An 85,242-nucleotide genomic window follows, 5' to 3' on the forward strand; every position below is an offset into this window, starting at 1 on the left:
TTCGCCTCGAGGATCTTGAACTTGTCCAGCGTGATGACCCACGCCGCGAGCAGTCCCGCCGCACCCGTCACCACCAGCATCCAGGCGAAGGCGCGCCCCACGCCGACCACCCCGCCGGAGGGACCCCTGACCGCCCGCCGCCTTCCCCTCTGTTCGACGGACAAGGATTCGGTCGCCGTAATTGTCATATTGAATTCACCACTCGTTCGACCTGATGGATTCGCCTATTGTGCCGCACGCGAAGTGGGCGATCGGGGCCAGGAATCCGTTCAGCACTACGGGTGAACACGATAGTGCCGACGACTCGCGCAACCCGTGTGCGGCATTCGAGTGAAGGTCCGCAACCGAACGGCCTGCCGGCCAAGCAACATCGGCTGGGGCTCGTCCCGGTCACCGCCGTCAACGACGTGCCGGTCCCCTCCGCCCCGCAGAACCAGCAGTGCGTCGAGAACTCCACCCCTGAGCACAGGGGCACGCCTGCGCCCGGAATCAAATTCCGAACAAAAGCCGTGACAATTCCTCAATCGACTCCGCGCACCTGTTCGAATCATTATATGTGGGGCATACGAGTGACTTTCCGAACCGGCAGTGGCCGACCGGTTTCCGACCGGGAATCGCATCGTTACTAGTTCTGCGGAAGGCGCATGCCCGCATGAAGAAATGCGGCTGCGCGGCACGAAGGCCGTACCGCGTACCGTGCCCCTGCTGAAAGGATCGAAATGAAGCACAAGAAGGCTGCAGCCGTCGCCGCCGGTCTCGTCCTGGCGCTGGGCGGCGCCGCGCCCGCCGTTGCCGATGTGGGCGCCGAGGGTCTTGCCACCGGTTCCCCGGGCGTGCTGTCCGGCAACGTCATTCAGCTCCCGCTCCACGTCCCGCTGAACCTCTGCGGCAACTCGGCCAACCTGCTCGGTCTGCTGAACCCGGCCGTCGGCAGCACCTGCCTCAACGGCTGACGTTCCCTCCTTCGTCCCTGACGCGACATCGGATGCGGCCCCGAGGAGCGACGACGCTCCTCGGGGCTTCTCCGTGCCCCTGACACGCCCGCGCGCGCCGGCGGAACCGCGGACGAGGAGCGTGCCGCGCCCGGCACCGGTCCGGGCGGTCTACGCGGGCCGGACGCCGATCACCACCGTCGCGTCCAGTTCCTCGCACGCCTCGATCCGCGGAGCCATGCCGTGCCGGGCGAAAGCTTCCGCGGTCCGCGCGGCCTGCCGCTCGCTCGTCTCGATGAGCAGCGCGCCGCCGGGCGCCAGCCACCGCGCGGCCCCCGCCGTCACCCGGCGCTGGATGTCGAGCCCGTCCGTGCCGCCGTCCAGCGCGACCAGCGGCTCGTGGTCACGGGCCTCGGGCGGCAGGAGGCCGATCTCACGGGTCGGCACATACGGGGCGTTGGCGACGAGGACGTCGACACGGCCCCGGAGCTCGGCGGGCAGGGGTGCGTAGAGATCCCCCTCGTACACCCGGCCGCCGACTGTCGCGACATTGCGGCGCGCGCAGCGTACGGCGGCGGGCTCGATGTCGGCGGCGTGCAGTTCCCCGCCGCCGAGCGCGTGCAGCACGGCGGTGCCGAGGGCGCCCGAGCCGCAGCACAGGTCGACGACGACGGCAGCGGGCGGGGCGAGCGCGACCGCGCACTCGACCAGGAACTCACTGCGCCGCCTGGGCACGAACACCCCTTCGTCGACGGCCATCCGCAAACCGCGGAATGCGGCCCAGCCGAGGACGTGCTCCAGGGGCCGGCCCGCCACCCGGCGCCCGATCATGGCGTCCAGCTCGGCGGCGTCACGGGCAGTGGAGATCAACAGCTGCGCCTCGTCCTCGGCGAAGACGCAGCCGGCGGCGCGGAGGGTGGTGACGACGGCGCAGACGTCGACGGGAACAACGGAGGGGGAGGGGAGAAGCGGGATCGGCGGAACCGACATGGAAGGCCTTTCGGAGACCGAAGGGCACCCCGTACTCACCCGTGCCCGGTCACTCCGGGCCGTCCGCACGGTTACGGGGAGAGGGAACCCTGCCTGCGTTCGCGGAAATGGGGTCTCACCTCCCGGGTCGGTCCGTGCACTGCGTGAACGCACACCCTATCCCGCGGACCGGGCACTCCCCCGCCCAGGGGTGACTAGCGCCACATCCGCGGGCGTAACGACGGATTTCGTAGGTGGTCCCGGGGTTCGCAAAGCGCATTCGAAGGGGCTCGGGCGCGCCCACCAGCGGAAGCTGCAAAACGGGACATTCGCGCCACGCTGCCGTGGTCAGGAACTCGAAGCGATCACTGCCGGGCACCCGTAAGCTCACGTCATGCAGGTGATCCAGTCCACGAAGCTCGCAAACGTCTGTTACGAAATCCGAGGCCCGGTCCTCGAGGAGGCAATGCGGCTCGAGGCAGCAGGTCATCGCATCCTCAAGCTCAACACCGGCAACCCGGCCGCCTTCGGATTCGACTGCCCGCCGGAGATCCTCGAGGACATCCTGCGCAACGTCGGCGGTGCGCACGGCTACGGGGACGCGAAGGGGCTGCTGTCCGCCCGCCGCGCGGTCATGCAGCACTACCAGACCAAGGGCATCGACCTCGACGTCGAGGACGTCTACCTGGGCAACGGCGTCTCCGAGCTGATCCAGATGTCGATGCAGGCTCTGCTCGACGACGGCGACGAGGTGCTGGTGCCCGCGCCCGACTACCCGCTGTGGACGGCGTCCGTGTCGCTGTCCGGCGGCACGGCCGTGCACTACCGCTGTGACGAGCAGTCGGACTGGATGCCCGACCTCGCGGACATCGAGCGCAAGATCACCGACCGCACCAAGGCGATCGTGATCATCAACCCGAACAACCCGACGGGCGCCGTCTACGACGACGAGATGCTGCGCAGTCTCACGGAGATCGCCCGGCGGCACCGTCTCGTCGTCTGCTCCGACGAGATCTACGACAAGATCCTCTACGACGGGGCGACCCACACGCCGACCGCCGCGATCGCCCCCGACCTGCTGGTGCTCACCTTCAACGGGCTCTCCAAGAACTACCGGGTCGCGGGCTACCGCTCCGGCTGGCTCGCGGTGTGCGGGCCGAAGGCGCATGCCTCCTCGTACATCGAGGGCCTGACGATCCTCGCCAACATGCGGCTGTGCGCCAACATGCCCGCACAGCACGCGGTGGCCACGGCGCTCGGCGGCCGGCAGTCGATCGAGCAGCTGGTCCTGCCCGGCGGGCGGCTGCTGGAGCAGCGCGACACCGCGTACGACCTGCTGACGCAGATCCCCGGAGTCACCTGTGTGAGGCCGAAAGGGGCGCTGTACCTGTTCCCGCGGCTCGACCCGTCGGTCCACAAGGTCAAGGACGACCGTCAGATGGTGCTCGACCTGCTGCGGGCCGAGAAGATCATGGTGGTGCACGGGACGGGCTTCAACTGGCCGGAACCGGATCACTTCCGCATCGTGACGCTGCCGTCCGCGAAGGACCTGGCGGACGCCGTCGGCCGGATCGGCAGCTTCCTGAGCGGCTACAGCCAGCACTGAGCACGACGGTCAGATGACGAAGTCCGGCTCCGCCATCGCATGAAGCTGACAAAGTCCCGATCGGGCTCAACTTTAGACTGAATCCAATGTAGGATGGTCTCCTGACCGTGAGCAGGAGGCCATCCATGTACGAGCCGATCCGCACCAAGTCGGTCCACTCGATGGCCGACCAGGCGCAGTACCCGCACCGCAGCCGCGAGGAGGAGCTGGACATCCAGCTCGCCGGGCATCTCGCCGCACTCCTCGCCGTCACCGACGAGCTCGGTCTCGACACCGCGGCGGAGGCCATCGCGGCCCAGGTGTCCCGGCTGCGCGGCGCGCCGCCCGCCCGGCATGCCGCGCTGACCCACGCCGACTCCGCCGCGCTCCACCAGCGCGCGCACGCTCTCGCGGGCCGCGCCCTGGTGGTCGCCGCGTCCCGCGCCGACACAGCCGCCGCGATCCTCGCCGCCGAGCGGATGGACGCGCACACCGCCGCGCTGCGCGACACGCAGCTGATCGGCGCTCCCTGACGGCCCCGGTCCGCGTGCCGAAGGAGGCGCGCGGACCGGGTGCCACCCGAGACATCGCGTGAGCCTGCCTGCCCTGATCGCTGCCCGACAGTCGCGCGGACCGGGCATGGCACGGCAACCGCTGCCCACGCCCGAGGGGCCGGACCGGCCGTGGCAGCCGAACACATCGTGAGCCGGTCACCCGCCGTCGGCCACCTCCGGCGCGTCGAACTGCTGGGCGTTCGACGGCTCGCTTCCGCCGGAGGTCCTCTCCCCGCACCGGCGGAATGACCGGGCTCTTGCCCGACGGGTGCGCCGGAGAGCGAGCCGCGGATGCACGACGGTCGGGCCGCCTTCGCGTCGCCGAGACCGTCGTCGCGACTCCGAACTGACCGGGACTCAGGCAATCTTCCATCGACAGTGCGCCCTGTCCTGATCAAAACACTGCGCGACAATACGTATGCGGCCACGGGGCGCACCGCCCTGGGCGACAACGCAACGGCCTTTTTCGCAATGACGAATTGCCGAACGGCGAGCCCAAGGACCCGGCGGCGGCCGGGGGTTACGACTTCCACGCCCCGCGCACCGCACCTCCGATGCGTACATTCGGGTGGACTGTACGCCCTAAGTCCCCGACGAATAGCGGCGGCATAAGGACCACCTCGTAACTTTGGTGAGCATGACGGTGGTTCGGACTCCGGTATCGCCGGCACCGCCCATGGGCTCCTGCATGTCAGCCACCTGAATCAGCCAAGTCCATTCCCTCCCTCACCGACTCCATGAGATGTGACCAAGTGAAACGTAGGCGATTGTGGGCAGGGCTCGCCGTAACGGCGGCGGCTGCCACCGGGGGCGTCATCTGGGCGATCCAGTCCCAGTCGGCCGCTGCCCCGGAATCCGAGGCCACGTCGGCGACCCGGAAGACCGTGGAGGCGCAAGCGCTTTTGCAGGCCGGCATTCTGCAGGGGAAGTACCAGGATTACGACGGGGCGGCCCGTACCTACAGGCGAGTGCTGGAACTGGATCCTGGCAGCGAGCACGCCTGGTACAACCTGGGTGTCCTCGCGCAGCAGGACGGCAGGACCGCTGAAGCCCGTGCCGCCTATGACAAGGCGCTGAAGATCGATCCGTCGTTCACGTCGGCTCTCTTCAATCAGGCGCTCCTGCTGAAATCGAGTGAGCCCGACCGAGCTCTCACACTCCTGAAGCGTGCCGTTGCCGCCAACCCCAAGGCGGCCACGGCCCATCTGCAAATCGGGAACATCCTGGCGAAGAAGGACCGCGACGAAGAGGCCGGGGCTTCATTCCGTCGTGCCGTTGCGGCCGATCCCTCGCTGCATTCTCAACTGCCGGAATCTTTCAAGGATTCCGTAAGTCCCTCACCCTCTCCGACATCGAGCCAGGCAGGTACCAGATGACGTCGACTGCGACACCGAGGTTCTCCGTCTTCACTCCCAGCCACCAGCCGCGCTTTCTCGATGAGTGCCTGGCGACGTTGCAGGCGCAGACCTGTTCGGACTGGGAGTGGATCGTCGTGCTCAACAACGGCGCCCGGTGGCGGCCGGAGCGACCCGACGAGCGTGTCCGTCTGGAGATCGCGGACGAAATCCGCGGCGTCGGCGCGGCCAAGCGCAGGGCCTGTGAACTGGCGCGCGGCGAGATCCTCGTGGAACTCGACCACGACGATCTCCTCGCAAAGGCGTGTCTGGCGGAGCTCGGCAAGGCATTCGACGCGCATCCCGACGCCGTTTTCGTCTACAGCAACACCGCGCACATCACCGAGGACGGCAAGCGGGACGAGTCCCGCTTCAACGAGACGCACGGCTGGCAGTACGAGGAGGTGCGCGTGGACGGCCGCAAGCTGCTGGCGGCCAAGTCCATGGAACCGACGCCGCACAACGTCGCCTACATCTGGTACGCGCCCAACCACGTGCGGGCGTTCCGCAAGGACGCCTACGAGAAGGTCGGCGGGTACGACGCCACCCGTACGGTCCTGGACGACCAGGACCTGATGTGCCGTCTCTTCCATGTCGGCGACTTCCACCACATCCCCCGCTGCCTGTACCTCCAGCGGATCCACCGCGCGAACACCCAGCGCGACCCGGAGATCAACGCACACATCCAGCGCGAGACGGTCGCCCTGTACGACAAGTACATCGAGGCCAACGCCCTCGCCTGGACCCAGCGCCGCGGACTGCTCGCGCTGGACCTCGGCGCGGCCCACCGGAAGCCGCCCGGCTACCTGGGCGTGGACCAGTACGCGGGAGAGGGCGTGGACATCGTCGCGACCCTGCCCGACAAGCTGGACCTGCCCGACAACTCCGTCGGTCTGATGCGGGCGGTGGACTTCCTCGAGCACGTGCCCGCGAAGGTGCCGCTGATCAACGAGCTGTACCGGCTGCTGGCACCCGGGGGCATGCTCCTCACCATGACCCCCAGCTCCGACGGCCGGGGCGCCTACCAGGACCCGACACACGTCGCCTTCTACAACGAGAACTCCTTCTGGTACTACACGGACAACCAGTACCGCGCCTTCGTGCCCGAGATCGAGGCCCGGTTCCAGAAGTCACGGCTGGTCACCTACTACCCGACCGACTGGCACTCCAAGAACAACATCTCCTACGTGGTGGCGAACCTCATCGCCATGAAGGACGGCGCCGAGCGGTGCGGCGGACCGCTGCTGGTCTAGGCGATATACGACAAGGCGCCCGGCGGGACCATCCGGTCCCGCCGGGCGCCTCTTGCTTCAAGAGCAGGTCAGCAGAACATCAGCCACCCGTCCGCGCCGCAGCGGCCAGGGCGGCGAGGGCGGGCGTGTCCAGGGCCGCGGTCAGTTGGACCTCCCACGGCGGGAGGGGCACAAGTCCGGTGCGCGGCCAACCGCCGTGCCCGAGCACACCGAACGCCGGGCGGGTGGCGGGGCGCGGGAACACCGCAGAGCCGACCGGGCGGATCCGCTCAGGATCGAGCCCGCTCAGCCGGAAGGTCTCCCGGGCCAGTCCGTACCACGTGGTGTGGCCGGCCGCCGTGCCGTGGTAGATGCCTGCCGGGGCCCGCCCGGCCAGTGCGGCACGGCCGAGGGCTGCCAGCTGCCGGGCGAGCGCGCGGGACCAGGTGGGCTGGCCGTACTGGTCGGCCACCACGTCCAGGGTCTCGCGGCGCGCGGCGAGTTCGAGCATGGTGGCCACGAAGTTGGGTCCGTGCGCGCCGTAGAGCCAGGCGGTGCGCACGACGTAGCCGCTGCGTGGCAGCAGCTCGGCGACTGCCTGCTCCCCCGCCAGCTTGCCCCGCCCGTATGCGTTGACGGGCCTGGTCGGTGCGTCTTCGGGGTACGGCTCGCGGGTGTCACCCGAGAACACGTAGTCCGTGGACACGTGCAGCAGGATCGTTCCGCTGCCCGCGCACGCACGCGCCAGGTGGCGGACGCCTGTGCCGTTCACGGCGGTGGCCGCCGCCTCGGCCTCCTCGGCGCGGTCGACGTCCGTCCAGGCGGCGCAGTTGACGACCACGTGGTGACCGGCGACGGCCGCGTGCGCGGCCGTCGGTTGGGTGATGTCCAGCTGGTCACGTCCCACTCCCGTCACCACGGCGTCCGGATCGGCGGCGAGCTCAGCCAGCACGTCCCGGCCGAGCATCCCCCGTGCACCGGTCACCAGCCAGCGTGTGGTCATCACAGTTCCGCCCCCGCCGTGAGCGGCTCCCACCAGGACCGCTGTTCGCGGTACGGGGCGACCGCGGCGGCCAGGCCTTCCGTGGTTCTCCCCGGCCCTGCCACCGTGCAGGACGAGTGCGATGCCCGGGCAGTGGTCGGAGACGTGCAGCCAGTCGCGGATGTTGCGGTCCTCTCGCGCATGGTTCTCCGATGCTCTTGCTGTCCCGGCGTTCAGAGCCGAGAGGTGGATTTGTCTTCCGAAACTCGGATCATGGGCGATGAGCCGGCGCGTGCCTTGAGGCCACGTGGCGGGCGGAATGCGGACGGTGCCCGCGAGGCCGAAGCCTCGGGGCACCGCCACTCATTCCCGGGCGAAGCGGCAAGCCAGTACCGCACCACCGCCAGAGGGGACTTACGGTTCTACATCGTGGCAGACCACGAAGGCGGTGACCTCGCCGACGGTGGCGGTTGCCTGCCACCCGGTGGCAACGCCGCCCTGAGCGCCGGGCACCGGCTGACTCTGGCTCACGTTGACGGTCAGGAGGATGGGGTCCTGGAACCCTTGGTAGCCGCCGCCGGTGGCGACGTCGTTGCCGAGGCACGTGGCGTCCGACTGGGCGCCCTGGGCACCGACCTCGACATAGGTGTCAAGCGCCACTGCGCCCTGAGCTCCCTGCTCGCCCTGCGGGCCCTGGGCCCCCGGGACGCCCTGCTCGCCCTGCGGGCCCTGGGCCCCCGCGTCGCCCTGGGCACCCTGGGCCCCCGCGTCGCCCTGGGCACCCTGCGCCCCCGCGTCGCCCTGGGCACCCTGCGCCCCCGCGTCGCCCTGGGCACCCTGGGCACCCTGGGCCCCCGCGTCGCCCTGGGCACCCTGCTCACCCTGGGGACCCTGGGGACCTCCCGGATCGCCCTGCGCACCCTGCTCACCCTGGGGACCCTGCTCACCCACCCCCGGGACGCCCTGGGGACCCTGCTCACCCGGAACTCCCGGGACGCCCTGGAAGCCCTGGAAGCCCTGGAAGCCCTGGGGACCCTGGGGACCCTGGGGACCCCGCGGGCCCCTGTCGCCCTTGCCCTTGTCCTTGTCCTTGTCGCGGTCAGCGCTCGTGGCACCGTTCGGGCCCGGCAGCCCCACGCTCTGTTCGGTGCCGGACCTGTGAATCGCGTCGGCGATGGCCTGCGTGCTCGGGACCACGTTGAGCGCCACGGCAAGTGCGCCCGCTGAAACCATCGTGGCGGACTTCACGCGGGAACTTCGGATCGTTCTACGGCTCACCAGAGAACCTTTCTCATGAGACTTGAAGTGACCACTCCGCAGGCGCACGCACTCGAGAAAGCGCGCTCGGTACGCATGCGTGTCGCGTCGCCGATGGCTACGGACAGAAGAGGATTCTTCTCTCGTGGGACCGAATTATCGTGAATTGCCCCGCGTCGCGGCCGAAGATCACTCGGGCGGCGGCCATGCATAAAATGCCCGGCCGGGCTCGGCCCTATAGCGCAGGAGCGCCCGGTCCTGTGCGCAGCAGTTCCTCTGGCCGCGATCCGGACTCCCTTTGGGGCATGACGGCGTATCGGGAGTCCTCCAGCAGTCCCAGCAGATAGTTTCCGTATCCGCTCTTGCGCAGCGGCTGGGCCAGTTCCCGGAGCCGGTCGTCGTCGATGAGGCCGGCCCGCCAGACTGTCTCCTCGATGCAACCGACCTTGAAGCCCTGGCGCTCCTCGATCACCCGGACGAATTCCGAAGCCTGGACCATGGAGGTGAAGGTCCCGGTGTCCAGCCAGGCGGTGCCTCGGTCGAGCCGCGTGACGTGCAGGGTCCCGGAGTCGAGATAGACCCGGTTGAGGTCGGTGATCTCCAACTCGCCTCGGGCACTCGGCCGGAGGCCGCGGGCGATGTCCACGACGCGGTTGTCATAGAAGTACAGTCCGGGCACGGCGTACCGGGACTTCGGCCGAGCGGGTTTCTCCTCGATGGACAGCGCTCGGCCCAGTTCGTCGAACTCCACCACGCCGTAAGCCGAAGGATTGGCGACCTGATAGGCGAATACTCTGCCGCCCTTCACCTCGCCGCAGCGGCCCAGCCGTGTGCCGAGGCCGCTCCCATGGAAGATGTTGTCGCCCAGAATGAGCGCGACCGACTCGTCGCCGATGAAGTCGGCCCCCAGCACAAAAGCCTGAGCGATGCCTTCCGGGCGCTCTTGCGCCATGTATTCCAGCCGCAGCCCCAGTTGACTTCCATCGCCGAGCAACCGGCGGAACTGGTATTGGTCTTCGGGGGTGGTGACGATCAGAATCTCACTGACCCCGGCCATCACGAGTGTGGACAGCGGATAATAGACCATGGGTTTGTCGAAGACCGGCAACAGCTGCTTCGACACCGAGCGGGTCAACGGCCACAGTCGCGAGCCGGTGCCCCCGGCCAGGAGGATTCCACGCATGGCGTCACCCTAGGTGAATTGCCCATGAATGGGACTCTTTCACGCGAGTTGCGGGGTGTCTGCCCCTCTTCCTCCACGGTGACGGGCGTCGGGCGTGAAAGGCCGGGGCCCCCGTACGTCGTCGTACGGGGGCCCCGGCCGAGAGCGGCTCAGCCCAGGCGGGAAACCAGGGCGCGGTACTCGTCCCACAGCTCCTTGGGCGTGTGGTCGCCGAAGGTGTTGAGGTGCTCGGGGACCAGGGCGGCCTCCTCGCGCCACACGTCGGCGTCGACCTTGAGCAGGAAGTCGAGGTCCTCCTCGGGCAGGTCCAGGCCCTCGGTGTCGAGCGCGTCACGCGTCGGCAGGATGCCGATGGGGGTCTCGACGCCCTCGGCCTTGCCCTCCAGGCGCTCCACGATCCACTTCAGGACGCGGCTGTTCTCGCCGAAGCCGGGCCAGACGAACTTGCCCGCGTCGTTCTTGCGGAACCAGTTCACGTAGTAGATCTTCGGCAGCTTGGACTGGTCCGCGCTCTTGCCGACCTTGATCCAGTGGGCCATGTAGTCGCCCATGTTGTAGCCGCAGAACGGCAGCATGGCGAACGGGTCGCGGCGCAGCTCGCCGACCTTGCCCTCGGCGGCGGCGGTCTTCTCGGAGGCGACGTTCGCGCCGAGGAAGACGCCGTGCTGCCAGTCGAAGGACTCGGTCACCAGCGGGACGGCGGAGGCGCGGCGGCCGCCGAAGAGGATCGCCGAGATCGGCACGCCCTTGGGGTCCTCCCACTCCGGCGCGATGATGGGGCACTGCGACGCGGGGACGGTGAAGCGGGCGTTGGGGTGCGCGGCGGGGGCCTCCGAGTCCGGAGTCCAGTCGTTGCCCTTCCAGTCCGTGAGGTGCTTCGGCGCCTCCTCGGTCATGCCCTCCCACCACACGTCGTTGTCGTCGGTGAGGGCGACGTTGGTGAAGACCGCGTTGCCCCACAGGGTCTTCATGGCGTTGGCGTTGGTGTGCTCGCCAGTACCCGGCGCGACACCGAAGAAACCGGCCTCGGGGTTGATCGCGTAGAGACGGCCGTCCTCGCCGAAGCGCATCCAGGCGATGTCGTCGCCGATCGTCTCGACCGTCCAGCCGGAGATCGTGGGCTCCAGCATGGCGAGGTTCGTCTTGCCGCAGGCGGACGGGAACGCGGCGGCGACGTACTTCGACTCGCCCTGCGGCGGGGTCAGCTTGAGGATCAGCATGTGCTCGGCCAGCCAGCCCTCGTCGCGGGCCATGACGGAGGCGATGCGCAGGGCGTAGCACTTCTTGCCGAGCAGGGCGTTGCCGCCGTAGCCGGAGCCGTACGACCAGATCTCACGGGTCTCGGGGAAGTGCGAGATGTACTTGGTGGAGTTGCACGGCCACGGAACGTCCTCCTGGCCCTCCTCGAGCGGCGCGCCCAGCGTGTGGACCGCCTTGACGAAGAAGCCGTCGGTGCCGAGCTCGTCGAGGACCGGCTGTCCCATGCGGGTCATGGTGCGCATGGAGACCGCGACGTAGGCGGAGTCGGTGATCTCGACGCCGATCGCGGACAGCGGCGAGCCGAGGGGGCCCATGCAGAACGGGACGACGTACATCGTCCGGCCCTTCATCGAGCCACGGAAGATCCCCTTCTCGCCGGCGAAGATCTCCTTCATCTCCCCCGGGGCCTTCCAGTGGTTCGTGGGGCCGGCGTCCGCCTCCTTCTCGGAGCAGATGAAGGTGCGGTCCTCCACGCGGGCGACGTCGGTGGGGTCGGATGCGGCGTAGTACGAGTTCGGGCGCTTGATCGGGTCCAGTTTCCTGAAGGTCCCCTTGGCCACCAGTTCCTCGCACAGCCGGTCGTACTCGGCTTCCGAGCCGTCGCACCAGACGATCTCGTCCGGCTGCGTGATCGCCGCGATCTCGTCGACCCAGGCGATCAGTTTCTGGTGGTTGGTGGGCAGGGGAGCCGCGATGTCGCGCGCCACGATCGCTCCTAAATGAGGGGATATGGGTTGTTGCCCCGTGGGGGCTGCGACCCGGATGCTTCGGCCTACTTGTGGCTGGCGCTCATCCGGTGCCGACCGCACTCATCTGATCATCGGTGCCGAGTGCCCATATGTCCAGAGGACCCCTCACGTGAGCATGGCCACTGATGCGTGAGCATGACCACTCCGTCCCGTTGCCTACGGGCGCGTAGGTAACATGCCGGGCATGAATGCAGCCTCGCCCGAAGTGACGGAGATGGACCCACCGCCGGTGAAGCCGAGGCTGCGAGGCTGGCTCCACGCCGGGATGTTCCCCGCCGTCCTGATCGCCGGCGTGGTCCTCATCGCGCTCGCCGACTCGACCCGCGGACGGACAGCCTGCGCGATCTACGTCCTGACCGCCTGCCTGCTGTTCGGCGTCAGCGCGCTCTACCACCGGGGCACCTGGGGACCGCGGGCCACCGCCGTACTGCGCCGGCTCGACCACGCGAACATCTTCCTGATCATCGCGGGCACCTATACCCCGCTCACCCTGCTCCTGCTCCCCCACTCCACCGGCCGGGTGCTGCTGTGGGCGGTGTGGGCGGCGGCGCTGGCGGGCATCGCCTTCCGGGTGTTCTGGGTCGGCGCCCCTCGCTGGCTGTACACGCCCTGTTACATCGCGATGGGCTGGGCCGCCGTGTTCTTCCTGCCCGACTTCCTGCGGGAGGGCGGGGTCGCCGTCCTGGTGCTGATCATCGTCGGCGGGCTGCTCTACAGCGCGGGCGGCGTGATCTACGGGATGAAGCGCCCGAACCCCTCACCGCGCTGGTTCGGCTTCCACGAGGTCTTCCACTCCCTCACGCTCGCGGCGTTCATCGTCCACTACGTGGGGATCTCGCTGGTGGCGTACCGGCACTCGTGAGGCCGGCACCGCAGCGCCCGGGCCTGCGTGAGCGCAAGAAGCTCAAGACGCGGACCGCGATCCGCCGCGCCGCGTACCGCCTGATCGCCGAGCAGGGGTACCACGCGACGACGATCGAGCAGATCGCGGCGGCCGCGGAGGTGTCGGCGTCCACGGTTGTCCGCTACTTCCCCGCCAAGGAGGACATCGTCGTCGGCGACGAGTACGCCCCGGCGCTGGAGGCGCGGCTGCGGGCGAGGGCCGACACCGGGGAGGAGCCCCTGGAGTCCCTGCGGGCCGTCCTGACGGATGCGGTGCGGACCGTCGTCGAGGACGACCGCGAGGACTTCGTCCGGCGCACGCGGCTGATGGCGGAGATCCCGGCGGTCCGCGCCCGGATGTCCGAGAACCTGGCCACCACCGCCGGGCTGCTGGCCCACGCGGTGGCCGACCGCACCGGGCGTCACCGCGACGACCTGGAGGTGCGGGTGCTCACGGCGACGGTGCTGGCGGCGCTGCGCGAGGTGATCCTCCACTGGGCGGAGCACGGTCACCAGGAGGATCCGGTCGAGCTGACGGACCGTACGCTGCGGGCGCTGAAGGGCGGCGTACGCCTCCATTAGCGCGGGTCGGGCGAGGGAGTGCGGTGGCATGACCCCGCGGGGTCCTCGCGGCCGGGCGGTCCGAGGGCAGCAGCCCCCGGACCGCGGCGGATCCCCGTTACCGCCTCACGTCCCCCTTCCCGCACGCCACCCGGTCCCGGTTCGGGTCGAGGCGCAGCGGGTCGTCCGCGCCGTTCACCGTCAGCCGGCCGTAGTCGTGCGCCTTCAGCCACGCGCAGCGTGCCGCCGTCGTCCGCCTCACGGTCTTCGGGAAGACGGTCGGCACGCAGACGCCCGCGGCCCCGTAGTGCCGGTCGCATCCGGCGATCTGCGGCCTCACCGGCGCCGAGCTCCGCTTCTTCAGCGGCTTCTTCGGCGCCTTGGCCGGCGCGTCGGCGAAGGAGTGCACATGCGCCGACGGGGCGTCCGCGGCCATCGCCGCCGGGCCTCCGAGGTGCACCCACTTCGCCACCGAGGGCACCCCGTTCGCGTCGACGGCGAACAGCATGTACCAGCCCGGCGGCGCCAGGTTCGGGTTGCTGGTGACGTTCAGGTCGACGTTGTTGCCGTCGACGGTCATCGGCAGGTCCACGAAGCGCTGGTTCGGGTCGGACGAGTGCGTCACCGCCGCCGGGCGGATCAGCTCCGCCTTGGCGATCGGGCGGTCCACCGTGATCCGCTGCGTGTCGCCGTACGTCCACTCCCCGTCGATCACCGACGTGATCTGCGGACGCGCGCCCTTGAGCAGGTAGGGCGGCGTGTAGACCGACACGTTGTGGTTGTACGTGCCGTTGCCCGGGTTGTCGCCGACCGACATCACCCGGCCGTCCGGGAGCAGGAACGACGACGAGTGGTAGCCGCGCGGGATCGGGTCCGTCGCGAGGCCCGCCTCGTAGGTGTTCGTCACCGGGTCGAAGAAGGACGCCTCGTACACCGGGTCGGCCCGGTCGTGCAGCGCGCCGCCCGTCTCGAAGACCTTCCCGTCCGGCAGGAGCACCGCGGAGACGTACATCTTGCCCTCGGCACCGGTCTGCGGACGCCGTCCCTGGCCCTGGTCGACCTCGCCCTGCGGCAGCAACGGGCCGTGCACGTAAGCCGGGTCGGGCTGCTTGAGGTCGATGATGTCGGTGTACCGGTTGGCGGCCGGATTCGTGTTGACGTTGCCGCCGCCCATCGTCAGCACCCGCTGGTCCTGCGCGGGCGGCAGCAGCACGCTGACGGACTGGTCACGCACGTCCTTGGCCTGCAGGCCCGGGACGTCGGTGATGGTGTTGGCCTCGTAGTCGTAGATGGAGGCGCCGGTCCCGGGCGTGCCGTTGCCGAAGGTGTGGCTGCCGGAGTAGAAGAGCCGGCCGTCCTGCATGAGGATCATCGACGGGTACAGGCCCCAGTACGACCAGGTCTGTTTGACCTCGTTGATCGGCAGCCACTTGTTCTGCGCGGCGGAGAACTTCTCGGCGGTCACGTTGCCGGTGGAGTCCTGCTTCAGTCCGCCGAAGGAGATGACGTCGCCGTTGCCGAGGATCGTCGCCGACGGGTACCAGTGGCCGTCGTGCATGTCGTTCGTGCGGGTGTAGGTCTCGGTCTCGGGGTCGAAGACGTACGAGTCCTTCAGTCCCTGGTAACCGATCCTGCCGTCGGCGGACGGATAGCCCTTGTTGCCGCTCATGATCAGGATCTTGCCGTCCTGGAGTTGCACATGGCCCGCGCAGAACATGTCGACCGGCGTAGGGATCGTACGGAACGTGCCCTTCGCCGGGTCGTACACCGCGGAGGTGAACGTGCCCGCCGCGAACTGCGCCGGGTCGTTGCCGGAGCCCGCGATGACGAGCACCTTCCCTCCCCCGGAGCCTCCGGCCCGGGAGGTGCCCCCATGCATCACGACCGAGTGCATGGAGCGCACCGGGTTCTTCACGGGCAGGACGTCCCATCGGCCCCCGAGGCACTCCTTGGGGGTGCCCGTGCACTGCGGTGCGGGGGCGGGGACGGACACCTCCTCCATCGCGTAGTCGTCGGTCGTGACCGAGCCGGTCCCGTACACCGACACACCCCAGGCGATCTTGTCGGTGCCGGGCGGGACGGCGGGTGTACGGACCTCGGCGCGCTGGTAACCGGCGCTCATGTCCAGGGTCTTGAGGTCGGTCCAGTACTGCCAGCCCGCCGTCGTGTCACGCCGGAAGAGGGTGATCGACGTGTCGGGGGTCGTGGACTTGTACCAGAGGGAGAGGTCGTACTGCTTCTCCGGCGTGACCGTCGGCGCGCAGGCCGTGTTCTCGGTGATCAGCGCCTTGCGGTCGCCGTCGACGCGGCGCGTCAGCGAGACCGTCATCGCCTTCGAGCCCGAGTGGGCGTCGGCGACGGTCTCGAACGAGAAGTCGTTGTCGCCCCAGCCGGACGTGGACCAGCAGGCCGGCATGTCGCCGTTGCCGGCCGTCTCGAAGCCGGGGTTGGAGATCAGGTTGGGCGGCCCCGCCTGCGCCGACTGCGGCGCGGAGACGAGCAGGGCCGTGGTCATGGCGCCGACCGCGAGCAGGGCGGTGCGGCGTCTGCGCGGGGACGAGTTCCGAAATGGTGGTGGCATGAGGTCCGTTCCTTCCGTGCGGCTCTCTGTCAGGGGCTGACACGTGTGCCTGCTCGGGCGGCACGCGGTGCGTTCCTCCTGCGCGGCAGGTAGACCAGCGCCTCCGTCGCCGCGAACCGGAGCACGAACGTGGTCAGCAGCGCCAGCGCGGTCGCGGGCAGCACCGCCATGTCCAGCCGGCCGACGAACAGGGCGATGAGCGGGATGCGCAGCAGCAGATCGGCGTTGGCGAGCAGTGCGAACCTGCAGACGCGGTCCGCCCAGTGCCGGTGACGGCGGCGGCCGCGGAAGAGCAGCACCTCGATGAGGAGGAAGTTCCAGACCACCCCGAACTGGTTGGCCACGATCTCGGCCGGCAGGTAGTGCATGCCCGCAGCGGTCAGCAGGTGCAGTCCCAGCAGGTTCGGTACGAAGCCGGTGAGCCCGATCAGTCCGAACGCGATCATCCGCGCCACGGGCGATGCCGTGCGCAGCCCGACGAGGTGGCCGAGGAACCGCATCCCTTCCCGGGCCGTCGACTTGGACTCGCCGGCGAACCGGTCCTGGAAGACGAACGGCACCTCCGCGACCGTCTCGGGCCGGCAGCGAACGGCCAGCTCCAGCAGGATCTTGTAGCCGAGCGGCCGCAGGACGCCGGGGGTCACCACGCTGCGGCGGATGGCGAAGAAGCCGCTCATCGGGTCGCTGATGCCGCGCAGCCGCCCGGGGAACAGGCCCTTGGTCAGCCAGGTCGCGCCGCGGGAGACGGCGATGCGGTAGCCGCCGGCGAGACCTTCCCGGCTGCCGCCCCTGATGTACCGGCTGGCGACGACGAGGTCGGCCGAGGCCCGCTCCCCCGCCGCCACCAACTCCGGTACGAGCGCGGGGGGATGCTGCAGGTCGGCGTCCATGACCACGATCCAGTCGGAGCCCGCCTGCTTCATGCCCTCCACGACGGCGCCGCCGAGCCCGCCGGCCGGCTCGTCGCGGTGGAGTACGGAGACCGGGAAGGGGCAGTCCTGGGCGGCGGCGCGGATCACGTCGGGCGTGTCGTCGGTCGAGTCGTCGACGAAGACGACCTCGCAGGGCATCCGGGAGGGGACGGACTCGGTGAGCCGGCGGAGCAACTCGCGGATGTTTCCGGACTCGTTGAAGGTCGGGATCACGAGGGTGACGGCGCCTGGCTCGGGGACCTGGGTGGCAGTCAGCTCCGGATCGCCGAGTTCCTCGGCGTTCGTACGGGGGGTGGTCACAGTTGGCCTCCAGCGATCCGGCCGACTCGGCGGATCTCGATACGGTCCTCGCCCTCGCCGAACACGGCGACCGGCGTCGAATGCTCCAGAGCGGACTTCACGGTGGGCAGGTCGACCGCGTCACGTCGCACGGTCGGGGACGAGACGACGTAGTCGATGTCCCGCCAGCCGCCGGGCAGGGTCTTCGTGACGGCGGGGTCGAGGTCGGCCTTGTAGAACCAGATGGCGCCGGTGCCGGGCGTGAAGCCGTCGTGCACCAGGTCCAGCCACAGGGCGTCGTCGACGAGCACCCTCGTGCGGGCGGGGTCGTCCACCTCGTCCTGGAGCCAGGCGGCCGCGGCACGGTAGGGGGCGTTGGCGTCGACGGTGAGGGCGGTGCGGTTGCCGTCGTACCAGCGGGGGGCGATGTACGCGGTGGCGGCCAGCGCGAGCAGGGTGGCCACGCCGATGCGCGTGCCTCTCACGAGGCGGTCCGGCACGTTCCAGCCCCTCCGGGGCTGGAAACGCCCCCCGGGGCGGCGCAGCACCGCGTGGGCCACGCTGGCCGCGCCGCCTGCCAGGACCAGCGCGAGGAACGGCAGCGCCTGGATCACGTACATCGCCGGGAGGTAGCCCGACGGGCGCATCGCCACCGCCGCGAGGATCGCGACCGTCAGCGCGGGACCCGCCAGCGCCCGCGCCGTCACCGACCAGCGCAGTGTGAGCAGCAGCAGGGCCGCGCCGGCCAGTCCGCCGAGCGGCAGGACCGTGTCGTAGTAGAGCCAGGACGTGAGGACCCCGTGCGAGCCCGAGCCCTCGTCGAGGATGAAGCCGGAGCCGGGCCGGCTCATCTGGTACGTGATCCCGCCGATCAGCGACACGTGGCCCGGGCCGGGGAACAGCTCGCTGTTGAGCAGCGCGTACAGCGGGTACGACAGGCCGATCAGCACGCACGCGGTGACCCCGCCGGTCACCGCGAACTTGCGGGTGTCGGGGTGGCTGTGCCGCCACATGCTCGCCAGCAGCCCGGGCAGCACCAGCAGCATCGTTTCTTTGGTGAGCACCGAGGTCGCCGCCGCGAGCCCCGCGGCGAAGTGGTGCCACAGGTGGCGGCTCGGGGACGCGGCCAGGCAGAACGCCAGGAGCATCCACATCACCGCGATGTTGTCGAGGAAGATCTCCCGCTGGAGGACGACCGACAGCGGCGAGAGGCCGAACAGCAGCATCGCGAGCCCCGCCGCCCAGCGCGGCAGGAAGAGCCGGCGTGCCAGCACGTACAGCAGCACCGCGCACACCGCGCTGACCACGAGCATGGCGAAGCGCATCGTGGCGACGGTCATCGACTCGGGTGCGATCAGCGACGGGATCCAGGTCAGGAACGCGATCTGGATCCAGCCGAGCGGCGGATGGTCGTACCAGTACGTGTAGTGGCCGAGCCCCTCGCCCTGCTGGACGGCCCACGCCTGGGCGAGGTAGGTGCCCTCGTCGTCGCTGAGCGCGGGGAAGTGGGTGATGTTCCAGCCCTGGACGACCATGATCACGCACAACAGGGCGGCGCAGAGCAGCAGATCGGGCCGCGAGCTGCGGAACCGTATGACGGGCCGGACGAAACCGGGCGCCGCCGGTGCGGTGCGCGGACCGGGCACGGTGACGGTGGCGGCTTCCGGCGCCTCGGGCACGGAAGGCACGGTGGTCGTCACCGGCGGGCCCCCTCACGCTTCTCGGCCGGGCCGGTGAGGTGCGCACCGACGTGGCGGGTCAGTTCCCACTCGTTGCGGCCGCGCTGCTCCCTCCAGACCGCGCGCACCGCGGCGCCGGCGAGGAGCATCTGGTAGAACGGGCCGCCGACGACGAGCTTGACGTAGTGGACGAGGCGGACGCGCAGGCCGTACTGCACCCCGAAGTCGTGCAGTCCGACGACCTCGAAGACGAACGTGACCATGGCCGTGATCAGCGGCAGGAAGGTGACGATGGCGATCCCGACGGGGACGTCGAGGAAGAGGGCGATGCCGACGTTCAGCGGGATGATCACTCCGGAGAACGCCTGGAAGAACGGCGTCATCAGGGTGTGGCGGGCGAGCATCCGCTGCCCGCGGCCCGGGAGCTGCTTCCAGTCCTTCTTGCGGTAGACCTGGAGGAAGCCCTGGTTCCAGCGGGTGCGCTGCTTGAGCAGGCTCATCAGCGAGCCGGGGGTCTCCTCGCGGGTGACCATGTCGCTGTCGTAGGCGACGACGACCTTCTTGCCGACGGACGACAGCCGTACGCCCAGGTCGCAGTCCTCGGCCAGGCACTCCGGGTCCCAGCCGCCGGCCTCGCGCAGCACGGTGGTGCGGACGAAGACGGTGTTGCCGCCGAGCGGGATGAAGCCCTTCAGGGCGTGCAGGTGGAGCCTGCTGCGGAACCAGAAGAAGTACTCCAGGCAGTTGCGCAGGCTGTACCAGCTGGAGTGGAAGTTGATCAGCTGCACCCCGCCCTGGACGACGTCCGCGCCGGTGGTGGTGAAGGCGTGGTCGACGTGCGCGAGGAGCTCCGGGTGCACCTGGTCCTCGGCGTCGAAGACCCCGACGATGTCGCCGCGGCAGTGCGGCAGCGCGGTGTTCAGCGCCTTCGGCTTGTTCTTCACCTCGTGGGTGTCGGTGACGACCCGTACGCGCGCCGGGTCACGCTCGGCGGCCCGTTCGGCGACGACGGTGGTCTCCGGGTCGTCGTGGCCGACGATGACGATGATCTCGAAGTTCGTGTGGCTGGACTCCAGCAGCCGCTCGACGGTGTGCTCCAGCACCGCCTGCTCGTGGCGGGCGGGCAGGAGCAGTGAGAAGGACAGCCCGACACGGCCGTCGGGCCGGTCGAAACGGGTCGACGCCAGCGTCTCCGGCGTGCGCCAGGCATGCATCTGCCACCACAGCGTGAACGCCGCCATCCAGAACAGCGCAACGGAAATGGCAACAACAAGCACCGATACGAGCACGAGCCCCCCTTGGCCCCCTGCGTCGCGGCAAAGGACCCCCTGGCCGTACGACGCACACAAGAAAATCCCCGGCGTGCGTCAATTCCCCGTGCGCACGCGTCGGGTGGTCCGACTGGTCGTACGGACCATAGGGGCGGTACGTTTCATTCCGCCGCCCGCCCGATAAATGTGGCCGACGACGTCATATGTGGCCGACGATGTTCAGTGGGTGAGCTTTCGGCCCAGTTCCGCCGCGTCTGTGGTGGGCGAGTCGCACACGAACGCGCGACAGACGTAGGCGGCCGCACTGCCGTTCACCAGAGGACGGTCCCGCAGCAGCGGGAACTCCTCCCCGTCTGCCTCGCCCGCCGCCACGACCGCGCCCGGGGCCGTGGAGAGCAGCGCGACCCGGTGCAGCTCGCGGCGGTGCGGGTCGCCCTGCGCGCCCACGACAGCCACCTCACGCGGCCCGTCCAGCAGCGCCTCCGCCACCGCGAGCCCCCATCCGATGAAGCGCGGCGCCCGCGGCCCCAGTGCCTTGACCACGCCCAACGCGCCTTCGGCGGCGGTGCGGTGGACCTCGGACCCGGTGTGGGCGGCGTACGACAACAGGGCTCCGGCCGCCGCGGACCACCCGGAGGGAGCCGCGCTGTCGGTGGGGTCCTGGGGCCGGCGGATCAGCTGCTCGGCGTCGTGGGCGGTGTCGTAGAACGCCCCGCCCTCCCCCCTGAACCGGTCGATGACCATGTCCAGCAGGAACCCGGCGAACTCCAGCCAGGTCCCCTCGCCGGTGACCGCGGCGAGCGCGAGGAAGCCCTCGGCGACGTCCGCGTAGTCCTCCAGGACACCCGCGTTGGCGCCGGCGCGGCCGTCCTTGGACGTGCGGTGCATACGTACGCCGCCGGCCGAGAAGTCCATGTGCAGCCGCACCAGCAGGTCGGCGGCCTCCGTGGCCCGCTCCACCAGATCCGGGCGGTCGAAGTACGCGCCCGTCTCGGCGAGCGCGGCGATCGCGAGCCCGTTCCAGGCAGCCACCACCTTGTCGTCCCGGCCGGGCCGGGGCCGCTCCTCCCGTGCCGCGAGCAGCCGCGCCCGCAGCTCGGGACCGGCTTCGGCGCCGGGCAGCTGCAGCACGGAGGCGCCTTCCTCGAAGGTGCCCTCCTCGGTCACCCGGAACAGCTCGGCGGCCCGCTCGCCGTCCGCGTCGCCGAGCACCTCCCGCAGCTGCGCGGGCGTCCAGACGTAGAACGCTCCCTCGGCGTGCCCGCCCTCGGGCGTGTCGCTGTCCGCGTCGAGCGCGGAGGCGAAACCGCCCTCTGCCGTGCGCAGTTCGCGCACCATGAAGTCGGCGGTCTCCAGCGCGACGCGCCGCGCCAGGTCACTGCCGGTGGCTCGCCACAGGTGGGCGTAGACCCGGCAGAGCAGCGCGTTGTCGTAGAGCATCTTCTCGAAGTGGGGCACCACCCACTCGCGGTCCACCGAGTACCGGGCGAATCCGCCGCCGAGCTGGTCGTAGATCCCGCCGCGCGCCATCGCCTCGCAGGTGTCGGCCGCCATCTGCAGCGCCCCTTCGGCACCGGTGCGGGCGTGGTGGCGCAGCAGGAACTCCACCGCCATCGACGGCGGGAACTTCGGGGCGCCGCCGAACCCGCCGTGCCGCTCGTCGTACTCCCGGGTCAGCCCGAGCAGCGCCTGGGCGAGCTCCTCCTCGCCGGGCACGCCCTCGCCGCCGTGGGCCAGCGAGCGCCCGGCGAGGTCGCGGGTGATCTTCTCCGCGACCTCGGTCACCTCGGCCCTCCGGTCCCGCCAGGCGGCGGTGACGCCTTCCAGCACCTGCTGGAAGGAGGGCATGCCGTGCCGGGGCTCGGGCGGGAAGTACGTACCGAAGTAGAACGGCTCCCCGTCCGGGGTCATGAACACGGTCATGGGCCAGCCGCCCTGCCCGGTCGCGGCCTGCACGGCCTCCATGTAGACGGCGTCGACGTCGGGCCGCTCCTCGCGGTCGACCTTCACGGACACGAAGTGCTCGTTCATCACGGCCGCCGTGGCATCGTCCTCGAACGACTCGTGCGCCATGACGTGGCACCAGTGGCAGCTCGAGTACCCGACGCTCAGCAGCACCGGCACACCCCGCCTGCGCGCCTCGTCGAAGGCCTCGTCGGACCAGGGCCACCAGTCGACGGGGTTCTCGGCGTGCTGGAGGAGGTAGGGGGAGGTGGCGTGCGCAAGTCGGTTCGGCATGCTCCAATCCTTGCGCACCTCGCCGGGCCGCGCGGCCCCGCCACGGCGCGGACGCCCGTGGCGCCGAGCCGAGCAGCAGCCGTCCGTATCGGCGGCGTACGGCTGCGGGACGTCCCGCTGACCGACCGGCGACCGGACGACACCGCCTGCTCCCGCCCCGATGAGCCGCAGCCCCTCCCGTCCGCCGCCCGGACACAGGACACTTGACGGCGCAACAGCTGGGTACGGAACCGGAACGGGACCGGAGCTCTTCTAGGGGGACACGTACATGCGCGACAGCCACCGGGCGGAAGCGGAGCGGCTGTTGGGCCGCGCCGTCGAGGAAGAGGTGCGGCGGACCGGGGGACGGACGGACGGCCCGGTCCTGCTCGCCCGCGGACAGGCCGCGCTGGACGGCATGGCCGCGAGCGCCGCCGAGGAGTACGCCGCGTACGAGCAGGCGCTCGCGGAGGCCGAGGCGGGGCATCCGGCGCTCTCCGAGCGGTTCAGCAGGCGGAATCTGTCGACGCCCGCGCTGGTGACGGCGGTCGCGGCCGTCGCGGCGATCGGCGCGGACGTCGCGCTGGGCACCGCGGCCGGCACGGCGCTCGGCGCCGGGGCCGTCGTCGCGGTCGCCGGGGCCGCGACCACGGTCGCCAAGGTCACCGCGTCGCACTGGCCGGCGGCGCACCGCAGGGCGGGCGCGGCGGGGCAACCGGGCGGCGTGGAGCAGTTGCGCCTGCAGTGGCTGACGGCGCTGGAGGTACGGGGCATCCGCCCGTTCCTGGACCAGCAGCGGATGCTGGCGTCGGCGACGCGGCCCGCGAAGAAGGCCGCGGCGGCACCGCAGCTGCGCGGCGCCGACCGCAGCGCTGCGGCGCGCCGCAGGTCGGTGCTGGAGCAGTCGTTCGCTCATCTCCCCGAGTCCGGCGGGCCGTTCACGGGAAGGCGCGAGGAGCTGACGCAGATCGCCCAGTGGGTGCACGCGGCGCGCGCGTCGACGCAGACACGGCCGACGGTCGTCGTGCTGTACGGCGAGCCCGGCTCGGGGCGTACGACCCTGGCGGTGCGGGCGGCGCACCATCTCAAGGACCAGTTCCGGGGCGCGTGCGTGGTGGATCTGCGCGGCGAGAGCGGACATCCGCTGTCCACGCGGGACGCGCTGCTGCACCTGCTGAACCGACTGGGCGCGCCGCGCGAGCAGCTGCTGTTCCGCGAGCGGTCCTCGCCGGAGCAGCAGGTGCGGCGGCTCGGCGAGCTGTACCACCAGCATCTGACAGGCCTGCCGGTGACCGTGATCCTCGACGACGCGAGCGACGCCGAGCAGGTGCGGACGCTGCTGCCGGAGCGCTCGGACAGCCTGGTGCTGGTGACGGCGCGCCGTTCGTTGGAGCTGCCGGACGACGTTCCCGCATGGATCCACCGGCTCCCGGTGGAGGCCCTGGACGCGGCGGGCGCCGACGAGTTGCTGCGGGCCGTCGCCGCGGAGCCCTCGGCCGCGCCGTACGACGCCCAGGCCGCCGACGCGGTCCGCGAGCTGTGCGGCGGGCTGCCGCTGGCGCTGCGGATCGCGGGCTCGTCCCTGGGCGAGCGCAGCCCGGACCGGCTGGCCGCGGACCTGGGAGCCTATGGGCCGGTGGACCCGGTGGAGCGTGCCCTGTGGCTGCGGTACACCGACCAGTCCGAGCAGGCACGACGGCTGCTGCGCCGCCTGGCGCTCGCCGGGCGCGCCTCGCTCGGGGCGGCGGCCGCGGCGGCGCTGCTCGGCGCGGACGAGCAGGAAGCGCAGCGGCTGCTCGCGACGCTGGCGCGGGCGGGGCTCGTCGACCACGTACGGGCGAGCCGTTACCGGCTGCACGACGTCGTGCGGGCCTTCGCACGGACCCGGCTGCTGGACGAGGAGGACGCGAAGGACCGCACGGCCGCGCAGGAGCGGCTGATCGGGAACTACGCGGACCTGGCCGGGGCGGTGATCCGCATGGTCGACGGGAAGATGTCGACCCGGGCCGGTCAGTTCGGCGCGCACGGCTTCGCGTCACTGGACGCGGCGCTGCGCTGGCTCGACGACGAGTCGAGCTTCATCACCTCCGCGCTGCGGCACGCCGAGGGCGTTGACCAGCAGGCCGTGCTCGGGCTGCTCGGGGCGCTGTGCGACTACTGCCTGCTGCGCGGCGACCTGTACCGCCTGGGCGAGCTCACGGAACTGTCGCAGGCGGTGGACCAGGGGCTGCTGGAGCGTTCGGTGCGCTGGCGTACGGGTATCGCGGCCCGTCAGCTCGGCGAGCTGGACAAGGCGCGGACGACGCTGTCGTCCGTCGTCGGCCTGTACCGGGAGGCGCAGCACGACGCGGGCGCGGCACTCGCGCTGTGCTCGCTCGGCATCACGCTGCACCACCAGGGCAACCTGACGGAGGCGGCGGCGAGACTGCACGAGGCCATCGAGCTGCAGTCCTCGCCCGAGCAGGCCGAGGACCGCGCGTGGTCACTGCACGCCCTGGCCGCGGTGGAACGCGACAGGGCCAACCTGGCGGAGGCGCTGCGGCTGCTGGAGACCGCGCTGCGGCTGCACCGCGAGGGGGAGTCGCTGCACGGCGAGGCGTGGACGCAGTTCCAGCTGGGGCAGGTGTGCCTGCGGATGGGGGACGTCGCGGACGCCGAGGCGGCGCTGCGCACGGCGCTCGACCTGTACGGCCGCACCCGCGACGACCGCGGCGAGGCGTGGGCGCTGACCCAGCTGGCGCGGGCCCGGCTGGTGGACGGCGATCCGGGCGCGGCGGTGGACGAGCTGCGGGCGGCGCTGTGCCGTCACCGGGAGAACGAGGACGCCCGCGGCGAGGCGTGGACCCTGTACTACCTGGGCCAGGCCCTGGAGGAACGCGGCGACCGGGACGAGGCGGTGCGCGAGCTGGAGCGGTCGCGGACGATGTTCTCGCGGATGCGGGACGTGTACGGGCTGGCCTGCGCGCGCCACCACTCGGGCCGCGTCACGCGCGACCAGCGGGCGGCGCAGACGGGCAACCTGCGCAACTCGGGATTCGCCCGGCAGCTGCTGATGGACGCCCGCGCGGACTTCGCCCGCATCAAGGTCGCCCACGGCGAGGCGTGGACGTGCCTGGAGCTGGCCCTGATCGACGCGGGCAACAACCGGGCCCCGCAGGCGCTGGCACTGTGCGACGAGGCGGCGGAGCTGTTCGCGTCCTACGAGGACCGCCGCGGCGCGGACTGGGCGGCGTTCCTGCGCTGCACGCTGCTGCCGTACGCGTCCCCGGGCGGGACGGAGGTCGGCACGGTGGTGGCACAGGAGGAACTGGCCGAACTGATGGCGTCCCCGCACGCCTTCAGGGACGCGAAGCTGGAGGACTGCGCGGAGGCGCTGACGGTGATGCTGGACCGCGGCATCCGCCTGGAGGACGGCTGGCAGGCCTGGCACCTGGGCCTGGTCCCGACCCGCCACGCGCGGGAGGTGATGGGCGTCCCCCTGGACGCCCGCAAGTGAGTCGCGAAAGCGCGGGACGGGCTGGGGTGGGTACGCGCCCGCAGGGCGTGCCGCGCCCAGCGGCGCGAAGCCGCCGACGCAACGGCACGGGCCATGGGCGCAGCCGTGCCCGGCGAACGCGCACCGCGCCCGTCCCCGGCGCCGACGAGGCCCGGCCCGGCTTCCGCGGGGCCGGGCGCGGGCGTCAGGCCGAGTCGCCCGCCGGCTTACGCGTCGCGGTCTTCGCCGTCGCAGACGGCTCCGGCTCCGGCTCCTCCTCGAAGTTCACGCGGCCCATGTGCCGGTTCATCGACTTCATCAGGGCCCACACACCGACCGCCAGGGCCGCGAACACGAGAAAGCCCAGGACACCGGGGGTGACCTTGTTCTCGTCGAGCTCCTTGGCGAGGGTGGCGACGTGCGTCAGGGCGAGGTTTGCGCTTGCGCTCATGTCAGGCATTGTCCCGGATGCCCGCGAAGAGGTCGTCCTCGGGGAGGGAGGTATCGACGAGCGACTTCGCCAGCTCGTACTCCTCCGTCGGCCAGACCTCCTTCTGGATCTCCATCGGCACGCGGAACCAGCCGCCGTCCGGATCGATCTGCGTCGCGTGCGCGATCAGCGCCTTGTCGCGCACCTCGAAGAAGTCGGCGCACGGCACGTAAGTCGTCAGCGTGCGCTCGGCGCGCTGGAACTCCTTCCAGCGCTCCAGCCACTCCCCGTACGGGGACTCCAGGCCGCGCGCGAGGAGCGCCTCGTGCAGGGCGACCGTGCGCGGGCGGTTGAAGCCCTGGTTGTAGTAGAGCTTCTGCGGCTGGTACGCCGGGCCGTACTCGGACTCGGGGAACGTCTCGGCGTCCGCCGCGCCGTCGAAGGCCACCATCGTGATCTTGTGGGTCATGATGTGATCGGGGTGCGGGTAACCGCCGTTCTCGTCGTACGTCGTGATGACCTGCGGACGGAACGCACGGATCTTGCGCACCAGCTCCCCCGCGGCCTTGTCGACGTCCTCCAGCGCGAAGCAGCCCTCGGGGAGCGGCGGCAGCGGGTCGCCCTCCGGCAGGCCGGAGTCGACGAAGCCGAGCCACTCCTGCTTGACGCCGAGAATCTCCCGGGCCTCGTCCATCTCCTTCTTGCGGACCTCGTGGATGTGCTCCTCGATGTAGGCATCGCCCTGGAGCTTGGGGTTGAGGATGGAGCCGCGCTCGCCTCCCGTGCAGGTCACGACCAGCACGTCCACCCCCTCGGACACATACTTGGCCATCGTGGCCGCGCCCTTGCTCGACTCGTCGTCGGGGTGGGCGTGCACGGCCATCAGTCGAAGCTGCTCAGTCAAGACTCGATCCTCATGATTCGTCGCGTCGTGCGGCTTCTATAGTGACCGAATCGGCGGACGGAAAATTCCTGTGCCTCCGGCACTCGAGAGGAACGATCATGGCGGCTGTACGCGAGGAGCTACCGCAGGGGCGTTACGGCCGCTCCGCGGACGAGCGCGCGGACCGCAGGCTGCGCATGACCGGCGCCGTGCTCGGCGCGGGGCTGCTCGCGATGGTCGGCTGGTTCGGCTACGACTACATCGCCGGCCAGAAGATCAGCGCCGAGGTGATCAAGTTCGATGTCGTCGAGGGCGCGAACGAGGTCCAGGTGCACCTGGAGGTGCGCAAGGACAAGGACGCCACCGGCACCTGCACCCTGCGCTCGCTCTCGGAGGCCGGCGGCGAGGTGGGCCGCCTGGACGTGCGGATCGGCCGTACGGGCGGGAGCAGGATCGACCAGGTCGTGAAGATCCGTACGACCGAGCAGGCGACCAGCGCCGAGCTGGTGGGCTGCCGCGCCGCCTGACCGGGCGGTTCCACCGGGCGGGTCACTCGTTTGACCAGGGCCTTTTCCTCCTGATCGGTTTTGTCCTCCCCCTTTCGCCCCGGAATTGTTAGGCTCGTGGTTTCGCCCGCTCGGGACGGACAATCCTTCTGAGTAGGGCGATGCTTTGTCTTCCCAGTACCTACGAGGAGCACCTGTGACCCAGACCAGCGACAACGTCACCTGGCTCACCCAGGAGGCGTACAACCAGCTCAAGGCCGAGCTGGAGTACCTGTCTGGTCCCGCGCGCACGGAGATCGCCAAGAAGATCGAGGCGGCCCGTGAGGAGGGCGACCTGCGGGAGAACGGCGGGTACCACGCGGCCAAGGAGGAGCAGGGCAAGCAGGAGCTCCGTGTGCGCCAGCTGACCCAGCTCCTGGACAACGCGAAGGTCGGCGAGGCCCCCGCGGACGACGGCATCGTCGAGCCCGGCATGGTCGTCACGATCGCCTTCGACGGCGACGAGGACGACACCCTGACCTTCCTGATGGCGTCACGGGAGTACGCGAGCTCGGACATCGAGACCTACTCGCCGCAGTCGCCGCTGGGCGTCGGTGTGAACGGCAAGAAGGTCGGCGACGAGGCCGAGTACGAGCTGCCGAACGGCAAGAAGGCCATGGTGAAGATCCTCGAGGCCAAGCCGTACACCGGCTGATCCCCCGCATCGCACGGCGAAGGGGCCGGACCGCGCCAGGCGCGGTCCGGCCCCTTCCCGCTGTCCGGCCGGGGCCTCTCAGGCGGTCGCCGAGCGGTACTTGCGCACCGCGAGGGTCCGGAAGACCGCGATGATGACGAGCGACCAGACGATCGAGGCGATCACGGGGTGCTGCATCGGCCAGGCGTCCGACGGCGAGGCGCCGGGGTTGCCGAAGAGCTCGCGGCAGGCCTGGACGGTGGCGCTGAAGGGGTTCCACTCCGCGATGTGCCGCAGCCACGGGGTGAGCTTGCTGGAGTCCACGAAGGCGTTCGAGATGAACGTGACCGGGAAGAGCCAGATCAGGCCGCCGGAAGTGGCCGCCTCGGGCGTGCGGACCGAGAGTCCGATCAGGGCGCCGATCCACGAGAACGCGTAGCCGAGCAGAAGCAGCAGGGCGAAGGCGCCGAGGGCCTTGGCGATGCCCTCGTGGGCCCGCCAGCCGACGAGCAGTGCGACGACCACGAGGACGACGACGGTCAGCGCGGTCTGCACGAGGTCGGCGAGCGTACGGCCGGTGAGGACCGCGCCGCGCGCCATCGGCAGTGAGCGGAACCGGTCGATGAGGCCCTTGTGCATGTCGTCGGCGATGCCCGCGCCCGCGCCCGCGGTGGCGAAGGTGACGGTCTGGGCGAAGATGCCGGCCATCAGGAACTCGCGGTAGACCTCCGGGGAGGTCGACTGGCCGATCTGCATCGAGCCGCCGAAGACGTAGCTGAACAGCACCACGAACATGACCGGCTGGATCATGCCGAAGATGATCATCTCCGGGATCCGGGTCATGCGGATCAGGTTCCGCTTGGCGACGACGAGCGAGTCGCTGACCGACTGCCCGAAACCGCCGCGCGGCCGCGGGGCCACGACGGTGGCGGCGTCCACTGAGGTGCTCACTTCGCGCTCTCCTTCCGGTTCTTGCGGCCGTGGGCCTGGGGCCGGGCGTCCTGCTCCCCGTCGTCACTCTCGTCGGCGACCTCGGCCGCGTGCCCGGTCAGCGAGATGAACACGTCGTCGAGGGTGGGCCGGCGCAGACCGATGTCGTCGATCTCCACGCCGCGGGAGTCGAGGTCGCGGATGACCTCGGCCAGCAGCTTGGCGCCGCCGGTGACCGGGACGGTCAGCTTGCGGGTGTGCTCGGCGACCGTGACGTCGCCCTTGCCGTAGGCGGCGAGGACCTCACGGGCGGGGGCGATCTCGTCGGGCTCGTGGACGACGACCTCCACGCGTTCGCCGCCGGTACGCGCCTTGAGCTGGTCGGCGGTGCCCCGGGCGATCACCTTGCCGTGGTCGACGACGCAGATGGTGTCGGCGAGGTGGTCGGCCTCCTCCAGGTACTGCGTCGTGAGCAGCAGGGTCGTACCGCCCCTGACGAGCTCCTGGATGACCTCCCACAGCTGCTGGCGGTTGCGCGGGTCGAGACCGGTGGTCGGCTCGTCCATGAACATCACGGGCGGGGAGACGACCAGCGCCGCGGCCAGGTCGAGCCGCCTGCGCATGCCACCGGAGTAGGTCTTGGCGGGGCGGTCGGCGGCCTCGGCGAGGTTGAAGCGGTCCAGCAGCTCGCCTGCGCGGATCTTCGCGGCGCGCGCGTTCATCTGGTAGAGCCTCCCGACCATCTGGAGGTTCTCCCGGCCGGTCAGGTACTCGTCGACGGCGGCGAACTGACCGGACAGGCCGATGGACCTGCGCACCTCGTTGGGGTGCTTGAGGACGTCTGTCCCGGCGACGACGGCGGAGCCGCTGTCGGGCCGGAGGAGGGTGGTCAGCACGCGCACGGTGGTCGTCTTGCCGGCGCCGTTCGGGCCGAGAAGTCCGAGGACCGTGCCTTCCGGGACGTCGAGATCGACGCCGTCGAGTGCCCTGACGTCGCCGAAGGTCTTCACCAGACCTTCGGCGTGGATGGCGCCTGGCATGGGGGTCTCCCAAGAAACAGGTGGAATGGGTCACTTCTGGACGCAAGCATGCAGAGCAACGCGTATCCACACAGATGGATACGGTCATGTGTTCACAGTATCGCGATACATCGCGTCTCATCAAGCGAGTCGCGACATTCGGAGCGCACGGACGCCGCGCGGTGGCAGCCGGAGCGCCCGCCGGCCCGGCGGGCCTCAGCCGAGGATGGTGTAACCCTTGGCACGCAGGGCCGCCGCGACCTCCTCGCAATGTTCCGGCCCCTTCGTCTCCAGGTGCAGTTCCACCTCGACCTCCGTGAGCCCGAGCCGCGGATCGGTCCGCACATGACTCACGTCGAGGACATTGGCGTCCGCCACCGACAGCGCCCCCAGCAGCCCGGCCAGCGCGCCCGGACGGTCCGTCAGACGCAGCCGCAGCGACAGGTACCGCCCCGCCGCCGCCATGCCGTGACGCAGGATGCGCTGCATCAGCAGCGGATCCACGTTGCCGCCCGACAGCAGTGCGACCACCGGGCCGTCGAACGACGCCGGATCGCTCAACAGCGCCGCCACCGTGCTCGCCCCGGCCGGCTCGACCACCATCTTGGCCCGCTCCAGACAGAGCAGCAGCGCGCTGGAGAGCTCGTCCTCGGAGACCGTACGGACGTCGTCCACAAGATCGCCAATGATTTTGAACGGCACGTCCCCGGGCCGGCCGACCTTGATGCCGTCCGCCATCGTCGTCGGCGCCTCGATCGACACCGGCCGCCCCGCCGCCAGCGAGGGCGGATAGGCCGCCGCGCCCTCCGCCTGCACGCCGATCACCTTCACATCCGGCCGCAGCGCCTTCACCGCCACGGCGATGCCGGCCACGAGACCGCCGCCGCCGACGCCGACGAGGATCGTCCGCACCTCCGGGCACTGCTCCAGGATCTCCAGCCCCACCGTGCCCTGGCCCGCCACGATGTCCGGGTGGTCGAAGGGGTGGATGAACACGGCGCCCGTCTCGCGCGCGTACTGCTCGGCCGCCGCCAGCGTCTCGTCGACCACGTGCCCCACGAGCCGCACGTCCGCGCCGTACTCCCGCGTCGCGGCCACCTTCGGCAGCGGGGCGCCGACCGGCATGAAGACGGTGGAGCGCACCCCGAGCAGCGACGACGCCAGCGCGACACCCTGCGCGTGGTTGCCCGCGGACGCGGCGACCACTCCGGCCGCGCGCTCCTCCGGCCGCAGGCCGGCGATGCGCACATAGGCCCCGCGCAGCTTGAACGATCCCGTGCGCTGCAGGTTCTCGCACTTCAGGTGGACCGGCGCCCCCACGAGCCGCGTCAGGTGCCTGCTGCCCTCCATCGGCGTCATCCGCGCCACCCCGGACAGCATCTTCTGGGCCCCGCGGATGTCGTCGAGGATGACGGAGCGCAGGATCTCGGGCGTGCGGAAGCTCATGGCACAAGTCTCGCAGTTCGCCCCGCCGACCGGGCCGCCGTCCGCATCCCGGGCGGTCTGCCGCAGGATTGTGCAGCGCCCGTACGCGCCACGGCCCGGCCGCGTACTCTGTCCCCCACCAACCGACCACCGCACGAGAGAGCCCCCCACTGCCATGCCCACTTCACAGGACATGACGACAGATCTCGCTCCCGGCCTCCTCGATGCCCTCCAGCACCAGGTGGCCGTCTTCGCCCGGCGCGCGGAACAGACCCGGCTCGGTGGCGTGGGCCAGGTCCGCAACTCCATGGACCGCGCCGCCTACCTGCTGCTCAACCGCCTCGACCAGGAAGGCCCCATGGGCGTCAAGGCGCTCGCGGCGGGCATGGGGATCGACTCGTCGACCGTGACCCGCCAGGTCGCTCCGCTCGTCGACACCGGCCTGGTCAAGCGCACCTCGCACCCGGAGGACGGCCGCGCCGTCGTCCTGCAGCTCTCCCCCCGCGGCCAGGCCCGCCTCGACGAGGTCCGCGCCTCGCGGCGCGAACTGATGCGGCAGGTCACGGAAGGCTGGACGGAGAGCGAGCGCGAGTCGTTCTGCACCCTGCTCACCCGCTTCAACACCGCCCTGTCCGCCCGCCAGGCCGGGCTGCCCCCGGCGGAGGTGGAAGCTCCGCCGGCCTCCTGACCAGGGCGGGGCCGATGGCCCCCGCCGACCCCTTGACCGGGGACGCGGCATGGGCCCTATATGAGGACGTGAGCGAGCGGAATCCGGCCAGGGACCGCCGCCGTGCCCGGGAGTTCGACGCCTTCGTGGCGGGCGCGGCCGGCCGGCTGCTGCACGCCGCGACCCTGCTCACGGCCGAGCCTGCGGGCGCCAACCCGTACGCACAGCAACTGCTCACCGCCGCGCTCGCCCGCACCTACGCCGACTGGGACCGGCTGCGCGGAGAGGACCCGTACGACCGCACCCGCCAGGAGCTCGCCAACCGCTTCGCGCGCGGCGCCTGGCGTCACCACCGCTCGCGGGACGGGGTGCTCGCCCGGCTCAGCCCGCAGGAGCGCCTGATCCTGGTGCTGCGGCTGTACGAAGGGGTCGCCGAGGAGCAGACCGCCGCGCTGCTGGGCATCCCCGCGGACCGGGTGCGCGCGATCTGCACACGGGCCGTCGCCGTCATGCGCAGCACTCCGCCCCGGCCTCCGGCGGCCCGGCTGCGGGCGGCGTCATGAGCGGCGCCGACCGCAAGGAGAGCGAGGTCCGCCGGATGATGGAGGGCCCTCTGCCCGCCGTGCCCGCCGATCTGGGCGTCCGCGCCGCGACCCACGGCGGACGACTGCTGCGCCGCCGGCGCGCGCTGCGCCGGGCAACCTGGCTGCTGATCGTCGCCGCGGCCCTCGCCTTCGCGGTGTGGGCGACGGTGAACCAGCCGTGGGTGGCGCCGCCGTCGGAGACGACACCGCCGCTCGAAGGCTTCTGACGTGCGACGACGCGCACCGCGGTGACGCGAGGGCGTCCGTCCGTCCTGCCGCGTCCGCCGGTCCCTCCGGATCTATCCTGAAAGCGAGCGGCACCCAGAGCGAGCCGAGGAGGCCCTCATGACCAGGAAAGTCGTCGACTGCCGCAAGAGCCCGAGCGTCTCCGGATGCACCCTCACCATCTCCGGCGAGGAGGACGAAGTCATACGGGCGGCCGCCGAGCACGCCGTGTCCGTCCACGAGCACACCGACGGCCCCGAGCTGCGGCAGATGATCCGTGACTCCCTCGAGGACGAGAAGGTCACTGCCTGACCCGGCACCCGCACATCGGGCCCCGGCCGTATCCGGCCGGGGCCCGATTGCGTACGACAGGGGTCAACTCCCTCAGCCGAGCGCCTGCTTGAGGTCCGCCAGCAGGTCGTCGGCCGCCTCGATGCCCACCGACAGCCGCACCAGGTCGCCCGGCACCTCCAGCGCCGAACCGACCACCGACGCGTGCGTCATCCGCCCCGGGTGCTCGATCAGCGACTCGACACCGCCCAGCGACTCGCCCAGCGTGAACAGCTCGGCGCGGTTGCAGACCTCGACCGCGGCCGACTCGCCGCCCTCGACGCGGAACGACACCATGCCGCCGAACGCCTTCATCTGCTTCGCCGCCACCTCGTGTCCCGGGTGCTCCGGCAGGCCCGGGTAGAGCACCGAGGTGACCTTCGGGTGCTTGGTCAGCATCTCCGCGACGCGGGCCGCGTTCTCGCTGTGGCGGTCCATGCGCACCGGGAGCGTCTTGATGCCCCGCAGCACCAGCCACGCGTCGAACGGGCCGGCCACCGCTCCCATCGCGTTCTGGTGGTACGCCAGTTCCTCGCCCAGCCCCGCGTCGGCCGCGATCAGCGCACCGCCCACGACGTCCGAGTGACCGCCCATGTACTTGGTCAGCGAGTGCACGACGACGTCGGCGCCGAGGGAGATCGGCTGCTGGAGGTAGGGGCTCGCGAACGTGTTGTCGACGACGAGCTTCGCGCCCGCCGTGCGCGCCACGTCCGCGACCGCCGCGATGTCCGTGATGCCGAGGAGCGGGTTCGACGGGGTCTCGACCCAGATCAGCCGCGTACGGTCGTTGACCGCCGCCCGCACCGCCGCCGGGTCCGAGGTGTCCGCCACGGAGAAGTCCACGCCCCACCGCTCGACCACCTTGGCGAACAGCCGGAAGGTGCCGCCGTACGCGTCGTTCGGGATCACCACGTGGGCACCGGGCTTCAGCAGCGTACGCAGCAGGCAGTCCTCCGCCGCGAGCCCGGACGCGAAGGCCAGACCGCGCCGGCCGCCCTCGATCGCGGCCAGGTTCTCCTCCAGGGCGGTCCGGGTCGGGTTGGCGCTGCGGCTGTACTCGTAACCGCCCCGCAGCCCGCCCACGCCGTCCTGCTTGTAGGTGGAGACCTGGTAGATCGGCGGCACGACGGCGCCGGTCAGCGGGTCCGCGGTGTTGCCCGCATGGATGGCGCGGGTCTCGAAGCTGTGCAAGGTGTGGTCGTCGCTCATGAGGCCCGAGCGTAGTCCCGCGAGGGGCGGTGCGCGGCGCGGACCTGCCCGCCGTGGACGCGGCGGGCGTCCGGGACAATGGAGCCATGGAGATTCTCTGGTTCCTGATCGCGATGTGCATGCTGGCCGCGGTCATCGGCCCCGTCCTCAGGCGCCGCCACGCGGGCATCCGGCTGGCCCGCCCCGGCTCGCCCGACGCCGCCGACCCGGACGACTACGGCTTCCTGCGCCAGGAGGAGCTGGACGTTCGCCTGCCCGGACCGGACCAGGACCTCCTCGACGTGCTCGACGTCGTCCAGCGCACCCAGGACTGGCGCGCCGCCGCCCAGCTGCTCGCCGGCACGCCGAAGGAGGGCGAGGTGCGCTGGCAGCGCGTCCAGGCCTTCGCCGGCGCCGCGTCGCTGGAGCTCCAGCAGCAGCCCGGCACCGGTGGCGCGTGGCTGCGCGCCTGGCGCGCTCAGGCGCCGAAGGACGCGGGCGGCGCCCAGGTGCACGCCGAGTTCCTCGTCCAGCAGGCGTGGCGGTCGTCGGCCGCCGGCACGGACGACTTCCGGATCATCCTGGAGGAGGCCAGGTCCGTGTGCGCCGAGGCCGCGCTCCTGGCGCCCGGCGACCCGGTCCCGTACATCGTCGAACTCGCCGTCGCCCGCGGGCTCGGCGACTCACCGGAGCAGTTCGACCAGCTGTGGGCGAAGGTCATCGACCGGGCGCCCACCCACATGGGCGCCCACCTCGCCGCCCTCCACTACCTGTGCGAGAAGTGGCACGGCTCCCGGGAGGAGGCCGACCACTTCGCGACGACCGCCGCTGCCCGGGCGCCGCAGGGCTCGCTGCTCGCGGCCCTGCCGCTGTTCGCGGTGTACGAGCACCTGCCCGAGCTCAACCTGGTCACCGGCTTCTACCAGAGCGCGGTGGTCACCAAGGCCGTGGAAGGCGCCCTGTACGCGGTCCACTCGGCCCGCCCCGACGACCCGATGCTCGCGCACGTGCGCCATCTGCTCGTGATGTTCCTGGTCCGCTCCGAGCGCTGGGCCGAGGCGATGAACCAACTGGTCCACGTGGACGGCCACGTGGGCGCCCTGCCGTGGACGCACAACAGCGATCCGGCGGCCGAGTACGCGGTCTACCGCGCCCTCGCGGTGGCGGGTTACGAGGCCAACGGCGGCAGCCCGGCGACGCTTCCGCACTGACCCGGCGCGCCGCCCAGGACGGGGTGGCCGACCGGAATTCCCGGTGGCGCCGGGACGTTGTTCCCGGTGCCGTCACCGTGAAGGAGAACCGCCATGCTCTTCGGCCGTACGCCCGTGCTGCCCACCCCGGAGGAGGCCCTCAAGGGCCGCCCCGCCCCGTCCTTCACCGTCCCCGACCGCCACACGGTCCTCGGCAACCCGCTGCTGGGCCCCTACCCCGAGGGCCTGGAGGTCGCCGACTTCGCCCTGGGCTGCTTCTGGGGCGCGGAGCGGAAGTTCTGGCAGACGAAGGGCGTGTGGACGACCCTCGTCGGCTACCAGGGCGGCCACACGCCGAACCCGACGTACGAAGAGGCCTGCTCGGGCCTGACCGGTCACACGGAGGCGGTCCGCGTCGTCTTCGACCCCGCGGTCGTGTCGTACGAGCAGCTGCTGAAGCTGTTCTGGGAGTCCCACGACCCGACCCAGGGCTTCCGCCAGGGCAACGACGTGGGCACCCAGTACCGCTCGGCGATCTACACCCACTCCCCGGCCCAGGAGTCCGCGGCCAAGGCGTCGCGCGAGTCCTACCAGAAGGTCCTGACGGGCTCGGGCTACGGCACGATCACCACGGAACTGCTGCCGGCGGAGGGCCGCCCGTTCTATCCGGCCGAGGCGTACCACCAGCAGTACCTCGACAAGAACCCGGGCGGTTACTGCGGCATCGGCGGCACGGGCGTGAGCTGCCCGATCGGCGTGGCGCCGGCCGGCGGGTGAGCGCCGGCTCCGCCGGTTGATCCGCCGGGGGCTGCCGGATTTCCACCTGACTTTCCCCGGAAAGCCCCTGCCCCAGAATCCGGAATAGTTCATTCCGAAACCTTTGGCCACCGCCTGTGCCGTCAGTCACAAGATGATCAAGGCCCTGTTTCGTAACGTAAGATGATCTTCAGCGCGCCACTGGTGCGCCAGTTTTGAGTTGACCATCAAAACGTTATTGATCTGGGGAAATTAATGCGCCGAATCGCCTTGACGGCCGCGGCAGTTACTGCCGGAATGGCCGCCGGCATCGTCTTCACCTCGTCGGCATCCGCCGAGCCGTCGAACGCCGGAGTGCAGCAGGGGACCACCGCTGCCGCATTCGCAGAGGCGGCAGCGAAGCCGGAGAACGTCGTCGACCCTTCGGTCCAGCCGAGGTCCTGGGCCTCCTTCCTGAAGAAGGCCGCGGGGTCCGCCGCCGGTTCGGCCGCCTACGACTACGTCAAGGCCGTGGGCGCCATTCCGAAGAACAAGAGCGGCCGTCAGTTCCGCCGTGGCGACGTGGCCGGTTACGAGTCCCCGAGCCACGTGGACCTCTCGCGCTCCTTCGACTGACCGGACACAGAGCAGGACGGCGGGCGCGGCAGTGCCGCGCCCGCCGCACGGGGAAACAAGAGAACAAAGTGACGGAAGACAACGAGGTCCGAAGTCTTGCGAACGGAAGCAGGGGCAGGCGTTTCACTCTGTCCTCGGTGGGACTTCTGGTCTCCGGAATCCTGCTGTTCCACTTCGGCATGACCGCTCTCCACAACAGTCCGTTCAATCCGGTGCGCGAGCGCTACGACGAGCAGATCCACGCGTACATGTCGCCGTACTTCCAGCAGGACTGGCACCTTTTCGCACCGAATCCGATCGCGGACGACGCGGGGTGGCTGGTGCGCGCGCAGAAGCGCGAGCCGGACGGTTCCGTCACGACCACCGACTGGGTGGACGTGACCTCGCCGCACATCGCCAAGTTGCACCGGCAGCGCTTCTGGCCCTCCCGCGTCGAGCGCCTGGCGCCGTCCGTACGCCAGCAGCTCGAATCCTGGCGGGACCCGCAGCTGGACAAGCTGCGCCTCGAGAACAGCCCGCCCGATGCCGGCAAGAGCGCCGAGCGCGATGATCCCACGGACGCACGCGAGCTCGACCCCCCTCTGACGCCGGGGGAGCTCGTCGGGCGCGACAACACACTGCTCTACATCCGCGCCCTCGCAAGTGACGAGGCGACCGCGCTGTGGGGTGAGCGCATCAGCGCCGTACAGGTACGCGTGGTGACCAACGAGTATCCGCGGTTCTCCGAACGCAAGGTCCGGAGCAACAAGGGAAAGATCGAATACTACGATCTCGCCTGGATGAAGCCATTGAAGGTCGCCCGATGACATTCGACGGCATATCCGCGGTGCTGCGCGCGGCGGCGGCCCGCAGGCGCACGGCCTTTCACGCCCGGCTCGACGATCTCAGTCTGCGGCGCCGCTCCCTCATCGGAAGCGCGCTGGCGCGCATCCTGCTGGGCGCTCTCGGTTTCTACTACTACGCCCGCGATTACTTCGAGCGCACCTACCTCTGGGGCCCTGACGGTATCTGGCCCTGGCAGAATTTCACCGGGCCGGCGGGAGGCGAGGGAATCTCCCTCTATTCCGTGAGCCGGTCGGAGATCTGGTTCGAGGCGGTCTTCCATCTGGGCATGCTGGCGGCGCTGTTGTTCATGCTGGGCTGGCGGACACGCGTGATGACCGTCCTGCACTACGTCTTCCTGTGGTCCCTGCATCAGCGAAACCCCGTCCTTCTCGACGGCGGGGACAACGTCATGGCCATCGTCCTGGTGTTCTTCCTCTGCATCGACTCGGGAGCCCGGTTCTCGCTCGACTCCCGCCGCAGGGGAAAGAGGGACAGCGAAGGAAGGACCGGGACCGAAGACGGCCGGGAGTCGCTGCGATCCCGTTCCGTTTCCCTCGTGCACAACGCCGGCGTGCTGGCGGTGGTCCTCCAGGTCTGCACGGTGTATCTCGTGTCGGGCATGTACAAGGTGCAGGGCGAACGCTGGCAGAACGGCACGGCCCTTTACTACATCCTCAGAGTCGACGAGTTCGGATGGCCCGGTGTCAACCGGTACATCTATGAAAGCGCGCTGCTGGTGGTGGCCCTCACCTATGCCACCGTCTTCTTCCAGCTCGCTTTCTCCTTCCTGCTCCTGCACCGGCGCCGGCGCGTCTTCGCGGTGGCCGGAGGAGTCCTCCTGCACCTGGGAATCGGCTTCCACATGGCCGGACTGATCACGTTCTCCCTGACCATGGTGGCCCTCGAACTGGTCATCATGGGCGATGCCCACTACCGGCGGCTGCGGAGAATCCTCCGGGCCGGGCCGGCGGAACAGTCCGGCACGGCCGTCCCGTCGTCCGCTCCCGTGCTCAGCGCCAAATGAACGACTGCGCCGGCCGGATGAGCCGCAAGCTGCACCCCCGTGCACGGCGCGCCGCGGCATGGGTGGCCACAGCGGCCCTCCTCGCTGTCTGCGGGGGTGCGGCAAGCCGGATGGCTCCCGCACCTCCGCGGCTCGGCTCCGCCTCCACCGGGGACGCGGATCTGACGGCCCAGGTGCGCGAGGCGGCGGGCGACGGGCGCGGATACCGGGGCATATCCGTCGCGGTGGTCGACGGGGGTTCGCTGCGGCTGGCCGGACTGGGCGACTCCGGCAACCCCGCGCACCGCCAGGTGGATTCCTCCACCGTGTTCGAGGCGGGCAGCGTGGGCAAACCCATGACCGGCATGCTGCTGGCCGACCTCGCGGACCGCGGGACCCTCGACCTCGGCACGCCCCTGGAACAGCTGCTGCCCGGCAGTCGTTTCGCCGACACCGCCGTCGCCGGCGCCACGCTCGAGGATCTGGCCACCCACCGCGCCGGCCTGGAGAAGATGCCCTCGGATCTCGGGACGGCCACGCGGACCCTGCGCCTGCGGCTGCTCGGGCAGGATCCCTACCAGGGCCTGGGCGAAGAAGAGGTGCTGGCTGCGGCCGGGACGTCGTCGGCACGCACCCCTGGCACGTACGCCTACTCCAACCTCGGTATGGCGCTGGCCGGTTACGCGGCGGCGCGCCGTACGGGGCGCCCGTATGGCGAACTGCTCACCACGCGCCTGTTCGCCCCGCTCGGCATGAGCGATTCACGCATCGTGCGCCGTGGCGATCCGGAGCCTCCCGGGACGGCGCGGGGCCAGCAGGCGACCGGCCCTTCCACGGACCACTGGTACGCCTCGGGGTACACCCCCGCCGGTGACGTGTGGACCACGGGCCGGGACCTCGGCCGTTTCCTGTACGGAGTCATGAAGGGGACGGCGCCCGGTGCGCGTGCCGCCGTACCCACGCACGACGCGGGCCCGCAGGCCCGGACGGGCCTGGGCTGGGTCACGACCACGCTCGACGGACACGCCGTCACCTGGCACAGCGGAGCGACGGGAGGCTTCACGTCGTACATCGCCTTCGACCGGGAGACCGGCCGCGGGGTCGCCGTGCTGTCGAACACCGACCGCCCCGTCGACGCCATCGGGCAGCGGTTGCTCGGCGTGTCCGCGACCGGGCCGCGGTCCGCCGGCACCGGCCACGCCCTGGGCACGGCACTGGCCACCCTGGCAGCGCCCCTCCCTCTGCTGGTGACCGGCCTTGTGCCCGGTTTTCCAGGGGCCAGGCGCCGCGTCCTGGCGGGCATTCACGCCCTCTCCGGGGCCGCCGCGCTGTGGCTCACCTGGCGGCTGGGCGACTGGCTCTCGCTGCCCCCGGCCCTGTGGACCGCCGGTGCCGCGGTGATGGCCTCCGGCTTCCTGTTCACCGTCGGCCGCACCGGCGGGCGATGCGCGCACACGAAACGCGCCAAGGACCGTACGACCGCCCGTACGACCGCCGGTGCGGCCTGCCGTGTCGTCACCGTGTGGGCCGGAGCTCTGGCCGTACTGCTCGCCCATCAACTGTGATCCCATCTCCCAACTCCCCGCACTCACCAGGAGAAGCACATGTCGGTCAAGAAGCCCTCGGACGAACGCCGGAAGACGTTCCCCCTGCAGATGCTCGGGTGTCTGCTCGCAGCGGGCTTGCTGTCCTTCCAGTCGCTTTCCGGCGACCGCCCCCTGTGGCTGCGGGTGATCTACGGTGCCGCGGCCCTGGTCCTCGCCACGGGAGTCGTCGTCTCGGTGACGACCCGGATCGCCTCTTCCCGCGCCTCCGACTGACGGCGGCCCGCGGATTCCCGCCCGTTAGGGTGTGCGCCGTGGGGATCAGCGCGCGAATCGTCACGGAGCCGGCCGCCGGAACGCGGGAGGCGGCGACGTGGTGGCGTGTCCCGCTGGTCGCGACGAGCGCCGTCGTGCCGCTGTACGTGCTGTGGGCCCTCGTGCTCGCGACCGGCGGCGGCGACCTGGCGGCGCAGTTCGCCTGGTCCGGGTTCTTCGAGCGGCACCCCGGCTCCGCGTACAACCTGTCCTGGTACGGCGGCATGCACACCGCGAACTACAGCGTGCTGACGCCGCCGCTGATGGCGCTCCTCGGTGTGCGCACGGTGTCGGTCGCCGCCGGTCTCGCGGCGACGTGGCTGCTGGCGCTGCTGTTCGTGCGGCGCGGCGTGCGGCAGCCGCTGTGGCCGGCGCTCGCGGGAGCGCTCGCGCTGTGGTGCAACATCGCGTCGGGCCGTACGACGTTCGCCGTGGGGGTCGCGATCGGTCTCGCGGCCGTGCTGTACGTGCGCCGCACGGCGCTCGCGACGGCGTGCGCGGCGCTGGCGACGGCGGCGAGCCCGGTGGCCGGGCTGTTCCTGCTGGTCGTGGGCGCGGCGTACGGGCTGGACCGGCGGTGGCGCAGGGCGGCGGTGCTGGTGCTGCCGCCGGTGGCGGTGGTGGGCGCGGTGACGCTGCTGTTCCCGTTCGAGGGCGAACAGCCCATGGCCGCGGGCAAGGTGTGGCTGCCGGTCGTGCTGTCCGCGGTGACGGCCGTCGCGGCGCCGCGCGAGTGGCGGGTGGTGCGGTACGGCGCCGGGATCTACGGCGTGGGGGTCGTGCTCACGTATCTGATCGCCTCACCGATCGGTACGAACGTGGAGCGGCTGCTGGGCCTCGCCGGTCCGCCCGTGCTGGTGGCGGCGGTGCTCGCGGGCGGTGTGGCGCGGATCCTGCGCACGCTGCTCGCCGCCGCGCTGGTGTTCAACGCGTACTGGCTGGCGGACAAGACGGAGGACGACCTGGTCGTCTCCAACGACGTGCCGGCGTGGGCGGCGCACACCGGCGGTGTCGTGGCCGAGCTGGAGCGGCTGGGCGCCGACCGTACGCGGGTCGAGGTGGTGCCCGCCCGCAACCACCGCGAGGCGACCGCGCTCGCGCCGCACGTGAACATGGCGCGTGGCTGGAACCGCCAGCTGGACGTGGAGCGCGGGCGGCTGTTCTACGACGGGTCGCTGTCCCCCGCGACGTACCGCACGTGGCTGGACCGCTGGGCGGTGGGCCTGGTGGCCCTGCACCACGGGAAGCCCGACGGACCCGCCGAGGGCGAGGCGGCGATCGTGCGGAGCGAACCGGCGTGGCTGGAGCGGGTGTGGAGGGACGCCCACTGGACGGTGTACCGCGTACGGGACGCGGTGCCGCTCGTAGGGGCCCCGGCGAGCGTGGTGCGCGGCGACGACGCGCAGCTGGTCGTCCGGATGCCCCGCGCGGGAACGGTGACGGTGCGGGTGGCGTACTCGCCGTGGCTGCGCGCGGAGGGGGCGTGTGTGCGGCCGGACGGCGCGTGGACGCGCCTGACCGTGCCGCACGCCGGTGAGTACCGGCTGGACTCGGCGTACCGGCTGCACCGTTCGGCGGGCGGCCACTGCGACTGAGCCCGGCGAGGCGGGATTGTCAGTGGCGTGTGTCACGCTCGGGCCATGATCGACCACATCTCGGTCCAGGTGGCGGACCCCGCGGCGAGTGCCGCGTTCTACGACCGTGTCCTCGCCACGCTCGGCGGCAAGCGGCTGTTCGAGCATGACGAGGGCAGGGTGATCGGGTACGGGACCTCGTTCCCGTCCTTCTGGATCGGCCCGGTGACGACGGGCGGGCAGGCGCGCGAGGCTCATCTCGCGTTCTCCGCGCCCGATCGCGCCGCCGTGCGGGCCTTCTTCACGGCGGCGGTGGACGCAGGTGCCGAGGTGCTGCACGAGCCGCGGGTATGGCCCGAGTACCACCCGGCGTACTACGGGGCGTTCGTCCGCGACCCGGACGGCAACAACGTGGAGGCGGTCTGCCACGTGCCGGAGCAGCCATAGCGGGTGCGGGCGCGTCCTGCGGCCGCCCTGCCAGGCCGGTCCGCGCCAGGGGCGGCGCGGTCGAGCACGGTGGCCGGCCGGGCCCGCCGGAGGGTGCGCGTCATGCCGCGGACTGCGCGGCGCGCAGCCGGGCCGCGGTCGCCGAGGCGTCGTAGCCGGGGGCGACCCCGTCGACGAGGACCACGTCGCCCGCCATGTGGCGGGTGCGCAGCGGTACCAGCTCCTGGTAGGCGGCGGACGCGTACCAGGCGCGCGCCTCGTCGATGCCGGGGAAGCCTATGACGACGAGCCCGCCCGGCCAGCTGCCTTCGAGCACCTCGACGGTGGCGCCGTGCACGAGGAAGCGGCCGCCGAAGGGGGCGAGGGTCGACTGGATGCGCTCCATGTAGGCGAACACCTCCTCGTCGAGGCGGGCGGCGGGGTGCATGTGGCCGACGGCGTACGCGGTCATGGTGTCCTCCCGGGATCGGGGCCGTTGCGGTGCCTCGATCCTGCCGGGAACGGCGGCGCCCGGCGATTACCCGTGAGGTAACCGCCGGGCGCCGGCGCGTGCGTCAGATCGTCGCCGTGTCGATGACGAAGCGGTAGCGGACGTCGCTCGCGAGCACCCGCTCGTACGCCTCGTTGATCTGGTCGGCCCGGATCAGCTCGATCTCGGCCCCGAAGCCGTGCTCGGCGCAGAAGTCGAGCATCTCCTGCGTCTCGCGGATGCCGCCGATCATGGAGCCCGCGAGGGTCTTGCGGCCGCCGATGACGGAGAACAGGTTGAGGGAGACCGGCTCCTCGGGCGCACCGACGTTGACGAGGGCGCCGTCGGTCTTCAGCAGGCTCAGGTACTTGTCGAACGGCAGCGGGGCGGACACGGTCGACACGATCAGGTCGAAGGTGCCGGCCAGCGCCTCGAACGTCGCGTCGTCGCTGGTCGCGTAGTAGTGGTCGGCGCCCAGCGCGAGGCCGTCGTCCTTCTTGCGCAGCGTCTGGGACAGCACGGTCACCTCGGCGCCGAGCGCGTGCGCGATCTTGACGCCCATGTGGCCGAGGCCGCCGAGCCCGACGACGGCGACCTTCTTGCCGGGGCCGGCGTTCCAGTGGCGCAGCGGCGAGTACAGCGTGATGCCGGCGCACAGCAGCGGCGCGGCCTCGTCGAGGGACAGCCCCTCGGGAATGCGGACGGTGTAGTTCTCGTCGACGACGATGTGCGTGGAGTAGCCGCCGTAGGTGGGCTCCCCGTTCTTGTCGAGCGCGTTGTACGTGGCGGTCCCGCCCCGGGTGCAGTACTGCTCCAGGCCCTGCCGGCAGTACGCGCACTCGCGGCAGGAGTCGACGAAGCAGCCGACGCCGACGCGGTCGCCCACCACGAACCTGGTGACGCCGGGTCCGACCTCGGTGACCACGCCGGCGATCTCGTGGCCCGGGACCATCGGGTAGATGCCCTGGCCCCAGCCGTCGCGGGCCTGGTGGATGTCGGAGTGGCAGATGCCCGCGTACTTGATCTCGATCAGGACGTCGTGCTCGCCGACGGCACGGCGGGGGATGGTCGTGCGCTCCAGCGGCGCGCCCGCTGCGGGAGCGGCGTATGCGGGGACAGAGGAAAGTTTCGTGGTCATGGCCACAAGCCTGTCCGGTCCGGAGCCTGCCACCCAGCCCTCTGCTGTGCCTACGTCCGCTGTGCCTACCACTGGCAGGGTCAGGACGGCACGACCGCACCGCCGCGCGACCCGGAATACTTGCTGCATGGACCAGCGTGCCGAACTCAGCGAATTCCTCCGGTCCCGGCGGGCCCGGCTGAAGCCGGAGGACGTCGGGCTGCCCGATTTCGGGCGTCACCGGCGGGTGCCGGGACTGCGCCGCGAGGAGCTGGCACAGCTGGCCGGTGTGTCCGTCGCGTACTACACGCGCCTGGAGCAGGGCAACGGGCAGAACGTGTCCACGGAGGTGCTGGATTCCATCGCCCGTGCGCTGCGCCTGACGGAGACGGAGCACGCGCATCTGACCCACCTGGCGAAGCCGAAGGCAAAGAAGAAGCGGGCGGCCGCGGCCCGGCCGCAGAAGGTCCGGCCCCAGCTGCAGCAGCTGATCGACGCGATGGAGACGGTGCCCGCGTTGTTCCTCGGGCGGCGGCTGGACATCCTGGGGTGGAACCGCATGGCTCGCGCGCTGCTCGGCGACTTCGCGGCGATGGCGCCGGACGAGCGCAACATGGCCCGGTTGATCTTCCTCGACCCGAACGCCCGCTCGCTCTACGCCGACTGGGAGTCCAAGGCGGTCGAGGTGGTGAGCGTGCTGCGGCTGTGCGCGGGCTGCTATCCGGACGACCCGCAGCTGTCGGCGCTGGTGGGCGAGCTGTCTGTCAAGAGCGAGGAGTTCCGCTCGATGTGGGCGGCGCACACGGTGCAGGACAAGGGCCACGGCGTCAAGCGGCTGCACCATCCGCTGGTGGGCGAGATGACGGTGGCGTACGAGACGCTGAGGTTCCCCGACGACCATGACCTGTCGCTGGTCACTTACCACACCGAGCCGGGCAGCCGCTCGGAGGAGTCGTTGCGGCTGCTGTCCGGCTGGGGCGTGGACGAGGCGGTGGACGCGGACGCCCGCTGAGCGGCGTCACTCCTCGAGCGTGGCCTGGAAGCAGCCGGCCGTCCGCTCGCGCCGGTAGCCGAGGCGTTCGTTGACGGCCAGCATCGGGCCGTTGTCGTCGGCGACGGTCGTGCCGATCTCCCGCACGCCGGGGCACGCCGCGGCGACGACGCCCATCATGTGGTGCTTGACGGCCGCGCCGAGACCGCGCCCGCGGTGGACGGGGACGACGACGGTGTCGTACTGGAGCGCCCTGGTGTCCGAGGGGTCGCGCAGGACGAGCTCGGTGTAGGCGGCGACGGTCTCGGCTCCGTCCGCCCGGTGGAGGACCGCCGAGGACAGGATGACTCCGCCGCGGTCCGCCACCACCTGCGCCGCGGCGCGCACGCGTGCCGCGTCCCAGGCGCGCGGGGCCTGGTCCATGTCGCCGGTGGGCGCGTCCCGCATGGCGTCGTGGGCCTCGGCGAAGGCGTCGGCCAGCCGGTCGGGCACCACGCCGGTCCAGTGCGCGTAGGCGTACCCGTCGGGCAGGACGGGCTCCGCCGGGCGGGCGGCGAGCGCGTCGGGGATGTTCTGTACGTACCAGCCGAGCGGGAGCACGTTCTCGAAGCCGAGGCCGCGGGCGAACGTCTCGCCCCGGCCGCCGCGTTCGACGACGGTGGACACGGAGGTCCGCCCGTCGTCGGCGAGTTGCGCGCAGGCGGCCTGCCACAGCGCGGCGCCGGTGCCCCGGTTCCTGGCGCGCGGGTGCACGGCGAGGACGTCGAGGAAGGCGGTGTGCCGGTTGGCTTCCTCGTCGAACAGCACGAGCGTGGCCACGCCGTCGTACGAGCCGTCGGCGGCGACGGCGGCGAGGTGGACGGCGCGGGTGCGGGGCCCGGGGTGGCGGAGCTTGCCCGCGCTCTCGGCCCGGCCGGGCGGGGGCACGGTGGCGGGCAGGTCGTGCGTATGGGCGGCACGGACGACGTCGTGCCAGGCGTCGACGGCGCGGTCGGCGGGTGCGGCGGGCAGGCGTAGGACGGTCATCCGGTGGACGCTACGGGTCCGGGCGGGCCGCCGCAGGCGAATGTACGCCGCCTCTCCGGGCCCCGGGCGGACTCGGGCCCGGCCCGCACACGAAAGCGGCGGCCCCCGTGTCCGGGTGCCGCCGCTTCGTGGTCGTGTACGGGGCGTGGATCAGACGGCGGAGCCGGCCTTCCACTGCGCCCAGTCCATGTTCCAGCCGTTCAGGCCGTTGTCCGGCTTGATGGTGGTGTCCTTGGAGTTCTTCACGATCACGACGTCGCCGATGATCGAGTTGTTGTAGAACCAGGCGCCCGGCTGCTTGGGGTCCTTCGCGCCCTTGACGTCGTTGAGGCCGACGCAGCCGTGGCTGGTGTTGGCGTTGCCGAAGACGGAGTCGGCGCCCCAGTAGTTGCCGTGGATGAACGTGCCCGACGTGGACAGCCGCATGGCGTGCGGGACGTCCTTGATGTCGTACTCGCCCTTGCCGTCGTCGTCGGTGAAGCCGACGGTGGCACCGTTCATCCGGGTCTCCTTGAACTTCTCGGAGATCACCATCTGACCGTTGTACGTGGGGTTCTCCGGCGAGCCGGCGGAGATCGGGATGGTCTTGACCGTCTTGCCGTCCTGCGTGACCGTCATGATCTTGGTGCTCGCGTCGACGGTGGAGACCTGGTTGCGGCCGATCGTGAACGAGACCGTCTTCTGCTGGACGCCGAAGACGCCGTCGGAGCCCTCGACGCCGTCGAGCGCGAGCTTCATGGTGACGGTCGAGCCCTCGGCCCAGTACTGCTCCGGGCGGAAGTCCAGACGCTGGCTGTTGAACCAGTGCCCGACGACCTCCTGGCCGCTGCTGGACGTGACGGTGATGCCGGACTGGACGGCCTTGCGGTCGGTGATCGGCTTGTTGAAGGTGATCGAGACCGGCATGCCGACGCCGACGGTGGAGCCGTCCTCGGGCGTGAAGTTGCCGATGAAGCTGTTCGCCGGCGAGACGGTGGTGAAGGACGCGTTCTCGTGGGCCTCCAGGCCCGCGGCGTCCTTGGCCGTCGCGGCGATCTTGTACGTGGTGGAGCGCTGCAGCTGGCCGTCCGGCTTCCAGCTCTTGCCGTCGGAGGAGAGGGTGCCCTCGACGGCCGTGCCGTCCGCCGTGGTCATGGTGACCTCGGTCAGGGTGCCGTCGGTGACGGTGACCTTGGCGGCGTTGTTGATGCTGGCGTTGGTCGAGCCGTTCTTCGGCGAGATCGCTATTCGGGCCTTGGAGACCTCCTTGGCCGCCGCCTCGTCGACCTCGGCCTGCGACGCCTTCGACCTCTCGGCGCCGGCTTGCTTGTCCCCGCCCCCGTCACTGCATGCGGAAAGCACCAGCACGCCGCCGAGCACCGCGGATGCGGCCATCAGGCCCCTGCGCCGCTTGCTGTCCGTCATCACACGCTTCTCCATCGTTGCCGATTCCCCTGACCCTCATCCATGGACAACCCCCATCTCGGGGCATCCGGTTCCCCATCCGCAAGGGATGTGGGAAATACCACTGCCTGGCGGCGTGACCCCCGACACCCACCTCACCGATGTGATCGACGCTGCTCCCGTCCCGACGGTTGCACGGGTCCCACAGATTCGGCGCGGTAATTCCGGCTCCCGGTGCGCCTGCCCGGCGGACCGGGACCTGAAGCATGTCGTCTCGCGGAGGGCCGGCCGCCTCGCGTGCCACGGCGGGCGTCCGTACCCCCTCCCATCATCTCTCTCGCCGGACCCGGCCCCGCACACGCCTCCCGTCCGGGCCCCGCGCGCTACTGCCTCCGCTCGTCCTCGGCGTCGCCCGCGTCGTCGTACTCGTCGTCCTCGTCGCGGATGCCGTCGAGGTCGTCGTCGAGGTCCCACTCCTGGGCCTCGGGGTCGTAGTCGACCTGCTCGCTGCTCCAGGACGCCTGCGCCAGCTCCACCCCGGGCACCTCGGCGACCAGGTCGAAGGGGTCGACGAGATACGCGAGGGCCTCCGCCTCGTCCTCGCGCACCGCGGACCGGGCGTGGGTGCGCTCCTCGTCCGGCATGAACTCGTCGGCGGCGATGCGCTCCAGTGCCGCGCCGGTCAGCACCTCGGAGTCCTCGATCTCCAGCACCAGCTCCACCCGCAGCCGTACAAACCGTGATGTCTCAGAAGTCGTCATGGAGCGGAGCGTAGGGTGCCCGGACGCCCGGCTTTCCCGCGACCCGCTGCTTTCACTAGCATCAGCTCACCCGGCCAATTCGAGGATGCCTCAAGGGGGGATCGAGTCCGTGTCCGTCGCACGTCGACCGCTGCTGACCGCCACTGCCGCAGGGACCCTGCTGTGTGCGCTGTGGTTCGTCCCCTCGGCGAACGCCACTGCCGAGAGACAGGGCGCGCATCAGTCCGGCGCCGGCCCGGTCGCCGACGCGGAGACCTCGGTCGGGCAGGAGCTGCGGCTCGCGGACACCGGCAGCGTGGACACCACCCCGTACGTGATCGGCGGGACGGCTTTCCTGGCGGTCGGCGCCGGTTTCGTGGCGTACTCCGTGCGCCGCCGCGGCGAGTACGCCGTCTGACGCTCACCCGACGCGCCGAAAGGGCCGCTCCGCCGGCGACGGCAGGGCGGCCCTTCCGCTCGGGCGTCAGGCCAGCGGTCCGGTCACCGGCTCCACGGCCGCGAGGAGCTTCCCCTCCCGTACGAACGTCTCCGCGGCGTCCAGGTCGGGCGCGAGGAAACGGTCCGGGCCCGGCCCCTCGACACCAGCCGCGCGCAGGGCGGCGATGGCGGCCTGCGAGGCGGGAGCCGGGGTCAGGTGGCGGCGCAGCTCGATGGCGCGGGTCGCCGCGTACAGCTCGACGGCGATGATGCGCGCCAGGTTGCCGACGGCGGTGCGCAGCTTGCGGGCGGCGGACCAGCCCATGGAGACGTGGTCCTCCTGCATGGCGGAGGACGGGATGGAGTCGGCGGACGCCGGGACGGCGAGCCGCTTCATCTCGCTGACCAGGGCGGCCTGCGTGTACTGGGCGATCATCAGGCCCGAGTCCACGCCGGCGTCGTCGGCGAGGAACGGGGGCAGGCCGTGCGAGCGGTTCTTGTCCAGGAGCCGGTCGGTGCGGCGCTCGGAGATCGAGCCGAGGTCGGCGGCGGCGACGGCGAGGAAGTCCAGGACGTAGGCGACGGGCGCACCGTGGAAGTTGCCGTTGGACTCCACCCTGCCGTCGCGCAGCACGATCGGGTTGTCGACGGCGGAGGCGAGCTCGCGGTCGGCGACCAGGCGGGCGTGCGCCATGGTGTCGCGGCCGGCGCCGGCGACCTGCGGGGCGCAGCGGACCGAGTACGCGTCCTGGACGCGGGGCGCTTCCTCCTCCTGGAAGTGGCCGGTGAGGCCCGAGCCCTTGAGGACGGCGAGCATGTTGGCCGCGGAGGCGCCCTGGCCGGGGTGCGGGCGGACGGTGTGCAGCTCGGGCGCGAGGACCTTCTCGGTGCCGAGCAGCGCCTCCAGGGAAAGCGCGGCGGTGATGTCGGCGGACTTGTAGAGGCGGTCGAGGTCGGCGAGGGCCATGATCAGCATGCCGAGCATGCCGTCGGTGCCGTTGAGGAGCGCGAGGCCCTCCTTCTCGCGCAGCTTCACGGGCTCGATGCCGTGCTCGGCGAGCAGCTCGCCGGCGGGCCGCACGGTGCCGTCCGGGCCCTCGGCGTCGCCTTCGCCCATGAGGGCGAGCGCGCAGTGCGACAGCGGCGCGAGGTCGCCGGAGCAGCCGAGGGAGCCGTACTCGTGGACGACGGGCGTGATGCCCGCGTTCAGCACGTCGGCCATGGTCTGCGCGACCTCGGGGCGTACGCCGGTGTACCCCGAGCACACGGTCTTGAGCCGCAGGAACATCAGGGCGCGCACGACCTCGCGCTCGACGCGCGGGCCCATGCCGGCGGCGTGCGAACGGACGATGTTGCGCTGGAGCTGGGCACGGAGTTCGGGGCTGATGTGCCGGGTGGCCAGGGCGCCGAATCCGGTGGAGACCCCGTAGACGGGCTCGGGCTTGGCGGCCAGGGCGTCCACGATGGAGCGGGCCTCGGCGAGGGCGGTGCGGGCTTCGGCGGAGAGCTCGACGCGGGCGCCTTCGCGGGCCACGGCGATGACGTCATCGGCGGTGGTACCGGACGTCCCCACCACGACTGTTTGCATATCCATATTCAGCAGCGTACGGACTGAATCCCAACCTGTCACCAGTCGGCTCCGGACCCGCCCCCCTCACCGCCTCACGGCTCGCTCCAGGGCTCCTGCGCCTCCGCGTCCTCCTCCGGGCGGGCGTCGCGGAAGCGGCGGCGGTACTGCGGGGAGCGCGGCGGACTGTCGGCGAGCCGCATGACGGCGCCGTCGCGGCCGGCGACCACGGGCCGGGGCGACCGGGCCGCCTTCGCCCGGTACTGGGCGGCGTCCGCCAGCCGGAACAGCCGCCGGCCCGAGTGGACCTGGCCGATCGGGTCGCCGGTGGACGCGACCCCGCACGCGACACCCGCCCCGAGCTCCAACTCGGCGGCCCTCACACACAGTTCGTCCGCCGCCTTGATCACTTCGTCGGCCGAGGGACCCAGGCTGACCAGACAGAACTCGTCACCGCCGAGGCGCGCCGCGAGGGCGCCCGGCAGCATCGCGCCGCACCGCGAGAGCACCGAGCCGAAGCGCTCCAGCAGACGGTCGCCGACCGCGTGCCCGAGTGTGTCGTTGACCTGCTTGAGGCCGTTGAGGTCGCACACCACGAGGCTCACCACCGAGTCGTCCCTGCGGTGCTGCTCCAGCGCCTCGTCCAGGCGGGTGTCCACGGCACGGCGGTTGGCGAGGCCGGTCAGCGGGTCCGTGTACGCGAGCCTGCGCACCTCCTCCAGCCGCTCGGTCTGCACGATGCCCGCGGCCACGACCGAGGCGAGCACGGTGGCGAAGTCGGCGTCCTCCCGGTCGAAGACGGGGGCGCCGAGCGGCCGCGCCACGTACAGCTCGCCCCAGGCCCGGCCGTGCAGCACGATCGGGGCCACGACGCAGCAGCCGCGCCGGCGCCTGCGCAGCGCGGAGACCCTCTGGTGGCAGTAGCCGTGCCCGTCGGTGGCCGGTCCGTCCGCCGTCTCCACCCAGGCGTCGGGCTCGCCGCCGCCGGCCCACTGCTCGTGCAGGAACTCGGTGATCTCGGGAAATCGGTTCACCGGGTACGTCTCCGATTCGGGGAACTCCTCCTCTCCCTCGGCCCGTTGCCCGGCGTTGACCAGCACCTTGAGCCGGCCCCGCTCGCGCTCCCACACGGAGAGCGCGGCGAAGGTGCCGTCCAGCGCGACGCAGCCGCCCAGGGCCGCCGCCCGCCAGGACTCGCGCGGCGTGTGGGCGGCCGCCATCGCCTGCGCCAGTGCCACCACGGCCCGCAATCGCTGATCCTCAGCCATCTCCCCAGCTTAGGGAGGTTTCGGCCGATTTGATCCGTTGACGCGGGTCACTCGCCGGGCCAGGCGGGCTTCCGCTTCTCGTTGAACGCGGCGACACCCTCGGCGCGGTCGCCGGAGAAGGCCGTCGCCCGCCAGGCCGCGTCCTCGACCTCGAGCCCCGCGCGCAGGTCGAGCCCCTGCCCGAGCCGCATGGCCTTCTTGGCGTTGCGCAGGCCCACCGGCGAGTTGACCGCGATCCGGGCGGCGAGCGCGAGGGCCTCGGTGCGGGCGTCCTCCGCGAGCACGTCGACGAGCCCCAACTCCCGTGCCTCCGCCGCCTCCACACGCCGCGCGGTGAACACCAGCTCGGCGGCCCGCGCGGCCCCGACCCGGCGGGGCAGCAACTGGGTTCCGCCGCCGCCGGGGATCACGCCGACGGAGACCTCGGGCAGGCCGACCACGGCGGTCTCGTCGGAGACGATCACGTCGCAGGAGAGCGCGAGCTCGAACCCGCCGCCGAGGGCGAAGCCGTGCACGGCGGCGACGGTGGGCATGGGCAGCTCCAGCACGCCGGTGTACGCCCCGCGGGCGGTGGGGCGCTGGCGCACGAGGTCGGCGTCGGAGAAGGAGTTGCGCTCCTTGAGGTCGGCGCCGACGCAGAAGGCGCGGTCGTTGCTGGAGGTCAGCACGGTGACGCGCACGTCCCGGTCGACGGCGAGCGCGTCGCAGGCGGCGCCGAGGGAACGGGCCATGTCGGTGGACACGGCGTTCATGGCCTTGGGCCGGTCGAGCACGAGCTCGGCGACGTGCCCCTGCTCGTGCCTGCGGACGACGACGAACTCCCCGAAGCGCTGCTCGGACTCCGACATGACAGCCACCCTCCCGGTTAACGATGGTTCACTCCGCGCAGCCTAGCGCCCCACCGCCCGCGCCCTCGAGGCTTCCCTCGGCCCCGGCGCCGGGCCGGGTCCGCGCCCGACGCCACGGGCCCCGGAGGCGACACGGCCGCGCCGCGGAGCGGGCACCACGGGGGCCAGGCCCCGCCGAGCCCGGAGGGCAACGCGCACCGCGAAGCTGCTGCCCCGGGGACGGCGCACGCGTGCCCAGGCCCCCAGCTGGAGCCCTGCGCCGGAACCCGGAGCCCGCGCCGCAGGCCAGGGGCATGCGAGGCCGGAAGGCAACGCGCGCCGCGAAGCAGGCGCGGCAGGAGCCGGGACGGCGGCGGTCTCGTCAGGGATGCCGGGAAGGGCGGGGTAGGGGGACTCTCACGCGGTGGGGCGCCGCGACAGCAGCCACGGCTCCACCACGCCCAGGCCGCGCACCGGGCGCTGCCACATCGGCTGGAGGCCGTAGCGGTAGGGCAGCGGCTCGTCGCTCTCCTTCTCCGCCGCAGCCGCCTCCGCCTCCGACCTGGGCGCGTCGCCCGTCCTGATCAGCTCCTCCGCGAAGGCGCCGTCCACCAGCACCGCGTCCTTCGGCGCTATCGACGTCAGCCGGCTCGCCAGGTTCACCGTCGTACCGAACACGTCGCCCATCCGCGTCGTGACCGTCCCGAACGCGATGCCCACCCGCAGCGCGGGCATCGTCTCGTCCTGGGTCATCGCGTCGATGAGCCGAAGCGCGATCTCCGCCGCCGTGCGGGCGTCGTCCGCCGCGTACAGGACCTCGTCGCCGAGGGTCTTGATGAGGCGGCCGCCGTGCGCCGCGACCAGGTCCGCGCAGGTCGTCTCGAAGGACTCGACGAGCTCGCCCAGTTCCTCCTCCTCCAGGCGGCGCGTCAGCCGCGTGAAGCCTACGAGGTCCGCGAAGCCGACGGCGAGACGGCGGTCGACCATCTCCTCGTCGTCGGCGGCCTGCACGACCCGGCCGGTCGCCGCGGCGAGCTGGCGCCGCCAGACGTAGACGAGGAACTCCTCCAGCTCGGGCAGGAGCAGTTCGACGAGCGGATACGTGACCTCCGTGCGGGTCATGCCGGGCTCGGGCGGCTCCGTCAGCCCCTCCAGGAAGGAGTCGATCTGCCATTCGGCCAGCCGGGCGGTGGTCTGCCCGGTGGACCGGGCCACCTGCACGGCCATCGGCTCGCTCAGCAGGCCGGCCTCGACCAGACCGGCGAGCCGTCGCAGGGCCAGCACGTCGGCCTCGGTGAGTGCCTTGGCCTGGCCGATGTCGGCGAAGCCCATCGCCCGCCAGAAGCGGGAGGCCAGCTCCATGGAGACGCCCGCCGTCCGGGCGGCCTGGAAGGCGGTGTAGCGCCGCTCCGCGCCGAGGATGAGCTGTTCCAGGCGGATCGCCAGCGGGTCGTCGGTCGGCTCCGCCGTGTGGTCGACCTCGTGGTGCGGTGTCGGATGCACCGACCCGGAGCCGGAGCCCGCACCGGAGCCGGTGCCCCGATCGCCCGCGCCGGAAGTGGTGTCGTCGACGGTCACCACCCGCCTCCTGCCCGTTCCCTGCGCACTGCCCTGCCGATCTGTCGCTCGATCGCCTCAACGATACGGCAGGTGTGCCCCAGCTCACGTCCCGACGACGGACCCGATTCGCGGAGGTGGGCGCACCGCGGGGGCGCCGCCGCGCCCGCACGGGGCACGGCGGAGTCCGCTTCAGTCCGACGTCCGCAGATGCACGATGTCGCCCGCGCTCACCGCGATCCGCTCGCCGTTCCCGGCCGCCACCAGCACCACCCGGCCCTGACCGTCCACGGCCACGGCCTCCCCGGTGAAGGAGCGCCCGCCGGGCAGGTCAGCGCGCACCGTGCGCCCCAGGGTGGCGCAGCCCGCCGCGTACGCCTCCTGGACCCCGGACGCGGCCGGGTCGCCGCCGGCCGCGCGCCACTCGCCGTACCAGTGCTCGAGCGAGCGCAGCACGGCCCGCAGCAGGGGGTCACGGTCGGTGGACACGGCGTTCGCGAGCGCGAGGGAGCCCGCGGTGGGGACGGGCAGCTCGTCGGCGCGCAGGGTCACATTGATGCCCATGCCGAGGACGACCGCGTCGTCCCCGGCGCGCTCGGCGAGGATGCCCCCGGCCTTGCGCTCCTCGCCGTCGACGGTCACCAGCAGGTCGTTGGGCCATTTGAGGGACATGTCGGTGCCCGCGGACCGGGCGAGACCGGTCGCGGCGGCGACTCCGGCGAGCAGCGGGAGCCAGCCCCAGCTCTCGGCGGGCACGCTGCCGCCGGGCCGCAGAAGTACGGAGAAGAACAGGCCGGAGCGCGCCGGCGCGCTCCAGATGCGGTCCAGGCGCCCACGGCCCGCCGTCTGCTCCTCCGCGACGAGCACCGCGCCCTCCGGCAGGGACGCGGCCCGCGCCGCGAGGTCGGAGTTGGTCGAGCCGGTGGCCGCGACCACGTCGAGCGAGGTCCACAGGGAGCCGGGGACCAGCAGACCCCGGCGCAGCGCGGGGACGTTCAGAGGGGGGCGGTCGAGGTCGGACCAGCGGCTTGCGGGCGCGCCGTCAGGCGCATTGTCTGGCGTCATGCAAGCCAGGTTAGGTGTGGTAAACGCCGCACTGCCGAACGGTATCCGCGCCGATACGCTACGAGTCAGTAGCAACGGAACAGCTCATCGACTTCCATTACCGTCCCCGTGATCAGCCAGGGAGCCGCATCCCGATGTCCGAGCCGGAACAGATCGACATCCACACCACCGCGGGAAAGATCGCGGATCTCCAGCGCCGAATCGACGAGGCGACGCACGCCGGCTCCGCACGCGCCGTGGAAAAGCAGCATGCGAAGGGCAAGTTGACCGCCCGCGAGCGGATCGATCTGCTGCTGGACGAGGACTCGTTCGTGGAGCTGGACGAGTTCGCGCGCCATCGTTCGACCAACTTCGGCCTGGAGAAGACCCGCCCGTACGGCGACGGCGTCGTCACCGGTTACGGCACGGTCGACGGCCGTCCGGTCGCGGTCTTCTCGCAGGACTTCACCGTCTTCGGCGGCGCCCTCGGCGAGGTCTTCGGTCAGAAGATCATCAAGGTGATGGACTTCGCGCTGAAGACCGGCTGCCCGGTCATCGGCATCAACGACTCGGGCGGCGCGCGCATCCAGGAAGGCGTCAGCGCGCTCGGCATGTACGGCGAGATCTTCCGCCGCAACACCCATGCGTCGGGCGTCATCCCGCAGATCTCGCTGGTCGTGGGCCCGTGCGCGGGCGGCGCCGTCTACTCCCCCGCGATCACCGACTTCACGGTGATGGTGGACCAGACGTCGCACATGTTCATCACCGGCCCCGACGTCATCAAGACGGTCACCGGCGAGGACGTCGGATTCGAGGAGCTCGGCGGCGCGCGCACGCACAACACCACGTCCGGCGTGGCGCACCACATGTCGGGCGACGAGAAGGACGCGATCGAGTACGTCAAGCAGCTGCTGTCGTACCTGCCGTCCAACAACCTCTCCGAGCCCCCGGCGTTCCCCGAGACCTCGGACACGGCGGTCGGCGACGAGGACCGGGAACTGGACACGCTCATCCCGGACTCGGCGAACCAGCCGTACGACATCCGCACCGTGATCGAGCACGTGCTGGACGAGGGCGAGTTCCTGGAGACGCAGGCGCTGTTCGCGCCGAACATCGTCACCGGCTTCGGGCGGGTGGAGGGCTTCCCGGTCGGCATCGTGGCCAACCAGCCGATGCAGTTCGCCGGCTGCCTGGACATCAACGCCTCGGAGAAGGCGGCCCGTTTCGTGCGCACCTGCGACGCGTTCAACGTGCCGGTGCTGACCTTCGTGGACGTGCCGGGCTTCCTGCCGGGCGTGGACCAGGAGTACGGCGGCATCATCCGGCGCGGCGCGAAGCTGATCTACGCGTACGCCGAGGCGACCGTTCCGCTCATCACGGTCATCACGCGCAAGGCGTTCGGCGGCGCGTACGACGTCATGGGCTCCAAGCACCTGGGCGCCGACCTGAACCTGGCCTGGCCCACCGCCCAGATCGCGGTCATGGGCGCGCAGGGTGCGGTGAACATCCTGCACCGCCGCACCATCGCGGCCGTCGAGGGCGCGGAGGAGCAGGAGGCCACCCGGGCCCGGCTGATCCAGGAGTACGAGGACGCCCTGCTGAACCCGTACACGGCGGCCGAGCGCGGCTACATCGACGCGGTGATCATGCCGTCGGAGACGCGTGCGCAGATAGTGAAGGGGCTGCGCCAGCTGCGCACCAAGCGGGAGAGCCTGCCGCCGAAGAAGCACGGCAACATCCCCCTCTAGGAGGCCAACGAGATGATCAAGGTCGTACGAGGCAACCCCACCCCGGAGGAGCTGGCCGCCGCCCTCGCGGTGGTCCAGGCCCGGGCCGCGGCCACCGCGCAGGCCGCGGCCGGGACGTCGGCGCCGGTGACCGAGGGCTGGTCGGACCCGGCGCGGATCGCGCGCACCCGCAGGCCGATGCCGGGCCCGCGGTCGTGGGCGCGCAGCTACTGGCCGGTCTGAGGCCCTCAGCGGAAAGGGCCGGGCCCGCGTCGCGGGGGCCCGGCCCTTGTCCATGCCCGTCCACAGGACCTCGGCCGGTACAGCGGCCATGACCTCGTGCCCTTGCCGTTGGGGTGCGGGTGATCGCCGTGGTCGAACGTCCCGGCGGGTACGGACGCGCTGGAGGTGCTGCGCGCGGGGTCTTCCTGGGTTGAGTACGCGTACTCAGGCGCGAGGCGGCTCGCGACCGCAGGATCGAAGGCATGCTGTGGTCCGACCCGAAGAACGAGCCTCCGAAGGAGCTGCGCGACATGCAGGCGATGCTCCGTCGCGCGGGGATCCTGCTGGCGCTGGCGATGGTGGTGGGGATGTTCGTGGCGGGCGTGCGGTGAGGCCGTTCCCCGACCCTGCCCTCCCCGGCCTGGCGGCCGTGGGCGGTACCCCCTTCCCAAACCGGGGCAAGCCCCGGCCCCCCTGGGCCTGCGCCCTGCCGGGTACAGGCTTCGGGGCTCCGCCCCGGACCCCGTACCGCGCTTCGCGCGGTGTCCTCCATCGCCGGACGGGCTGATTTCGGTCCGCGAGATCCAGCCCCGCTGGGGGCACCCCCCTGGCTTCGCCGGAGGCCCCCACCCACGGCCGCCAGGCCGTACGGGGAGAGTGAGGCGCCCGCGTCCGGGGGCAGCCCCCGAATCAAGCCCCGCCGGCGTTTGAGGCGCGGGGCCCGGGCCGTAGCCCAACAGGTGCGCGCGCGCAAACCAGCCCGCCGGCGATTGAGGCGCGGGGCCCGAGGCAGCGCCCCGAATCAAGCCCTGCCGGCGATTGAGGCGCAGGAGCCCGAGGGCAGAGCCCCCGAATCGAGCCCCACCGACGACAGAGGCGCGCGGGCCGGGCCGGAGACGCGCAAGCGCGTCGGCGCCGCCGGCAGAGCGGGAGGGCCCCGCAGTGGGGCACACCGAGGCGCCTAACATGGGCGCATGACCTCCCCCGCCCGCCCGCGTCTCGTGCTCGCGTCCGCCTCCCCCGCGCGGCTCAACCTGCTCAAGCAGGCCGGACTCGATCCGCACGTCATCGTCAGCGGCGTCGACGAGGACGCCCTCACCGCCCCCACCCCCGCCGAGCTCGCGCTCGTGCTCGCCGAGGCCAAGGCCGCCGCCGTCGCCGCGCGGCCCGAGGCGGCCGGCGCGCTGCTCATCGGGTGCGACTCCGTGCTGGAGCTGGACGGGCAGGCACTCGGCAAGCCCGCCGACGCCGAGGACGCCACCGCCCGGTGGAAGGCGATGCGCGGCCGGGCCGGCGTGCTGCAGACCGGGCACTGCCTCATCGACACGGCAACCGGCAGGCAGACGTCCGCGACCGCGTCCACGATCGTGCGGTTCGGCGAGCCGACGGACGACGAGATCGCCGCCTACGTGGCCAGCGGCGAACCCCTGCACGTCGCGGGCGCGTTCACGCTCGACGGGCTCTCCGCTCCCTTCGTCGAATCCATCGAGGGCGACCACGGCAACGTCATCGGCCTCTCCCTGCCGCTGCTGCGCAGGCTCCTCGCCGAGCTGGGCTTCTCGATCACCGACCTCTGGGTCTGACCGTCACGCGGGCGCGGCCTCGGACGGGGCCGCCTCGCGCCCGGGCCCGTCCTCCGTGCCGTACGCGATCAGCGACAGCACCAGCAGGCCGAGCACGCCCATCATGTACGCGAACGCCGGCCACCCGACCAGGCCCACCGTGAGCGCCCCCAGCACCCCGTGCACGACCGCGCAGCCGATCAGCACGATGCGGGCGAAGCGGCCCGGCCCCCGGTCGCGTATGCCCGTCACCAGCAACAGGACGCCGCACAGCGCGAGGAACAGGCCCGAGCCGATCCCCATCCCCCACGTGCCGGCCACCATCGCGTCCGGGTCGAGGCCGTCCAGCGACATGCTCTGCGCCTCGACGAACCGGGCCATGATCCCGTTGAGTACGACGATGCCGACGGCCTCCACCCACAGGACGAGCGCAGCCACGACGGCCACCGGTCTGCGCACCACGGCGCCCCCAACCCTCAGTTACCGGACGTACGTACGACAGCGTGAGGCTACTCACCGGTAAACGCGGGGACAAGAGGTGTGACACTCTCCGTCACACGGCAAAGAATGATTGGGCCATTCGTAGGGACTCGACAAAGAAACCCGTTCGGCCGCTGGGCCCCCGAACAGAGACCTTGGCCACACCAGAGGGCTACTGTGCGAGGGAGGAACCCGTCGTACCGTGGTGCGACAAGGGATTTCGCGATCGAGCGAGCCTCGAATCACGCTCCGTGTGGGCAAGCTCACCATTGGGGACGGGTCGAAAGGCCGTGTCGGCAGTCCCTAAACTCAGCTTGTTTCAAGGAGGGAGCCATCGTGCGCAAGGTGCTCATCGCCAACCGTGGCGAAATCGCTGTCCGCGTTGCCCGTGCCTGCCGGGACGCCGGGATCGCGAGCGTAGCCGTCTACGCCGATCCGGACCGGGACGCTCTGCACGTCCGCGCAGCCGACGAAGCGTTCGCCCTGGGCGGTGACACCCCGGCCGCCAGCTATCTGGACATGGCCAAGGTGCTCCAGGCCGCGGCCGATTCGGGAGCCGATGCCGTTCACCCCGGCTACGGCTTCCTGTCCGAGAACGCGGAGTTCGCCCAGGCCGTCATCGACGCGGGCCTGACCTGGATCGGCCCGCCGCCGCAGGCCATCCGCGACCTCGGCGACAAGGTCGCGGCCCGTCACATCGCCCAGCGCGCCGGCGCCCCGCTCGTCGCGGGCACGCCCGACCCGGTCTCCGGGGCGGACGAGGTCGTCGCGTTCGCGCAGGAGCACGGTCTGCCGATCGCCATCAAGGCCGCGTTCGGCGGCGGCGGCCGCGGGCTCAAGGTCGCCCGCACGCTGGAGGAGGTCCCCGAGCTCTACGACTCCGCCGTCCGGGAGGCCGTCGCCGCCTTCGGCCGCGGCGAGTGCTTCGTCGAGCGCTACCTCGACAAGCCCCGTCACGTCGAGACCCAGTGCCTGGCCGACCAGCACGGCAACGTCGTGGTCGTCTCCACCCGTGACTGCTCGCTCCAGCGCCGCCACCAGAAGCTGGTCGAGGAGGCTCCGGCCCCGTTCCTGACGGACGAGCAGAACGCCGAGCTGTACCGCGCGTCGAAGGCCATCCTCAAGGAGGCCGGCTACGTCGGCGCCGGCACCGTCGAGTTCCTGGTCGGCGTCGACGGCACGATCTCCTTCCTGGAGGTCAACACCCGTCTGCAGGTCGAGCACCCGGTCACCGAAGAGGTCACCGGTATCGACCTGGTGCGCGAGATGTTCCGTATCGCCGACGGCGAGGAACTCGGCTACGGCGACCCGGCCGTGCGCGGCCACTCCTTCGAGTTCCGCATCAACGGCGAGGACCCCGGCCGCAACTTCCTGCCCGCGCCCGGCACCGTCACCACCTTCCGCCCGCCGACCGGCCCCGGCGTCCGCCTCGACGCGGGTGTCGAGTCCGGCTCGGTCATCGGCCCGGCGTGGGACTCCCTGCTCGCCAAGCTGATCGTCACCGGCGCCAGCCGTGAGCAGGCGTTGCAGCGCGCCGCGCGTGCGCTCGCGGAGTTCGAGGTGGAGGGCATGGCGACCGCCATTCCGTTCCACCGCGCGGTCGTGGCCGACCCGGCGTTCACCGCGGACCCCTTCCGGATCCACACCCGCTGGATCGAGACCGAGTTCGTCAACGAGATCAAGCCGTTCGCCGTCCCCGCGGAGGCCGAGGAGGACGAGGCCGGCCGCGAGACGATCGTGGTCGAGGTCGGCGGCAAGCGCCTGGAGGTCTCCCTCCCGTCGTCGCTGGGCATGACGCTGGCGCGCACCGGCCTCGCGGCCGGCGCGAAGCCGAAGCGCCGCGCGGCGAAGAAGTCCACGTCGGCCGCCTCCGGCGACACCCTCACCTCCCCGATGCAGGGCACGATCGTCAAGGTCGCGGTCGAGGAGGGCCAGGAGGTCACGGAGGGCGACCTCATCGTCGTCCTCGAGGCGATGAAGATGGAGCAGCCGCTGAACGCGCACCGCTCCGGCACCGTCAAGGGCCTGATCGCCGAGGTCGGCGCCTCGCTGACCTCCGGCGCGACGATCTGCGAGATCAAGGACTGACCCAGCACGTCGGCATGTGGGGCCTGCCCGTCCGCCCGAGCGGACACCGGGCAGGCCCCACGTTCGTGTCCACGTCATGGCCGGGCGCCGATCCGGCAATGGCATCCTGGAACCGGGGGCGGACTCCGGAAGGACGAGGCGATGGCAACGAGTACGGCCGGCACGGCGGCGGGCACGGGCATGCCCGCACCGCGGCCCATGCGGGCCGATGCCCGCCGCAACTATGAACGTCTGCTCACCGAGGCGCGCGCCGTCTTCGCCGAGCACGGCACCGACGCGTCGCTGGAGGAGATCGCCCGCCGCTCGGGCGTGGGCATCGGCACGCTGTACCGGCACTTCCCCAACCGCCACGCGATGATGAGCGCGGTCTTCCAGGAGGCTCTGGCGGACCTGCTGGAGCGCTCCCGGGAACTGGCCGGCGCCGAGCAGCCCTGCGGGGCACTCGTGGAGTGGCTGCGCGCCCTCATCACTCACGCGGGTGAGTACCGGGGACTGGCCCGCGCGCTCATGTCGGCGTCCGCCGACAAGGGTTCGGCGCTGGCGTCGTGCAGCGTGCCCCTGCGCGCGGCGGGCGAACGGCTGCTGACGCGGGCGCAGGAGAGCGGCGCGGTGCGAACGGATGTCTCGATCGGCGATCTGATGCAGCTGACGAACGCGATCGCGCTGGCGGCCGAAGAGAGCCCCGACGACGGCCGGTTGGCGGACCGGCTGCTCACGCTGACGCTGCGCGGCCTGAAGGCGGACCGGCCGGACGGCGCTGCGACCGGCTCATGAGCGCCCGGCCCGGCGGCCCGGCCTCGCCGCACGAGCCTCGCCGCACGAGCTTGGCAGCCCGCGCGCACGGCCCCACGGGCCGGTGGACCTCAGGGCCCCGGCCTCCGTCGGGGCGGTGGGCGGAAAGGCGCGGGACGGCCCAGCGGGCCCGCTGCTACTCGCCCGCCCTCGGCAGACGTGAGCTGTACGAGATCTCCGGGCACTGGTCCCACTACAGCGAGGACATGTTCCCCCGATGGACCTCGGCGGGGAGCAAGCGGCCCGCCGAGGAGGTCCTGGGCCGTACCCGCGAGGTGGTCGGAGCGCACGGCACCGCGCTGTGGGACGACGCCGTGCGGTGAGCTCAGCGGCGGCGGAGGTCCGCGACCCGCGGTGCCCGGTCCTGCAGCTGCTCCGGAGTCAACGAGCCGTTGGCGCCGCGCAGTTGGGCGCGAGTACGGCGCTGGCCGGGGAGAGGGACCTCGTGGCGGGCGGGGCCCGCCACCGCGGTCGCGCCCGCCACGGCGATCTGCACGCCCTGGTCCGCCAGCGCCTGCAGCTCCGTCGCTGCCCGGTCGTCGTGGGGCGGGGGCTCGTCCGTCACCAGGCGGGTGATCACGTCCGTCGGCACCGTCTGGAACATCGTGTCGGTGCCGAGCTTCGTGTGGTCCGCCAGCACGACGACCTCCGCGGCGGCCTGCACCAGCGCCCGGTCCACGCTCGCCGAGAGCATGTTGGACGTGGACAGGCCCCGCTCGGCCGTGAGCCCGCTCCCGGAGAGGAAGGCACGCGAGACCCGCAGCCCCTGGAGCGACTGCTCGGCCCCGCTGCCCACCAGGGCGTAGTTGGAGCCGCGCAGCGTGCCGCCGGTCATGACGACCTCGACCCGGTTGGCGTGGGCCAGTGCCTGCGCCACCAGCAGGGAGTTGGTGACCACGGTCAGTCCCGGGACGCGGGCGAGCCGGCGGGCCAGCTCCTGCGTCGTCGTCCCGGCCCCGACCACGATGGCCTCGCCCTCTTCGACGAGTCCGGCGGCGAGGTCGGCGATGGCCGTCTTCTCGGCGGTCGCGGACAGTGATTTCTGCGGGAAGCCGGATTCGCGGGTGAAGCCGCCCGGCAGTACCGCACCGCCGTGCCGGCGGTCGAGGAGTCCTTCTGCCTCCAGTGCCCGCACGTCCCGCCGTACGGTCACTTCGGAGGTCTGGACGACGCGGGCGAGCTCTCGGAGCGACACGGCTCCGTTGGCGCGCACCATTTCGAGGATCAACTGACGACGTTCTGCAGCGAACACGAAACTGACAGTAACCCCACCGCCCGTCAGTTTTCAGCTCTATGCGCCGGATAGCGGAAAATGCGCATTTGAGAGGCCGCCAAGTGGTATAGGCGGCCTCTCAGTTGATCGATCGCCGCGTGGAGTGCCCGCACTTCGCCGGGTTTCGTCCCCCGCGGGGCGCCGTCAGCTCTCGGCGGTGGCCTTGCGGGTGTGCAGCTGGCGTGCGACCTCCGCGATCGAGCCCGACAGAGACGGATACACGGTGAACGCGTTTGCGATCTGTTCCACCGTCAGGTTGTTGTCGACGGCGATCGAGATGGGGTGGATCAGTTCCGAAGCGCGGGGCGACACGACCACACCGCCGACCACGATGCCGGTGCCCGGGCGACAGAAGATCTTGACGAAGCCGTCCCTGATGCCCTGCATCTTGGCGCGCGGGTTGCGCAGCAGCGGCAGCTTGACGACGCGGGCGTCGATCTTGCCCGCCTCGAGGTCCGCCTGCGTGTAGCCGACGGTCGCGATCTCCGGGTCGGTGAACACGTTCGACGAGACGGTCTTGAGGTTCAGCGGGGCGACCGCGTCGCCGAGGAAGTGGTACATGGCGATACGGCCCTGCATCGCCGCGACCGAGGCCAGCGCGAAGACGCCGGTGACGTCCCCGGCCGCGTAGACACCGGGAGCGGAGGTGCGCGAGACCTTGTCGGTCCAGATGTGGCCCGACTCCTTCAGCCGGACGCCGGCCTCCTCCAGGCCCATGCCCGCCGTGTTCGGGATGGCTCCGACGGCCATGAGGCAGTGCGTCCCGGAGATGACCCTGCCGTCGGAGAGCGTGACCTCGACCCGGTCGCCGACCCGCTTGGCGGACTCGGCACGGGAACGGGCCATGACGTTCATGCCCCGGCGGCGGAAGACGTCCTCCAGGACGGCGGCGGCGTCCGGGTCCTCGCCCGGCAGGACCCGGTCGCGGGAGGAGACGAGGGTGACGCGCGAGCCGAGCGCCTGGTAGGCACCGGCGAACTCGGCGCCCGTGACACCGGAACCGACCACGATGAGCTCCTCGGGGAGCTCGTTCAGGTCGTAGACCTGCGTCCAGTTCAGGATGCGCTCGCCGTCGGGCAGCGCGTCGGGGATCTCGCGCGGGTGACCGCCGGTCGCGATCAGGACGGCGTCCGCGGTGAGCGTCTCCTCGGTGCCGTCGGCGGCGCGCACGATCACCTTGCGGGAGCCGTCCATCGCCTGCTGCCCGTCGAGGCGGCCGCGGCCGCGCATGACGCGGGCGCCGGCACGGGTGACGGAGGCGGTGATGTCGTGCGACTGGGCGAGCGCGAGGCGCTTGACACGCCGGTTGACCTTGCCGAGGTCGACGCCGACGACGCGGGCGGCCTGCTCGATGTGCGGGGTGTCGTCGGCCACGATGATGCCGAGCTCCTCGTAGGAGGAGTCGAAGGTCGTCATGACCTCGGCGGTGGCGATCAGGGTCTTCGAGGGCACGCAGTCGGTCAGCACCGACGCCCCGCCCAGGCCGTCGCAGTCGACGACGGTCACCTCCGCACCGAGCTGGGCGGCGACGAGCGCCGCCTCATAGCCGCCGGGTCCGCCACCTATGATCACGATCCGGGTCACGAAAAAGTCCGCCTCGCATTGTCGATCCCGGCCCGCCTGCCCGCTCTGCCGGGGGTCCGGGGTGCCCCCGGGGGAATGCAGTACGTACCTCATTGTCCCGCACCGCGTCCCGGTTCTCGCCCCGGGGCCGCGATACGCCCGCGACCACGGCACTTGCCGCTCACGAGGGGTCTCCCGGCGGTCGCGACCGCCCGGACGCGTCGGCCGTCTCTCCCTGCGCTCCCGTACCCTCGATCCCATGTCGCTCTACGCCGCGTACGCCGGCAACCTCGACGCGCGGCTGATGACCCGCCGCGCACCGCACTCGCCGCTGCGCGGCACCGGCTGGCTCAACGGCTGGCGGCTGACCTTCGGCGGCGAGCAGATGGGCTGGGAGGGAGCGCTGGCCACGATCGTGGAAGCGCCGCGCTCCCAGGTCTTCGTCGCGCTGTACGACATCGCGCCGATGGACGAGGACTCGATGGACCGCTGGGAGGGTGTCGGCCTCGACATATACCGGCGCATGCGGGTGCGGGTGCACACACTGGACGGCGAGGAGGCGGCCTGGGTGTACGTGCTGAACGCGTACGAGGGCGGCCTGCCGTCCGCCCGCTACCTCGGCGAGATCGCCGACGCGGCCGAGTCCGCGGGCGCGCCCCACGACTACGTCATGGAGCTGCGCAAGCGCCCGTGCTGACGCGGCGCCCCCGGACTCCGGACGGTCGCCGATGGCACACATCCGTGACCGCGCGGTGACGCCCCGCCTCTTCGTCGGAAACGACAAGGCAACGATCCGAAGACCGTGCGCTGCGTCATCTACGCGCGTAGGGATTGTCGGGTTACCCTCATCGGCGTGAACGCATCTGTGAATCCGGACCTCGTCGGCGCTCTCGCCGACCCCCATGCCGCGGCCGACGCCGCCGCCGCGCGGCTGCGCGAGCTGACCGGCACCGAGACCCATGACGTCGCGCTGGTGATGGGCTCCGGCTGGGCCCCCGCGGTCGACGCGCTCGGCGCGCCCGAGGCCGAGTTCCCCGTCACCGAACTGCCCGGCTTCCCCCCGCCGGCGGTCGAGGGCCACGGCGGCAAGATCCGCTCCTACCGCATCGGCGACAAGCGCGCGCTGGTCTTCCTGGGCCGTACGCACTTCTACGAGGGCCGTGGCGTCGCCGCCGTCTCGCACGGCGTGCGCACCGCCGTCGCCGCAGGCTGCAAGACCGTTGTGCTGACCAACGGCTGCGGCGGCCTGCGCGAGGGCATGCGCCCCGGGCAGCCGGTGCTGATCAGCGACCACATCAACCTGACGGCCACGTCGCCGATCATCGGGGCGAACTTTGTGGACCTGACGGACCTGTACTCGCCGCGGCTGCGGGCGCTGTGCAAGGAGGTGGACGAGACGCTGGAGGAGGGCGTGTACGTCCAGTTCCCCGGCCCGCACTACGAGACGCCGGCCGAGATCAACATGGTGCGCGTGCTGGGCGGCGACCTGGTGGGCATGTCGACGGTCCTCGAGGCGATCGCGGCGCGCGAGGCGGGCGCGGAGGTGCTCGGCATCTCCCTGGTGACGAACCTGGCTGCGGGCCTGACGGGCGAGCCGCTGAACCACGAGGAGGTCCTGCAGGCGGGGCGCGACTCGGCGGCGCGGATGGGTGAGCTGCTGACGCGGGTGCTCGCGCGCCTCTGACCCGTCCGGCTCACCGGGGCACTGCGCTCTGTGCCCGACGGGCGTGATTCGGTGCGCCCCGGGGGCCCGTGGCGTAGCGCCTTGACGGGCGCGCGCCTTCGGGGCGGCGCTCCGCCGACGGATGCTCTGCAACCCTGGCAGGCGCCGACCACGGGGTCCTCACCCCGGGCTCGTGTGCCTCTGGGGGCTCCCGGGCTGCGCCTCAGGCCGTGGCGGGCACCCTGGCGCACGCGCTCTGCGGGGCGCGCCCGGCCCTGGGCCTCTGCACCCTGACAGGCGCCGGCCTCGGGGGCTCAACCAGGGCCCGGTGGGCCGCGCGTCCTGGCGGACGCCGGGCCGGGGTTCGCCCGGGCCGTGGGCTTCCTGGGCTTTGCGTCCTCACGGGCGCGAACTTCGGGGGCTGCGCCCCGGGGCGTAGCGCCCTGACGGACACGCGCTTGAGGGGCGCGTCCGGCCCGGGAGCTCTGCACCCCGACAGGCGCGGCCCCGGGAGCTCACGCCGGGCCCGTGGGCTGCGCGTCCTGGCGGACGCCGGCTCCTGGGTTCCGCCAGAGCCTGTACGGCGCTTCGCGCGGTGTCCTCGAACTCCCCCTACGGCCTGGCGGCCGTGGGTGGGAGTCACCCCCGGCGCAGCCAGGGGAGTGCCCCGGACGGGCTGGAATTGCGGCCCCGCCGGTGGCACCTCCCACGCCGCATGGCGTAGGGGGCGCTTGAGGCTCCGGGGCTCCGGGCGGAGCGTCGACAGCAACGCCGCACAACAGCACCACCGGCCCCACCGGGCAGCCCCAGCCCGCCGGGCCCATCAAGCCCGCCGGCGCCTGAGTGCCGGGGCTCGGGGCGGAGCCCCGGCAAGGGCGAAGGCGCGGAGCCCGACAGGAACGCCGCGCAGGGGCGGAAAAGCATCGCGCGTCGGCGCACGGCGCGCACACTCGACGTACGCACACACGAGAGGCGGACCTACCGTGCAGCAGGACCTCATCGCGCGGGCCCGGGCGTGGCTCGCGGAGGACCCGGACAGCGAGACCCGGGACGAGCTCGGCAAGCTCATCGAGGCCGGTGACCTCGCCGAGCTGGGCGACCGGTTCGGCGGGACGCTGCAGTTCGGGACCGCCGGACTGCGCGGGGAGCTGGGCGCCGGGCCCATGCGGATGAACCGCGTCGTCGTCATCCGGGCCGCCGCCGGGCTCGCCGCGTACCTCAAGGCCAAGGGTCAGGGCGACGGACTCGTCGTCATCGGCTACGACGCCCGCTACAAGTCGGCCGACTTCGCGCGCGACACCGCTGCCGTCATGGTCGCCGCGGGCCTGCGCGCCGCAGTGCTGCCGCGGCCGCTGCCCACTCCCGTACTCGCCTTCGCCATAAGGAAGCTGGGCGCCGTCGCGGGCGTCGAGGTCACCGCGAGCCACAACCCGCCCCGCGACAACGGCTACAAGGTCTACCTCGGCGACGGCTCGCAGATCGTGCCCCCCGCCGACGCGGAGATCGCCGCCGAGATCGGCGCGATCGCCGGCATCGACGACGTGCCGCGTGCCGAGGGCGGCTGGGAGATCCTGGGCGACGAGGTCCTGGCGGCGTACCTGGAGCGTACGGACGCCGTCCTGACCGCCGCCTCGCCGCGTACCGCCCGCATCGTCTACACGGCCATGCACGGTGTCGGCAAGGACGTCGTGCTCAGCGCCTTCGCGCGGGCCGGCTTCCCCGCCCCCGCGCTCGTGGAGGCACAGGCCGAGCCCGACCCCGCGTTCCCGACCGTCGCGTTCCCCAATCCGGAGGAGCCCGGCGCGATGGACCTCGCGTTCGAGACCGCCCGCCGGGTCCGGCCGGACGTCGTCATCGCCAACGACCCGGACGCGGACCGCTGCGCGGTCGCCGTCCCCGACGACTCCACCGAGGCCGGGTGGCGCATGCTGCGCGGCGACGAGGTCGGCGCTCTGCTCGCCGCGCACCTCGTCCACAAGGGCGCCACGGGCGTCTTCGCCGAGTCGATCGTGTCCTCGTCCCTGCTGGGCCGCATCGCCCGGGCGGCGGGCCTCGGTCACGAGGAGACGCTGACAGGCTTCAAGTGGATCGCGCGGGTCGACGGGCTGCGCTACGGCTACGAGGAGGCGCTCGGCTACTGCGTCGACCCCGGCGGCGTGCGCGACAAGGACGGCATCACCGCCGCGCTGCTCGTCGCCGAGCTGGTCTCGGAGCTCAAGGAGCAGGGCCGTACGCTCTCCGACCTGCTCGACGACCTGGCCGTCGAGCACGGCCTGCACGCCACCGACCAGCTCTCGGTGCGGGTCGAGGACCTCGGCGTGATCGCCGACGCCATGCGCGCGCTGCGCGAGCGGCCCCCGGTGATGCTCGCGGGACTGCGGGTCACGAGCGCCGAGGACCTGACGCGGGGTACGGAGAAGCTGCCGCCGACGGACGGGCTGCGCTACTACCTGGACGGGGAGTTCACCGCTCGCGTGATCGTCCGGCCGAGCGGCACCGAGCCCAAGCTCAAGTGTTACCTGGAGGTCGTGGTGCCGGTCGCCGACGCGAGCGAGCTGGGCACGGCTCGCGAGCGGGCGGCCGGTGTGCTCGCGGACGTCAAGCGGGACCTCTCGGCCGCGGCGGGCATCTGAGGGCCGCCCTGCCCGATGCGCGTCCACCGCGCATCGGGCAGCCGGAGCCTCCCCTGAACACAGGGCACCGGCTCCGGGCCCGTCAGGTCAGGCCGAGCACCAGGGCGAGCATCACCACGCCCGCCGCCACCGGCGCGAGCACCTCGTACGCCCAGCGCACCTGCGGCCCGCCCGGTGCGGACGAGCGCGGGCCCAGGTGCTCGGCCATGTCGCGCAGGTCCGCGATCGTCTGGTCCGCGGGCGCCATCCGCGCCTGCGAGTCGGTCACGTCCGCCGTCACGGAGGTGGCGCCGTGCGGGTCGTCGGCCGCGTTGCGCATCTGCCGCCGGGCGGCCCGCTTGCGCTGGCGCAGCGAGACGGGGATGGCCCACAGCTGGTACTTCACGCCCTCCGTGGTGAACAGCTCGCTGGAGTACCCGGCCCGCACGTCGGCGACCGCGCTCCACGGCAGCGTGATCGTCCGGAACGGGTTCCTGATCCGCACCCGCTCCTCGTTCACGAAGACGGCGGGGCGGAGGCTGAAGGCGACGATCAGCGGCACCACGACCAGCGCGGCCGCCGGCGCGAGCCACGGCGTGCGGCCCTCGCCGCGCAGCAGGGCGTCCACGACCATCCAGGCGATCAGCGCGAGCAGCAGCCCGCCGCCCGCCATCCCGGCGGGCGACCGGAAGACCCGGTCGGCGTAGGAGGGCTCGGCAGGCTGCTGGGGGCTCGTCATGGGTCCGATTCTGCCGTACGCCCGCGGCCGTCGGCCGGGACCTGCCCCCTCGTCGCGACCGGGGTGCGACCGACCCGTGACCTCTCGGTGCGCCGCACCCCCTGTACAGGTCGCTACGCGCGTAGATATGCTCATCTGGTGACCATGCCCACCAATGCACCAGCATTCGCTGACGTGACCGCGTCCGACAGCACGCTGCGCCGCTTCCTGCACGGGCTGCCCGGCGTCGACGCCGTCGGCCTCGAAGCGCGCGCCGCGTCCCTCGGCACCCGTTCGATCAAGACCACGGCGAAGGCGTACGCCATCGACCTGGCCATCTCGATGATCGACCTGACGACGCTCGAAGGCGCGGACACCCCGGGCAAGGTCCGGGCGCTCGCCGCCAAGGCCGTCAATCCTGATCCGACCGACCGCACGACCCCGCACACCGCGGCGGTCTGCGTCTACCCCGACATGGTGGCGACCGCCAAGGCCGCCCTCACGGGCTCCGACGTCAAGGTCGCCTCCGTCGCGACCGCCTTCCCGGCTGGGCGCGCCGCGCTCGACGTGAAGCTCGCGGACGTCCGTGACGCCGTGGCGGCCGGGGCCGACGAGATCGACATGGTGATCGACCGCGGCGCCTTCCTCGCGGGCGACTACATGAAGGTCTTCGAGGAGATCCGGGCCGTCAAGGAGGCCTCCGGCGACGCCCGGCTCAAGGTCATCTTCGAGACCGGCGAGCTCTCCACGTACGACAACATCCGCCGCGCCTCCTGGCTCGGCATGATCGCCGGCGCCGACTTCATCAAGACGTCGACCGGCAAGGTCGCGGTCAACGCCACCCCCGCGAACACCCTGCTCATGCTGGAGGCCGTCCGCGACTTCCGGGAGCAGACTGGGGTACAGGTGGGCGTGAAGCCCGCCGGCGGCATCCGCACCAGCAAGGACGCGATCAAGTTCCTGGTGCTGGTGAACGAGACCGCGGGCGAGGACTGGCTGGACAACCACTGGTTCCGCTTCGGCGCCTCGAGCCTGCTCAACGACCTGCTGATGCAGCGCCAGAAGCTGGCGACCGGCCGCTACTCCGGCCCCGACTACGTGACGGTGGACTGATCATCATGGCTTCCGCATTCGATTACGCACCCGCACCCGAGTCGCGGTCGGTCGTCGACATCGCACCGTCGTACGGCCTGTTCATCGACGGCGAGTTCACCGACGCCGCCGACGGCAGGGTCTTCAAGACCGTCTCGCCCGCCAGCGAGGAGGTCCTCTCCGAGGTCGCCCAGGCCGGCGCGGAGGACGTCGACCGCGCGGTGAAGGCCGCCCGCAAGGCGTTCGAGAAGTGGTCGGCGCTGCCCGGCTCGGAGCGCGCCAAGTACCTGTTCCGCATCGCGCGGATCATCCAGGAGCGCAGCCGCGAGCTGGCCGTCCTGGAGACGCTGGACAACGGCAAGCCGATCAAGGAGACCCGCGACGCGGACCTCCCCCTGGTCGCGGCGCACTTCTTCTACTACGCGGGCTGGGCCGACAAGCTCGGCCACGCCGGGTTCGGCCGGATGACGGCAGAAGGGCACAGCGGGCGGGACCCGAAGCCGCTGGGCGTCGCCGGCCAGGTCATCCCGTGGAACTTCCCGCTGCTGATGCTCGCGTGGAAGATCGCCCCGGCGCTCGCGACCGGCAACACGGTCGTCCTGAAGCCTGCCGAGACGACCCCGCTGTCCGCTCTGTTCTTCGCGGACATCTGCCGCCAGGCGGGCCTGCCGAAGGGTGTCGTCAACATCCTCCCGGGTTACGGGGACACCGGTGCGGCGCTCGTCGAGCACCCGGGCGTCGACAAGGTCGCCTTCACCGGCTCGACGGCGGTCGGCAAGGCCATCGCCCGCCAGGTCGCCGGCACGCGCAAGAAGGTCACCCTGGAGCTGGGCGGCAAGGGCGCCAACATCGTCTTCGACGACGCCCCGATCGACCAGGCCGTCGAGGGCATCGTCAACGGCATCTTCTTCAACCAGGGCCAGGTCTGCTGCGCGGGCTCGCGCCTGCTGGTCCAGGAGTCGGTCCAGGACGAGCTGCTGGCGTCGCTCAAGCGCCGCCTGTCCACGCTGCGCCTCGGCGACCCGCTCGACAAGAACACCGACATCGGAGCGATCAACTCCGAGGAGCAGCTGTCCCGGATCACCACGCTCGTGGAGCGGGGCGAGGCGGAGGGCGCCGAGCGCTGGTCCCCCGCCTGCGAGCTGCCGACGTCCGGCTACTGGTTCGCGCCGACGCTGTTCACCAACGTCACGCAGGCGCACACGATCGCCCGCGACGAGATCTTCGGCCCGGTGCTGTCCGTCCTGACGTTCCGTACCCCGGACGAGGCGGTCGCCAAGGCCAACAACAGCCAGTACGGCCTGTCCGCCGGCATCTGGACGGAGAAGGGCTCCCGCATCCTCGCGGTGGCGAGCAAGCTCCGCGCGGGTGTGGTGTGGGCCAACACGTTCAACAAGTTCGATCCGACCTCGCCGTTCGGCGGCTACAAGGAGTCGGGCTTCGGCCGCGAGGGCGGCCGCCACGGGCTGGAGGCCTACCTCGATGTCTGAGTCGATGCGTCTGAGCGTCTTCAAGACCTACAAGCTGTACGTCGGGGGCAAGTTCCCCCGCTCCGAGAGCGGCCGGGTGTACGAGGTGACGGACTCGAAGGGCAAGTGGCTGGCCAACGCGCCGCTCTCCTCCCGCAAGGACGCCCGTGACGCGGTCGTCGCCGCGCGCAAGGCGTTCGGCGGCTGGTCGGGCGCCACCGCGTACAACCGCGGCCAGATCCTCTACCGCGTCGCCGAGATGCTGGAGGGCCGCAAGGGCCAGTTCGTGCACGAGGTGGCGGACGCGGAGGGGCTGTCCAAGTCGAAGGCGGCCGCGGTCGTCGAGGCCGCGATCGACCGCTGGGTCTGGTACGCGGGCTGGACGGACAAGATCGCCCAGGTCGTGGGCGGGGCGAACCCGGTCGCGGGCCCGTTCTTCAACCTCTCCACCCCCGAGCCGACGGGCGTCGTGACGATCCTCGCGCCGCAGGAGTCCTCGTTCCTGGGCCTGGTCTCCGTGGTCGCGCCGGTGATCGCGACCGGCAACACGGCGGTCGTGATCGCCTCCGAGAAGTCGCCGCTGCCGGCGCTGTCCCTGGGAGAGGTGCTGGCCACCTCGGATCTGCCGGGCGGTGTGGTCAACGTGCTGTCGGGGCGTACGGCGGAGATCGCGGCCCCCCTCGCCGCTCACCAGGACGTCAACGGCATCGACCTGACCGGCGCCGACGAGGTCCTGGCGAAGGAGCTGGAGGTCGCGGCGGCGGACAACCTCAAGCGGGTCCTGCGTCCACAGGCTGTGGACAACGACTGGTCGGCCGATCCCGGCACCCACCGCCTGACGGCGTTCCTGGAGACCAAGACAGTCTGGCACCCCACCGGTTCGCTCGGCGCCTCGGGTTCGTCCTACTGAGCCCTCAGCGCGAAGCCCCCACGGCGTCGGCCGTGGGGGCTTTCCCGTGGGCGCCTTCCCGTGGGTGCGCCCGGCGCGCTACGGCAGCGCGTGCTTCGCCGGCGAGCCGGCCACCGGCAGGTCCTCGAGCGCCTGCCCGCGGGTGACGTGGTCCGTCACCAGCGTGGTGCTCACCGGCTTGAAGTCGGCGACCTGGGTGCCCACGGCGTTGTCGAGCGGGTCGGCACCGGTGTTCGCCAGCGGGTTCAACTGGAGGCTCTTGAGCTCGCCGACCCCGTCCACGGAGCGGGTGACGGCGCCGGTGAGGGTCGTCAGTGGCGCGGTGGCGAGCGCGGTGCCGGGTCCGGCCACGGGCTGGGCGCGGACCGGCTCGGGGGCCGGAGCCGCCTGCGCGGCCGCCGAGCCCGCGCCGAGGGCCGCGCCCGCCGCGGCGACGGTCAGTCCGGCGCGCACGAGCGTGTGGCGCCGCTGGGGGGAAGCTGCATGACGAGCCATGAATTCCTGCCTAATCGAGTCATCGTGAGCGCACGGACAGTGGTTGAGGTGTGAGACGGGCAACCACCCCGTCTCCGGGGGGTCTCCTGGGCGGCTCCATGCGTCACACTTGTCTTCCGTGAGTTCCCAACCCATCCCGACCCGCGTCGTGCTGCTCGCGGGCCCCTCAGGTTCCGGAAAGTCGTCCCTCGCGGCCCGCACCGGACTGCCGGTCCTGCGTCTGGACGACTTCTACAAAGAGGGCAACGACCCGACGCTGCCCCGGGTGACGGGCAGTGCCGACATCGACTGGGACTCACCGGCGTCGTGGGACGCCGACGCGGCCGTCGCCGCCATCGAGGAACTGTGCGCCACCGGGCGCGCGGACGTCCCCGTGTACGACATCGCGGCGAGCGCGCGCGTGGGCCGCGAGACGCTGGACATCGCCCGCACCCCGCTGTTCGTCGCCGAGGGCATCTTCGCGGCCGACCTCGTCCGCCGCTGCCAGGAACTCGGCGTACTGGCCGACGCGCTGTGCCTGCGCGGCCGCCCCTCCACCACGTTCCGCCGCCGCCTCGCGCGCGATCTCCGGGAGGGCCGCAAGTCGGTCCCGTTCCTGCTGCGCCGCGGCTGGCGCCTGATGCGCGCCGAGCGCGGCGTCGTCGCCCGCCAGACCGGTCTCGGCGCCCACCCGTGCGGCAAGGCCGAGGCCCTCGGGCGTCTCGCGGACGCGGCGGCCGGCCGCTGCCGTACGCTCGCCGCACGCCAGCCCGCCTGACGCGGCCGCCTGACGCGCGGGAGGCGCGGACATGGGAGTGGGGTCGGACAGAACCCCCCGGTCTGTCCGACCCCACTCCGTTTTCCCCGTGGATCCCCGCGTCCCCCGTGTCCCCGTGGATCCCGTCCCGCCGTCTCCCCCGAAACAGCGGCCCCCGTTTCCCCCGTTGTCCCCGTGTCCCTCGCCTTCAGGCCACCAGCTCGCCGAAGGACTCCTCCTCGTCACGGCCGAAGCTGAGGACCTCGTCCTCGCGCAGCCGGCGGAGCGACCGCCAGATGCTCGACTTCACCGTGCCGACACTGATGTCCAGGATCTCCGCGATCTCCGGGTCGGTGCGGCCCTCGTAGTAGCGCAGGACCAGCATCGTGCGCTGGAGTTCGGGAAGCCTGGCGAGCGCCTGCCACAGGACCGCGCGCAGCTCCGTGCCCCGCATCGCGTCGGTGTCGCCCGCCGTCTCCGGCAGCTCCTCCGTCGGGTACTCGTTGAGCTTGCGCCGGCGCCAGGCGCTGATGTGCAGGTTGGTCATGGTGCGGCGCAGATAGCCGCCGACCGCCGCCTTGTCGCTGATCCGGTCCCAGGCCCGGTACGTCGAGAACAGCGCGCTCTGCAGCAGGTCCTCGGCCTCGTACCGGTCGCCGGTCAGGTGGTAGGCGGTCGCGTACAGAGAGGCGCGGCGCTCCTGGACGTAGGCGGTGAACGCCGCTTCGGCGTCCGCCGCCCCGGCCTGGCCCGTCCGCTCCCCCGTGGCCTCTCCGTACGTCTCTCCCCCGTCAGGCACGGCCACCATGTAGGTCGCCTTGTGCTGACGCCCGGCGCCGCGAACGCACCCCCGTCCGTTCACCGCGCCGGACTTCTCGGCGCTCCGCGCGACGTCGTGGAGACGCGTGACAACTGCGCTTGAGGTGGTGCTGTGCAGTGCGTTCATCTCGCGCCCCCCGTCGAGTGGAGTCTGCTTGGTTCCGTGTGACAAGAAGCTTGCCCGGCCACTTTCATGGCGGTGTCCGCCGACTGTCACAGGCGCGTCACAGAGGCCGTGGACAACGGTGATGCACCGGGGAGTCGAACGAGGACGACCGCATGGGCCAGAATGGGCCCGTGCCTTTCCTGTTGCTGATCGAGGACGACGACGCCATCCGCACGGCGCTCGAACTCTCCCTGTCCCGTCAGGGCCACCGTGTGGCCACCGCGGCGACGGGAGAGGACGGCCTGAAGCTGCTGCGCGAGCAGCGGCCTGACCTGATCGTGCTGGATGTGATGCTGCCCGGGATCGACGGGTTCGAGGTGTGCCGCCGCATCCGGCGCACGGACCAGCTGCCGATCATTCTGCTGACCGCGCGCAGCGACGACATCGACGTGGTCGTGGGGCTGGAATCCGGCGCCGACGACTATGTGGTCAAGCCGGTTCAGGGGCGGGTGCTGGACGCCCGTATCCGTGCCGTGCTGCGCCGCGGCGAGCGGGAGTCCACCGACTCGGCGACCTTCGGCTCCCTGGTGATCGACCGCTCCGCGATGACGGTCACCAAGAACGGCGACGACCTGCAGCTCACGCCGACCGAACTGCGACTGCTGCTGGAGCTGAGCCGCCGGCCCGGACAGGCCCTCTCGCGCCAGCAGTTGCTGCGCCTGGTGTGGGAGCACGACTACCTCGGCGACTCACGCCTGGTGGACGCCTGCGTGCAGCGGCTGCGGGCGAAGGTCGAGGACGTGCCGTCCTCACCGACCCTGATCCGTACGGTGCGTGGCGTCGGCTACCGGCTGGACGCTCCGCAGTGATCCACGGGGTGGGCGCGTGCGCGCCGGACGGGACCGTTCGGTGAGCGCTGGTACGAACAGCGGCGCGGCGGACGGCACGAACGGCGGCGCGGGCGTGCGGCGCGGTCCGCTCGCCGGGCTGCGCCTGACGAGCCTGCGACTGCGGCTCGTGGTCGTCTTCGCGCTGGTCGCGCTGACCGCGGCCGTGTCCGCTTCCGGCATCGCGTACTGGCTCAACCGCGAGGCGGTGCTGACCCGCACCCAGGACGCGGCGCTCGGCGACTTCCGGCAGGAGATGCAGAACAGGGCGGCGGCGCTGCCGCTGCGGCCCACGCCGGCCGAACTGCAGAAGACCGCCGAGCAGATGGCGGGCGGCGGCGACTACAGCGTGGTGCTGGTCGGCGAGCGCGCCGAGGGCAAGCCGGTCACCGGGGCGTCCGACCGCGACACGTTCACGATGGAGGACGTGCCGCAGTCGCTGCAGGACGCGGTGAACGACCGGCAGGACGTCGACGCCGGCAACTCCGAGCCGTACCACCTGTACTGGCAGCGCACCGAGCGCCGCGGCGAGCCCTATCTCGTCGGCGGTACGCGGATCATGGGCGGCGGGCCGACCGGCTACCTGTTCAAGTCGCTCGACCAGGAGCGCCAGGACCTCAATTCCCTGGCCTGGTCACTGGGCATCGCCACCCTGCTGGCCCTGATCGGCTCGGCGCTGCTCGCGCAGGCTGCCGCCACGACCGTGCTCAAGCCGGTGCACCGGCTCGGCGAGGCGGCGCGAAGGCTCGGCGAGGGCAAGCTCGACACCCGGCTGCGGGTCTCGGGCACCGACGAACTCGCCGAGCTGGCACGGACGTTCAACAAGACGGCCGCGTCGCTGGAGAAGAAGGTCGCGGACATGAGCGCGCGGGAGGAGTCGAGCCGGCGCTTCGTCGCCGACATGTCCCACGAGCTGCGCACCCCGCTGACCGCGCTGACCGCCGTGACCGAGGTGCTGGAGGACGAGGCCGACACCCTCGACCCGATGATCGCCCCGGCCGTGAACCTCGTGGTGAGCGAGACGCGGCGGCTGTACGACCTCGTGGAGAACCTGATGGAGGTCACCCGCTTCGACGCGGGCACCGCACGGCTCGTGCTGGACACCGTGGACGTGGCCGACCAGGTCACCGCGTGCATCGACGCCCGCGCCTGGCTGGACGCGGTCGAACTGGACGCCGAGCGCGGGATCATGGCGCGGCTGGACCCGCGCCGGCTCGACGTGATCCTGGCCAACCTGATCGGCAACGCCCTCAAGCACGGCGGGTCCCCGGTGCGGGTGTCGGTCCGCCCCGGAGACAACGAACTGCTCATCGAGGTGCGCGACCACGGTCCCGGCATCCCCGAGGACGTCCTGCCCCACGTCTTCGACCGGTTCTACAAGGCCAGCGCGTCGCGACCGCGCTCCGACGGAAGCGGTCTCGGCCTCTCGATCGCCATGGAGAACGCCCACATCCACGGCGGCACGATCACCGCGGCCAACTCCCCCGACGGCGACGGCGCGGTCTTCGTGCTGCACCTGCCGCGCGACGTGTCCGCGCTCGCAGACTGCGAGGCGGCCGGGTCGGACGACGCGGACAGCGGGACCGGCGGCGGGCGGACCGAGGGGGACGCACAGTGATACTCCCCAGGACACGTGCGGGCCGCCGACCGGTGGCCGTGCTCGCCGCGCTCGCGGGCGCCCTCGTGCTCGCGGGCTGCGGGATCAGGCCCACCCAGGTGCCCGTGGACGCCGGGCCGGCGCCCTCGCGGGTGCCGTGCGAGGTGTCGGCCGTGGACATCGCCCCGCAGGCGGGACGTACGGGCATACCGGTCCGGGTGTACCTGGTGTGCGCCTCGCAGCTGGTGTCGGTCGACCGCATGGCCGGGACGACGGAGGAGAAGGCTCCGGCCGACCGGGTCGCGACCGCGCAGGCTCTGCTCGACGAGCTCCAGCGGGAGCCGTCGTCGCCCGAGCACGAGGCGGGCTTCTCGACCTACGTACGCGGTCCGCTGCTGCTGAACGCCGGGCGGCGCGACGACCCTTCGGGCACCCTGCGCCTGAGCCGCCAGCCGGAGGACCTGTCGCCGTCCGCGCTGGCGCAGATCGTGTGCACGCTGCTGGAGAACGGTGCGGCGACGGGCGGCTCGGTGCTGCTGGGCGGCCCGGGCGAGTACGCCCCGCGCGCGTACACCTGCCCGGACGCGACCAAGGAGCGCCCCGACTCCGCGGTCCCGACGACGGACATGCCTCAGCCGGCCGGCTGACCCCGCGCGCCGGTCACGTCTGTGCCGGGCGCGCGGAGCATCCCGGGTCGTGCGGAACCGTTTCCGGGGGAGGCTGCGTCTTGGGGGGCGTGCAGCGTCAAGGTTCGGGCGGCCGTGCCGCCATCCGCTTCCGCGCGGCGGGGCTCGTGCTCCTCCTCCTCCATCTGCTGCTCGTCGCCTGGCTGACACTGCGCCCGCGCGACGTGCTGTGGGTGACCGCGGCGAACCTGGAACCGTTCGCCGGCATCGAGGCCTCGCTGGCGCTGGGGCCGTCGGCGGCGGCCCGGCACATCGGCGGGGGCCTGCTCCTTCTCGCGCCGCTCGGCGTGCTGCTGCCCATGGCCGGCGGGCGGCTGGCCGTCTCCCCGTGGGCCTCGCTGGCCCGTACGGTCGCCGCCGGCGTGCTCCTGTCGCTCGGCATCGAACTGCTCCAGACCGGCGTACCGGGCCAGGTCGTCGACATCGACTCGATCCTGCTCAACACCTGCGGCGTCGCGCTCGCGCACCTCGCCGTCGTCCCCGCGGGCCGCGCGCGGCTGCGCCGCAGAGTGCTGCGCCCCGGCCGCGGGTCCGCGCTCCGTGAGGGCGGCCGCGGGCAGGAGCCCCGGGCCATGCTCAGGGACGAGGGCTCTCCGGGGGCGACCCCGACGATTCCCAGGGTCGGGATCGCCCCGTAGAGCGACGCTTCGCCCCCCTTCGCGGCGCGACCATGGAGGCATCGGGAGCACGACGAGAGGCTCCCCGGACGGTTCTCGCGAAGGAGCCCACCATGGCCGCACTTGCCCGCCCCCGTAACGGCCGCATGCTCGGCGGAGTGTGCGCAGCGCTGGCCCGGCGCTTCGGCATGTCCGCGACGACGATGCGCGTGATCTTCGTGGTCTCGTGCCTGCTGCCCGGACCGCAGTTCCTGCTCTATCTGGCGCTGTGGCTGCTGCTGCCGTCGGAGAAGACGGCCGCCACCGCCTGGTGACCCGCGGCGCAGCCGCACCGGCCACGTACCCGTCCGCGCGCGGCGACGGGGATCGTCTCGGTCGCCCGTGCCGCGCCGGACGGTGCCTGATCGCGCCGCCGCTCGCGAGCACGCTCGGGTTGGTTCCGACCGACTGAGGGCGGGGCCCGGAGAACGCCTGGCGCTGTCGGCAGGAGATAGGCCGCTCCGGCACGAACGCCGTGGGGCGCACACCCTGGCCGGGTGTACGCCCCACACGCGGACGGGCGTCGTGGCACGCCGGCCGGTTCGTCAACCCGCGAGTCCGCCGGGCAGCAGGCCGCCGCTCAGCTCGCCCGTCTTCAGGCCGCCGATCAGGCCGCTGACCGGCGCGGCCGCGTCGTCGGACGCCAGCACCTTGCCGGCCGACTGCTGGAGGGCGCCGGGCAGCACGGCGGTGGACTTCGCCAGGGCGGCCTGGCCACCGGCGAGGGACTGCGGGGCGCCCGCCGGGAGCTTGGCGGCGACCTCCTGGACCGGCGTGAGCTGGGAGACGGCGCCCAGCGCGCCGGTGGTGTCGGGCAGCGCGGGCGCGGCGGAGGCGGTGCCCGCACCGGCAGCGGCGAAGGCGGCGCCGAGGGCGGCGACACCGAGGGTCTTTGCGGAATGCTTCATCTCAGACAATTCCTTGGGGACGGAAATATGAGCGGCTCCGCAAGCTAGTCAGCTTGGCACAGGCACCGCAAACACCGCGAAGCGGCCGGATATTGACGCTTCCGGCCGCTTCGGTGTAAGCGTGTCCGCGGGCCCGCCGGACGCTCAGTTCCCGCTTGTGGCGGTCTGCCGGAACAGCCATTCGGATTTCAGCTCGGCGTAGCCGGGCTTGATCACATCGTTGATCATCGCCAGTCGTTCATCGAAAGGAATGAATGCCGACTTCATGGCATTGACGGTGAACCACTGCATGTCGTCGAGCGTGTATCCGAACGCCTCGGTCAGCAGCTCGAATTCGCGGCTCATGCTGGTGCCGCTCATCAGACGGTTGTCCGTGTTGACCGTGGTCCGGAAGTGCAGCCGGCGCAGCAGGCCGATGGGGTGGGCGGCGTACGAGTCGGCCGCGCCGGTCTGCAGGTTGGACGTCGGGCACATCTCCAGCGGGATGCGCTTGTCCCGCACGTACGCGGCGAGCCGGCCCAGCTTCACGGAGCCGTCCTCGGCCACCTCGATGTCGTCGATGATGCGCACCCCGTGGCCGAGGCGGTCGGCCCCGCACCACTGGAGCGCCTGCCAGATCGACGGCAGCCCGAAGGCCTCGCCGGCGTGGATGGTGAAGTGGTTGTTCTCGCGCTTGAGGTACTCGAAAGCGTCCAGGTGCCGGGTGGGCGGGAAGCCGGCCTCGGCTCCCGCGATGTCGAAACCGACGACGCCCGTGTCGCGGTAACGGTTCGCCAGTTCGGCGATCTCCAGGGCGCGAGCGGCGTGCCGCATCGCGGTCAGCAGCGCCCCGACGCGAATGCGGTGGCCGCTCTCCCGGGCGCGGCGCTCGCCTTCCCGGAAGCCGGCGTTGACCGCCTCGACGACCTGCTCGAGGGTGAGCCCGGCCTCCAGGTGCTGCTCGGGGGCGTAGCGGACCTCGGCGTAGACGACGCCGTCCTCGGCCAGGTCCTCGGCGCACTCGGCGGCCACGCGGAAGAGCGCGTCGCGGGTCTGCATGACGGCGCAGGTGTGCGCGAACGTCTCCAGATACCGTTCCAGGGAACCGGAGTCGGCGGCCTCGCGGAACCAGATGCCGAGCTTGTCGGGCTCGGTCTCGGGCAGGGCCCCGTAGCCGCTGTCCCGGGCGAGTTCGACGATCGTGCCGGGACGCAGACCGCCGTCGAGGTGGTCGTGGAGCAGGACCTTCGGCGCGCGGCGGATCTGGTCCTGGGTGGGCGAATTGAGGGTCTGGCTCGTCATCTGCGCACTCTAGCCCCTACGCGCGTAGAGCGCGCCCCCCGGCGAGGCCCGTCGATACGTAACAGTGACCGCGCGTACGGGTGGAGTACACCTCGCCTTCTGAGACTGTTGGGCCATGGCACACCACGCACTGCCCCGGTGGCGGGGGCGTCCGGACAGACCGGGCGTCGGGTCGGCAGCCCTACGTGAGACGGCGGTTGGGCGAGTGGAGCGCACCGGACGGACAGCGGCGCAGGCCCGGCTCGGCCGGCTGCCGGGGCGTTCCGGCGCACGCGGCGGCGCGGACGCGGCGGTTGCGGGCGTGGTCCTGCTGCTCCCGGACGGCGAGCCGGAGTCGGAGCGCCGGGCGTCGGCGCTGTCGTACGCAGCGGTGCTGCCGCTGGGCCGCGCGCTGGCGCGGGCGGGGCGCGCGGAGGGGCTGGTCGTGCACTGGGTGCGGTACCGCTCGCGCGGCTGGAACGGACCGGACGCGCGGCTCGCGGCGGACGCGAGCTGGGCGGTGGAGGAGGTCGTACGCCGTTACGGCGACGTTCCCGTGTGCCTGGCGGGACACGGCATGGGCGGCAGGGCGGCCCTGCACGCGGCGGGCCACCCGGCGGTCAACTCGGTGCTGGCGCTGGCCCCGTGGCTTCCGGAGGACGACGTGGCGGCGCCGCCGGAACCGGTGGAGCAGCTGGCGGGCCGCCACGTGATGATCGTCCACGGCACGAACGACCGGACGACGGATCCGGAGCTGTCGTACCGGCTGGCGGAACGTGCGAAGAAGTCGAACCGGGACACGTGCCGCTTCGAGGTGCACTCGGACGGGCACGCGCTGCGGCAGTACCAGGAGGAAGTCCTGGCGCTGGCGGCGGACTTCGTGCGGGGCTCGCTGTTCACGCGGACGTACGCGCGCCCGGTGGCGGACGCGCTGGCGGCTCCGCCGCCGCTGGGCCTGCGCATGCCGTTGGCGGCGGGCTTCGGCCGCGCCTTGCGCTCCTAGGCCGGTTGCGAAGTCCGCGACCAAGAAGAACCTCGGACCCACAGACCTCGTGGCCACCCGCCCTCCACCCGGGCGCGGCCGTCGTTGCCGACGAGGGCCGTCAGAGTGGGTTGAGGCGGGGCTTGAGCAGGCAGAACTCGTTGCCTTCCGGATCGGCGAGGACGTGCCAGGACGCCTCCGCGGGCTGACCGATGTCGACGAGTTCGGCCCCGACGGCCAGGAGGCGTTCGAGCTCGGCGTCCTGGTCGCGGTCGGTGGCGTTGACGTCGATGTGCAGCCGGGCATGCCCGTTCTTCGGCTCGTCGCTGCGGATGAGGAAGATCGTCGGCTGCGGGCCGCCGAACCCTTCGCGCGGACCTATCTCGATGCAGCCCTCCTCCTCGCGATCGAGCACGACGAAGTCCAGGACCTCGCACCAGAACCGCGCCAGCACCTCAGGGTCGCGGCACTTGAGCACGAGCTCACTGATACGGCATGCCATTGACGCAACCTACTCTCGGGGTGGGAACTGCCGGGGCGGCCGCACGCGCAACTCATGGCTCCCGCAGTGAGAACATTTTCGCGACCGTACCGGGCGAGGCGAGCAGGGGCGAAGCGATTTGAGGCCCTCGCCTGGCCGGGCTGCTCCACGTCGACGCCACTCGATCCTCGCCGATGCGAGGAAGCCTCGTTTCTTCCCGACTGCTCGCCGGCTGATGCGCGCTGCCGCCGCACGCTTCAACGCGTGGTGACAGTGCGCGGCAGGAGCAGGACCACTGCCACACCGACCGCAGCGAAGACGGCGCCGAGCGCGAACACGACGGTGAAGGCACCCTCGCTCGGCAGGGCCGAGCCGGCAACCGAGTGGGCACTGAGGATCGCGACGGCGACCTGGGTCCCGATGACACCGCCGACTGTGCGGACGCCCTGCATCGCGCGCGCCAGGAGCAGGACCGGGAAGTTCCGTGCGAGGGCCGCCAGCACGGTGCCGGCGCCGAAGACAGCGAGTGAGCCGAGCAGCACGCGGCGCTTGCCGCGCCGGTCACCGAAGCGGGCGAGCACCGGAGTGAGCACGGCGCCGGAGAGCAGGTAGAGGGTGAATACCCACGCGGCCCAGTCGCCGCTCACGCGGAAGTGCCGCTGGAACGTGGGCAGGGCTTTCCGGAGCGACCAGGGTCTGCAGCAGCCCGTAGGCCAGCACCGCGATGGAGAGCGCGGCAACCACACCGCCGGCGGGCGGGCCGCTGCCCGGGCCGGTGTCCGGGCGGTCGCCCGTGGGCGAGAACGAGGGAAGGGCAGTGGTTCGGTCTTCCTGGGACATGACGACCTTTGGGAGGGGACGGGCGACCGGCAGGGCCGTCACCGCGCCGAGGAGAGCTCGGCGCGACAACGGTGGTCCGCTCCGCGAGCGGGGGGAGCGGGCGACGGGCAGAGCGGTCCGATCGGCGGACCTACTGGCCGTGGGGAGCAAGCGCGTCCAGCGTCTGTACGCGCTGGACGATCTCCCACTTGCCGTTCACCTTGCGGAGCTTGTCGGTGTAGGTACCGGTGGCGTAGACGGCGTGCTCCGCCTCGGTCTCCGCGCCCCAGTACCAGGAACGGGCGGTGGCCGTCGTGCCGTTGACCTCGATCATGGCGGGTCCGGTCATGTGCCGCTTGCCCTTGGTGAAGCCCTTCTCGGCCAGGTCGTTGAACATCGCCTTGATCCCGCTCCGGCCGTCGGCGGAGCCGAACGGACTCCGGTAGTGACCGTCCTTGGCGTACAGGTTGGCGTAGCTGTCGGCGTCCCTGAGGTCGATGTGCATCTGGTGACGGTCTAGCCGCCCTCCGGATGGTCTTCGTGTCGACTCCCTCATCAGTTAGTCAAATAACTTGATAGTAATAAGTGTGACTAAGTTGATCGTATTCCGGTCCGAAGGGCGGCGTCCAGAGCCGGAGGCCGAGGGAGTCGGTCAGTGCGAAGCCGTGGGACGGGCGACACACTCCCGGACGGCAGGTACCCGTTGACGTTGGACGAGCGGCGGATGCGGCGGCGGCAGAAAGGGTGCGACGGCACCCAGCCGTCCGGCCGGCCCAAGGGAACGCGACCCGAGGGCACCGGGCCAGATGCCCATGTCGTGGGCGCGGGGAGCGGGCCCGGGTGGGCACCCCGCGGCAGATCCGCGCAGGGCGAGCGACGGCGGCCCGGCCACCCCTTCTGCGCCCACTATTATTACGGATGGTGACAGTCAATAACGCTTACGAGGGGAGTGCCGTAGTGCGGCGCAGCGAACGGAAGCAAAAGGATCCGGACCTCGGGAATCTGTCCACACGCCTGCTCTTCTCGATCCAGAAGGAGCTCTTCGAGACGCTGGCCGAGCAGGGGCATCCGGAGCTACGGCCGCAGCACGGGGCCGTGCTGGGGTTTCT

At 71.5% G+C, this 85,242-nt stretch carries 83 protein-coding genes and 2 pseudogenes (1 of these 85 running past the window's edge); 47 read left to right on the plus strand and 38 right to left on the minus strand.

The window, feature by feature from the left end; translation table 11 throughout:
• On the minus strand, positions 1-188 hold the beginning of the coding sequence (locus ACWD0A_RS19040; protein ID WP_451299517.1) for a vitamin K epoxide reductase family protein. The gene continues 478 nt to the left of window position 1, outside the view; the window shows 188 of its 666 coding nt (coding positions 1-188); it begins with the start codon at positions 186-188; its stop codon lies off the left edge, out of view.
• A gap of 162 nt (positions 189-350) precedes the next feature.
• Here ACWD0A_RS19040 and ACWD0A_RS19045 point away from each other — a divergent pair.
• Together ACWD0A_RS19045 and ACWD0A_RS19050 are read left to right on the plus strand one after the other, a co-directional pair.
• Positions 351-458, plus strand: a pseudogene (locus ACWD0A_RS19045) (rodlin); the annotation flags it as partial.
• Between the two features lie 261 nt (positions 459-719).
• Positions 720-953, plus strand: coding sequence for a chaplin (locus ACWD0A_RS19050; RefSeq protein ID WP_451299519.1), 234 nt, complete (start codon positions 720-722; stop codon positions 951-953).
• A 150-nt stretch (positions 954-1,103) separates the two neighbouring features.
• Here ACWD0A_RS19050 and ACWD0A_RS19055 read toward each other — a convergent pair whose 3' ends face one another.
• Positions 1,104-1,922 (minus strand): putative protein N(5)-glutamine methyltransferase, encoded by an 819-nt coding sequence (locus ACWD0A_RS19055; protein WP_451299521.1) that lies wholly within the window; start codon positions 1,920-1,922, stop codon positions 1,104-1,106.
• 373 nt (positions 1,923-2,295) lie between these two features.
• On the opposite strand from ACWD0A_RS19055, the gene ACWD0A_RS19060 reads away from it, so the two are divergent.
• The 4 genes from ACWD0A_RS19060 to ACWD0A_RS19075 all read left to right on the plus strand — a co-directional run bounded on the left by ACWD0A_RS19060 (position 2,296) and on the right by ACWD0A_RS19075 (position 6,687).
• The gene (locus ACWD0A_RS19060; protein WP_451299523.1) at positions 2,296-3,507 is read left to right on the plus strand and encodes a pyridoxal phosphate-dependent aminotransferase; all 1,212 of its coding nucleotides are present in this window, start codon (positions 2,296-2,298) and stop codon (positions 3,505-3,507) included.
• 125 nt (positions 3,508-3,632) lie between these two features.
• Positions 3,633-4,019, plus strand: a complete 387-nt coding sequence (locus ACWD0A_RS19065; protein ID WP_451299525.1) for an SCO4983 family protein — start codon at positions 3,633-3,635, stop codon at positions 4,017-4,019.
• Positions 4,020-4,924: 905 nt separating this feature from the next.
• Positions 4,925-5,416, plus strand: coding sequence for a tetratricopeptide repeat protein (locus ACWD0A_RS19070; RefSeq protein WP_451299527.1), 492 nt, complete (start codon positions 4,925-4,927; stop codon positions 5,414-5,416).
• The gene (locus ACWD0A_RS19075; protein WP_451299529.1) at positions 5,413-6,687 is read left to right on the plus strand and encodes a glycosyltransferase; all 1,275 of its coding nucleotides are present in this window, start codon (positions 5,413-5,415) and stop codon (positions 6,685-6,687) included. The genes ACWD0A_RS19070 and ACWD0A_RS19075 overlap by 4 nt, the downstream gene beginning before the upstream one ends.
• A 79-nt stretch (positions 6,688-6,766) precedes the next feature.
• On the opposite strand, the gene rfbD is transcribed toward ACWD0A_RS19075, so the two are convergent.
• The 4 genes from rfbD to ACWD0A_RS19095 form a co-directional block, all read right to left on the minus strand.
• Positions 6,767-7,669, minus strand: coding sequence for a dTDP-4-dehydrorhamnose reductase (rfbD, locus tag ACWD0A_RS19080; RefSeq protein WP_451299531.1), 903 nt, complete (start codon positions 7,667-7,669; stop codon positions 6,767-6,769).
• A gap of 393 nt (positions 7,670-8,062) precedes the next feature.
• On the minus strand, positions 8,063-8,857 hold the full coding sequence (locus ACWD0A_RS19085) for a hypothetical protein (RefSeq protein ID WP_451299533.1): 795 nt from the start codon (positions 8,855-8,857) through the stop codon (positions 8,063-8,065).
• A gap of 283 nt (positions 8,858-9,140) precedes the next feature.
• Positions 9,141-10,088, minus strand: coding sequence for a glucose-1-phosphate thymidylyltransferase RfbA (gene rfbA, locus ACWD0A_RS19090; protein ID WP_451299535.1), 948 nt, complete (start codon positions 10,086-10,088; stop codon positions 9,141-9,143).
• 149 nt (positions 10,089-10,237) lie between these two features.
• Positions 10,238-12,055 (minus strand): phosphoenolpyruvate carboxykinase (GTP), encoded by a 1,818-nt coding sequence (locus ACWD0A_RS19095; protein ID WP_451299537.1) that lies wholly within the window; start codon positions 12,053-12,055, stop codon positions 10,238-10,240.
• A gap of 226 nt (positions 12,056-12,281) precedes the next feature.
• Between ACWD0A_RS19095 and trhA the strand changes: the two genes are divergently transcribed.
• Positions 12,282-12,959, plus strand: a complete 678-nt coding sequence (gene trhA, locus ACWD0A_RS19100; RefSeq protein WP_451299539.1) for a PAQR family membrane homeostasis protein TrhA — start codon at positions 12,282-12,284, stop codon at positions 12,957-12,959.
• Positions 12,956-13,561, plus strand: coding sequence for a TetR/AcrR family transcriptional regulator (locus ACWD0A_RS19105; protein WP_451299541.1), 606 nt, complete (start codon positions 12,956-12,958; stop codon positions 13,559-13,561). The genes trhA and ACWD0A_RS19105 overlap by 4 nt, the downstream gene beginning before the upstream one ends.
• A gap of 97 nt (positions 13,562-13,658) precedes the next feature.
• Here the strand turns inward: ACWD0A_RS19105 and ACWD0A_RS19110 are convergent, their stop codons facing one another.
• From ACWD0A_RS19110 to ACWD0A_RS19130, 5 genes are all read right to left on the minus strand, one after another.
• A complete protein-coding gene (locus ACWD0A_RS19110) occupies positions 13,659-16,055 on the minus strand; it encodes a galactose oxidase-like domain-containing protein (protein WP_451299658.1) in 2,397 nt (798 codons plus the stop codon).
• 95 nt (positions 16,056-16,150) lie between these two features.
• Positions 16,151-17,353: a glycosyltransferase gene (locus tag ACWD0A_RS19115; protein ID WP_451299543.1), complete on the minus strand. Its 1,203-nt coding sequence runs from the start codon at positions 17,351-17,353 to the stop codon at positions 16,151-16,153.
• On the minus strand, positions 17,350-19,032 hold the full coding sequence (locus ACWD0A_RS19120) for an ArnT family glycosyltransferase (RefSeq protein ID WP_451299545.1): 1,683 nt from the start codon (positions 19,030-19,032) through the stop codon (positions 17,350-17,352). Before ACWD0A_RS19120 ends, ACWD0A_RS19115 begins: the two co-directional genes overlap by 4 nt.
• Positions 19,029-20,300, minus strand: a complete 1,272-nt coding sequence (locus ACWD0A_RS19125; protein ID WP_451299547.1) for a glycosyltransferase — start codon at positions 20,298-20,300, stop codon at positions 19,029-19,031. The genes ACWD0A_RS19120 and ACWD0A_RS19125 overlap by 4 nt, the downstream gene beginning before the upstream one ends.
• Before the next feature lie 201 nt (positions 20,301-20,501).
• Positions 20,502-22,520 (minus strand): thioredoxin domain-containing protein, encoded by a 2,019-nt coding sequence (locus ACWD0A_RS19130; protein WP_451299549.1) that lies wholly within the window; start codon positions 22,518-22,520, stop codon positions 20,502-20,504.
• Positions 22,521-22,788: 268 nt separating this feature from the next.
• Here ACWD0A_RS19130 and ACWD0A_RS19135 point away from each other — a divergent pair, with 268 nt between their 5' ends.
• Positions 22,789-25,995 carry a tetratricopeptide repeat protein gene (locus tag ACWD0A_RS19135; RefSeq protein ID WP_451299551.1) on the plus strand — a complete coding sequence of 1,069 codons (3,207 nt, stop codon included), beginning with the start codon at positions 22,789-22,791 and terminating at the stop codon, positions 25,993-25,995.
• A 184-nt stretch (positions 25,996-26,179) separates the two neighbouring features.
• Here the strand turns inward: ACWD0A_RS19135 and ACWD0A_RS19140 are convergent, their stop codons facing one another.
• Both ACWD0A_RS19140 and mca read right to left on the minus strand, forming a co-directional pair.
• Positions 26,180-26,434 carry a hypothetical protein gene (locus ACWD0A_RS19140; RefSeq protein WP_451299553.1) on the minus strand — a complete coding sequence of 85 codons (255 nt, stop codon included), beginning with the start codon at positions 26,432-26,434 and terminating at the stop codon, positions 26,180-26,182.
• Positions 26,427-27,308, minus strand: a complete 882-nt coding sequence (mca, locus tag ACWD0A_RS19145) for a mycothiol conjugate amidase Mca (protein WP_451299555.1) — start codon at positions 27,306-27,308, stop codon at positions 26,427-26,429. Before mca ends, ACWD0A_RS19140 begins: the two co-directional genes overlap by 8 nt.
• Before the next feature lie 98 nt (positions 27,309-27,406).
• Between mca and ACWD0A_RS19150 the strand changes: the two genes are divergently transcribed.
• Together ACWD0A_RS19150 and greA are read left to right on the plus strand one after the other, a co-directional pair.
• Positions 27,407-27,814, plus strand: a complete 408-nt coding sequence (locus ACWD0A_RS19150; RefSeq protein WP_451299557.1) for a DUF4307 domain-containing protein — start codon at positions 27,407-27,409, stop codon at positions 27,812-27,814.
• A gap of 175 nt (positions 27,815-27,989) precedes the next feature.
• Positions 27,990-28,487, plus strand: coding sequence for a transcription elongation factor GreA (gene greA / locus ACWD0A_RS19155; protein ID WP_177152127.1), 498 nt, complete (start codon positions 27,990-27,992; stop codon positions 28,485-28,487).
• A gap of 78 nt (positions 28,488-28,565) precedes the next feature.
• Here the strand turns inward: greA and ACWD0A_RS19160 are convergent, their stop codons facing one another.
• The 3 genes from ACWD0A_RS19160 to ilvA form a co-directional block, all read right to left on the minus strand.
• Positions 28,566-29,417, minus strand: a complete 852-nt coding sequence (locus ACWD0A_RS19160) for an ABC transporter permease (protein ID WP_307713752.1) — start codon at positions 29,415-29,417, stop codon at positions 28,566-28,568.
• Positions 29,414-30,436 (minus strand): ATP-binding cassette domain-containing protein, encoded by a 1,023-nt coding sequence (locus ACWD0A_RS19165; RefSeq protein WP_451299559.1) that lies wholly within the window; start codon positions 30,434-30,436, stop codon positions 29,414-29,416. The genes ACWD0A_RS19160 and ACWD0A_RS19165 overlap by 4 nt, the downstream gene beginning before the upstream one ends.
• A gap of 195 nt (positions 30,437-30,631) precedes the next feature.
• The gene (ilvA, locus tag ACWD0A_RS19170; RefSeq protein ID WP_451299561.1) at positions 30,632-31,861 is read right to left on the minus strand and encodes a threonine ammonia-lyase; all 1,230 of its coding nucleotides are present in this window, start codon (positions 31,859-31,861) and stop codon (positions 30,632-30,634) included.
• A 154-nt stretch (positions 31,862-32,015) separates the two neighbouring features.
• Here ilvA and ACWD0A_RS19175 point away from each other — a divergent pair, with 154 nt between their 5' ends.
• The 4 genes from ACWD0A_RS19175 to ACWD0A_RS19190 all read left to right on the plus strand — a co-directional run bounded on the left by ACWD0A_RS19175 (position 32,016) and on the right by ACWD0A_RS19190 (position 33,628).
• Complete coding sequence (locus tag ACWD0A_RS19175) at positions 32,016-32,528, plus strand: MarR family winged helix-turn-helix transcriptional regulator (RefSeq protein ID WP_451299563.1); 513 nt, start codon at positions 32,016-32,018, stop codon at positions 32,526-32,528.
• Positions 32,529-32,542: 14 nt separating this feature from the next.
• On the plus strand, positions 32,543-33,070 hold the full coding sequence (locus ACWD0A_RS19180; RefSeq protein WP_451299565.1) for a sigma factor-like helix-turn-helix DNA-binding protein: 528 nt from the start codon (positions 32,543-32,545) through the stop codon (positions 33,068-33,070).
• On the plus strand, positions 33,067-33,318 hold the full coding sequence (locus ACWD0A_RS19185) for a hypothetical protein (protein ID WP_451299567.1): 252 nt from the start codon (positions 33,067-33,069) through the stop codon (positions 33,316-33,318). The genes ACWD0A_RS19180 and ACWD0A_RS19185 overlap by 4 nt, the downstream gene beginning before the upstream one ends.
• A 118-nt stretch (positions 33,319-33,436) precedes the next feature.
• Positions 33,437-33,628 (plus strand): DUF1059 domain-containing protein, encoded by a 192-nt coding sequence (locus tag ACWD0A_RS19190; protein WP_307713756.1) that lies wholly within the window; start codon positions 33,437-33,439, stop codon positions 33,626-33,628.
• A 72-nt stretch (positions 33,629-33,700) separates the two neighbouring features.
• On the opposite strand, the gene ACWD0A_RS19195 is transcribed toward ACWD0A_RS19190, so the two are convergent.
• A complete protein-coding gene (locus ACWD0A_RS19195) occupies positions 33,701-34,855 on the minus strand; it encodes a cystathionine gamma-synthase (protein WP_451299569.1) in 1,155 nt (384 codons plus the stop codon).
• Positions 34,856-34,941: 86 nt separating this feature from the next.
• Between ACWD0A_RS19195 and ACWD0A_RS19200 the strand changes: the two genes are divergently transcribed.
• From ACWD0A_RS19200 to ACWD0A_RS19240, 9 genes are all read left to right on the plus strand, one after another.
• Positions 34,942-36,045 carry a hypothetical protein gene (locus tag ACWD0A_RS19200; RefSeq protein WP_451299571.1) on the plus strand — a complete coding sequence of 368 codons (1,104 nt, stop codon included), beginning with the start codon at positions 34,942-34,944 and terminating at the stop codon, positions 36,043-36,045.
• Positions 36,046-36,138: 93 nt separating this feature from the next.
• Positions 36,139-36,801, plus strand: coding sequence for a peptide-methionine (S)-S-oxide reductase MsrA (gene msrA / locus ACWD0A_RS19205; protein WP_451299573.1), 663 nt, complete (start codon positions 36,139-36,141; stop codon positions 36,799-36,801).
• 276 nt (positions 36,802-37,077) lie between these two features.
• Positions 37,078-37,395: a hypothetical protein gene (locus tag ACWD0A_RS19210; protein ID WP_451299575.1), complete on the plus strand. Its 318-nt coding sequence runs from the start codon at positions 37,078-37,080 to the stop codon at positions 37,393-37,395.
• Positions 37,396-37,532: 137 nt separating this feature from the next.
• Positions 37,533-38,201: a DUF5819 family protein gene (locus tag ACWD0A_RS19215; RefSeq protein WP_451299577.1), complete on the plus strand. Its 669-nt coding sequence runs from the start codon at positions 37,533-37,535 to the stop codon at positions 38,199-38,201.
• Entirely contained in the window at positions 38,198-39,244 is a 1,047-nt protein-coding gene (locus ACWD0A_RS19220) for an HTTM domain-containing protein (protein WP_451299579.1), read from the plus strand. Before ACWD0A_RS19215 ends, ACWD0A_RS19220 begins: the two co-directional genes overlap by 4 nt.
• Positions 39,245-39,354: 110 nt before the next feature.
• A complete protein-coding gene (locus tag ACWD0A_RS19225) occupies positions 39,355-40,788 on the plus strand; it encodes a serine hydrolase domain-containing protein (protein ID WP_451299581.1) in 1,434 nt (477 codons plus the stop codon).
• Between the two features lie 39 nt (positions 40,789-40,827).
• Complete coding sequence (locus tag ACWD0A_RS19230) at positions 40,828-41,043, plus strand: hypothetical protein (RefSeq protein ID WP_451299583.1); 216 nt, start codon at positions 40,828-40,830, stop codon at positions 41,041-41,043.
• 44 nt (positions 41,044-41,087) lie between these two features.
• Positions 41,088-42,677: a hypothetical protein gene (locus tag ACWD0A_RS19235; RefSeq protein ID WP_451299660.1), complete on the plus strand. Its 1,590-nt coding sequence runs from the start codon at positions 41,088-41,090 to the stop codon at positions 42,675-42,677.
• Positions 42,678-42,722: 45 nt separating this feature from the next.
• Positions 42,723-43,103 carry a VOC family protein gene (locus ACWD0A_RS19240; RefSeq protein ID WP_451299585.1) on the plus strand — a complete coding sequence of 127 codons (381 nt, stop codon included), beginning with the start codon at positions 42,723-42,725 and terminating at the stop codon, positions 43,101-43,103.
• A 100-nt stretch (positions 43,104-43,203) separates the two neighbouring features.
• Here the strand turns inward: ACWD0A_RS19240 and ACWD0A_RS19245 are convergent, their stop codons facing one another.
• Positions 43,204-43,554: a DUF1330 domain-containing protein gene (locus ACWD0A_RS19245; protein ID WP_451299587.1), complete on the minus strand. Its 351-nt coding sequence runs from the start codon at positions 43,552-43,554 to the stop codon at positions 43,204-43,206.
• 103 nt (positions 43,555-43,657) lie between these two features.
• Entirely contained in the window at positions 43,658-44,710 is a 1,053-nt protein-coding gene (locus tag ACWD0A_RS19250; RefSeq protein WP_451299589.1) for an NAD(P)-dependent alcohol dehydrogenase, read from the minus strand.
• A 127-nt stretch (positions 44,711-44,837) separates the two neighbouring features.
• On the opposite strand from ACWD0A_RS19250, the gene ACWD0A_RS19255 reads away from it, so the two are divergent.
• Positions 44,838-45,701, plus strand: coding sequence for a helix-turn-helix transcriptional regulator (locus tag ACWD0A_RS19255; RefSeq protein ID WP_451299591.1), 864 nt, complete (start codon positions 44,838-44,840; stop codon positions 45,699-45,701).
• Positions 45,702-45,707: 6 nt separating this feature from the next.
• Here ACWD0A_RS19255 and ACWD0A_RS19260 read toward each other — a convergent pair whose 3' ends face one another.
• The 3 genes from ACWD0A_RS19260 to ACWD0A_RS19270 form a co-directional block, all read right to left on the minus strand.
• Positions 45,708-46,706: a GNAT family N-acetyltransferase gene (locus tag ACWD0A_RS19260; RefSeq protein WP_451299593.1), complete on the minus strand. Its 999-nt coding sequence runs from the start codon at positions 46,704-46,706 to the stop codon at positions 45,708-45,710.
• A gap of 150 nt (positions 46,707-46,856) precedes the next feature.
• On the minus strand, positions 46,857-48,125 hold the full coding sequence (locus tag ACWD0A_RS19265) for a L,D-transpeptidase (RefSeq protein WP_451299595.1): 1,269 nt from the start codon (positions 48,123-48,125) through the stop codon (positions 46,857-46,859).
• Between the two features lie 347 nt (positions 48,126-48,472).
• Complete coding sequence (locus tag ACWD0A_RS19270; RefSeq protein ID WP_451299597.1) at positions 48,473-48,850, minus strand: hypothetical protein; 378 nt, start codon at positions 48,848-48,850, stop codon at positions 48,473-48,475.
• Positions 48,851-48,959: 109 nt separating this feature from the next.
• On the opposite strand from ACWD0A_RS19270, the gene ACWD0A_RS19275 reads away from it, so the two are divergent.
• On the plus strand, positions 48,960-49,247 hold the full coding sequence (locus tag ACWD0A_RS19275; RefSeq protein ID WP_451299599.1) for a hypothetical protein: 288 nt from the start codon (positions 48,960-48,962) through the stop codon (positions 49,245-49,247).
• A 66-nt stretch (positions 49,248-49,313) separates the two neighbouring features.
• Here the strand turns inward: ACWD0A_RS19275 and hutH are convergent, their stop codons facing one another.
• The 5 genes from hutH to ACWD0A_RS19300 form a co-directional block, all read right to left on the minus strand.
• On the minus strand, positions 49,314-50,855 hold the full coding sequence (gene hutH, locus ACWD0A_RS19280; protein ID WP_451299662.1) for a histidine ammonia-lyase: 1,542 nt from the start codon (positions 50,853-50,855) through the stop codon (positions 49,314-49,316).
• Positions 50,856-50,929: 74 nt separating this feature from the next.
• Positions 50,930-52,102 (minus strand): diguanylate cyclase domain-containing protein, encoded by a 1,173-nt coding sequence (locus ACWD0A_RS19285; RefSeq protein ID WP_451299601.1) that lies wholly within the window; start codon positions 52,100-52,102, stop codon positions 50,930-50,932.
• A gap of 47 nt (positions 52,103-52,149) precedes the next feature.
• The gene (locus ACWD0A_RS19290) at positions 52,150-52,950 is read right to left on the minus strand and encodes an enoyl-CoA hydratase/isomerase family protein (protein ID WP_451299603.1); all 801 of its coding nucleotides are present in this window, start codon (positions 52,948-52,950) and stop codon (positions 52,150-52,152) included.
• Between the two features lie 396 nt (positions 52,951-53,346).
• Positions 53,347-54,507, minus strand: a complete 1,161-nt coding sequence (locus ACWD0A_RS19295; RefSeq protein ID WP_307713783.1) for an adenylate/guanylate cyclase domain-containing protein — start codon at positions 54,505-54,507, stop codon at positions 53,347-53,349.
• Between the two features lie 171 nt (positions 54,508-54,678).
• Entirely contained in the window at positions 54,679-55,551 is an 873-nt protein-coding gene (locus ACWD0A_RS19300) for a biotin--[acetyl-CoA-carboxylase] ligase (RefSeq protein ID WP_451299606.1), read from the minus strand.
• A 134-nt stretch (positions 55,552-55,685) separates the two neighbouring features.
• Here ACWD0A_RS19300 and ACWD0A_RS19305 point away from each other — a divergent pair, with 134 nt between their 5' ends.
• The 4 genes from ACWD0A_RS19305 to ACWD0A_RS19320 all read left to right on the plus strand — a co-directional run bounded on the left by ACWD0A_RS19305 (position 55,686) and on the right by ACWD0A_RS19320 (position 59,062).
• Positions 55,686-57,278, plus strand: coding sequence for an acyl-CoA carboxylase subunit beta (locus tag ACWD0A_RS19305; RefSeq protein WP_451299608.1), 1,593 nt, complete (start codon positions 55,686-55,688; stop codon positions 57,276-57,278).
• A gap of 12 nt (positions 57,279-57,290) precedes the next feature.
• Positions 57,291-57,500: an acyl-CoA carboxylase epsilon subunit gene (locus ACWD0A_RS19310; RefSeq protein ID WP_177152094.1), complete on the plus strand. Its 210-nt coding sequence runs from the start codon at positions 57,291-57,293 to the stop codon at positions 57,498-57,500.
• A gap of 242 nt (positions 57,501-57,742) precedes the next feature.
• A complete protein-coding gene (gene mmpB / locus ACWD0A_RS19315; protein ID WP_256356346.1) occupies positions 57,743-57,871 on the plus strand; it encodes a morphogenic membrane protein MmpB in 129 nt (42 codons plus the stop codon).
• Positions 57,872-58,453: 582 nt separating this feature from the next.
• Positions 58,454-59,062, plus strand: a complete 609-nt coding sequence (locus tag ACWD0A_RS19320) for a Maf family protein (RefSeq protein ID WP_451299611.1) — start codon at positions 58,454-58,456, stop codon at positions 59,060-59,062.
• A gap of 3 nt (positions 59,063-59,065) precedes the next feature.
• On the opposite strand, the gene ACWD0A_RS19325 is transcribed toward ACWD0A_RS19320, so the two are convergent.
• Complete coding sequence (locus tag ACWD0A_RS19325) at positions 59,066-59,500, minus strand: hypothetical protein (RefSeq protein ID WP_451299664.1); 435 nt, start codon at positions 59,498-59,500, stop codon at positions 59,066-59,068.
• A gap of 357 nt (positions 59,501-59,857) precedes the next feature.
• Between ACWD0A_RS19325 and ACWD0A_RS19330 the strand changes: the two genes are divergently transcribed.
• From ACWD0A_RS19330 to ACWD0A_RS19340, 3 genes are all read left to right on the plus strand, one after another.
• On the plus strand, positions 59,858-61,609 hold the full coding sequence (locus ACWD0A_RS19330) for an acetyl/propionyl/methylcrotonyl-CoA carboxylase subunit alpha (protein WP_451299613.1): 1,752 nt from the start codon (positions 59,858-59,860) through the stop codon (positions 61,607-61,609).
• Positions 61,610-61,750: 141 nt separating this feature from the next.
• Positions 61,751-62,383, plus strand: a complete 633-nt coding sequence (locus ACWD0A_RS19335; RefSeq protein ID WP_451299615.1) for a TetR/AcrR family transcriptional regulator — start codon at positions 61,751-61,753, stop codon at positions 62,381-62,383.
• Positions 62,380-62,724, plus strand: a complete 345-nt coding sequence (locus tag ACWD0A_RS19340; protein WP_451299617.1) for a hypothetical protein — start codon at positions 62,380-62,382, stop codon at positions 62,722-62,724. Before ACWD0A_RS19335 ends, ACWD0A_RS19340 begins: the two co-directional genes overlap by 4 nt.
• Positions 62,725-62,726: 2 nt before the next feature.
• Here ACWD0A_RS19340 and ACWD0A_RS19345 read toward each other — a convergent pair whose 3' ends face one another.
• Together ACWD0A_RS19345 and ACWD0A_RS19350 are read right to left on the minus strand one after the other, a co-directional pair.
• Positions 62,727-63,617 (minus strand): DeoR/GlpR family DNA-binding transcription regulator, encoded by an 891-nt coding sequence (locus ACWD0A_RS19345; protein ID WP_451299666.1) that lies wholly within the window; start codon positions 63,615-63,617, stop codon positions 62,727-62,729.
• Between the two features lie 201 nt (positions 63,618-63,818).
• Entirely contained in the window at positions 63,819-65,258 is a 1,440-nt protein-coding gene (locus ACWD0A_RS19350) for an NAD(P)H-quinone dehydrogenase (RefSeq protein WP_451299619.1), read from the minus strand.
• A gap of 238 nt (positions 65,259-65,496) precedes the next feature.
• Here ACWD0A_RS19350 and ACWD0A_RS19355 point away from each other — a divergent pair, with 238 nt between their 5' ends.
• The 3 genes from ACWD0A_RS19355 (at position 65,497) to ACWD0A_RS19365 (ending at position 69,533) form a co-directional block, all read left to right on the plus strand.
• The gene (locus ACWD0A_RS19355) at positions 65,497-65,934 is read left to right on the plus strand and encodes a gamma-glutamylcyclotransferase (protein ID WP_215183342.1); all 438 of its coding nucleotides are present in this window, start codon (positions 65,497-65,499) and stop codon (positions 65,932-65,934) included.
• 156 nt (positions 65,935-66,090) lie between these two features.
• Positions 66,091-66,921 (plus strand): purine-nucleoside phosphorylase, encoded by an 831-nt coding sequence (locus ACWD0A_RS19360; protein ID WP_365993864.1) that lies wholly within the window; start codon positions 66,091-66,093, stop codon positions 66,919-66,921.
• A 962-nt stretch (positions 66,922-67,883) separates the two neighbouring features.
• A complete protein-coding gene (locus tag ACWD0A_RS19365) occupies positions 67,884-69,533 on the plus strand; it encodes a phospho-sugar mutase (protein WP_451299622.1) in 1,650 nt (549 codons plus the stop codon).
• Between the two features lie 82 nt (positions 69,534-69,615).
• Here ACWD0A_RS19365 and ACWD0A_RS19370 read toward each other — a convergent pair whose 3' ends face one another.
• Positions 69,616-70,251 carry a PH domain-containing protein gene (locus ACWD0A_RS19370; protein ID WP_451299624.1) on the minus strand — a complete coding sequence of 212 codons (636 nt, stop codon included), beginning with the start codon at positions 70,249-70,251 and terminating at the stop codon, positions 69,616-69,618.
• 138 nt (positions 70,252-70,389) lie between these two features.
• Between ACWD0A_RS19370 and deoC the strand changes: the two genes are divergently transcribed.
• From deoC to ACWD0A_RS19385, 3 genes are read left to right on the plus strand one after another with little or no spacing between them, the layout of a single operon-like run.
• The gene (deoC, locus tag ACWD0A_RS19375) at positions 70,390-71,343 is read left to right on the plus strand and encodes a deoxyribose-phosphate aldolase (protein WP_451299626.1); all 954 of its coding nucleotides are present in this window, start codon (positions 70,390-70,392) and stop codon (positions 71,341-71,343) included.
• 5 nt (positions 71,344-71,348) lie between these two features.
• A complete protein-coding gene (locus ACWD0A_RS19380; protein ID WP_451299628.1) occupies positions 71,349-72,812 on the plus strand; it encodes an aldehyde dehydrogenase family protein in 1,464 nt (487 codons plus the stop codon).
• The gene (locus ACWD0A_RS19385; RefSeq protein ID WP_451299630.1) at positions 72,805-73,701 is read left to right on the plus strand and encodes an aldehyde dehydrogenase family protein; all 897 of its coding nucleotides are present in this window, start codon (positions 72,805-72,807) and stop codon (positions 73,699-73,701) included. The genes ACWD0A_RS19380 and ACWD0A_RS19385 overlap by 8 nt, the downstream gene beginning before the upstream one ends.
• Before the next feature lie 78 nt (positions 73,702-73,779).
• Here the strand turns inward: ACWD0A_RS19385 and ACWD0A_RS19390 are convergent, their stop codons facing one another.
• On the minus strand, positions 73,780-74,196 hold the full coding sequence (locus ACWD0A_RS19390) for a hypothetical protein (protein ID WP_451299632.1): 417 nt from the start codon (positions 74,194-74,196) through the stop codon (positions 73,780-73,782).
• A 118-nt stretch (positions 74,197-74,314) separates the two neighbouring features.
• Here ACWD0A_RS19390 and ACWD0A_RS19395 point away from each other — a divergent pair, with 118 nt between their 5' ends.
• Positions 74,315-74,953 carry a uridine kinase family protein gene (locus tag ACWD0A_RS19395; RefSeq protein WP_451299634.1) on the plus strand — a complete coding sequence of 213 codons (639 nt, stop codon included), beginning with the start codon at positions 74,315-74,317 and terminating at the stop codon, positions 74,951-74,953.
• Positions 74,954-75,140: 187 nt separating this feature from the next.
• Here ACWD0A_RS19395 and ACWD0A_RS19400 read toward each other — a convergent pair whose 3' ends face one another.
• Positions 75,141-75,878 (minus strand): SigE family RNA polymerase sigma factor, encoded by a 738-nt coding sequence (locus ACWD0A_RS19400; RefSeq protein WP_451299636.1) that lies wholly within the window; start codon positions 75,876-75,878, stop codon positions 75,141-75,143.
• Between the two features lie 170 nt (positions 75,879-76,048).
• On the opposite strand from ACWD0A_RS19400, the gene afsQ1 reads away from it, so the two are divergent.
• The 5 genes from afsQ1 to ACWD0A_RS19425 all read left to right on the plus strand — a co-directional run bounded on the left by afsQ1 (position 76,049) and on the right by ACWD0A_RS19425 (position 79,958).
• Positions 76,049-76,726 (plus strand): two-component system response regulator AfsQ1, encoded by a 678-nt coding sequence (gene afsQ1, locus ACWD0A_RS19405; protein ID WP_177152074.1) that lies wholly within the window; start codon positions 76,049-76,051, stop codon positions 76,724-76,726.
• A 40-nt stretch (positions 76,727-76,766) separates the two neighbouring features.
• Positions 76,767-78,362, plus strand: coding sequence for an ATP-binding protein (locus ACWD0A_RS19410; RefSeq protein ID WP_451299638.1), 1,596 nt, complete (start codon positions 76,767-76,769; stop codon positions 78,360-78,362).
• Positions 78,359-78,988 (plus strand): hypothetical protein, encoded by a 630-nt coding sequence (locus ACWD0A_RS19415; RefSeq protein ID WP_451299640.1) that lies wholly within the window; start codon positions 78,359-78,361, stop codon positions 78,986-78,988. The genes ACWD0A_RS19410 and ACWD0A_RS19415 overlap by 4 nt, the downstream gene beginning before the upstream one ends.
• Before the next feature lie 89 nt (positions 78,989-79,077).
• On the plus strand, positions 79,078-79,665 hold the full coding sequence (locus ACWD0A_RS19420; RefSeq protein ID WP_451299642.1) for a VanZ family protein: 588 nt from the start codon (positions 79,078-79,080) through the stop codon (positions 79,663-79,665).
• Between the two features lie 92 nt (positions 79,666-79,757).
• On the plus strand, positions 79,758-79,958 hold the full coding sequence (locus ACWD0A_RS19425; protein ID WP_451299644.1) for a PspC domain-containing protein: 201 nt from the start codon (positions 79,758-79,760) through the stop codon (positions 79,956-79,958).
• Between the two features lie 270 nt (positions 79,959-80,228).
• Here the strand turns inward: ACWD0A_RS19425 and ACWD0A_RS19430 are convergent, their stop codons facing one another.
• Positions 80,229-80,591, minus strand: coding sequence for an ATP-binding protein (locus ACWD0A_RS19430; RefSeq protein ID WP_451299646.1), 363 nt, complete (start codon positions 80,589-80,591; stop codon positions 80,229-80,231).
• A gap of 144 nt (positions 80,592-80,735) precedes the next feature.
• Complete coding sequence (locus ACWD0A_RS19435) at positions 80,736-81,872, minus strand: adenosine deaminase (protein ID WP_307713804.1); 1,137 nt, start codon at positions 81,870-81,872, stop codon at positions 80,736-80,738.
• Positions 81,873-82,122: 250 nt separating this feature from the next.
• Here ACWD0A_RS19435 and ACWD0A_RS19440 point away from each other — a divergent pair, with 250 nt between their 5' ends.
• Positions 82,123-82,854, plus strand: coding sequence for an alpha/beta hydrolase (locus tag ACWD0A_RS19440; RefSeq protein ID WP_451299668.1), 732 nt, complete (start codon positions 82,123-82,125; stop codon positions 82,852-82,854).
• Between the two features lie 100 nt (positions 82,855-82,954).
• Here the strand turns inward: ACWD0A_RS19440 and ACWD0A_RS19445 are convergent, their stop codons facing one another.
• The 3 genes from ACWD0A_RS19445 to ACWD0A_RS19455 form a co-directional block, all read right to left on the minus strand.
• Positions 82,955-83,335, minus strand: a complete 381-nt coding sequence (locus ACWD0A_RS19445) for a VOC family protein (protein WP_451299648.1) — start codon at positions 83,333-83,335, stop codon at positions 82,955-82,957.
• A 236-nt stretch (positions 83,336-83,571) separates the two neighbouring features.
• The gene (locus ACWD0A_RS19450; RefSeq protein WP_451299650.1) at positions 83,572-84,060 is read right to left on the minus strand and encodes an MFS transporter; all 489 of its coding nucleotides are present in this window, start codon (positions 84,058-84,060) and stop codon (positions 83,572-83,574) included.
• Positions 84,061-84,284: 224 nt separating this feature from the next.
• Entirely contained in the window at positions 84,285-84,638 is a 354-nt protein-coding gene (locus tag ACWD0A_RS19455; RefSeq protein WP_451299652.1) for a nuclear transport factor 2 family protein, read from the minus strand.
• Positions 84,639-85,051: 413 nt separating this feature from the next.
• Between ACWD0A_RS19455 and ACWD0A_RS19460 the strand changes: the two are divergent.
• Positions 85,052-85,242: pseudogene (locus ACWD0A_RS19460) on the plus strand (hypothetical protein); the annotation flags it as partial.

The organism is Streptomyces sp. NPDC002867, assembly GCF_053591895.1.

Bases quoted from the DNA above. Each gene is read 5' to 3' on its own strand.
- ACWD0A_RS19200 (WP_451299571.1), top strand. From the start codon at position 34,942: ATGGAGATTCTCTGGTTCCTGATCGCGATGTGCATGCTGGCCGCGGTC.
- ACWD0A_RS19210 (WP_451299575.1), top strand. From the start codon at position 37,078: ATGGCCGCCGGCATCGTCTTCACCTCGTCGGCATCCGCCGAGCCGTCG.
- ACWD0A_RS19380 (WP_451299628.1), top strand. From the start codon at position 71,349: ATGGCTTCCGCATTCGATTACGCACCCGCACCCGAGTCGCGGTCGGTC.
- ACWD0A_RS19370 (WP_451299624.1), bottom strand. From the start codon at position 70,251: ATGACGAGCCCCCAGCAGCCTGCCGAGCCCTCCTACGCCGACCGGGTC.
- ACWD0A_RS19290 (WP_451299603.1), bottom strand. From the start codon at position 52,950: ATGTCGGAGTCCGAGCAGCGCTTCGGGGAGTTCGTCGTCGTCCGCAGG.
- ACWD0A_RS19260 (WP_451299593.1), bottom strand. From the start codon at position 46,706: ATGACCGTCCTACGCCTGCCCGCCGCACCCGCCGACCGCGCCGTCGAC.
- ACWD0A_RS19255 (WP_451299591.1), top strand. From the start codon at position 44,838: ATGGACCAGCGTGCCGAACTCAGCGAATTCCTCCGGTCCCGGCGGGCC.
- ACWD0A_RS19305 (WP_451299608.1), top strand. From the start codon at position 55,686: ATGTCCGAGCCGGAACAGATCGACATCCACACCACCGCGGGAAAGATC.
- ACWD0A_RS19050 (WP_451299519.1), top strand. From the start codon at position 720: ATGAAGCACAAGAAGGCTGCAGCCGTCGCCGCCGGTCTCGTCCTGGCG.
- ACWD0A_RS19180 (WP_451299565.1), top strand. From the start codon at position 32,543: ATGGCCCCCGCCGACCCCTTGACCGGGGACGCGGCATGGGCCCTATAT.
- ACWD0A_RS19230 (WP_451299583.1), top strand. From the start codon at position 40,828: ATGTCGGTCAAGAAGCCCTCGGACGAACGCCGGAAGACGTTCCCCCTG.
- ACWD0A_RS19320 (WP_451299611.1), top strand. From the start codon at position 58,454: ATGACCTCCCCCGCCCGCCCGCGTCTCGTGCTCGCGTCCGCCTCCCCC.
- ACWD0A_RS19445 (WP_451299648.1), bottom strand. From the start codon at position 83,335: ATGGCATGCCGTATCAGTGAGCTCGTGCTCAAGTGCCGCGACCCTGAG.
- ACWD0A_RS19430 (WP_451299646.1), bottom strand. From the start codon at position 80,591: ATGAAGCATTCCGCAAAGACCCTCGGTGTCGCCGCCCTCGGCGCCGCC.
- ACWD0A_RS19065 (WP_451299525.1), top strand. From the start codon at position 3,633: ATGTACGAGCCGATCCGCACCAAGTCGGTCCACTCGATGGCCGACCAG.
- ACWD0A_RS19390 (WP_451299632.1), bottom strand. From the start codon at position 74,196: ATGGCTCGTCATGCAGCTTCCCCCCAGCGGCGCCACACGCTCGTGCGC.
- rfbD (WP_451299531.1), bottom strand. From the start codon at position 7,669: ATGACCACACGCTGGCTGGTGACCGGTGCACGGGGGATGCTCGGCCGG.
- ACWD0A_RS19190 (WP_307713756.1), top strand. From the start codon at position 33,437: ATGACCAGGAAAGTCGTCGACTGCCGCAAGAGCCCGAGCGTCTCCGGA.
- ACWD0A_RS19110 (WP_451299658.1), bottom strand. From the start codon at position 16,055: ATGACCACGGCCCTGCTCGTCTCCGCGCCGCAGTCGGCGCAGGCGGGG.
- ACWD0A_RS19075 (WP_451299529.1), top strand. From the start codon at position 5,413: ATGACGTCGACTGCGACACCGAGGTTCTCCGTCTTCACTCCCAGCCAC.
- ACWD0A_RS19195 (WP_451299569.1), bottom strand. From the start codon at position 34,855: ATGAGCGACGACCACACCTTGCACAGCTTCGAGACCCGCGCCATCCAT.
- ACWD0A_RS19250 (WP_451299589.1), bottom strand. From the start codon at position 44,710: ATGACCACGAAACTTTCCTCTGTCCCCGCATACGCCGCTCCCGCAGCG.
- ACWD0A_RS19060 (WP_451299523.1), top strand. From the start codon at position 2,296: ATGCAGGTGATCCAGTCCACGAAGCTCGCAAACGTCTGTTACGAAATC.
- ACWD0A_RS19055 (WP_451299521.1), bottom strand. From the start codon at position 1,922: ATGTCGGTTCCGCCGATCCCGCTTCTCCCCTCCCCCTCCGTTGTTCCC.
- rfbA (WP_451299535.1), bottom strand. From the start codon at position 10,088: ATGCGTGGAATCCTCCTGGCCGGGGGCACCGGCTCGCGACTGTGGCCG.
- ACWD0A_RS19225 (WP_451299581.1), top strand. From the start codon at position 39,355: ATGGCTCCCGCACCTCCGCGGCTCGGCTCCGCCTCCACCGGGGACGCG.
- trhA (WP_451299539.1), top strand. From the start codon at position 12,282: ATGAATGCAGCCTCGCCCGAAGTGACGGAGATGGACCCACCGCCGGTG.
- ACWD0A_RS19135 (WP_451299551.1), top strand. From the start codon at position 22,789: ATGCGCGACAGCCACCGGGCGGAAGCGGAGCGGCTGTTGGGCCGCGCC.
- ACWD0A_RS19265 (WP_451299595.1), bottom strand. From the start codon at position 48,125: ATGGAGAAGCGTGTGATGACGGACAGCAAGCGGCGCAGGGGCCTGATG.
- ACWD0A_RS19245 (WP_451299587.1), bottom strand. From the start codon at position 43,554: ATGACCGCGTACGCCGTCGGCCACATGCACCCCGCCGCCCGCCTCGAC.
- ACWD0A_RS19220 (WP_451299579.1), top strand. From the start codon at position 38,198: ATGACATTCGACGGCATATCCGCGGTGCTGCGCGCGGCGGCGGCCCGC.
- ACWD0A_RS19310 (WP_177152094.1), top strand. From the start codon at position 57,291: ATGATCAAGGTCGTACGAGGCAACCCCACCCCGGAGGAGCTGGCCGCC.
- ACWD0A_RS19140 (WP_451299553.1), bottom strand. From the start codon at position 26,434: ATGCCTGACATGAGCGCAAGCGCAAACCTCGCCCTGACGCACGTCGCC.
- ACWD0A_RS19455 (WP_451299652.1), bottom strand. From the start codon at position 84,638: ATGCACATCGACCTCAGGGACGCCGACAGCTACGCCAACCTGTACGCC.
- ACWD0A_RS19240 (WP_451299585.1), top strand. From the start codon at position 42,723: ATGATCGACCACATCTCGGTCCAGGTGGCGGACCCCGCGGCGAGTGCC.
- ACWD0A_RS19165 (WP_451299559.1), bottom strand. From the start codon at position 30,436: ATGCCAGGCGCCATCCACGCCGAAGGTCTGGTGAAGACCTTCGGCGAC.
- ACWD0A_RS19340 (WP_451299617.1), top strand. From the start codon at position 62,380: ATGAGCGCCCGGCCCGGCGGCCCGGCCTCGCCGCACGAGCCTCGCCGC.
- ACWD0A_RS19300 (WP_451299606.1), bottom strand. From the start codon at position 55,551: ATGACGCCAGACAATGCGCCTGACGGCGCGCCCGCAAGCCGCTGGTCC.
- ACWD0A_RS19130 (WP_451299549.1), bottom strand. From the start codon at position 22,520: ATGCCGAACCGACTTGCGCACGCCACCTCCCCCTACCTCCTCCAGCAC.
- mmpB (WP_256356346.1), top strand. From the start codon at position 57,743: ATGCTGTGGTCCGACCCGAAGAACGAGCCTCCGAAGGAGCTGCGCGAC.
- ACWD0A_RS19270 (WP_451299597.1), bottom strand. From the start codon at position 48,850: ATGACGACTTCTGAGACATCACGGTTTGTACGGCTGCGGGTGGAGCTG.
- ACWD0A_RS19285 (WP_451299601.1), bottom strand. From the start codon at position 52,102: ATGGCTGAGGATCAGCGATTGCGGGCCGTGGTGGCACTGGCGCAGGCG.
- ACWD0A_RS19150 (WP_451299557.1), top strand. From the start codon at position 27,407: ATGGCGGCTGTACGCGAGGAGCTACCGCAGGGGCGTTACGGCCGCTCC.
- ACWD0A_RS19185 (WP_451299567.1), top strand. From the start codon at position 33,067: ATGAGCGGCGCCGACCGCAAGGAGAGCGAGGTCCGCCGGATGATGGAG.
- ACWD0A_RS19425 (WP_451299644.1), top strand. From the start codon at position 79,758: ATGGCCGCACTTGCCCGCCCCCGTAACGGCCGCATGCTCGGCGGAGTG.
- ACWD0A_RS19435 (WP_307713804.1), bottom strand. From the start codon at position 81,872: ATGACGAGCCAGACCCTCAATTCGCCCACCCAGGACCAGATCCGCCGC.
- ACWD0A_RS19345 (WP_451299666.1), bottom strand. From the start codon at position 63,617: ATGGTGCGCGCCAACGGAGCCGTGTCGCTCCGAGAGCTCGCCCGCGTC.
- ilvA (WP_451299561.1), bottom strand. From the start codon at position 31,861: ATGAGCTTCCGCACGCCCGAGATCCTGCGCTCCGTCATCCTCGACGAC.
- ACWD0A_RS19400 (WP_451299636.1), bottom strand. From the start codon at position 75,878: ATGAACGCACTGCACAGCACCACCTCAAGCGCAGTTGTCACGCGTCTC.
- ACWD0A_RS19385 (WP_451299630.1), top strand. From the start codon at position 72,805: ATGTCTGAGTCGATGCGTCTGAGCGTCTTCAAGACCTACAAGCTGTAC.
- hutH (WP_451299662.1), bottom strand. From the start codon at position 50,855: ATGCAAACAGTCGTGGTGGGGACGTCCGGTACCACCGCCGATGACGTC.
- ACWD0A_RS19355 (WP_215183342.1), top strand. From the start codon at position 65,497: ATGTCGCTCTACGCCGCGTACGCCGGCAACCTCGACGCGCGGCTGATG.
- ACWD0A_RS19335 (WP_451299615.1), top strand. From the start codon at position 61,751: ATGGCAACGAGTACGGCCGGCACGGCGGCGGGCACGGGCATGCCCGCA.
- msrA (WP_451299573.1), top strand. From the start codon at position 36,139: ATGCTCTTCGGCCGTACGCCCGTGCTGCCCACCCCGGAGGAGGCCCTC.
- ACWD0A_RS19175 (WP_451299563.1), top strand. From the start codon at position 32,016: ATGCCCACTTCACAGGACATGACGACAGATCTCGCTCCCGGCCTCCTC.